This is a genomic window from Bacillus cereus group sp. BfR-BA-01430, assembly GCF_022663115.1.
Taxonomy (GTDB): domain Bacteria; phylum Bacillota; class Bacilli; order Bacillales; family Bacillaceae_G; genus Bacillus_A; species Bacillus_A cereus_BD.
On sequence record NZ_JAKUEW010000005.1, the window covers coordinates 57,672 to 173,014 of the forward strand.

A 115,343-nucleotide genomic window follows, 5' to 3' on the forward strand; every position below is an offset into this window, starting at 1 on the left:
ATAAACTCTTTCATTTTAGGTGTTAAATGAAAATAGTTTTCAGCACCAATATGATCATGTAGACTACCAATTTCTAATCCTAATGTTGAAACAATTTGTTCTCCTTTTTTTGCTACAAACAAAATATCTGGTGGGATTTCCCAACTCGTTTGATAGGCATCCTCATATTTCTTTCCACAAAAATCCATCGCTTCTTGAATTTCTTGATTATTATGAGCTATGCTTACAGTAATATCCAAATCTACACATGCAGTATTTAGAGTAGAAGTATTATTGGCTGACATATTTACCACCTGTATACTTTAAAAACTCTGATTTCATCGTTGTTGCATCAAATACCCAACAATCTGGTGCAGCAGGAATAGGCGTAACTCCTTCTTTTTTATCATAACCAGTTATAGCCAATGCAACTTGAGGTATTACAGCAGCTTCTGCAACAGGTGGTGAAGTCGCAAATAAAGGAACAATCTTTTTGTCAACAAACCATCTATATATTTCATCGGTACTTGGGAATAGAGGCTCTTTAGGCATAAATTTAGATAATAATGTTTTAATTATATCTCCCTTCAGTTCAGTATCTTCAGGGATATTAAAAAACTCTTCAAGGCTCATTCCATCATGAGTCCATTTATAAAGTGATGTCCCCCATCCAATGCACCAAGCTGATAAAATATACTTTGTTTTTTTAGAATTTCTAAAAGCTTTATGCAATGCATAACGTTCTCCCAATAAATAGAAGTCCATTTGGTCTAATACAATATCACACCCATTTACAAAGTGTTCAGCATTGTCTTTTGTGATACCTTCTGGATAAATTTCTACGGTCACATCTCCAACTAATCTATGTACCGCATGACCTACTATCTCAGCTTTATTTTTACCTAAATTCTCCTTTTCAGCACCATACTGTCTGTTAACATTTGTCCAATCAAAAGAATCTGGATCAGCAACTTTGATATGTCTAATTCCTAACCTTGCTAAACGCATTGCACAAGCGCCTCCAATACCACCACATCCTGCTACCCCAACTGTAGCATTAGAAAGACGAATTTGTGCTTCCCTTTGTTCTTCTTCTGTTTCTCCAAGCCAAGCTTGACTACGATTAACTCTTTCCCAATAAGTTTCATCATTATATACTCCATCTAACTTAATAACATGAGGTACTTTCGTTATCATCAATAAAACCTCTTTTCATTTTCATTTTCTAGCGCTAGTACCTTAACCATATCACTCGTAAATAAAAATGAAAATTGGGAAAATTCCACCTGTTATTGTGTACATATTTGATTATTATCTGAAAAATTTTCTGTTATTAAATATTGAAATGCTTTTTTGTAATCATTTTCTCTTAAGTACAATCTCCCTAAACGTCTACTATACTTCATAAATAACTCATATTGATTTTGATCCTTTAAAATTTTAATTGCATATGATTCTAGGTACTTAATTAGACCTTTTTCATTTTTTTCTAATTCATACAAATAAATATTAAATAGAATTAAATCAGAAGTTACATTTTCTTCTTCAGCCAACTTTATCATTTTATTTATAATATTTTTAGCTTTTTTAGGCTTATTAAGTTGTATGTAACATTCTGTAATAATCGGTAAATATTGAATATAAACTACTTCAAGTCTTTTTTTATACCTTAGTCCCTTTTTAAAATAGTCAACTGCTTCTTCGTATCTTTTTTGTTGGTACATTAATACTGACATGTTATAAAAAGTCTTTTTTAAGAGATGACGATTTCCTAATGATTCACTAGTATTTAGCACATCTTCTAAATATTCATACGCCTGCTTAAATGCCTTAACCTTTGCTAAATTAATTGCAATCAATAGTTTTGCATCTAATGATTTCATATAATTTATCGTGTCTATGAATATTTGATTCGCTTTTTGAGCATAATACATTGATAAAGTTGACTGATTTAATAAATTGTATGCTTGTGATAAATAATAATAGTAATCTGTAGGTAATATATCAATTTCATTTTCAATTCTATTTAGTATTTTTATACACATCCCCGGTTTTCTTTGTAAAAGGTAATATAAGGAACTCGAATATTGAAATAAGCTATTTTCATATTGGGAAAATTTCTTCTGCTGTCGGGTAATATTGTCTTTTATTAGGGTAGCAGATTTTATATCCTCCTTAAAAACATAATATCTGAATAGAATAATTTTAGAGAAATAAACATATTGTGAGCATACAATCCGGTGTGAATTCTCCTTTATCCATTCATATAATTCATCAACTTTCAATTTATTATCATATACAATTGCATTCAATAACTCGTTTAATTTTTCATAAATTAGTTTTATTTCTGCTTTCTCTTCAATTAAATCAATTTTGAGCTTTTCACATAATAATAATAATGTCTCTATATTTACCTCTTTACTATTATTTTCTATCTTAGATAAATGTGAAATAGAACAAACACCATCAGCTAACTGTTGTTGTGTTAGGTTATTTTTAATTCGATGAAAATATATTATACTTCCTATATTCATCAGCCACACTCCATTTCGAATTATTAAGAATCAACATCATTATTTTCAATCATCAATCGATACACCAATTTTTTCGGAAATAAAACTCCCTAATTCTCAATATATAAATCATAAAAAAAATATTATTATATGTACAATGATATTTTTTAATACATTCTATTAAAAATAATGATAGTATTTAAGATAAAACACTATGAATTGTTTTTATTGTCTTCATAAATCAAAAATGCCTCTTAATTTCAAATAAGAGGTAAAAACTAACGTTATATAATCAGTTCTATCCATTTTTAAATGAAGAGTTAATATGAATATTATCTCCTGTCGTTCCGAATAATTCTTTTACAATTGCACTGCGCTCTTCCTATTTTATTTCTGGCGTTTCATTTAATTTTCTCGTTAGTGTGCGAGCTCCCTCTCTGTCTTTTACTAAATATCTATCTGATGGTATATATATTTCCCCTTGTATCATCTTTTCTCTCTCTATTTTCGTTGTATCTCCCTTTTCAATATATATATAAGTTTACAATAACATAAAAAGAAAGGTATGAACGAGGTGTGACGTTCATACCTTTCTTTTTTAATCTTCCATCGTTGATAAATCGCCTGTTGGTAAGTTTAACTCCCATGCCTTTAATACGCGGCGCATAATTTTACCACTTCTTGTCTTCGGTAATTTATCTCTAAATTCAATTTGTCTTGGTGCTGCATGAGCTGCTAGACCTTTTTTCACAAATTGACGAATATCTTCTTTTAATTCATCAGATGGTTCATACCCTGCGCGAAGTGCAATAAACGCTTTAATAATTTCCCCTCGTACTGGATCAGGAATACCGATTACTCCCGCTTCCGCTACCGCAGTATGCTCAATTAATTTACTTTCTACTTCAAACGGACCAACGCGCTCACCCGATGTCATAATGACATCATCAATACGTCCTTGGAACCAGAAGTAACCATCTTCATCCATATATGCAGAGTCGCCTGATACATACCAATCGCCCGGCATGAAGTATGACTCATACTTTTGCGGATTGTTCCAAATCCCGCGCATCATCGCTGGCCATCCTTTCGCAATTGCTAAGTTCCCCATTGTATATGGTGGTACTTCATTTCCATCATTATCAACAATTGCTGCTTTTACGCCTGGAATTGGTTTCCCCATTGATCCTGGACGAATTTCCATACAAGGATAGTTACAAATCACTTGTCCACCTGTTTCCGTCATCCACCATGTATCATGAATGCGAAGGCCAAAAGCGTTCATCCCCCAGCGAATCACTTCTGGATTCAACGGTTCACCAACACTTAATACGTGACGAAGCTCGGATAAATTATATTTTTTAATTGCTTCTTGTCCAGCTCCCATTAACATTCGGAATGCTGTTGGCGCACTGTACCAAACTGTCACGCCGTAATCTTCTAACGCTTCATACCAAGCTTCAGGACTAAAGCGCCCACCTAAAATAAGATTTGACGCTCCTACTAACCATGGCGCAAAAATGCCGTATGCAGTTCCCGTTACCCAGCCTGGATCAGCTGTGCACCAATATACGTCATCTTCTTTTAAATCGAGCACCCATTTTGCTGTTTGGTAGTGCTGAACCATTGCATTTTGTGCATGAAGAACACCTTTTGGTTTACCAGTTGAGCCAGATGTATAATGAAGAATTAAACCATCTTCACGGCCTAACCATTCGATATGTAATTCTTTTGAAGCTTGTTCAAACAGCGGATTAAACGCTACAATCTTTCCGCCTTCTTCTATATTCTCTCCAACAAGAAAGACTGTTTTTAAAGCTGGTAAGTCATTTAATGGTACGCGCTCTAACAATTCAGGAGTTGTAATTAACACCTTCGCTTCGCTATCTTCTAAACGATCGCGTACTGCACCTTCCATAAATGCCTCGAATAATGGACCAACAATCGCACCTAATTTTACTGCACCAAGAAGAGAAAAATATAGCTCTGGGGAACGCGGCATAAAAATAAAAACGCGATCTCCCTTTTCCACGTCACCGTAATTTTTCAAGACATTTCCAGCCTTATTAGAAAGGTCTTTCATTTCTTTAAATGTATATTTCTCTTTTCGAGAGCTATCTTGATAATACAGGGCGACTTTATTTTTTCGTTCAGATTTTACATGCTTGTCAATTGCCTCATACGCCATATTTACTCGGCCTGTTTCATGCCAAGTAAAATGTTGATAAATCTCTTCCCAGTTAAAATGTGTGTATGCTTCTTCATAATGTAATAAATTATGTTCTCCTTTAATGACAGGAAGCGTTTCCACTTTCATACTTTACATCCCCTCCCTATATATTCTATTATCTATTATAATAACATTATTTAAAATTTTCAGTATATTTGTTAATTTTTTGACAAATTTTTAATGACAAAATTCGATTCACATCGCATATAGTATAAAGTACGATGTATAGTAGATTCACAAACCCTCAAGGTGGTGAGTAAAAAGTTGATTCATAAAAAAATATATAATGCTAGAAACTTGAAAACATCTAAAGGGACTTTAATGATTGAAGGTCCTGTTTCTACACATAATCTTGAAACATATGAATTCCATCCCGATTTAGTTGCGTTTCGCCCTGCCGAGCAACAATATAAAGCAATCATTGCAATTTCTAAATTACCAGAAGCTCGCATTATTATCGCGCGGCACGACCATACGATTATCGGATACGTTACATACTTATATCCTGATCCACTTGAAAGATGGTCAGAAGGGAATATCGAAAATGTAATTGAACTTGGAGCGATTGAAGTTGCTCCAACATTTCGCGGCTGCGCCGTTGGAAAAAACTTATTAGAAGTTTCTATGATGGATGATCATATGGAAGATTATATTATATTAACAACTGAGTATTATTGGCACTGGGATTTAAAGCAAACTGGTTTAAATGTTTGGGAGTATCGAAAAGTAATGGAAAAAATGATGAATGCTGGTGGTTTACAATGGATGGCTACAGATGATCCAGAAATTTGTTCTCATCCTGCTAACTGTTTAATGGTTCGTATTGGTAAACGCGTCGACACGAATTCTATTCAAGCATTTGACCGTCTACGTTTCCAGAATCGGTTTATGTATTAAAAAGGGGGCGAATGGAATGATTGTAGAAGAAATTATGAATCAAGATGTTATCGCACTTCATCCAGATGATACAATCGAAACCGCAATCCGAACAATACGTACAAAAGGGATTCGGCACATTCCCATTGTCGATCAAAATACCCAAATTGTAGGAATTATTTCTGATCGAGACGTAAGAGATGCAAGTCCGTCTATCCTTGATGAGCAAGTTTCACTCGATATGTTAAAACAACCGCTTCACCTTATTATGAAACACCCTGTTATGACTTGTCATCCCCTTGATTTCGTTGAAGAAATTGCAACATTATTTTTCGAAAATAAAATCGGTTGCCTTCCTGTCACAAAGGCTGGAAAATTAGTGGGCATTATTTCTGAATCTACAGTATTGCATACATTAGTAAAATTAACAGGAGCGCATCAACCAAGTTCTCAAATTGAAATTCAAGTAAAAAATGAACCTGGTATTCTTGGAAAAGTAGTTACTATTTTTAGTGACCTACAAATAAACATTGTAAGTGTTCTCGTCTACCCAGCAAAAGACGAGAATGAGAAGGTGCTCGTTTTCCGCATTCAAACGATGAATCCTCTAAGAGTGATTGAAGCACTTGAAAAAAAGGGGTATCACGTCTTATGGCCAAACAGTATGGGGATGCAAGCATGAAGAGTATATTCGTGTATTCAAATAAATTTCAGGGCTATTCTTTTAGCCCTGAGCATCCTTTTAATCAACTTCGCGTAACACTTACATATGATTTATTAGTAAAGAGTGGGTTTTTAGCCCCTTCTCAAGTCATTCCACCCCGAATGGCTACAGATGAGGAAATTGCACTCATTCATACAGAGGAGTATATCAATGCGGTAAAACGTGCTGGAGAAGGCAATTTAGAACAATCAATCGCTATGACATACGGGCTTGGAACAGAGGATACCCCCATATTTCCTCATATGCATGAAGCAAGCGCATTGCTTGTTGGCGGTACATTAACAGCTGTGGATGCTGTTATGTCTGGAAAGGCAACGCGTGCATTAAACTTAGGAGGTGGACTGCATCACGGATTCCGCGGAAAAGCATCTGGCTTTTGTATTTATAACGATAGCTCGATAGCGATTAAATATTTACAAAAAAAATACGGCCTTCGCGTGTTGTATATTGATACGGATGCCCATCATGGCGACGGTGTCCAATGGTCTTTTTATGATGATCCAAATGTTTGTACCATCTCACTTCATGAAACAGGGCGATATTTATTCCCTGGAACTGGTGCAGTGAATGAAAGGGGACAAGGTGTAGGATATAGCTATTCTTTCAATGTTCCACTCGATGCCTTTACAGAAGATGAGTCTTTTTTACAGTCTTACCGTACTGTTGTAAAAGAAGTCGCCGCTTATTTTAAACCGGATATTATTTTAACGCAAAATGGCGCCGATGCGCATTATTATGATCCACTTACACACCTTTGTGCAACGATAGAAATTTATCGCGAAATTCCAAAGCTCGCTAATGAGATTGCAAGTGAATATTGCGATGGGCGCTGGATTGCTGTTGGTGGCGGTGGCTATGACATGTGGCGCGTTGTCCCAAGAGCATGGGCACTCATATGGATTGCAATGAACAACATCCAAAACATCTCAGGTTATCTCCCTCCAGAATGGATTGAAGCGTGGAAAGGACAAGCTGAAACTGAACTTCCTCTCACATGGGAAGACCCTAACAACATGTACAATCCTATCCCTCGAAAAGCAGAAATTGAAGAAAAAAACGCACTAACTGTCGCAAAATCTCTCGAAATTATTCGGAATAATACAAAAAAAGCATTGTATTAGGGAATAGGAGATTTTCTCCTATTCTTTTTTCAAGGAAGATGATATTTCATATGGAATTGATATCTTGTACATATTTTGAAGCCTTTATAAGAGGTAGTGGAAAACCACTTTGCTTGACACATCATTATTCACAATTTCATAACACTGGATGATTTTGCAGAAAGCTTTATTCCTACTCATCAAGCATTTCTTATCAATATGAAATAACATAGATTTGAAAGTTCCATTCATCATTTTATCCCACTATTTTAGAGCAGTAAGAGTATTCACCTTTCCTTTATTGTTTAATACAAAACATGTTATTAACAATATAAAAGAGTTAAAATCCTAATAAATAGTAGAATTATACTACATTCTAAAACATTTAAATCACATAATTTGGATAATATAGAATAAAACGGATACATTTTTCTGAATTTACTTTCATTCCCGTTCCCTCTTTATTTCTCATATAAACTTCTATAAAATATGGTGATAGGAATTATAATCTTCATATTAAAATTTAGAGAGGACGAGAATAACGTATGTGGAATGAGTTTAAAAAGTTCGCTTTAAAAGGGAACGTCATGGATTTAGCTGTCGGGGTTGTAATTGGTGGTGCGTTTGGTAAGATCGTTTCTTCATTAGTAAGTGATGTAATCATGCCATTAGTTGGATTACTACTTGGTGGAGTAAACTTCACAGGGCTTTCCTTTACATTTGGAAAAGCTGTAGTAAAATATGGTGCATTTATTCAAACTGTTGTTGATTTCTTAATCATTGCATTCTCAATCTTCTTATTCATTAAATTATTCAATAAGTTAACATTCAAAAAAGAAGAAGAAAAGAAAGAAGAAGTACCAGAGCCAACAAAAGAAGAAGTTCTTCTTGGCGAAATTCGCGATTTATTGAAACAACAAAATGCTTCTAAAGATCAAGCATAATAAAATGATAAAGGGCATGCCCATGTGGGACATGCCTTTTTTTATATCTTATAACGTTTCAGAATTCATATGAATAAAAAAAACAATACCAGCAACCATTAATACCATAATACTACCAGCAAATAATGTAATACCGCTAAATACAAAATTTGTACTCCATTCCGCTGAAACATGTTCAATGAAAATAGAAGATACATATGTGATAAGGGCGATTCCGGCAAGAATACTTCCTGGAACAAATCGCTTTAAACCATTTTGTTTTAACGTCATATAAGCAAAAAAAGCAGTCATACAAAGCGTAATAATCCAAAGAACGATCATCTCTTCCCCTCCTCACAAGCCTTTTCTTTCTATTATACATGACATTGCGTATTTATAGGGAGTTTTGATTGTAGATAATATCCTATAAAATGAGTCTGCAATTCGTTACTGCTCTCTACCACTTAATTGATATACCATTCTCTCTTGCAAATGAGGCAGTCCAAATTCATATAAAAGAGCATCCTTAATGCCTTATATTCTAAAGCTAAATTTAAAGTTTCCCTTTACTGTTTCACGATTCTGAGTTGAGCTCCTTCTCAATAGGGATAACAAAAAAACTCACAGCAAGCACCTTGCTGTGAGTTTTTATCCTTACTTCGTCGAACTTCTAAATTGAATACGATGAGGTAAGATAACTGTATGATCTTCTACTTTTTCTTTATTCATATATTTTGTAAGTAAACGCATCGCTACCGCACCGATGTCATACATGGGTTGTACGACTGTTGAAAGCTGTGGGCGTACCATTAATGCAAGGCGTGTATTGTCGAATCCAAGCACTTCTACATCTTCTGGTACACGTAAGCCAGCGTCTTGTACTGCATGGATGACACCTAATGCCATTTCATCGGAAGACACGAAAATTGCTGTTGGTTTTTGATCAAGTGCCCAAAGTTTTTCGAATGCTTCTAAACCTGAATCATATGTGTAATCTCCATCAATTACAAGTTTTTCATCATATGAAATATTAGCTTCCTCTAAAGCTTTTTTATAACCTTGTAATTTCTTTGCACTTCCTGCTTTATCAATGAAAGGACCTGATACGAAACCAATTCGCTTATGGCCTTTTTCTAAGAAATGCTTCATCGCATCATAAGCTGCTTGTGTATAATCAATATTTACTGATGGTGTTTCATTCTTCTCATCAAATGATGCTGCTAATACAATCGGTACTGGAGATTTTTTAAATTCTTCGACATGGATATCTGTAATATCTTCCCCCATGAATACAATCCCGTCCACTTGTTTACCTAGCATTGTGTTTAATAAGTGGAACTCTTTTTCTTTATTTTGATCAGAGTTACTTAAAATAATATTGTATTTGTACATTGTTGCAATATCTTCAATCCCACGTGCAAGTTCTGCATAGAATGTATTGGAGATATCAGGAATAATAACCCCTACTGTAGTTGTTTTTTTACTTGCTAATCCACGCGCTACCGCATTTGGACGGTATCCTAAGCGATCAATTGCTTCTAATACTTTCTTTCTTGTTGTAGGCTTTACATTTGGATTACCGTTTACAACACGTGATACAGTTGCCATTGAAACATTCGCTTCACGCGCTACATCATAGATTGTTACGTTCATCTTTTCGCACACTCCTTCTATCTATGTTATCTATTTTTATGTATCGGTTCACTTGAATGAAAAAAAGACATCAACTCTATTTGAAGATGCCACCAATCGTCCCGAGTCCTTTTACTAATGATACGATAAAATTGCAGACTCATACAATATGTTCCCGCAAAAGTTCTGAAAAAATTCGCTTCTTTTCTCCTATTTTCGTATTTTTTATGTAAAAAAGGATATTTTCTGCAAAAAGTCTATGCGAGAAATATCGCATAGACAAACATTCCTTACTATCTACCACGAAACGCTTTTAGTTCTTTCATAAACTCATTAAACTCTGGAATATCCATTTGCTGTGCTGAATCCGATAATGCAACAGCTGGATCCGGATGCACTTCAGCCATAACGGCATCAGCACCGATTGCCATCGCTGCTTTTGCAGCTGGTAATAGAAGGTCACGGCGCCCTGTAGAATGCGTTACATCTACTACAACAGGTAAATGTGTCTCCTTCTTCAAAATCGGCACAGCGGAAATATCTAACGTGTTACGAGTTGCCTTCTCATACGTTCGAATGCCTCGTTCACATAAAATAATATCTCCATTCCCTTGTGCCATAATATATTCTGCGGCGTAAATAAATTCTTCGATAGTAGCTGATAAACCTCGTTTTAATAATACTGGTTTCTTTACAGCACCCGCAGCTTTTAATAGTTCAAAGTTCTGCATATTGCGAGCACCAATTTGAATTACATCTACATAATCAAGAGCCATTTCAATATCGTTTGGATTTAAAATCTCGCTAATGACAGCTAAATCATATTCGTCGGCAACTTGTCGCAAAATTTGTAATCCTTCTAAGCCAAGACCTTGGAAATCATAAGGAGATGTACGAGGTTTAAATGCACCACCGCGCATTAATTTTACCCCTTGTTCCTTTATCGCTTCCGCTACTTGGCGTACTTGTTCATAACTCTCTACAGCGCATGGTCCCATAATAAAGTGAGGGTTGCCATCGCCAATTTTTTCACCTTTTATATCAACAATAGTATCCTCTGGTTTTTTCTTTCTTGAAACAAGAAGCGCCTTACGATGATCATCTTCTTGTAACTCTAAGCTCATCTGAAAAATTTGTTTAAAAATATGTTGAAGTGTTGATGTTTCAAACGGACCATTATTATGTTCTGCAATTAAATCAAGCATATCTCTTTCACGTACAGGATCAAATCTCATGATCCCTTGCTCTTCTTTTACTTTACCGACTTCTTGAACAAGACGGCCCCTTTCATTTAAGAGTTCTAACATTTGCATATTTATTTCATCAATTTGAGAACGTAAACGATCTAATTCTTGTGATGCCATAAGAAAGCCACCTCTTTCTCAGTTGTATATTTATATATTTGTTTCATTATCATTATCACGTTTAAGCTAACTTATTATAACGAATAGACGTCAGGTTGTCACATAATATACATTGCATTTGGAATCGTTCCCTCATTTATTAGTTTCGTATACGCGCTCTCTAAAACTCAATCTAAGAAAATTATAATGATTTTTTTCAAAAAAGAAAGAAGCGAGCCTCTTTGCTCACTTCTTACTTGATGTTCTCTTTCAGTGCTTCTTTTTTAATATTCCAATGCGATGTATGCCATACCACTATACCATCTTTTATGTATAACACTTGTGGTGACTCATGTTTAATACCAAAGTGTTCAGCAATGCGATTGGAAACATCTCTTGCATCCTGTATGTATAAATAATATGCGGTAGTTTCATCGTTCTCCTTACAATAAGCTTGAAATTCCGTATATGCTCCTTGGCTAATTGGACACGTTGTACTATGTTTAAACAAAATGTATGGTTCCGCTGTTTCTACTAACGCTTCAAACTCTTCTATTGCTTCGATTTTTTTCATACTCATTTTACTCACCTCTCATACGGATCGGAAGTCTCGAACGCTTTTCTTTCTTTTCTGCTTTCTCTAACTTTCTCTCTGCTTTTTCTAGTTTTTTCTCTTGTCTAGTAGCTCTAAAATGATTATATACTTCAATCGCTGCACCGCTCCATTGAACAACTTGAGCAACTTTATCTGCATTATTTTCAATTTCATTTGTAACTGAATTTGATACATTACGAAGTTTCGTATTTAAAGAATGAATTGTCGTTCCAATTCCATCTACGCCTTCTACTACTTTATTTAATGATTGTGACTTTTGTTGAATATCATCAGCTAATGCATTTGTTTTATGTAATAACTGCTCTGTTTCTACGCTTATTCCTTGCATTTGCTTTTCTAATCCCTCTAGTGTACTCGCAACATTTTCTAGCGTTTTCTGTAATGATAATAACGTTCTGCATGCATAAATTACCAATACAGCAAATGCTACTGCAATAATAGCTGCACTTACGTATAAAAGAACTTGCATCTCATCACTTCCTTTATCTTTTTCATACTTTCTCCTATTATACAATCATTTTCCGTTTCATTCTAACCCTTACAGTTTCGTTCGAATTTTCTTACTTGCATGTCAACTGTAACATAAATCATTAAACAAATTCCAGCAAGTAGGGTACAATAACAATGTATACATAATTCATTAGGGGAGGCTTTACATATGAAAGATCCACGTATTGAAAAATTAGCATACAATTTAATTAACTACTCTATTCGCTTACAAAAAGGCGAAAAAGTATTAATTGAAAACTTTGGCTTGCAAAGAGAGCTTGTAACAGCACTTGTAAAAGAAGCATATGCAGCTGGCGGCTTTCCATTTGTCTCTTTAAAAGATCACGCGGTAGATCGCTCTTTATTAATGGGTGCTACAGAAGAACATTTCGAACAAATCGCAGCATATGAAGCAAGCATAATGAAAGATATGGACGCTTATATCGGTCTTCGCTCTGGTGATAACATTAATGAACAAGCTGACGTTCCAAGTGAACGAATGAAAATCCACGGTCAAACAGTTGGTAAAAAAGTTCATAGGGATATCCGCGTTCCGAAAACACGCTGGGTTGTTCTTCGCTATCCAAATGCGTCTATGGCGCAGCTTGCGAAAATGAGTACAGAAGCGTTCGAAGACTTCTACTTCGAAGTATGCAACTTAGATTACGGTAAAATGGACAAAGCGATGGATAGCCTTGTTGAACTGATGAACAAAACAGATAAAGTTCGCCTAGTTGGTCCTGGAACTGATTTAACATTCTCTATTAAAAACATTCCCGCTATCAAGTGCTCCGGTCATTTAAATATTCCAGATGGCGAAGTATACTCTGCACCAGTTCGCGATTCAGTTAATGGTACAGTCTCTTATAACACACCATCACCATATAATGGTTATACATTTGAAAATGTACAGCTGAAATTTAAAGATGGAAAAATTGTTGAAGCAACTGCAAATGATACAGAACGCATTAATAAAATTTTTGATACAGATGAAGGTGCACGTTACGTTGGTGAATTTGCAATCGGCGTAAACCCATACATCCTCCATCCAATGGGTGACATTCTATTTGATGAAAAAATCGACGGTAGCTTCCACTTCACACCTGGACAAGCGTACGACGATGCATGGAACGGCAACAACTCTAATATCCATTGGGATTTAGTATGCATTCAGCGTCCAGAATACGGCGGCGGTGAAATTTACTTTGACGACGTATTAATTCGTAAAGATGGCCGTTTCGTTGTACCTGAATTAGAAGCGTTAAACCCAGAGAACTTAAAATAGCATCAAAAAAGCGCCCGGATATTATTCCGAGCGTTTTTTTATTATGATTTCCATTCTATATCAAGCTACTTTTCTCGCCTTTTTGTTTGCTGAAAATGAAAATAAAATAAAAGCGCCACTGCGATAGTACCTATTAATATTGGAACATGTAAGGGCAAATCCCATTTCATATAGACTCTAGTGCAAATAACAAGCACCAGCAAAATTTCCAAACAAAACAAAGGTCTTACATATTTCATTTCTTACCTACCAGTTCTATTTTTACATGTGGATTCTCCTTTTCTACAAGTGACAAAAACTGTGTCATATGTTGCGGCATCGCAATCATATGCACTTTATATTGATTCGTTGTAATTTCAAGAGACTTCCCAACTTGACGAATTATTCTCACATCTTTTAATACAATATCATCATTTAAAATACCGTACTTTAACACGCCATTTTCTACTTTATGCTTTTTAATAAAGACTTCCCAAACGAGTGGTACATTTACAATAAAACAAATTCCCATTCCAATGAATGCTGTCCCCCAATTTTCTTTATTCATCATAAACAGCACAACAGGATAAACAACCATAATAATGAACATTAGAATGACAAAAATTATAATCGGTTTGCTTCTTTGAATGGAAAATTCCATACCATCACCACCAACTAAATAATATCATATTTTACAGTTTGACCTATAAAACTTTCTAATAATACAAATTCCTCATCGGATTCTCTTCCACTCTGAAGCTAACAAACTATAGACTGCTACATCATGAAAATGGTCATACAACCATTCTTCCTCTCGTAAAATACCATCTAATCGAAACTCAAGTCGTTCTGGAATCGCACGGCTTTTCTTATTTTGTACTCCACAACGAATTTCAATTTTATTGAGCTTTAAATTTTCAAATGTATAGCGAAGTACAGCCTTTACGCTACGCGTCATAATACCTTTTCCCCCAGCATCTTCTGCAAGGTAATACCCAAGACTCGCCGCTTTCTTCCCCCAGCTCACCGGATGAATGCCTATCATCCCAACAAGCTTTCCTTTATAACGTATACCACTTTCAAAACCGTCTCCCTCTGCAAATTTCTTTAACCATATCGGAAAAATGTCATCATACGCATCAGCCGATTTCGTACCATCTACCCAAGGAAGCCATCTTCTTAAATGATTACGGTTTTGATCTATTAATTGATATAACTCCTCTTTATGATGTTTCTCTAATAATTGTAGTTCAATTTCGTCATCTACCCGGAGTGTGAACATGTTTTTCCAGCTCCTTTTTTCTTATTATTCTAACATCTATCGTTAAAAATGTCCCCTCAACATATCAGCATTTTGACAGGAGATATCGGCTTACCCACATCTTTCGACATCACATATACTACAAATCACGCACTAAAAAAGACGCATAGCCATCGCTATGCGTCTTTTTCTTATTTCTCAGCAACTTGCACTTCTTTTACATAAGCTGCTTCGAATTTTTGAATGTCACCTGCGCCCATAAAAATAAGAACGCCGTTTTTATGTTTTTTCAGTACATCTGTTGTTGTATCTGTAATTAATTCTGCACCATCAATGCGTTTTTGCAGATCTTCAATTGTTAATTCACCTTTGTTTTCACGTGCTGATCCGAAAATATCGCATAAATAGACTTGATCAGCTTTACTTAGGCTTTCCGCAAACTCATCTAAAAACTTCTCTGTACGTGAAAATGTATGTGGCTGGAAAATAGCGATAATTTCACGCTCTGGATGCTTTTGACGAGCCGCTTCAATCGTTGCATTAATTTCTGTCGGATGGTGTGCATAATCATCAATAATAACTTGGTCTCCCACCGGTTTTTCATTAAAGCGACGTTTTACGCCTTCAAATGTTGTTAATTGATGTTTCACAACTTCGACATCGATATTTTCATAATGGCAAAGCGCTATTACTGCTAATGCATTTAATACGCTATGATTTCCGTATCCTGTAATTTTAAATGTTTCATAATACGTATTACGAACGAATACGTCAAATACAGTACCGTCTGTTCTCTTTTGAATGTTACGAGCTTGGAAATCATTATCTTCACCAAATCCATAGAAAATAACAGGTACTTTCGCTTGAATTTTTTGAAGTTCTTCATCATCACCACACGCAATAATTCCCTTTTTCACTTGAAGTGCCATCTCTTGGAATGCATGAAATACATCATTGATGTCTGCAAAATAATCCGGGTGATCAAAATCAATATTTGTCATAATTGCATAGTCTGGATAGTAAGACAAGAAATGACGACGATATTCACAAGCTTCAAACGCAAAATACTTACTATTTTCTACCCCATGCCCCGTTCCATCTCCAATAAGATAAGATGTCGGGTTGGCACCTTGCATAACATGGGCTAACAAACCTGTTGTTGATGTTTTTCCATGCGCACCTGTTACAGCAACACTTGTATACTTACTCATAAGGTCTCCTAAAAAGTGATGGTAACGGTGAACTGGAATATTTAATTCTTTCGCTGCTATAATTTCTTCATGCGTATCAGGAAATGCATTTCCTGCAATAATCACTTGTCCTTCTTTAATATTGTTTTTATCAAAAGGAAGGATCGAAATACCACGCTTTTCCAATGCTACTTGTGTGAAGAAACGCTTTTCATAATCAGAACCTTGAACAGTATTCTTCATGTCATGAAGAATTTGCGCTAATGAACTCATTCCTGTTCCTTTAATTCCTACAAAATGGTAAACTGTCATCTTAAAGAACCTCCAACATTTCGAACTAATACAACGGCCTATCTATAAGACAGTATATGAATCTTTTCTTATTTTGGTAATCATCATACATTTCCGATAAAGCGAACCTTTTTTAGCTCTCATTAATCGTGACAAATACATACGTGCTTCGTTTTATGTCCATAACAAAACTATTATAGCAAAAAACAAGCCGTTATACTATGATAACAGAAAAACTGATAGGGTCAATCACCTATCAGTTTTTCTTGTTTATTTCTCTTCTCTTTTTTCTAATTGAACGCGCTCAAGACGCGGATTTGGACGGTATTTACGCCCAGCTTTCGCTTCCGGTTTTCCATTTAATTCTACATTGTCACCAGTAAAGCCGATATTCATTTTTAGTAAGCTACTGCCAACTCCGTATAAGTCTACTGGAACATTTTGCGCTTCAAATTCACGAATACGTTTCTCGTCAAATCCACCAGTTACAACAATATCTACATGTTGGAACCCTTCCTCATCAAGCGCCTTCCGCAGTGCAAAAACAAGCGATGGATTTACACCACGTGGGTCAAATGTTCCAAGTACTTCTGGATTACGGATAAAATATTGATCAATCATTGTACGTGATGTATCAATACGGACACCTTTTAATTCTGAACCGAATTCACGTGCAACACGAAGACCATCTGTAATTACATCATTGTTATAGTCAATTAGTACAACGAGATCATCTTCTGGAAACTTTTTATGATATGCTCTTGCAGCTTCAACAACATCTCCATTAAACATTTGAATTAATGCATGCGGCATTGTCCCCATTCCACTTTTGCCCCACCATTCATTCATTGCATGCGTTGCCTGTGCACTCATACCACCGATGTATGCTGCGTATCCATCACCAGCTTGCTGTGTGTAATGATCATCACGATCTCCCATAAAAATAACAGGTTTTTCTTTTTGACCGCTACGAGCAGCTTGTACAACATTATATACATTTGTTGCTACAGATGTACGCCTTGCTAAAATCCCATCGATTACACCTTCTAAAAACCCAAAATACTCATAAGGTCCCGTGATTGTCAAAACTGTTTCAAACGGCTTAATTTTGTCCCCATCCTTTAAAGAATGAATTTCTAACTCTTCTGGATGTGTCGCAAATGTTTGTAACAATGCAATTACCTCATCCGTTCCACAAAGCACTGCATTCTCTTTTTGGAAAAATTGCATGGTTACAACACTTTTCGGACGAAATTCTTGAATAATATCACGAGTTTTTAAAAAGTAAACAGCAGAGAACCATCCTTCTCCAACTCGTTCATCAAATTTAAATGTTTTATTTGTTAATCGATTAATTTCACCTTTTAATTTTAATTCGATTTCTTTCATGTCGTTTTACTCCCTACTTTACTATCCAACATTTTCTCTTAGTATACAGCAAAACCGCTTCCTATACATGAATTTCCTGCATAGCAGCAAATTCATCCTCTGAAATTAGGACATCTCTCGGTTTCGTTCCCTTCGCTTCAGATATAATCCCTTGCGCCTCCATCTCTTCAATAAGACGTGCCGCGCGATTATAGCCGATACGGAATTTTCTCTGTACAGAAGATGTAGAAGCTCCCCCTTGTTCTACAACAAATTGACATGCATCAAAAAATAATTCGTCTTCCGCTTCATGTTGTTCTGTTTTCGCTAATAAATCTTCTTGCTTAAATAAGTAATTTGGTTTCATCTGTTTTTTCACATGTTCAACTGTTTTTTCAATTTCATCATCCGATACGTACACACCTTGCACACGTACTGGCTTAGATGTACCATTTCCTAAAAATAGCATATCACCGCGCCCTAGTAATTTTTCTGCGCCTCCAATATCAATAATCGTACGAGAATCAACTTGAGATGACACAGTGAACGCAATGCGCGTTGGAATATTAGATTTAATTAATCCAGTAATAACATCTACAGATGGACGCTGCGTGGCAACTAATAAATGAATACCGCAAGCACGTGCTTTTTGAGCGATACGACAAATCGCTTCCTCTACGTCACCAGGAGCCACCATCATTAAGTCTGCTAATTCATCAATAACAATAACAATATATGGTAATGTTTCACCTGGAATTTCTCTTTCACTTACGATTGTATTATACCGAGTTAAATCGCGAGCTCCCGCATGTGCAAACAGCTCATAGCGTCGTTCCATCTCATCAACCGCCCATTTTAATGCCGCTGTAGCAGCTTTTACATCTGTAATAACAGGAGCTACAAGATGCGGAACAGAATTATATGGTGCAAGTTCAACCATTTTTGGATCAATTAACATGAGCTTCACTTCATGAGGTTTCGCCTTATATAAAATACTCGTTAAAATCGCATTAATACAAACACTTTTCCCAGACCCTGTTGCACCTGCAATTAATCCATGAGGCATCTTTCTAATATCCGTTACAATCGGTGCTCCCGAAATATCAAGCCCTAGTGCAACCGTAAGCGGTGACTCACTCTTTGTAAATACTGGGCTTCTTAAAATTTCTCTTAAAAAGACCGGCTTACTTTCTTTATTTGGAACTTCAATCCCAATCGCACTTTTCCCTGGGATTGGCGCTTCGATTCGAATATCCTTTGCAGCCAAGCTTAACTTAATATCATCACTTAAATTTGTGATTTTATTTACTTTCACACCCGGATCAGGCTGTACTTCAAAACGGGTTACCGCTGGTCCTTGTGAAACATTGATAACATGAGCCCCAACATGGAAATTATTAAACGTCATATCTAGCAATTGTTTTTGTTCATCTAACCATTCCGTATTATCTAATGTTGTTTGCGCTGGAATCGTGAGCAATGTTAATGGCGGCATCATGTATTCCGGAGGTGTTTGCAATACATTACGCACATCATTTTCTCTTTTCGCTACAACATACTCTTTTTCACTAGAATTTGCTGTAGCATTTTTCGTTTGTTGTACAGTTGCTATTTGTTGCACAGATTGCTCAATTACTTGCACTTTTTCTTCTACTTGTTGCACTGGTTTCTCTTCTACCTGCACTTCTTCTACTTGCTGTACTGGTTTCTCTTCTACTTGCACTTTTTCTACTTGTTGCACTGGTTTCTCTTCTACCTGCACTTTTTCTACTTGTTGCATTGGTTTCTCTTCTATCTGCACTTTTTCTACTTGTTGTACTGGTTTCTCTTCTACCTGCACTTTTTCTACTTGTTGCATTGGTTTCTCTTCTACCTGCACTTTTTCTACTTGTTGTACTGCATTCATTCTTGCTCTATGTTTTTCCATTAGTTTTCTTCTATCTTGTTTTAACATAACAACATTAAATGGTACATGACGTTTTTTCTCACGTTTTGGTTCTTCTGTTTGTACAACAGGCTGTGTTTCTTCTGATATAGATTGCGTTTCTTCTCTTTCTTCAATTAAGGTGTTCGCAAAGCTTTGAACATCTTTTTTCGTCTTTTCAAGGCTTTCTGAAGTTAACGCAATTTGTTTCTCATCCTCTTGAGATTCCATTGCTTCCTGCTGGGCAACGTATTCAGTGGTATTTTCTATTTCCTTAGTAGATTCTTCTTGTAATTGCGCCACATCTTCTGTTTCTATTTCTGCTTCCTCTGGTGCTTCCGCTTCTATTTCCACTTCTGCTTCTATTTCTACTTCCGTTTCCTCTAGTGCTTCTGCTTCTATTTCCACTTCTGCTTCCGTAGTTGTAACTATTTGTGTAGGTTCTGAAGCTGAAACTTCCTCTTCTAAAAATTCTTCTTCTGAAGAATTTTCTGTTTCTATCACAATCGTTTCAACAAGTGCTTCTTCCGACTTTATAATGACTGCCTCTTCAGCAGCTTTTTTCTCATCTTGTTCTTCTATGTGTTTCGTATCTATTGCCTCTGATTGCAGAGTTTTTCTATCATCCTCTAATAACGCCACTACATGTTGCTCTGACTCAAAGTCATCTGTTTGCTGTTCTATTAAGTCATCTGAATTTTCTTCCAATAAAGAAGCTTGATGCTCTATTTCATAGCTATTTTTCTCTAACCACTCATCAACAACTGATTTTCCTTTTGGTTTACTCGTTTCTTGATTATCCGCTACTGTTCCCTCTTCTTTAGGAAAATCACGTACTGCTTGTTCTTCGGAGAAATAGGAGAATGTATATCCCTTCTTCTCTAACCAAGCATCAACAACTGATTTCCCCTCAACGGATATTTCAAGGTCTTCTCTCTCCTTTTCTTCCTCTTGTACAACCTTTTTTTCTACTGAAGGACGATGATGTCCATAAATAGGAGAGATGATTTCTGTTGGACGAAATGGTCTTCGATTATTTTCTTGTACTGGTACAGATGTTGGTTGAACAAACGGCTCTGGCACTTCTTCTGACTGATGCACAAATTTTGATTCTGTATATGTAGAAGTTGGTTCTTGTTCTACATATCTTTGACGATGTCTTTCTGCTTTTACAGCTCTATGAATAGGCTGCACTTCAAAACTTGACGGTGCTTCTACATCCTCTTGATCCAATCCACCATCTGGTATTAAAGGAAAACGGCATTTTACACCTAAATTTCGGCTTGCCATTTGTGCTTCTCTTTCTTCAGTGTAGTGGTTTACACGAGGAATTTGGGGCTGACTTTCAGTTTTTTTCGATACTTCTTTAAACACTGCTGTTTTTTCTTCCTGATGTTCCTCTTTGTTAAACAGCTTTTTCATCCAATCTAACATGCTTACCACTCTTTCTACTAAATAGTAACATTCTTTATTGTATCAGCATTCGGCAAAAAGTGCAGGTAAAATTACGCTCATTAATATGACAAGTCATATTCCAAACCTTTTGTAAAATTTATAAAAAATAGCAGTCTTATATAAATAGACTGCCGCTTATCGCTTACGCTCTCTACATTCTTTTGTACTTTATTTATCTTGAAGTTGATTTATAATTTCATTTATACTATCAGCTATACAAACTGGTTCCCATATTTCAGCACCTTTGTTTGCTGTATAAATTGGATACAATGCATCATCTGTATCTATAAAAATAGGATCCCCCATATCTGTTTCATAACCAATAACAATCCAGTTCTCTTTCCATTCCCCTTCATTCTCACCTATAAGTGAATGATTATTTTTATCATATCGATAACCAATTTGTCCTTTTTCTATTTCGTTTTCATGAAACAAATAAATTTCATAGGAATCAATTTCAACGTCATGCTTTTTTGTAATTTCAATTCTCTCAAGAAGTTCTTTTATTTTCGGTTGTTGCATCATGTACGCTAACCCCTTTTGTTTTTCTAAATTTTAACTAATTTGGTTTTGAAACACAATATACTTTATAAAGGAAAGCGTGACAATATAGCGACACTTCAGCAAAAAATAGTCCCCTATAATGAGGCCACTGATGAAAACGATTGAGTGTTTATTTTTATATATTCATAAAAAATTATATATGTCGTAATTTGTTGGTAAATCGATATTTCGTGGCGAATCGCCGTTATTTTTCATCTTACGCCGATAAGTGGGGCTGCTTCGCCGATAACTTTTTATGAATAAGAAAAAGGAGTCTATCACCTACTATATACAGGCGATAGACTCCTTCTTTTACACTCCATTAAAACTTGAATTCTTGTCCAACTTCATAGCTATCTTCTAATACAAGAATTCCTTTTTCTTGTGGTGCGTCTGGTAGTTCTAATTCACGAGCAGAGCAAAGCATACCAGCAGATGGGATTCCGCGTAATTCAGCTGGTTTAATTAGCATGCCACTTGGCATGACAGCACCAATTTTTGCAACAACTACTTTTTGTCCTGCCTCAACGTTTGGCGCACCACATACAATTTGTAATGTTTCTGTGCCAACTTCAACTTTACAAATGCTTAATTTATCAGCATTTGGATGTTTTTCTTTTTCTGCTACATAACCAACAACAAATTTTGGTGAAAGATCTGCTTCTACTTTTTCTTCAAAACCGTTCTTCGCTAAAATTTCGTTAATTTTTTCAACAAGTTCTTTTGTTAAAGTAATATTCCCTGTTTCTTTTATTTCCATATAAGAAGAAACACCGAAGATGTTAAATCCTGCTGTTACATTGCTTTCACGATCATAAATACGCGCTACATCTCCTTTGCGATCAAATGTGCGGTTCTCTAAAGCAATGTCTTGTAAGACAACAATTAATGTATCTCCAATTCCTTCAAGGTTATAAAAAACGTTCACTTTGTTCATCCTTTCTCTTTTCCATTCGTCTTCTTCCGATTTTTCGCTAAAATAAAGATTGGTTCAAACTCACCATCTTCATATATAAATGAAAGCGATGTAATTGGAACATGACCTTCAGCAAAAAACTTCATTGTCATTTGTGCAATAATATCATAACCGATTTCGTTCATGATATCAGCAATAATTAACACATCTTGATGCGGAACAGCCACTACCATATCACCTGAAATTTTTTCACGCATAGATTGTAAGAGCGATTCATTTAAAATACGACTCGCATCATAACCATCATTTGTGTTCAAGAAATAAAATGTGTTTCCAGCAACTTGATCTTGTTTAAATTCATAATTTAATGAACGAACATTAAATAATGCCATTTCACGCACTTGCTGTTCTGTTAGTCCTAATTTTTGTAACAAACGTTCATCTATTAAACGGTATGTTTTATTGGAATCTAATGCGTAATAAATGCGTGTTTCGGCTGTATGCTCTGTCATAATAAATGGATTTCCTTCTTCCGCTTCTTTCGGGAAAGAAGTGGACCGAATGACCGGAAATATTTTCCCAGATTGACTCTCTTCTTTATGCATAGCAAGCAACGCTTCTGTTACGTAATATACAACATCTTCAATTGCAGCTTCTTTTTTCACTTCCCATTTTGCGACAACTCCTGGAAGTGAAACGTTAATCCCTTTTTTCGTATCTTTTTGCTCAATTCGTAGCACATCTTTTTCACGATCATAATGAAAAACCCACTCTGGGCGAGCTAACCTTTCCATTAACTCTTCTTTCATCTTCTTATTTGTCATTTTCATTTCGCTTTCCTCCCTTCCAAAAAAATAACCTCCCCGCGAAGGTAGAGGTTATTTCACAATTTTATTAACAGATTGCTTTATTTTAACCCTTCAATAAACGCTTCGATTTGCTCTTGTGTTTTTCGATCTTTATTCACATAGCGACCAATCTCTTCGCCTTTATTGTACGCTACAAAGCTTGGAATGCCAAATACGTCTAATTTCACGCAAAGATCGATAAACTCATCACGATCTACATAATAAAATGAAAAGTTACTGTATGTCTCTTCTACTTCTGGCATAAATGGATCAATAAAACGGCAGTCTGGACACCAATCTGCTGAGAACATAAAAATAACGTTTTCCTCATTTTTTAACTCTTGAAATTGCTCCATACTTTCTAATGACTTCATCTATATTTCCTCCTCTAACGAAGTGTATCGTTTCATACTATAATCTTTCTTTTATACTACCATACATCGTGTGCTGTGCAAGGTTTATGCTTGCTTTTCATTATACTTATATTGTCCAATTAATAGCTTTACAACATGAACAAATAACGCTGTACGATCCACGTAATGGTCTGTAAAAATTCCGATTGCTCCTTCATGGCTTCGAATATCTTTTCGCTTCACAAATTCTTCCATCACTTCACTTAATTCTTTTCCTGCTTCAAGTGGTGCAAGGAAATCATCCGGCAGCTTAATCCGAGCGCCTCCTGCAACAAACACTTTCCCCGTACTCGTCGCTAAAGCACCCCAGTTACATAAAAACAATCCGTGCTCCGTTTTCATCACGCCGCCTTCTAATCCAAAGCCGATATCTGCTTGGACTACCTCTACCGCTCGCTTCGCTCTATTCATTGCCCCTTGCATCGTTTCCTCATCAGAAAAGGGCTGCGGCGCTACTCCTGACAAAGCAGAAATGGCGATAATGTCCGCATCTTTCCATACCTCCTCTACAGCTCCTACTTTTGTTTGATTTTTCGATCCAACTGCTATTTTCATCTCTTCCACCTCTATTTCTATATACCCCTTTGCTCGAGTGAAACATCGTATGATTTTCCTTACAATTCATACTCCCATCTATGCCGACATTCCGTCAGCATATATTGTCCTGTATCTCTTTCTAAATCCTGCTTATAATTTATATATCCGCATTGCTCTGGTGAAGAAATCACATTAACGGGGTTATCCGCGGATTGTTTAAATTGGCTCAAATCAGGTATGACTTCAATCCAACTTTCCTTCGTTTTTTTATCATACTGCGCTTTCAAATGATAAATTACCAAGCCATCTGCTTCTTTAGGTGCATTGCTAGCTAAAGAAGATTTCCCTCCATAATATCGATGAACTACAGTAATTTCACCATATTTTCCTTGCTTCATATCTTCCATAAATTGTACGATTTCATGAATATCTGCACCCTTTATTTCTTCTTCTTCAAAAATATTGAGATTCACTAAAAATAGTATACCGATAATGGATGCGACAATTCCAATTATTGTCCATGTTTTCGACATATAGTTCCTCCACTATTCATTTCTTATCGCACCTACCTTCCTTACTTCTCTCTGCATTTTGAGGCGGGAGTCTTACTACCTTAAAATAACAGGATACAGGGCTCTTCTATTAAAAACGAGTTATATAGTCATGTTACGTTTCAAAACAGCTGTGTCACAGTTATGAAAAATAAGTGTATGTTGATTTTTTCATTTGTGTATATACGAAAAGAAAAGGCCAAAACTGGCCCTTTCTTTTAAGCATTATTTTTAATTGTTTCTAGCGTCGTTTTATCTGTTGCTTTAACAAGCTTTATCAATAATTCTTTTGCCGCCGCATAATCATCAACATGTAAAATGGAAGCATGTGTATGAATATAACGAGCACAAACGCCGATTACTGCTGATGGAATACCGGAGTTGCTTGTATGTACACGTCCTGCATCTGTGCCACCTTGTGAAATAAAATATTGATACGGAATATTATGTGTTTCTGCTGTATCTAAAATAAATTCACGCATCCCGCGATGCGTTACCATTGTGCGGTCATAAATACGAAGAAGCGTCCCTTTTCCTAATTGACCGAACTGCTCTTTATCGCCAGATGCATCATTTGCTGGACTTGCATCAAGCGCATAGAAAATATCCGGCTGAATCATATTCGCAGCTGTTTGTGCACCACGAAGCCCTACTTCTTCTTGCACAGTTGCACCAGAATATAATGTATTTGGCAAAGTTTCATCTTTTAATTCTTTTAATAATTCAATAGCCAAGCCACAACCATAACGATTGTCCCAAGCTTTCGCCATAATTTTCTTTTCATTTGCCATCGGTGTAAACGGACAAATTGGAACAATTTGTTGCCCTGGTTTCACACCGATTTCAAGTGCTTCTTCATAGCTGTCAGCACCAATATCAATTAACATATTCTTAATATCCATTGGTTTTGCACGCTGCGCGTCACTTAATAAATGCGGTGGAATAGAGCCAATCACCCCAACAATAGGGCCATTTTTTGTCATAATCTGTACACGCTGAGCTAGTAATACTTGGCTCCACCAACCACCTAATGTTTGAAAACGGATCATCCCGTTTTTCGTAATTTGTGTTACCATGAAGCCAACTTCATCCATATGACCTGCTACCAGTACACGGGGACCATTCTCGTCTCCTTTTTTCAGTCCAAATATACTACCTAAACCATCCTGAACAATCTCATCTGCATATTTGCTTAATTCTTGCTTCATAAAGCGACGTACATCATGCTCAAAGCCTGATGCTCCTTGTAGTTCTGTTAATGTACGAAATAGCTCTAATGTCTCTTTATTCATGAAGTTCCCTTCTTTCAACCCTTAGTAGAATACCTTATTTATTGTAACGAAATTTTCAAAATGTTTCTAGTTTCTTCTTTTTTCATTAAAATTGAATTATAATTATCATTGATACACTATTTTATAGAATTGAGGTGAGCATATGAACTGGAAAGGTTTAATAGCTGGTCTTGGCGTTGGTTTTGCAGCTGGTTATCTTGTTGCAAACAAAGTTCAAGAACAATCCCATATCTCTTCCGAAAAAGCATTGAAAATGGTGAAGCAAGCATTACGTCATAAAGGTGAAGTTACTGGCTCTTGGGTACATATGGTTCCAGAGACGTTTGAAAAATATGATGTCGCATACGAAGTGTATCGCGGTGGTCTCACAACCATTTTAAACGATATACAAGAACGATTTGAATTTTTAGTAGATGCGAAAACGGGTACAATTTTAGAAGTCACTGCTGCCTAAGTATGTGATGAAATTCTATCATTTTTGCATGTATAAAAAAGAGAGGATATAGCGAAAAGACTTTGTCCTCCTCTCTTTTCTACTCTATTTATGCTTCAATACTCTCTTTTCTCTCTAACTTTTGAACGATCTTTCCTTCTTCATCCCATTTCACAGCGCGATAATAGGCATCATGGTAGAAAGTAAACCACGCATTTCTCTCCGTTCCATACTTCATCCATTTTTGCTTCTGTTCAATCGACGTCATTGGGTAATCATCATATGCCATGACCCAAAGAACATTTTGATGCGCGTGAGTCGGTAATAAATCCGCTAAATGAAGCATCATCTCTCCCATACTTTCTAAAACAATGACAGCATGACCATCACTATGTCCGCCAGTATGAATCATTTGTATCTCACTTGTAATTTGAATTTCTTCTTTAAAAGTAACGACTTGCTTTGCAATAGGCTCCCAATTTTCCTTCCAATATGTATTTCGCGATCTTATATTTGGATTTCTCATTTCATTCCACTCTATATGTGACACATAAATTTTAGCGTTCGGAAACATTGGAACAAGCTGCCCGTTTTCCCACTTTGTCAGCCCAGACGCATGGTCAAAATGAAGGTGCGTCATTAAAATATAATGAATATCTTCCGGATAAAGCCCGGTACGTACTAACGACTCATGAACAGATGACTCTTCTGTTACCCCTTGATTTCGCTTCATTTTTTCACTCATTTTTTCGTTTCCAATTCCTGAATCAATAAGAATATTCCCTTCTTTCGTTTGTACAAGTAACGGATCCGTTCGCAAATAAATTTGGTTTGTTTCATTATGCTCATATTTGCGAGACCAAAGCACTTTCGGGACGACTCCAAACATTGCCCCGCCATCTAAATGAGTATTTCCACCACGCAACCAAGTTACTTTTATGTTTCCAATTCGTAAAACTTCCATTACACTTCCTCCTTTTCTTATTTCATTTTAACATAAAATTCAGACTATTTACCTTTCAAAAAAACCTGTGCTTTACTGCACAGGCTCCGTACGATATTTTGCTTCTACTCGATAAATACGATGACCTTTACTAGAGAATTTTTCTTCATACTCTGTCATAATATTTCCTTCAAAGTCACTATTATGAAGATCGAGACTTAAGAATGTAAATAACATGCCGTATTCAGCCATACTCATAAGAGAGTATTCGAATAAAGCTTGATTATCTGTTTTAAAGTGAATTTCTCCATCCTTGACTAACACTTCTTCATAATTGCGTAAAAATGTTTTATATGTTAAACGACGCTTGGCATGACGTTTCTTCGGCCATGGGTCGGAGAAATTTAAATACACTCGCTCAATTTCACCTTTTGTAAAGAAAACTGTTAAATCTTCCGCATCCTTATTGATTAACTTTAAATTTGGTAATTCTTCTTCAATTAACTTATCAAGAGCATCTACAATAACACTCGTAAACTTTTCAATTCCGATGTAGTTAATATCCGGATTCGCTTTTGCCATTTCATAAACAAAGCGTCCGCGTCCTGTCCCTACTTCAATATGAATCGGATGATCATTTCCAAAAACTTCTTTCCAATTGCCGCGATGCTCCTCAGGATTTCCAATTACAAATTGTGAATATTCTTTAATGCGATCCATTGCATACGGTTTATGTCTTAAACGCATAGATGTTTCCCTCTCTTTATTAGACTATTTTTTCCTTCTTTCTTTTCTCAGTAGACTGTCAAATAAAAAACCAAGTACGTACGAGCACTCGGTCCGTTTCTTTCAAGTATAAGATGTGCCATTTTGACAAAAACTATATAGAGCATAAACGAAACAGTGCTTTCTTGAATTTGTTCAAATAAGAACAACAATCGAAAGGATGATCCGATCATGCCGATTAATCAACAGCATCAGTTAGAAATTTTAAAAGATATTTTAATCAATCATCAAAGTGATTGCTGCGGAACAGTTGCAGAGTGTGAACAGTTAGAACGTCTCATTCAATCATTGCTTGCAAATGACAACATCAGCGCAGATGCAAAAGCAATGTTAAACGATGTATATTATTATAGTCAATCGGGTAAATATTCTTCTGATTTGGACAATCATATTTCCAATAATCAAGCACAACTTACTGAGTGGATTGCTGGAATGGACAATTTTTCTTAACTTTTTACTATTCAGCGAGTAGTTGCTGTAAATATTGATGCCAATATTCAGCTTCTGCTTGCTGTTTTTTTGCTATATGCCATTGAATAGATAAAATAGTTTGTGCTACTACATACCACTTCATACGACGAAGTAACGAATCCGTCTTTTCAATGCTATAGTAGGCTAACCATTCATCCCATTGTTCGCGCGGCACATACCAATATAAAAGCATTCCAAGATCGAGAGCAGGATCTGCAATAACAGCCCCATCCCAATCAATTAAGAATAACTCATCTTCATCCGATAATAGCCAATTATTATGATTCACATCACAATGACATACGACAAACTCATCATATTCAATATCATATAATGAGCCTTTCAAATATTGAAGCCCCGCTTTAATTGTTTGGCTTTCCTTTATATCTCCTCTTAAAACAAAATACAATTGCTGCAATAACTCCTGCGCATGAAGCGGCTGTTTCCCAAGCCGTTGGATCATCTGCACAAGCGCTTTGGAGGAATGTATTTTCTTTAAAAGTTTTGCAACACGTTCTAATTTCATATCCTCTGGCTCTAACTTTTTACCTGGTAGCCACTTTTGAGCTGAAATTACATCACCATTCGTTATCCTTCTTGTCCAAAGTAATTTTGGAACAATTCCCTCTGCTGATAATACCGCTAAAAAGGGCGATGTATTCCGCTTTAAAAACAGCTTTTGTTGTCCATTTTGCGCAATATACGCATCGCCTGTTACTCCACCAGCCGGTATAAGACTCCACTCTTTTCCTAATAATTGTTCCAACCATTCCATATCCATTACCCGTTAACAAATCCTTATCTTTTATAATTATGAAAAGAAAATCCGCAACATCTTAACATGTTGTGGATTCATATATTGTACTGTAGTTGAATGCAAGAAAAAGAAAACTTGGCATGAGCCAAGATACGGACAAACCGTTTATTCTTTTACTTTATTTTACAAAACCTATATAAGAATGACAACTTATTCAAATCGTCACCTTTGTCAATTCTACATTTATTACATTCTCATCGTCAAGTAGCGATTTGTCACATTTTCACCAATATATACGTGCTAATAGGCGCCATTTGCAGTTCCCTTCCTTCAAATGAAGAAATTGCTTGCACTTTCGCTTCATTCTCGTTTGCAAATACGTGCCATGTTTCTTGTTTTGGGAGTATAACTTTTTCTATTTGTAGACCATTATGAAATAAAACGATAATTTCTTTCCATGGGCCAAATGATTCTACATTTTGTAAATGATATGCAATGACAGAAGAAGGTGTTGGAAAGAATTTCATATGTTTTTGAATGAAGTCAGCTGATTGAAAACGAAATGCACCATGCTCTTTCCTTATTGCGATTAATCCTTTTATATAATCAACAGTCGCCAATTCTTTCTCTTTTTGAGTCCAATCCATTTGATTAATCTCGTCTGGCGCATTATAACTATTTTCATTCCCTTTTTTCGAACGATAAAATTCTTGCCCTGCATGTAAAAACGGAATCCCTTGTGAGAAAAGAACCATCGCTGTGGCTAAACGATGACGACGCTTTAAAATCACTTCCGCTTCTTGATTACTGCGTACAAGTTTATCCCACATCGTCATATTATCATGACATTCCACATAGTTTACACTTTGAGTCGGTTCCAAAAAAAGACCTTGTTCTTTTACACTGGACAGACTCCCTTGCAGTACATATTGTAAGTCACTTTCTTCCACTTGCCCTCCAAATGCAAAACCTCTTTTCCTTACGTCGAAAGTGCTCCCTTTTACCCAATCACGAAATTGATCATTAAATTGTGCAATATGCGGAAGTTTACTAGCATTACGTAACATCGCTTTTTCTTCTACTGCAAGCGGTGTTTTTAAATCCCAACCCTCTCCTAATAAGATTGCATCTTGCTTCTTTTTTCGCACTTCCTGTTCAATTTGATTCATCGTTTCTACATCTAAAATCCCCATTAAATCAAAACGAAACCCATCAACATTATATTCAGTTAACCAATATAAAACAGAATCTATAATAAATTTCCTCATCATTTTTCGCTCAGACGCTAAGTCATTTCCAACTCCAGTTCCATTTGACGGCATTCCATTTTTATCGTGTCGAAAATAATAACCTGGTACAAGTTTTTCAAACGATGATGTTTCTCTTTTATATACATGGTTGTATACAACATCAATAATTACGCGAATCCCATTCTTATGAAATGTTTCAATCAATTGTTTACACTCTAACATGCGATTATATGGATCTGACGGATTTGTTGCATACACTCCTGTCGGAACATTGTAATAGAGAGGATTATATCCCCAATTATATGCAGCAAAAGGGGCCATCTCATCTACACCTGCAAAATGATGTAATGGCAATATTTCCACATGCGTAACACCTAAATCTTTTACATGAGCGAAAGCCGTTGGCGTTCCGTGTTTTCCTTTTGTATTTTCTTCCATAAGACCTTTATACATCCCTTTTCTCTTTACGCCACTATTTGGATGCATAGTCATATCGCGAATATGCATTTCGTATAGTATGGCATCTACAGATGAAGGTAACTTAGGCAATGTATATTTTGTGACAGAGACTTTTTCCATATTGATAACAATTCCATATTTTCCATTTGCCGATACCGATTTTGCATACGGATCCACCGCTTCATTCCATACTAAGTTAATACAAACGAGAAATGTATACTGCGCTCCTTCTAAGTCTCCTTGAAGAATACAAGACCAAACTCCCTGATCTCCTCGGTTCATTTCATAATCTGTATACTCTGCATTCTCTTTATAAATTCGAACCTTAGCAAACCTTGCTGTTGGAGCCCATACTTTAAAAACTGTTTCTTCCTTTTTATAATTCGCTCCTAAATCTGTTCCTTCGTAAAAATATGTTTCATCAAAAGCAGCTGTGCGAATCACGGCTCCAATTTGCAAATCAGTTTCTGTATCCCGTTCATCCCGCACTGTATAATATTTTCCTACATCTAATACTTCTTCTGTATAACATTCATATTTCGTTGCATTAGGAAGCAAAGTCGTTTTAAAAATGGAGAGCTCTCTCATTTCATTTTCTTCCTTTAAAGAAAAAGTCTGGCTTGTTCCATATGTGTGCGGGAGTAAAATTGTAATCTTATTCATTTCATCTAAATAAGCTTCAAACGGACGTGCTACTCTCAACATAAAAAATCACCATCATTCTCCAAATTAAAGATTCATCTATTGAGTAATCATGCATACACCAATTCATTCATTTCTATAAGTATATTCACCTGCTAAAAAAACGTTTTCATACATTACATTTCTGCAATTTTATTTCTGTAACGGGATGATATTTAGGTGTATCTTTCACATTCGACCTATATAGTGTCACAGTATCCACTGGAAATGATACCGGTTTTAATTCCTTTATATCCTCTATATGAAACATCGCCTCTCCTATCCATTTACGCGCAATCGTAATATGCGGGTGAAAGGGCCGCGTTTCAAGTGAAAAACCACTACGTTCACAAATGCTATGCACTTTCTTTTGTAAATGAAGCAACGCTTTACTTTCTTCTAATCCAGCCCAAAATATACGTGGACGTTCTGGAAGACCAAAGGTAGAAAATCCTTGTAATAAAAGCGAAAATTCCTGTTCATTTTTAAGAAGATGCAATCCCCCTTTTATCTCTTGTAACTGCTCTTGCGTTGCACTGCCTAAAAAGGCAAGTGTAATATGATAGTCTTCTTTATGTACCCATGAGCGAAATGGTAACGTATCGTTCATTTCTTCCTTATAATTTGCCAATCGTTCTTTTATATCATGCGGTAACGTAACTGCTATAAAATAATGTGGTACCATATTCTATCTTCTCCTTTTTATTATTGTTGCTCTTCTTTCCTATCTCATTCAATTATTAAAAAGAAGCCCGCCCTCCAAATGAAGGGCGGTTACCTCGTAAGACTACAACTTGTTTTATTTTGCTAATTCATAAATAGCTTGTGCATAAATGGCTGTTGCTTTTAATAAATCTTCAATTTCAATATACTCATCTTTTTGATGGGCAAGATCTTCTTTTCCAGGGAATAGCGGTCCAAACGCTACACCAGCTTGCAATGCGCGGGCATATGTACCGCCACCAATCGCTAATAGTTCAGCCTTTTCACCTGTTTGTTCCTCATATACGCGCTGTAATGTACGAATTAATACATGATCTTTATCAACATGATGCGGATGAGAATTCGAATAGTTTGCTATTTTAAATCCTTTTGTACGTACATATTCTTTTAATCGATCAATTGTCTCTTCAAATTGGGTTGTGACAGGATAACGTATATTTATTCCTAAAGTTCCGCCCTCTTCTTCTGCAAACGAAAAACGACCGACGTTCACTGTTAAAGGTCCGCTAATTTCATCTTCATAGGCAATTCCTGCTTTTTCTCCCCGTGTATCATCGATAAATGTTTCTGCAATAAAAGAAATAAAAGAAGCTCCTTTTTCAGCAAGTTCTATCGTTTGTAAAAATTGAGCTAGTAACAACCCTGCATTCTCTCCTTTTTCAGGAGTAGAACCGTGAGCTGATACACCCTCTATTTGTAATGTGATAATATTTCCTTCAATCGACTTCTTACCCAGTTTCTGAACCGATTGTAAATATTGTTCATACTCCTCTACAAGTGTACTTCCTGTTTCAGTCTTAATTTTCGCTTCAGCAAAATCAGGTACCATATTTAAACGGCGGCCAGCAGAGAATGAAATAAGCTCATACTCTCCTCCTTTTGCTTTCTCAACATTTTGTACAATTTGTATATCAGAAATTCCTTTTTCAGCATTAATAATTGGGAAATCCGCATCTGGCACAAAACTAATTGTTGGCATTTCTTCCTTCTTAAAATAATGTTCTACACATTGCCAATCGCTTTCTTCATCTGTTCCTAAAATCATACGAACGCGCTTAGAAAGCGGTAATCCTAGTTCTTTTACAATTTTCATTGCATAGTAAGCTGCCATTGTTGGGCCCTTATCATCCATTGCCCCGCGTGCAAAAATCTTACCATCACGAATATTAGCGCTATACGCAGGAGTTGTCCAGCTATCTCCTTCCGGCACAACATCAACATGACATAGAATACCAACTAACTCTTCCCCTTGTCCCATTTCCAGATGCCCTGCATATCCTTCTACATTTTTCGAAGTAAATCCTTCTTCTTCTCCCTTATGTAACATGAAAGATAGTGCCTTCGCTACACCTTCACCAAACGGTGCGCCTTCTCTCGCACTTTCTTCATCTAAAACACTTTTGATTTGCAAGAATTGCTGCGTATCACGAATTAAGTCATTCTTGCGTTTCTCAACTTCTTTCATCCAATGAATTGCTGACATTACGTCTTCACCTTCTTCTCTATTCTTTCTTTCATCATAGCAAACACAAATCTCTTATATCAATAAAGAGAGAATGAATAACGAACAATTGTAATATTTCAGATATTTCTTATTAGTTTTTCTTTTATTTTTCTAAAAAAATTTGCAGGAATTTGACGTTTTACGTAGAAAGTTATTCGTAGTTGACCATAGAGATATAGAATGTCAACTACCAATATTTTTCTATTTTATTATTTGTTAAACTTTTGTAAAATTTAAGTAAGTTAAAGCATGAATTTTGTCATGTGGAGTACAATGGTAGTAACGACCTTCTTTCCTGAATGGGGTCAAAAAAACTAGTAGAGGAGTGGTTTTCTCTTGAAACCTACAACTACTCGTATGCTAACACGCATTAAATCGATTTATATGTACATCAATGAAAATGGTACGGTAACGACGAAAGACCTTGTAGATGAGTTCGGGATTACACCGCGAACTATACAACGCGATCTGAACGTGTTGCAGTTTAATGAACTCGTGTATAGCCCTTGCCGCGGTAAGTGGACAACGACAGGAAAGAAAGTGAGAATGACCTCATAACGAAAACAATTATATGTAAAATAAATACATACCCCTTTCTATTCATTTAGAAAGGGGTTCTTTCTGCACCTTGAAATCGGTATCACTCTTGATTTTCGTGTTGCACTTGATACATTTTTAACATTTCAACCTCTTCATCTGTCAACTCACGGTATTGCCCAAGTTCTAATTCCTCATCTAGCATTAAAGGTCCCATCTCTACTCTCTTCAAGTAGACAACTTTTTTTCCAACAGCTTCAAACATGCGCTTTACTTGATGGAATTTACCTTCTGTAATTACAAGCTCAATTTCAGATATATCATCGCTGTTTAAAATTGTTAGTTCGCCAGGCTTTGTTTCATAGCCATCATCTAAAATAACACCTTTTGCAAAGTCTTCCACATCTTTTTCTGTAACTACCCCTTCTATATGTGCATAATATTTTTTCGGCACATGCTTTTTCGGTGATAGGAGCTGATGCGTCAACTTTCCGTCATTTGTTAATAACAGCAAACCTTCTGTATCAATATCAAGTCTTCCAACTGGAAACGGATTAAAGATTGCATCTTCAAATTCCAGTAGATCAACAACCGTTTCATGATGGTCATCTTCTGTTGCAGAAATGACCCCTTGTGGTTTATGCATCATTAAATAAACAAACTCTTTATATTCAACAACTTCACCATAAATCGTAACTTCTTGTTCTTCTATATTCACATGAAACTTTGCATCTTTGACTGGTTTTCCATCAATCTTTACAACGCCGTCTTTCAATAATTTTTTTACTTCTTTCCTACTTCCATATCCCATATTTGCTAATAATTTATCTAATCGCATTCGATCACCTTCTTTATTTATCATAGAAAAGGGACGCTATTTACGCCCCTTTTGATTTCATTTTTATTTTTAATTTACTGCCAAGTTTACGTTGAATCTTTTCTAATGCTTCCCCGCCAAATACTCTTTCAAGTACACCTGTACGAATCGCTAAATATCCATAAACAAGTCCACCAATACATGCACAAATTATAGTAGTAATAAGCGCTCCCATACGACTTTCAGATGAAATGATAAAGGAGAGAATTCCTTGTGATAGTTTCACAACGACAACCATCACAAGTGTTAACACTGCAATTTGAAACGTTCTTTTATAGACAACGTCAAATGAGTAATGTGCATATCTTCGAATTTGTTTGTTTGTATACAAAATGGAAGCTAAGAACCCTACACCTGTTGCTAAAATAGCTCCAACGGTTCCGAAGTAGCGAATAAAAATGACATTGCATAAAAACTTCAAGATAACACCCATCGCAAGGGCAATAATTGCATGCTTTTGCTGGTTAATCCCTTGTAAAATTGCTGCTGTTACTGTAAATAAGGCAAAGAGTAATGCAACTGGTGCGTACCACATTAACACTTGTCCACCAAGCGGATCCGCCTCATAAAATGCAGTGTAAATTGGATATGCAAGTATCGAAATCCCCACAACTGCCGGTAATGTTAAAAACATGTTTGCTTGAAATGTTTGTGTAATCTGTAGTTTTAAATAGCGGAATTGTTTTTCCGTAAATGATTTCGTGATTGCCGGCACAAGCGTTAAGCTAAAAGCTGTCGCAAGTGAAACAGGAATCATAATTAATTTGTGCGTCCACATTGTAAAAATCCCAAGTGCTCGTTCTGCAATATCTCCTTGTCCAATTGCCTGCATAATCGCATTAAATGTCAATGTATCAATTTGTTGATATAAAGGAATTGTTAATCCAATTACGACATATGGAATCGCATAAGCAAATAATTCTTTAAACAATTGAACCGTACTTACCGTTGATTCCGGCACTGTTTGTTCAATTAAATATTGATCAAGATGTTTTTTACGTTTCAACCAGTACCATATCAGTACACCAAGTGCTCCAACAGCGGAAACAAATGCTGCAAAAGTCGCTACACCAACCGCTGTCGCCACAGATCCACCTATTATTTTAATAACAATGAAACTACCCACTAATAAGAAAACGATGCGGATAATTTGTTCAATAATTTGCGAAATTGTCGTTGGGCCCATTGATTGATGCCCTTGAAAATAACCACGAATTAAACTTGCTGCTGGTACAACAATAAGTGCAAAACTTACAAGACGAATAATCGTTGTAACCTCTTCTACACTACTGTGTATACTTTGTTTACCAAGCATTGCTTCGGCAAATAAAGGTGCGCTTATATAGAGAACTAAGAACGAAAGCAGGCCTGTTACAATCATCATAACCATTCCCGAGCGGAACATTCGTCTACTTGTTTTATAATCGCCAAGCGCATTGTATTTGGAAACAAATTTTGAAACTGCAAGCGGCACCCCTGCCGTTGCGATACTTAAAAAGATTGTATATGGAATATATCCATATGTATAGAGCGTTCCGCCTTCTGTGCCTACTAATGCATGAAATGGAAAGACATAAATCATGCCTAAGAACTTTACGAGAAATGTCCCTAACGTCACAATAAGCGTTCCGCGCAGAAATTTTGAATCGGACATAAATAAATCCTCCTACATATGATAACGCTGAACTCTAACCTTTGTATTGTACCACAATCTTCGTTGAAACATCATCTCACTGTATTTTTCTTTTCGATAAAAACATGCTATTCTTTTAGGCAGGAAATGTAGAAAATGAGGTCGATTATTATGCATTATGATGTTATTGTCATCGGAGGAGGCCCTTCTGGACTGATGGCGGCAATTGGCGCTGCTGAAGAAGGCGCACGCGTCTTACTTCTTGATAAAGGAAATAAATTAGGGCGCAAACTTGCAATTTCTGGCGGTGGACGTTGCAATGTAACAAACCGTTTGCCACTTGATGAAATTGTTAAGCATATTCCAGGAAACGGACGCTTTTTATACAGTGCTTTTTCTATCTTTAATAATGAAGATATTATTACATTCTTCGAAAATCTTGGCGTCAAACTGAAAGAAGAAGATCACGGACGCATGTTCCCTGCCTCCAATAAAGCGCAGTCTGTTGTCGATGCTTTATTAGCACGATTAAAAGAATTAGGTGTGAAAACTCGTACAGATACACCTGTTGAAACCGTTGAATATGAAAATGGTCAAACGAAAGCTGTCGTTCTGAAAACAGGAGAAATATTAGAAACAAACCATGTTGTTATTGCTGTGGGCGGAAAATCCGTTCCTCATACCGGCTCAACTGGAGATGGGTATGCTTGGGCCAATAAAGCAGGCCATACTATTACCGAACTCTTTCCAACAGAAGTACCTATTCTTTCAAATGAACCATTCATTCAGGATCGTACGCTGCAAGGTCTTGCACTTCGCGATGTCAACCTTAGCGTTTTAAATCCGAAAGGAAAGACAATTATCTCTCATAAAATGGATATGTTATTTACACATTTTGGTATCTCTGGACCGGCCGCTCTTCGCTGTAGCCAGTTTGTTGTAAAAGCACTGAAAAAATTTAAAACAAATAACATTCAAATGAGCATCGATGCATTACCTGATGAAAATAATGAACAACTCTTCCAGCGCATGATGAAACAAATTAAGGAAGAACCGAAAAAGGGCATCAAAAATGTGCTAAAAGGTTTCGTACCAGAACGATACTTCTTATTTTTATTAGAGCGCAATGAAATTGATGGGAGTCAGCAAGCAGGGCAAGTATCTCACGAAAAAATCCGAGCACTTGCAAAAGAATTTAAAGAGTTCACCTTTACAGTAAATGGGACGCAACCTATTGAAAAAGCATTTGTGACAGGTGGTGGTGTTTCCGTTAAAGAAATTTATCCGAAAGAAATGGCTTCAAAATTAATGAACGGTCTTTATTTTTGCGGAGAAATTCTTGATATTCACGGATATACAGGTGGCTACAATATTACATCTGCCCTCGTTACCGGTCGAATTGCTGGAATGACAGCAGGACAACGCGCCATTCTAGAAAGAAACATGCATTAAGGAACGCCGTCTTTTATCATCAAGTACACGGATATTCTTTGTCAAATTACCGATAAGCTAGCTCTCTTTAGCAAAAAAGAAACAGACTTCCTGTTTCTTTTTTGTTGCTTTCTATAGCTTAGTACCTTTATATTTTATAATGTTGAATAATTGTAACAAAGGGGAAAACATATGAGAAAAAAAGTCATGATATCTTTAATGTTAATGACGTTTCTTTCCGCTGTGGAAGGAACGATTGTCAGTACAGCTATCCCCCGCATAACAAGCGACTTATCCGGCGTCGAACTTGTTAGCTGGGTATATGCCATTTATATGTTAGCAACAGCAGTTTCCACGCCAATTTACGGAAAGCTAGCAGACTTATTTGGTAGAAAGAAAGTACTTCTTATTGGTGCAACAATTTTCTTAATCGGTTCTGCGCTTTGCGGAATTGTTACATCAATGGAACAATTAATTATTTTTCGTGCGCTTCAAGGTATCGGAGCTGGCGCCGTTATGCCAATTACGATGACAATTATTGGAGACTTATATAGTGAGGCAAAAGAGCGTGCAAAAGCACAAGGTTGGATGAGTGCTGTTTGGGGCGTTTCTGGTGTTGTTGGGCCATTAGTGGGAGGCTTTTTAGTAGATTCCCTTTCTTGGCGCTATATTTTCTTCTTAAATGTGCCATTTGGAATTCTTGCCTGCTTCATGATTGTAATTTCCTACAAAGAATCTGTTCAATCAGCAAAACATCATATCGATTACGCTGGGGCAACGATTTTTTCACTAGGTACAATCGCTTTACTATACGCACTTTTAACAGGAAGTAGTAAGCAAAACTGGGGAGATATCACGATTATCGGCCTACTAATCGGTGCCGCTATTGCATTTATTCTTTTCTTATTTGTGGAAAAGAAATCTCCTGAACCATTAATTCCTTTAACACTTTTTTCGAACCGCACATTATCAACTGTAAACCTATTAACACTTATTGCAGGTGCAATGATTATTAGTATTACGATGTACCTTCCGATTTGGAGCCAAGGTGTATTAGGAAAAAATGCAACAGAAGCTGGACTTATTTTAATGCCAATTCCTGTTTTATGGACATTCGGCTCCATTTTTTCTGGCAATTTAGTTGGTAAGTTACAAACGAAACAAATCATTTTAATTGGAGCTAGCATCTTATCCGTTGCTACATTCCTATTATTTACGTTATCAACTCACTCACCATCATTTCTTATTTATATAGCGGTAGGGCTGTTCGGTTTAGGAATGGGGCTTATTACACCGATTTATATGGTCACAATCCAAGCAGCAGTTCCTGCCCGTACACGAGGTACAGCAGTTGGTTTAAATACATTCATCAATACATTTAGCCAAACATTAGGAGCCGCTATCTTTGGAACCATTTTTAATACAATGATCCATAAACAAGGAATGCAAAGCGTTAATCTCGTCTCAGGTGGACACGGGGGAGCAACAAATATAATAACAAAGTCACAGGAAGCATTAGCTTCTAGTGTACACGTTATTTATATGGGCACTTTCATATTGGCGGTGTTTACATTCATTATTGGTTGGCTTCTATTAAAACCAGCTCCGCAAACAAGTGAATAATAAAGCGAGGATGTCCTTCCGCGGTCATCCTCTTTTTTTACTCTTCATTTTCAACTATATATTTCAGCATGGACAATTTGTTATTCCAAAATTGTTCATAATACGAGAGCCATTCACGTATTTCAGCTAACGGTTCCGGATGCAAACAATATATTTTTTCTCGTCCGCTCTTCCTTCCACTTACTAAATTTGCCTCTGAAAGAATATGAAGATGCTTTACCACAGCTGTTCGGCTTATCGAAAAGTGAGCAGCTATTTTCGAAATTGGCAACTCTTCTTCAGTTAGTAAACGAAGGACTTCTCGGCGTGTTGGGTCAGCAATTGCTTGAAATACATCATATTTTGCCGCTGAGGAAGACATTTATCCTTCAACAACCTTTTTCAGTTTTTCATTTACAATCGCTACCCAGCCACCAGCCATTCTATCACGAATAACAGATACTTTTTCATTTGCTTTTGCAATTGTCTCCTCAGGTTGTTTCCATCCACTATGAATAAGAGTAAATTCTGTTTTATCTCCTAAGTCTTTCAAAATAAACGAAACAATCCAACCATCTGTATCCCATGAAAAAACGAAACGATTCGGTTCATCAATTTCTAATACTTTACACGTTGATGGTCCAAAAGGCGATTGTACATGAAATTCATGTCCTACCTTTGGTTCAAGGTTATTTGGCATAAACCAAGTGGCAACCCCTTCAGCAGTAGATACTTTATCCCATACTTTTTGAATTGGCGCATGAAAAATAGCGGTCTGTACAATATCTTGTACCATATCTTTTTGTTTCATTTTCTCTCTCCTTTATTTAACTCCAAAATGTAACACCTTTTGGTTTCATTTTATACGATATAACACTTTTTGGTTTCATGTCAACAATATGCATTTTAGACTGTTGAGAAACTCTCAACATTTTTTCAACAGGACAAACACACTCTCAACATTTCCTCATAATATGCTCACAAAGGTAAATAAAAAAGAAAAACCTCACGCATCATTTACGATGCGTGAATGATCAATCTACCTTACTTGCTTTTAGTCTCTCCTCCTTCCCATGGGATTAATAAGCAAACAAATATAATTGTGAAGGTACGCCCACAACTTATATTGCTCTATGAACAGGTAGTACTTCCTCAACATTTTGAATACGACAATTTGGCGAGAATCTGCATCTACTACTTGTTCTTTTTTCAATCAGCTATAAAAATTCACTATAAAATAAAGGAGAGGAAAGTTATGTACTACTGCATTAGTTGTTCTGAAATCCATCTAAAAAAAAGTAACAATGATAAAATATTTAAAAATGGTTTTTACATCGATCCTTTTTTAGGTGAACGTTATCACCTTGGTATGTGTAAAAACGTACATGATGCTAAAACTGAGGAAGTTGTTCTACCAGAAGCAAATACTAAAGCAACTCCATCTATTATGAATACTTTACCCACACATGTCGTCCCTACTTAAAAACATAAAAAAGAGCTGGAAAACTCCAGCTCTTTTTTATGTTTTATAGACGATCATTGCAGAAAAACAATAAATTTGATTTTCATCATCATTAATTGAAACCCCAACTTGATATTTAATATCTATCAGTTGTTCATCATTCAATTTCTTTAAAAAAACATTCACAGCATCTTCTAAATCTTTTTCATGACTTTCATCAAATACTTTCACGCGAATCATTTGAACACCGTCCTAGATCGCAGCTCTCCGCCACTAAATGATTGCCACGGTGCGTATCTATGATGCGATAAAATTTTCCACCTTCATGTACATATCCGTCTTCTAACACATACTGTTTCTCTTCAGTATTGACATAAAATTTACCTATCATAAATTTATTTGTATATAATTCCAAGTAATCTGCTTTAAATTTAGCTACTACATGATTTGTAATATCGATTTTAATTGTGCGTCTCACCTTTTCTCCCTCCTTTAATAAAGAACGGATTTAGGTATATTGTATTAACGATTTTACATTTTATGCTTCCTTTTAAGTGGATATGCCTTGTATTTACTCCATCATATCCTCCCTGTATCTCTTCGCATCTTCCTCAAAAAAAGCACCTTCCTATTGACCAATAACTAATCAATATGGTATTATATAAAATTTGACTTTTTAAAACCATTTATGTTATACTAAAACTAGTTACAACATCTGGAGGTGGATGATTTGTTTCAAATTGGTGATAAAATTGTTTACCCTATGCATGGAGCTGGAATCATTGAGGCGATTGAAGATAAAGAAGTGTTAGGTACGACACGTCAATATTGCGTTATACACATGGTGATTAGCGATATGCAAGTAATGATTCCTATGGATAAAGTTCAAGATTCTGGCATACGTTATGTCGTGGATCAAACAACATTAAGTCACGCTTTAGTTGACGTTCATAACGGAGAACCAGACGAATCACTCTCATGGAAACAAAGATATACATTAAATATGGAAAAGATGAAGAGCGGTGATTTTGTAGACGGAGCTGAAGTCGTACGTGATTTACTCCACCGCAATAAAGAAAGAACATTAAATGCGAGTGAAAAACAAATGTTAGACAATGCACGCAGAATCTTAATTAGTGAAGTCGCACTTGTTCAAGATGTTTCCGAAAATCAAGCAACCGATTTCTTACGAAACACGATTAATCATTAATAAAATACACATCTACAACGCAAACATAGTCAAACGCTTTTTTTTTTTTGCGTAAAAATTATTGCTAATCATAAATATCCTAAAGTTTCAACTTAGAAAAAAGAAGAGACGCTCATCTAAGCGTCTCTTCTTTTTTTCTAAGTTTATACATGATTTACATTTCATAAGACGTTACGTTTCCAACCTAATAATTGATGAAAAATATTGAGCAGTTTCAGTATACCATCACGATCAATCATAGCCTTATGCAATGTTACATATAAAGCGAAACTTGAATCAGTGGGGGTTTGATCATGTTTACGTTTATTCCAATTTCATAATATTACCAATACACTTCCTACCCTTTTGCAATTCCTAGCATAATTCCAGCTGCAATAATGAAAAGAATCCCAATGATAATTGCAATAAATTGACGCTTTGTCTTCTTTTCACCTAATATAAAAATTCCACCTAAAGTTGAAATCACAATTCCCATTTGTGAAAGAGAAAAACTAGTTGCTACTCCTACGCGTGGTTGTGAAATAAATAAAAACATATTTCCAGCTGCCCAAATTAGGCCTGGAATGATATTTCGAATTGCATATTTATTAAATGGCTTATGCCGAAATGTTAGTAAAATACCGCCTATTACCATTCCAATTGCTTGCGGCAATAAAGCCGACCATCCATTTACATGAAATAAGCGTATAACTACGACATATACTAAGTAACCGAAAGTTGAAACGAGTAAAATTATAATTCCTTTTTTAAAATTTCCTGCATGCGCTTCATTCTTTTCTTCTTCACTTTGAAGTGATGTCAAAACAATCCCAACAATGATACAAATGATTGCAAGAATACCTAATACAATAGATACGGTTGTTGACCATTCACGAAAAATTAAAACTCCAAATAAAGTTGTCGCGACTAATTGCATCCCTGTTGAAATCGGCATTGTTTTCGAAACGCCCAGCAAATCAATACTTTTTAATTGATTCGCTTGCCCAAGCGCCCAAAATAATCCCGATACAATTCCTACACCAATCACTACCGGTGTTAGCACTGGTTGTACAAAGATATAAATACCTATCGAAAAAATAAGTGCGCCTAATGTTGTTCCGAGCGTTTGACTATATGGGCCTCCGCCAAGTTTCACATTAAAAAGTACAATACTTCCCCAAAATAAAGCAGGTAAAATCGCTAAAAAGATATCCATTTTCCCAAACCTTTCTATGCTAAAATCTATAACATTTTGTATCCTTTATATTCCCCTCAATCTTTTAAAACAATACAAAAAACAGCAGGCTTCTAGTTTTTCAACTGAAACCATGCTGCTCTCTTTTTCAAACAATAGAATTATTTATGATTTAACATAAGCAATAACTTTTCTTGACTATACATCCAAACTGTAATAATGAGACAAGCAAGTGCTACTTCCGAAAGTGCCATAAATCCAATTGCATAATGACCTGTTAATTGGAACAGTACTGTTAAAATAAGCGGAGGGAAAAATCCACCTAATCCACCTAATGCTGCCACAAGTCCATTTACAACCCCTGCTTGCTTAGAAAAATACATCGGTACAAGTTTAAAGACTGTACCATTTCCAATTCCTGCACAAAATGCAACGAGTAAACAACCAAATGTATAGACATTCATGCTTGGCATAAATGATAAAATAATACCCGATAATGTCAATCCAATAAATACAAAGATTAAAATTTTAAATGGATTAAACTTATCACCAAGCCAACCACCTATCGGGCGCATAATTGTTGCTAATACAATAAATCCAGCTGTTCTCATACCTGCATCGACTTTTTCTAATCCAAAGTGAGACACTAAAAAGTTTGGTAAGTACACTGTAAAGGCAACAAATGATCCAAACGTTAAGAAATAGAAAATACATAAGAACCAAAGTTTCTCGTTTTTATACACACCTTTTAATTGTTCCAGTAATGGTGTATTCACTTTTCTTTCGTTGCGATCCCCTAATAAGAAATTTAATAACGCAAACAATGCTAATAAAATTAAAAATGACTGTACAGTTGCTCTCCAACCAAATGAACTTGCAATGACTGGTGCTAAAAAAGAAGTAACTGCTGTTCCTGCATTTCCTGCACCATAAATACCATTTACAAAACCGTGACGTTCTTTCGGATAATATTTCGGTAATGACGTCACACCTACAGAAAATACAGCGCCACCAATCCCTACGAATAGGCCACCAATAATTAAGTCCATCATAGAGTTTGCAATACTAACATAAAAAACAGGGAATAGTAAAATAATAAAACTGATAAAGAATAATTTTCTTGCTCCATATCGGTTTGTCCAATACCCAATTGGTATTCGAAGCACCGATCCTAAAATAACAGGTACTGCTGTTACAAGGGAGATTTGCCCTGCCGTTAACGTAATATCTGTTTTAATAAATGGCATTAACGAAGATAATATCACCCATACCATAAAACCAATAATAAGATTAGAAGTTTGTAATCCTAACTGAAAATTCGGACCTCTCATCTTTTTCGCCTCCTAATTTGTTCAACATTTCACAATTTTATATTCATTCCCTCCAGTCTAATCACGCAATCTCGTGATTAGACTGGAAAAAATCAACCTCCACTTACAGGTGGAATAAGTGCGACAACATCGCCCGCCTGAATTGTATCCGTATCATTTGCATATTCTTCATTAATTGCAATCATAATTTGCTGATCAACTGATAAATGATACTCTTTTACAAGCAACTGTTTTAACTCTGTAACTGTTATGTTGTCACATTCTATTTTCAGTTCACTTGTTCCAGCTTCTTCTTGCAAATTCGCGAACAATAATACTTGAATCATGATTCCAGCTCCTTTCCCGGTTCTCCATCTGGATACGATACTCTTTCTAATTGATCACCAATCCACGAATCGCCATCTTCCCAAAATTCTTTTTTCCAAATAGGTACAATTTGTTTGATTCGTTCCATAATATATTCATTCGCTTCATAAGCAGCTTTTCGATGCGGTGTTGACACCGCAACAACAACTGCGATATCAGAAATTTGAAGGGTACCAGTGCGATGCGTAATCGCAACATGTGTCCCCGGCCATTTTTCTTTCACTTCCGCACCAATTTTTGCAAGCATTTTTTCAGCCATTGTTTTATAAGCGACATACTCTAAATATAATGTACGGCGCCCTTTCGTAAATTCCCTAACGGTCCCAATAAAAGTTGTCACTGCGCCGCATTCTCGGCTAATCACTTTATTTGTTACTTCTTCAATTGAAATCGGTGTATCAATTACTTCATAATACGTATATGTCATTTTGCACCTCTTACCATTTCTACAAGCCATTTCATATAAGAATCGGCATCTGCTATATGAAATATTTTATATGTTTTTTGTAAATGTAAAATCGCTTCATCCCAGACAATAACGGCTTTTATGTTATCTACTTGTTCCAATAAAGACATATCATCTAGCGAACGAAGTAAGACAATTTTCGGATACGGTTCTGTTTTATATCCTTCTATTAAAATGAGATCTACTGCAAAGAATTCATATAACTGAATTACATCCTTTAACACCCAATGATTACGAAGTGCTGAAATAGATAACAGCCCAGCTCCTTCTACACCACTTACGACTGCCCCAGCTTGTCTATGCCGTTCACTATCTTTTTGCGGAAGTTCAGGAAACCCACCATGACCATGATGCTTAATCGTAGCAACTTTCCTTCCTTCGTTTGAAAAAGCATGAACTAACTTCTCCATTAATGTTGTTTTCCCACTATTTTGATATCCTACTATTTGTAAGATTGGAGTGGCTCTGCCCATGGCCATTCACTTCCTTGACCCGAATCAAGCAATAGAACAGAGACGGTCATACCTGCTTCGAACCCTCGCGTTCCTCCTGGTAGTACAATGAATGCATTTGCTTCTGCAAGAGACGATACAGCGCTCGACTTATCCAAACCTACTGGAGTTACATGTAACATACCATTTACAACACTTACTTTCCCCCTTACAAAACGTGTGAATGGATTTGCTTTTGGGAAATCTTTTTGCAAAACGGCATCCGCGCGATATACATATGGTTCCTTTGCGTAAAGATGCGTTTGTATAACGGGGTAAACAAATAATTCAAACCCGACATAACAAGCAGATGGGTTACCTGATAATCCGAATAATAGCTTTCCTCCCACTTCGGCTACTGTTGTCACACTACCTGGTCTCATGGCAACCTTATTAAATAGTACATTCGCCTGTAACCGTTCATAAATAGCAGGTAAATAGTCATAATCCCCTACTGAAACACCACCGGTTGTAATTAAAATATCAACTTCATCCAGTGCCGCTTTCACAGCTTCATAACAAGCATCCAATCTATCTGCAAGCTGCCCATAATACCGCACTTTTCCGCCTGCTTTCGTAATTTGAGCTGCAATCATATAAGAATTACTATTTCGGATTTTTCCCGGTTCAAGTGGTTCATGCACTTCTAACAGTTCACTTCCAGTCGTAATAATTCCCACAACTGGCTGTTTTACAACATGAACTGAACTGTATCCAAACGTTGCTAATAACGCTGCTACACCTGGATTTATTGTCGTTCCCTTTTTTACAAGCACATGATTTTTCTTTATATCTTCACCTTTAAATGAAACATGATCTCCTGCTTGAAAAGAACGTTTTAACTTCATATATGTTGTGCCATTTCTTTTCAAGTCTTCTGTCAACTCTAACATAACAACAGCATTACATCCTTCTGGAATCGCTGCTCCTGTCATAATTCGAACAGCTTCAAATGCCTTCACTTCTCCTTGAAAAACAGAACCTGCTCCAATCTCTCCCACTACTTTAAATTCAATTGGATTACTTTGACTTGCCTCTTTCGTATCTTCTGCCCGAATTGCGAATCCATCATAAGGAGAACGATTGAAGTGAGGTACATCGTGATTAGCTACAACATCTTCTCCAAGTACTCTTCCATAACTCTCCATAAGAATCGTCTCTTCTATTTCACCGCGCTGAGCATATTTCATCACTCTCTTTACTGCTTCAGCAACTGGAATAGGTACTCGTTTTTCTAGCATTTTTTTCACCCCTGTTTGCAAAATATCACATCTTGATTACACTTTATATTGTACAATGCTAATCATACTAGCAATTACTACAAGGAGGAATTCCATGTCTTCATTTACTCATTTTAATGACCAAGGCCGCGCTAAGATGGTCGATATTAGCGATAAAAAAGTAACAGTGCGCACTGCAATTGCTTGTTCTAGCATCCTTGTTACAAAAGAAATTTATGATAAAATCTCCCATCATGAAATTGGGAAAGGAGATGTACTAGGCGTCGCTCAAATCGCTGGTATTATGGCGGCGAAACGTACTTCTGATGTTATTCCAATGTGCCACCCCTTACTTTTAAAAGGAGTCGATGTTTCCTTTGATTGGAAACAAGAAAAAAAACAATATCGTTTACTTATTGAAGTAAAAGTAAAGACAGAAGGAAGTACAGGCGTTGAAATGGAAGCTTTAACAGCCGCTTCTATGACCGCTCTTACCGTATATGATATGTGTAAAGCTGTCGATAAAGGAATGATGATCGGCGAAACATATCTTCTCGAAAAAACAGGAGGAAAAAGCGGCGACTATCTTCGACATTCATAAATATAATACCATCCGCTAAACCTAAAGGTTGCCTTTAGGTTTAGCCTATATACCTCGTATATAATCGCTTCGCTTCTGCCTTATCATTTGTCCCATGAACAAATGCTCTACCGTCCTTAAAGAGAACAAAACGATACTCCTCAATGAAAAAAGATAATAAATACGGTGTTACTTGAATATCCACGCTTTTTTGTAAGCGCTTTTTAATTTCTTCTAGATTAAGAGATTTCGAAACGCCAGGACGGATTTGAACCGTATTTCGTCCACATAATACTTCGGTTTTCATTTGAGATTCAAATGCCAAACTTGGGTACGTACGTAACTTTCCACAAGACGGACAACTGTCTTTTTTCTGCCTATTCACTTTAAATGCCATATGCTGATTATTCCAAACATCAAATGACAGCATTGTCTCCCGAAGCGATCCAAAATCTTCTACTAATATTTTCAAAGCTTCGGTTACTTGATGTGCAACGACCATTTGTACTGCCGGCTGTATTACCCCTACTGTATCGCATGTAGCACCACTTGTCGGATGCTCCATCAAACAGCGGAAGCACGGTGTTTTTCCTGGAAGAATTGTATATGTTACGCCATAACTTCCAACGCACCCTCCATATATCCAAGGTACATTATATTTTTGTGAAATATCATTAATAAGAAGACGCGTATCAAAATTATCTGTTGCATCTACTATTAAATCTACATCTTGTATGAATTCTTCCATTTCTTGTATCGCCACATCCGTCACAACTGGAATAATCTCAACTTCAGAATTAATCTTCTGTAAATGTTCTACAGCTGCAATTGCCTTTGGCTTATATTGCTTTGCATCTTCTTCTGTATATAATTGCTGCCGCTGCAAATTGCTCCACTCGACATAATCTCGATCCGCAATGGTCAGTTTTCCGATTCCTGCCCTAACAAGTGCTTCAGCATTGGCAGCGCCAAGAGCGCCAGCACCAATAAGCAATACATGCTTTTCTCTTATTTTCCTTTGTCCAGCTTCACCAATACTTGGAAATAATATTTGCCTTGAATAACGTTCCTGCAATGTTTTTCCCCCTTCTTATCCTCCAATATAAGACATTTCAATTTTTGCGCGATTTTTCGCGCTTTCTTCTGTCCGCTCATCAGAATATCGGTCTTTTCGATATCTCCATACATCTTGCATGACTTGTAATAACTCATTATCAGAACAATTTGTTCTAAGCAACGCTCTTAAATCCGTACCTTCTGTCGCAAACAAACACGTATAAAACTTTCCATCAGCTGAAATTCGCGCTCTTGTACATGAAGAACAGAATGATTCAGAAACAGAAGTGATAAATCCAACTTCCACATCACTTCCTATATAACGATAACGCTTTGCGACCTCTCCGAAATATTGTGGTTCAGCAGGTTCAATCGGGTATACATTGCCAATCATCTCAATTAATTCTTGTTTTGTAACTACCTGTTCGAAATTCCATCCGTTCGTACTCCCAACATCCATAAATTCAATAAAACGCAGCGGTATTTCCTGTTCTTTAAAATAAGTAGCCATTGGAAGAACTTGACTATCATTCATTCCTTTTTTCACAACCATATTTACCTTTACTTCAAGACCGGCTTCTTTAGCAGCTATAATCCCTTTTAACACAGGTTTCGTACTAATATTCCGTCCATTTATTTTCTGAAATACATGATCTTCTATCGCATCCAAACTAACGTTTACTCGTTGTAAGCCCGCTTCCTTTAATGCTTTTGCTTGTTTCGTCAAATGGATACCATTTGTTGTTAGCCCAATATCCGTTATACCATCAAGACTTGCCAGACGCTTAATCAGCTTCGGTAAATCTTTTCGAAGTAATGGTTCTCCGCCTGTAAGTCTAATTTTCTTTACACCCATGCCAACAAATAATTTTGCTAATCTTTCAATCTCATCAAATGTAAGTAAAATTTCTTCTTGTAAAAAAGCATAATCTGGTCCAAATACTTCGGCCGGCATACAATATGTGCATCTAAAATTACAGCGATCTATAACTGAAATCCGTAAGTCTTGAAGCGGGCGCTCGAAAGAATCTCTCACCTTCTCGTGCATCATCACCCCTCCTTTTTGCTTCATTCCTATCTTTCTTCATTCTATTATAATATATTTTTGAACTGCGATGTTTTAGCTCGTGTTCTTTGTTTGCTTTCCATATTTTATTTGCCTTCATCATAATCAAGTAATCTAATATTTGTTGTGATATTTCTCACATCATGTGCGCCATTCAAAAATTCTTCACAAATCCGTTCGTAATTTGTTCACATTGAAGGAAAAATTCCCCACAAAAAAACCTTGAAACAAACTGTCTCAAGGTGAATACTGTCTATTTATTGAATGAAATCATTATTATAGTAATGCTCTTTATCAGTCATCCACTACTAAAAGTTTTCGTTACTTTTTTAATAAGCATACTAAAAAACGAGTAGAAAAAAATGGATGAAACAATAAAAAACTTCCTATAATACTATTATACTTAACAGATGTTTGCATGAAACATCTACTTCTTTATATAAAAATGAACTTATTTCTTATACTATACAGGAAATATTACTTGCATTTTCATCATGCTTACACTCAAAATAAAGGATAGACTGCTCGAAAAAGAAAGGTGATTGCTGTGACAAATCGTACGGCATTATCAAATGATTTAAAAGAACTACTTGCATCTGTTGAATATAAAATGAAAGTCAGCAAAGGAAGCTATATTTTTCAAGAAGGTATAGAAGCAAAAGAGCTCTATATCATTCGATCTGGAAAAGTACAAATTAGTAAAATTAGCGCTGATGGACAAGAGTTAACACTTCGCATTTGTTCAAAGGATGATATTATCGGCGAATTAACACTATTTGCAGATCATGCAAAGTATTTATTAAATGCAAAATGTCTCGAAGAAGTTGAGATTGGTGTAATAAAACGAGATGCCTTAGAAAAAGCACTGCTTCAAAAGCCAGCTCTTGCGTTTGAATTTATGAAATGGATTAGTGAGCATCTAAGAAGAATGCAAACAAAATTTCGTGATTTAGTATTGCATGGAAAAAAAGGAGCTTTATATTCCACACTCATTCGCATGACAAATAGCTACGGTATTTTAAAAGAAAATGGTATCTTGATTGATTTGCCTTTAACAAATCAAGAACTCGCTAACTTCTGTGCTACTTCACGCGAAAGTGTCAATCGTATGTTAAATGAATTAAAAAAACAAGGAATCCTTTCTATTCAGAAAGGAAAAATCACAATTCATAATTTACAATTTTTAAAATGTGAAATTTCTTGTGAAGATTGCCCCTCCTCTATTTGTAGTATTGAGTAGTCTCTCTATTTGAGAGGCTACTTTTTCTTTTCTCCTTCATTCTACACGAAAAACACATAATGAAATGTGAAAAACACCACATTTTTACGAAAAACATTACATTTTGATTTTTGACAATCTGTTGAACTGTGATAGATATCACATCCCTATTTATGCCCTCCTCTTATAGTGAAGATAAGAAAACAAGAGGTAATAAAGGAGTGAGCAGTATGAAAAAGAAATCTTCAGCATTCATGAAACGTTTAAAATATTTTTCTCCAATAGATCGCTATAACGAGAACCATACACAAGAAACATATGAAGATCGTGAATGGGAAAATGTCTATCGAAAAAGATGGCAACATGATAAAGTCATCCGCTCTACACATGGAGTAAACTGTACTGGCTCTTGTAGTTGGAACATTTATGTAAAAGATGGAATTGTAACTTGGGAAGGGCAAGAATTAAATTATCCAACTACTGGCCCTGATATGCCGGATTTTGAGCCTCGTGGTTGTCCACGCGGTGCAAGTTTTTCTTGGTACATTTATAGTCCACTTCGCGTGAAATATCCATATGTACGAGGCGTCCTTTGGAATATGTGGAAGGAAGAACTTCAAAATCATGCATCACCATTAGATGCTTGGAAAAGCATTGTAGAAAATCCTGAAAAAGCTCGCACCTATAAAAGTGCACGTGGTAAAGGTGGATTCATTCGTGCGAACTGGGATGAAGTATTGCAGCTTGTTGCAACCTCCTTACTATATACAGTAATGAAATATGGCCCCGATCGAAACGTTGGTTTCTCACCAATTCCAGCCATGTCTATGTTAAGTCATGCTGCTGGTAGCCGCTTTATGCAGCTAATGGGCGGACCTATGCTTAGCTTCTATGATTGGTACGCTGACCTCCCACCCGCTTCCCCACAAATTTGGGGTGATCAAACGGATGTGCCAGAAAGTAGTGATTGGTACAACTCTGGCTACATTATGACATGGGGTTCAAATGTGCCAATGACAAGAACGCCAGATGCTCACTTCTTAGCTGAAGTGCGTTATAAGGGAACAAAAGTCGTTTCTGTAAGTCCTGACTTTGCTGAATCTACAAAATTTGCTGATGACTGGATGAGCGTAAAACAAGGGACAGATGGCGCGCTTGCGATGGCAATGGGGCACGTCATTTTACAAGAGTTTTATGTGGACAAACAAGTGGAATACTTCACAAATTATGCAAAACAATATACTGATTTCCCGTTCTTCGTCACATTAAAACAACAAGGAGACCAATTCATAGCAGATCGATTCTTACATGCAAGTGATATTGGCCGTGAAACAAAGCATGGCGAATGGAAGCCTGTTCTTTGGAATGATAACACGAATGATTTTGCCACTCCTCACGGCACAATGGGCTCTCGTTGGGATAACGAGAAGAAATGGAACTTGCGCTTAGAGGATGAGCAAACGGGGAAAAAGATTGATCCACGTCTTTCTTTACTTGGCATGGAAGATGCCGCTTGTACTGTACAGATTCCATACTTCTCTGATGAAGGAAATCAAATACTAGAACGAACAATTCCAGTGAAGAAAATTAAAACACGAGATGGTGATGTTTTCGTTACAACTGTGTACGATTTAACATTAGCTAACTACGGCGTAAACCGTGGACTTGGCGGCCAAGAGTCAAAAGACTTTCATGATTCGATTCCATTTACACCAGCATGGCAAGAAAACATTACAGGTGTAAAACGAGACTTAGTCATTCAAATCGCTCGTGAGTTTGCTCAAAATGCTATCGATACAAATGGTCGCTCCATGATTATTGTAGGTGCTGGTATTAACCATTGGTTTAACTCTGATACGATTTATCGCGCTGTTTTAAACCTCGTTCTTCTCGTTGGGGCACAAGGCGTAAATGGCGGTGGTTGGGCACATTATGTCGGGCAAGAAAAATTACGTCCAGCCGAAGGATGGCAAACCATTGCGATGGCAAGAGACTGGCAAGGTCCTCCAAAGCTACAAAACGGGACATCATTCTTCTATTTTGTAACAGATCAGTGGCGTTATGAAGATACACCAGTCGGTCATTTAGCATCACCAGTTGTTGGCAACTCACGCTATCAACATCATGGTGATTACAATGTATTAGCAGCTCGTCTTGGCTGGCTTCCTTCTTATCCGACTTTCGAAAAGAATGGCATTGAAATTTATAAAGAAGCTGTCGCTAATGGGGCAACCACAAAAGAAGAAATTGGAATATATGTGGCACAGAAATTAAAAGAAAAAGAACTGAAATTTGCCATTGAAGATCCAGATAACAAAAATAACTTCCCACGTAACTTATTTGTATGGCGTGCAAACTTAATTTCAAGTTCAGGTAAAGGTCACGAATATTTCTTAAAACATTTACTCGGTACAACAAATGGATTAATGAACGATGATAGCGATTCATTGCGACCAGAAGAAATAAAATGGCATGAAACGGCCCCTGAAGGCAAACTAGATTTACTTGTTAACCTAGATTTCCGTATGGCCGGGACAGCACTTTATTCCGATATTGTTCTACCCGCTTCAACATGGTATGAAAAACACGATTTAAGTAGTACAGATATGCATCCATTTGTACATCCATTTAATCCAGCTATTGGTTCACCATGGGAAGCTCGTTCCGACTGGGACATTTTCTGCTCCCTTGCAAAAGCAGTCTCTAAATTAGCAACAGAACTTGATCTTGATCCAATAAAAGAAGTTGTTGCAACTCCGCTTCTTCACGATACACCGCAAGAATTAGCACAGCCACTTGGCAAGATTAAAGACTGGAGCAAAGGGGAATGTGAACCAATTCCAGGTAAAACGATGCCACAAATTTATGTTGTCGAGCGTGATTATAAAACAATTTATGACAAAATGACTGCGCTTGGACCAAATGCTGGTAAACAACCAATTGGGACAAAAGGTATTTCTTGGTCCGCAGAAAAAGAGTACGAACAATTAAAGAGTCGCTTAGGAGTCATCCGCACCGATTCTATCGCAAAAGGATGCCCTAATATAACAGAAGCAGTCCATGCAGCAGAAGCAGTCCTTACTCTTTCTTCAACAACTAATGGTCATATGGCTGTAAAAGCGTGGGAAGCTCTTGAAAAACAAACAGATTTAAAATTACGCGATTTAGCAGCAGAACGCGAAGAAGAGTGTTTCACATTCGAGCAAATTACAGCACAACCTAAAACAGTAATTACTTCTCCTGCCTTTACTGGCTCAGAAAAAGGGGGACGCCGCTACTCACCATTTACAACAAATGTAGAACGTCTTATTCCTTGGAGAACGATTACAGGACGACAATCATTCTACTTAGATCACGAGATGATGAAAGAGTTTGGTGAAACAATGGCAACATTTAAACCAATCTTGCAGCATAAACCGTTTCAAAAATCACGTCCGGAAGTAGAAGGAAAAGAAATTACGCTAAACTATTTAACGCCGCATAATAAATGGTCTATTCATAGTATGTACTTCGATTCCTTACCAATGTTAACACTATTCCGTGGTGGTCCAACTGTTTGGATGAATAAAGATGACGCCGCTGAAGCTGGTGTAGATGATAACGACTGGATTGAATGTTTCAACCGAAACGGCGTTGTTGTAGCACGTGCAGTTGTTACACATCGCATACCAAGAGGAATGGCCTTTATGCATCATGCACAAGACCGTCATATTAACGTGCCTGGTACAAATTTAACAAGTAACCGTGGTGGAACGCATAATAGTCCAACGCGCATCCATGTAAAACCAACGCATATGATTGGCGGATATGGTCAATTAAGCTATGGGTTTAACTACTATGGTCCAACGGGTAATCAGCGTGATTTAAACGTCGTCATCCGCAAACTGAAGGAGGTAGATTGGCTTGAAGATTAAAGCACAAGTCGGAATGGTAATGAACTTAGATAAATGTATCGGCTGCCATACTTGTAGTGTAACGTGCAAAAATACCTGGACAAATCGTCCAGGTGCTGAATATATGTATTTTAACAATGTGGAAACAAAGCCTGGTATTGGCTATCCAAAACAATGGGAAAATCAAGAAATATATAAAGGCGGCTGGGAAGTAAAGAACGGTGAACTTCAGCTCAAATCCGGTTCTAAAGTGAAACGTCTACTAAATATTTTTCATAATCCAGATCTACCGACAATCGATGATTACTTCGAGCCATGGAACTACGATTATGAAACGTTAACAAACAGCCCGCAGCGCAAACATCAACCAGTAGCTCGTCCAAAATCGGCAATTACAGGCGAATTTATCGATAAAATTGAATGGGGGCCAAACTGGGAAGATGACTTAGCTGGTGGACATATCACTGCCTTACAAGACCCGAATGTAAAGAAAATGGAAGAAGATATTAAGACAGACTTTGAAAACGTCTTTATGATGTATTTACCTCGCATTTGCGAACATTGTATGAATCCGTCTTGCGTTTCTTCTTGTCCATCTGGCGCGATGTATAAACGTGAAGAAGATGGAATTGTTCTTGTCGATCAAAATGCATGCCGTGCTTGGAGATTTTGTGTATCTTCTTGCCCATATAAAAAAGTGTATTTCAACTGGCAAACGAATAAAGCGGAAAAATGTACAATGTGCTTCCCTCGTATTGAGGCGGGTATGCCTACCATCTGTTCTGAAACATGTGTAGGGCGTATACGCTACATTGGTGTTATGTTATATGACGCTGACAAGGTAAAAGAAGCCGCTTCCATCGAAAATGAAAAAGACTTATATGAATCGCAGCTTACTGTTTTCTTAGATCCAAATGATCCAGAAGTAGTTGCCGAGGCAAAAAAACAAGGAATACCTGAAGAATGGATAAAAGCAGCGCAACATTCACCAATTTACAAAATGATTATCGATTGGAAAATCGCTCTTCCGCTTCACCCTGAATATAGAACAATGCCAATGGTTTGGTATATTCCACCGCTCAGTCCAATTATGAATATAGTCGAAGGAAAAGGAAGCAACTGGAAAGAAGAGGATATTTTCCCTGCAATTGATAATATGCGAATTCCAATTCAATATTTAGCGAATTTACTTACCGCTGGGGACGAATCCCACATTCGACTTACATTGAAAAAAATGGCTGTCATGCGCACACATATGAGAGCACTACAAGTTCATAAAGAGCCAGATGAAATGGTATTAAAAGAACTTGGATTAACAAAAGAAGATGTAGAAGATATGTACCGCCTACTAGCAATCGCAAAATATAAAGATCGCTTTGTTATTCCAACAACTCACCGCGAGCAAGTTGCTGATTTATATAGTGAACAAGGAAGCTGTGGCCTTTCCTTTGCCGGTGGTCCAGGCTCTTGCATGACGCTTTCTTAACTAAGGGAGGTAACAACGATGAAACAAAGTTTACAAACCGCTTTTTCTTGTACTTCCTTCCTTCTCTCCTATCCTGAAGCAGGATGGAGAGAAGCTTTACCCGAACTACAAGAAACAATCCGTACGATTACAAATGAAGAAATTCGCACATTGCTTACAAGATTCATAAAACAAGTACAGAACAAAACAGATGCGCAACTAATCGACTCGTATGTGTATACATTCGACTTCGGAAAAAAGACAAATTTATACTTAACTTATATGAATACAGGTGAACAAAGAGAACGCGGAATTGAATTACTAGAATTAAAACAACATTATCAAAAAGCTGGCTTTATGGTAACAGATAAGGAGCTTCCTGATTACTTACCACTTCTTCTTGAATTTCTAGCAAACGCACCGGAAGAAGATTGTGATCCACTTATAAGTAAGTACATGAAAAATATACAAGCTTTGCATGAGCAATTAAAAAAAGCAAATTGTCTACATGAACCAATCATCGCTTCCGTTCTGCTTGCTATTGATGCATGGGGTGTACAAACAAATGAGAAAGGAGTTCTCTAAACATGCTGGATCAATTTTTCTGGGTGCTATTTCCTTATATCATTTTCGCAATCTTTATCGGCGGACACATTTTTCGCTATAACTATGACCAATTTGGTTGGACATCAAAATCTAGTGAACTGCTCGAAAAGAAAATACTTCGAATTGGAAGTCTTCTCTTTCACTTTGGAATTATGTTTGTAATCGGCGGTCATATTATGGGAATTTTAATTCCGGAATCTGTCTATCGCTCACTCGGTATTTCAGAGTATACTTATCATATCATTGCTATTAGTTTCGGACTTCCTGCTGGAATTGCTTCTATTGTTGGATTAGTAATCTTAATGTATCGTCGTTTTACAGTAAAACGTATGATTGCAACAAGTACAAAAGGAGACTATATAGCTCTCATTCTACTGTTCATTGTTATGTTAGCCGGTCTTTCTTCTACCTTTTTCAATATTGATGCAAAAGGCTTTGATTACCGTACAACAATTGGCCCATGGTTCCGTAGTCTGTTCATTTTCAGTCCGAAAGCAGAATATATGGCAGACGTACCGATTTGGTTTAAAATTCATATTATTGCAGCACTAGGCCTTTTTGCAACTTGGCCATTCACAAGACTCGTACATGTATTTAGTGTTCCCGTAAAATATTTACGTCGCAGCTACGTAATTTATCGAAAACGCATGCCCATGCACCTTAAGAAATAATCCCCTACAATCAGGGGATTATTTCTTATAAACCAGGCGCGGAATTAAAAGCATCTGTATTTGGCACTGCTTGCAAAATTCCAACGGGATTCTCCCCTTATAATCCTGTATTTTGACTTTCAGATGTTTGTGTTCCTCTTGTATACGTTGTTGTCACTGTGTCACCTGGTTGTAAGCAAAGATTTGATGTTGTACCAACTACTGTTACAACATCGATGCACGTCGGTCCCAATGCCCCGCTATATGTTTTAGAAGCAACAAATGAAGTATCACTTAAGTGATCACCTGTAAATATATTTCCATACTGATTTACAATGACAAATTTTTGAATATGAGCAGGCATATTTATTCCTCCTTTCCTTTATGATCCTAATGTTAATTCACTCGTTTCTAATGGCGGGAAAAACTCTGGAACTCTTGGCGTTTCAGGTTGCATACGTTTGCCATTAAAAAAATTAGCGATGCTTGACCCGCCAGCACCAGCATATACTTTTTGAACCCCTGAAGGTGAAAGGCTATAATAATCGCCTACATTCACGTTGCCTTTATTATTGATAATTTTCATATTACGAATTCGCGCACCCAAATTATTCCCTCCTTTGTACACTGTATGCATAAGAAAAAAAACTTGAAACAGACACGTTTCAAGTTTTTATAAATTCATTATTTAATTTCTCCTTTATATTGCAGCATACCGCCAACCATATTGACGGTTTTAAATCCTTGCTCATTTAAATAGTGACATACATTTTCACTGCGCATTCCTGATCTACAAATAAAAATATATTCATTTTCCTTATCAAAGAATTCCAATTTATTTGCAATGTCACCCATTTTTATATGTACAGCTTCTGGAATTTTCCCTTGCGCCACTTCTTCATCTTCACGTACATCTACTAGAAATAATGTCTCTCCATTTTCGAGACGCTTTTGTACTTCTTCTGTTGTAATTGTTTTTACTTCTGTCATCGATTGTTCCTCCTTATATACAATAAAACTTTGAAACAGTATTTTTCCTCTTTACTCACCAATTTTAGCATGCTGATGGCTGAACGCAAAGAAATGAAACTGTACCTTTTCTTATCTCTTTCTCAACTTTTTATCAATATTTATACTTTACAAAGCTAACTTTCACATTGTATTCTCATAATACTTGTTTTACGAAAGGAGCGAAGTGACATGACACTTTCATTTTTCTTTATGGGCCTTATTTTTCTTATTCTTTCTATCATTGTATTTAATATGAAGAAAAACTATAATAAGCTATCGTTTCAAGAAATCTCATTCCTACTTTTATTACTTAGCATCGCTTTTTTCGGCGCATGCATTGCCACGTATATTTTTCGTTTAAAGTTTGTATAAAGAAAGGTGCTACTTGCTAAATATGCACCTTTCTTTATACAAAACTAGATATTTTACGATTCAAAAACTCATACAATTTCTTCTCAAATAGATGGATATCCATCACTCCAGCCATATGTCCATTCGTGCTTTCAATCTCATATACTTCTGCAAATTTCCCTTGTTTTTTCAGGCTATCAACCATTTTATAATTATAATGTGCTGGTTGTAATACGTCTTGCTTACATGGAATCATCAGCACATTTGCCTCAATTTGTGAAAGTGCCTCATCCATAGAGGAGAAGCCATACGCAATATCATGTAATAACGTTGCCTTTGCAGTATACATCCATGAATTTGCGTCTACAAATTGAATATTTTGAAGCGTTAAGCGATCAATCTCTTTCTCAAATGATGTCGGTGAACCAAAGTTTTCATACGGTTTTGTTTCGGTACTATTACGCGGAAATTCCTTTTCATAATACTTCGCATCAAATGCATTGATAAACATCATTTTACTTGCTACATGTAATCCCTTAATTGGTTGCTCTTCCCCATAAGTCCCATCCTGCCATTTCGGATCCAACTGAATGGCATCAATTGCATTCCGCAAAACATTCACAGATGTTACAACTGGATTTTGCGGATTCGTAATTACACCTATCATTCGTTCGACCATATGCGGATAATGAACCGCCCATTGCTGCGCAATCATCCCACCTGCCGATGGCCCAATTACAGCGTGTAACCTGTTAATCCCTATTTCTTTTATTAATTCATATTGGATGCGAGCAACATCTAAAAAAGTGAATACTGGAAAATCCATCCCATATTCCAAACCGGTTTCTGGATTCATTGACTTTGGCCCTGTCGTTATAACATACGGATTTTTCACTTGAACATTACAAAGATTATCCGTACATATAACAAAGTATTGGTCCGTATCAATTGCTTTTCCTGGTCCAATCAACCCATCCCACCATCCAGGCAGTAAATCATTCTCCGTATACTTTCCTGCCGCATGACTCGTTGCACTAAAATAATGACAAACTAAAATCGCATTGGATTTTTCCTTATTTAACTTCCCATATGTTTCATATCCCATCTGAATAGGAATTTTCTTTTTATTTGCAAATGTAAATTGTTTCAAAGAAAAACACTCTTTTTTCACATACACGTTCCATTTCTCCTTTCAAACATCTTATTCTTCCAACCTCTCTACTAACCCGCTCAATTTTTCCGTCTATAATGGCAACTGCTTTTACATATTTGATTATTTTTCATACTCCATCTCAAGTCCCATCATTTTCATAACAAATCAATTTTGCTTATAAAAAGATTACACGTTTCTAAAAGAAAACCTTCTTTTTATATCACAGTTTTCTTTCCAGACATATGTATAAGAAACAAAATACACCATAAACTAACATCATCTTACATAAGTTAAAGAGGGAGAAAGCAATGATTTGGAACTGGTTACGAAAGAAAAAAACAGCAAAGATCCAAAAGGAAACTGCTAAGCAGGACGAGCAGCAACGCCTTGTGCAAACTTCTCAGCAAAGAGAGCAAAAGCAATCCGAACAACAGCACCTTAATCAAGCTTCTCAGCGAGGAGAACAGATCCTCAATAAGCAACAACCTGTTCAAGAAGCAACCCATACACATACTAGTGACAATAGCATTTATGATTTCAGTCAACCGAAGAAAGAAAAGGTTCACACTCTTCAAGATTTGTTAGAGAAATTGAAAGCATCTAGCGATTTTGTCAATTATCACACATCCGATGATGAAACAATGCCATACTGGATTTCTTACTATCGGCCATCACTTGACGGTGAAAAGTTACAAAAATATTTAATGCCAACATTATTAGAACGCACATGCTCTACATTAGAAGAATTGAAAGAACACATTCCAATGAGTGGAATTATAATTACAAATGATTTACAAAAAATAGAAGATATGGTCTTAAAGGGGCACGCAATTGTTCAATTACATGAAAAAGATCCAAAATGTCTACTTGCAAATATCGCAATTGATAATTATCGAGCACCAACTGCACCATTAAATGAATCAACAGTAGTTGGCCCACAAGAGGGTTTCGTCGAAGATATTGATACAAATATAAATTTAGTCCGAAAACGCCTCCCAGTATTAGCATTACAAACGAAAGAAATTATCATTGGAGCTTTTTCAAAGACAAAGGTTGTGATGATGTACTTAGACAACCTTGCTGAAAAAGAAAATGTTGCTTTCTTAGAAGAGTCTCTTCGAACAATTAAATATGATCAAATTAATGACAGTTCTTATATTCAAGAATTAATGGGTGAAAAGTCAATTTTCCCTCTCTATATTAATACAGAGCGCACTGATAGAGTAACAAAAGCTTTAATCGATGGAAAAATTGCTATTTTTGTCGACGGCTCACCTAGCGTTTTACTTACGCCTGTCTCTTATTTTGATTTCTTTGTTTCACCTGAAGATTACAACGTCTCTTGGATGTATGCTACATTTTCGAGAATGTTACGTTTAATTGCTGTTCTTTTTTCGATTTGTGCAACTCCATTATATGTCGCTGTCTTAAGCTATCATTATGAATTGATTCCAAGCGACTTATTAGAAACATTGATTTTATCCAGAGCCCAAGTTCCATTCCCTCCTTTAATAGAAGCGCTATTTTTAGAACTTGCAATTGATTTATTAAGAGAAGCAGGCGCCAGACTCCCAATGAAAGTAGGGCAAACGCTCGGTATTGTAGGGGGGATTGTAATTGGTCAAGCCTCTGTTGAAGCTGGTTTAACAAGTAATATTCTCTTAATTATTGTTGCTTTATCTGCACTTGCTTCCTTTATTACACCTATTTATAAAATGGGAAACACTGTGCGATTATTACGATTCCCATTTTTGATTAGTGCAGAATTAGGCGGACTTTTAGGCATTGTACTTGGATTTCTTTTTTTATTTACCCATTTATTCCGCCTATCATCTTTACGCAAACCATATGCCCTCTTTTATCCAGCAAGGAAACAATCCTTTAAGGACTCTTGGGTGCGGTTTCCTCTATCTGTAATTGATACAAGAGATGTACAAACAAGACCACAGCACGTAAAAAAGACTGCAAAAGGTATTCCAATAAAACATAGATCTGATTTTGATGAATAAAGCGAGGTGCATCTTATGAGTAAAGTTAAAACAAAATATCAAATATCACCTATCTTTGTTTTCTTCTTAATTCATGGTGCACAATTTGGAGCGGGGGTTTTAGGCTTTGCACGCATCATCGCAAAGTCCGCAGGATACGATGGTTGGATAGGAGTTCTCATTGTCGGAATTACCATCCACATTCTCATCTGGATGATGCATTTCTTGTTAAAAGAAAATGAGGGAAATTTAATTGATTTACATCAAGAGCTGTTCGGAAAGTGGGTTGGAACAGGAATGAACCTACTCTTTGTGACTTACTTTTTCATTGTAAGTATTTCCGTTATCCGAACCTATGTCGAAATTGTTCAAGTATGGATGTTTCCTACCGCTTCTACATGGACATTGACCTTTTTCTTCTGCTTACTTAGCTATTACATTATCTCATCAGGATTTCGCGTTATGACCGGCATATGCGTAATTTCTATCGCCGGAATTTTCGGTTATCTTTTCCTTAGTTTATTTGTTCTAAAATATGCACAGTGGGAAAATTTACTTCCTATATTTTCTCATTCTGTTCAGGATATATTAAAAGCAGCACAATCCTCTATTTACACGATGACTGGATTTGAAGTATACCTTATGATTTATCCATTTGTAAAAGGGGCACAAAAGTCTCATAAATTCGCACAATATGGCGCACTATTTTCTAACATTTTATACGTATTCAGTACTATGCTAGCCTTTGCTTTTTTTAGTGAAAATCAGTTATTACAAACAATATGGCCGCAGCTTTCTATGACACAGGTTATTCAACTTCCCTTTATTGAGCGCTTAGAGTACATTGCAATCTCTGCTTACGCTCTTGTCATTATGCCAAGTTTCTTACTTCCATTATGGGCTGCAACAAGAGGTACATATGAAGTCTTTCGTGTGAAACAAAAAAAGATTTTAATCGCTCTTTTGTTCATTACAATCATTATTTCACAACTATTAACAAATCGACACGATATTAATGATTTTATTAGCATGATATCTCATACTAGCTTTTTTGTTCTTTATATGTACATCCCGATTTTATTTCTTATTATGTGGGTGAAAAGAAAATGGAAAAAATCAAAACAAAAGTAATTCTCCTTTCCTGTTTCTGTATGTTTAGTATGACTGGTTGCTTACAAAAAACGATTATTGATGATATTCAGCTCATTCAAGGAACGGTTTTTGATACAGCGAAAGATGATAAAGTAAAAGTAACATTTGTTTGTCCCGTACAGGAAAAAGGAAATAAAGTTCAAGTTTTTGAAGGGGTAGGGAATGCTGTAAAACAAGTAAAAGCCGATACTGCTTTAACATCTTCCCAACCGTTTGCAAACGGCCAAATGCGCGTTGCTCTGTTCACAATGAACATCGCTAAAAAAGGATTGTTCACTTCATTTGACACGCTCATTCGTGATGTAAATGTCGGAAATGCCTTATATGTTGCCTTATTAGATGGAAATGGGCGTGAATTATTTGAAGAAAAGTATACAACCTCATCAAATGTTGCAATTTATATAAAAAAGTTATTGGAGCATAATATGCAAACTGGTCCTTTGCCAACCGATAATGTATATTTGGGTGCATTCCGTTATTATCGCGTAGGCCAAGACTACTATATTCCTATCTTAAAAAAAAGCAAAGACAAAGTAAAAATTACTGGTATTGCTCTTTTCAAGAAAGATAAATATGTCGGAAAAATCAAGCAACGAGATCTGTTTGTATTTAAAGGATTAGTTGAAAAACATCGATTAGATTCACAGGAATTCAAAACAAACCCTGGATACACAATCATTAATAATATTCGCTCTACCCCTACTTACCAAGTACATGTAAAAAACGGCAGACCTTCTTTTCTCATTACAGTGAAACTTGATGCACGTATTCAAGAATTATCAAGAAAATTTAGTTTGGAAAATAAGAAGAATACACAAAAAATTGCTAGATCTATCGAAAAACAACTCAATACAAGAGCAGCAAAACTCATTAAACACTTTCAATCTTTGGATGTCGATCCCATTGGCCTTGGGGCAAGATTTAGGCAGCACTATCGACCATTCAACTTAGAGAAATGGAAAGCAATGTATAAAGATGTACCTATTAAAGTTCAATATAAAGTAAATATTACAAATTCAGGGGTTATTGAATAATAGAATCTAACATAAAGATTGAACTCCTCCCTCTAGCATGGTACAACGGAGAAGGGGGAGTTTTTTTATGCCTTACATAGAGAAAAAGGAGTTACGGGAGAGCTTATGTTAAAAAAATTGATAAAACCTATTTTAAATGGGGTTCTATTTCTCTTAGTATTTTTATTTGCACATACATATTTAAAAAATGTTTCTTTCACTCGTTATTTACTCATTGTTATTCCATCACTTCTTGTCGGAATATTCGGAATCGATATCGCTGTATCATTTTTCATAAAGAAAGAAGAATAACAAAGATCTTATGTTACAATGGAATTCGGCACATAGTAAGAAAGGATGAAACAACATGTCTAACGAAAAAGGTCTAGATAAAGGATATGAACTTGTCGCAAAAATGCATGAAGTATTCGGACACCCAGTTACAGATGTACCAACAAAATTAACGGAAGAACGTGCAAAGATTCGCGCAAGCTTTATGCAAGAAGAATTAGAAGAGTTTTTAGAAGCAACAACTCTAGAAGATCAATATGATGCATTAATCGATCTTATTTATTTTGCCTTTGGAACATTTGCAGAAATGGGAGTGCGTCCAGATAAAGGATTTGAAATTGTGAATAATGCCAATATGGCAAAGTTATTTCCTGATGGAAAACCGCGCTTTCGCGAAGGAGACGGCAAAATTTTAAAACCAGAAGGTTGGCAAGCACCCGAGCCACAACTTCGCGCAGAAATCGAGCGTCAACGCCAAGAAGCATTAGCAAAATCATTAAAATGAAAATTATGTAAAAAGGAGCTATCCAAACAAGATAGCTCCTTTCCACTATTTCTTCTTTTTCTCTGTCGGTTGACTTTGCTTAGCAAAGTTAGATGAATCATCAAAATTCGGCTGTTTTTTACCAGCATTATTACTTCTACCTTTTCCCATATGTAACACCTCCTCACCTTACTATGCCCAATAAAAAAATCCTCTTGCGCACAAGAGAATTTTTTATATGTGCTAGATTCCAATCATCAACATCCGTTATATCCTGTATGACCATCTGTCCCTTCGGAATCCCTTGTCGCTCCGCCGTACCAAGTTTGATGGTGTTGTCCTTGATGATGGTGCTGGTCTTGTTGATGCCCATGATGTCCGTGGTGTCCATGATGTCCGTGATGCCCATGATGTCCGTGGTGTCCATGATGTCCATGATGTCCGTAAACACCATATGGATTCACTGCTCCTATACCTGCTGCAACACCAATTCCTGGTGCTGGAAATACAGTCGGTCCCCCTAGTTGGCTACCCATTACAGCCCCTGAAGAGAATCCTCCTGGAAACCCTGGTGCTACCCCTGGCATTCCTGTTTGCACACCAGCTACAGATGGCGGGAATCCTCCTGCTCCTCCACCAATTCCCATCGGAGCATAGTGATGGTCTCCACTAATCATAAATCCATATGGTGCTTTATTATCTATCCCTTTCATTTCTTTCACCTCTTCTTCTCAAGTTTAGTCTACCTTTTTTATCATATTGCACACAATTGAATAGGTGTTTGTCTGTATAGGAATTCATCTTTTTTCCACTATGAAAAAGAGCAGCCTTCTTATAAAGGACTGCTCTTTTTCATCAGTTTGCAACAATATTAACAAGTTTTCCAGGAACGACAATTACTTTGCGAACTGTTTTCCCTTCAATTTGTTCTTTCACTTCTTCAAGTGCAAGTTGTTCCATTTCTTCTTTTGATGCGTCTTTTTTCATTTTCAGTTTTGCACGAACTTTTCCCATTACTTGAACAACAATTTCTACTTCATCTTCTACAAGTTTAGACTCATCAAATGTTGGCCAGCTTGCATATGTGATTGTTTCATTATAACCAAGCTTGCTCCAAAGTTCCTCTGCAATGTGCGGTGCAACTGGTGCAAGTAACTTCACGAAACCTTCTACATATTCTTTCGGAAGCGTTTCCGCTTTATATGCATCATTAATAAACATCATCATTTGAGAAATTGCAGTATTAAAATGAAGCTCTTCATAGTCTTCTGTTACTTTCTTCACTGTTTGGTGATATGCTTTTTCAAGCTCTTTATTCGGCGCATCTGTAATTTTCTCGCTTAATTCACCGTTTTCTTGAACGAATAGGCGCCATACGCGATCTAAGAAACGACGCGCTCCATCAAGGCCGTTTTCAGACCAAGCGATTGAAGCATCTAATGGTCCCATGAACATTTCGTAAAGACGAAGTGTATCAGCACCATGGCTTGCTACGATGTCATCAGGGTTTACAACGTTACCTTTTGACTTACTCATTTTCTCGTTGTTTTCTCCTAAAATCATACCTTGGTTAAATAGTTGTTGGAATGGCTCTTTCGTTGGAACAACACCGATATCATATAATACTTTATGCCAGAAACGAGCATATAGTAAATGAAGTACAGCATGCTCTGCCCCGCCAATATAAATATCAACTGGAAGCCATTGTTTTGCTTTTTCAGGATCTACAAGTGCTTCGTTATTGTTTGGATCGATATAACGTAAATAGTACCAGCAGCTACCAGCCCATTGCGGCATTGTATTTGTTTCACGACGGCCTTTTTTACCAGTCTCTGGATCTACAACATTTACCCACTCATCGATGTTTGCAAGTGGTGATTCACCTGTTCCAGACGGACGAATATTATCTGTTTTTGGAAGAACTAACGGTAATTCTTCTTCTTTCACCGCTGTCATCGTACCATCTTCCCAATGGATAATTGGAATTGGCTCACCCCAATAACGTTGACGACTAAATAACCAGTCACGAAGGCGGTACGTTACTTTTTGATTTCCTGCGCCTGTTACTTCAAGCCATTCAATCATTTTTGCAATTGCCTCTTCCTTATTTAAACCATTAAGGAATGCAGAATCGATGTGTTCCCCATCAGCTGTGTATGCTTCTTTCGTAATGTCTCCGCCTTTTACCACTTCTTTCATTGGCAGATCAAAAGTTTTGGCAAACTCATAATCGCGTTCATCATGAGCTGGAACTGCCATTACAGCACCTGTTCCATAGCTAGCAAGCACATAATCAGCAATCCAAATTGGTAATTTCTCTCCGTTTACAGGATTGATTGCGTATGCACCCGTGAATACACCTGTTTTTTCTTTCGCAAGCTCTGTACGTTCTAAATCACTTTTCGATTTTACAACATCAATGTAAGCTTCTACAGCTTCTTTTTGATCTTCTGTTGTAATTTCTGCAACAAGTGCATGCTCTGGAGCAAGTACGCAGTAAGTTGCTCCAAATAATGTATCAGGGCGCGTTGTAAAGATTGTAAATTTCTTATCTGTACCGTCGATATTAAAATGTACTTCTGCACCTTCAGAACGTCCAATCCAGTTGCGTTGCATATCTTTTAAACTTTCTGGCCAATCAAGCTCATCTAAGTCTTCTAGTAAGCGATCTGCATATGCAGTAATTTTTAGCATCCATTGTTTCATCGGACGGCGCTCAACAGGGTGTCCACCGCGCTCACTCTTACCATCAATTACTTCTTCATTCGCAAGCACTGTACCAAGTGCTGGGCACCAGTTTACAGGAATTTCATCCACATAAGCTAAACCTTTTTCAAATAGCTTTAAGAAAATCCATTGTGTCCATTTATAATAATTCGGATCTGTTGTATTTACTTCGCGATCCCAATCGTATGAGAAGCCAAGTGACTTAATTTGATTACGGAATGTGTTAATATTTTTCTCTGTAAATTCCGCTGGGCTATTCCCCGTATCAAGTGCATATTGCTCTGCTGGAAGACCAAATGCATCCCATCCCATTGGATGAAGAACATTATACCCTTGCATACGTTTCATACGTGATAAAATATCTGTTGCTGTATATCCCTCTGGATGTCCTACGTGAAGCCCTGCACCTGATGGATATGGGAACATATCTAATGCATAAAATTTTGGTTTGTCTGTCTCATCTGGCGTACGGAATGTTTTATTCTCTTCCCAATACGCTTGCCACTTCTTCTCAATTTCTTGATGATTAAAGCTCATGAGATTCCCTCCTTAAAATACAATTTATTTTCACCGCCTAAAATACAAAAAACCTCTCATCCCTAAAAAGGGACGAGAGGTTATAGATTCCCGCGGTACCACCCTAAATTAATGTAAATACTTACATTCACTTAAATCCGTAACGTGGATGAACGGCCATTGCTACTTAAGTTCACAATCGCAACTCAAAGGCGAGTTCATAATGAAACATGGATTGACTTGCACCAACCGTCAACTCTCTAGACCCGTTTCGCTTACTACTACTCCTTCTCGCTGTTATTAAAAATATGAGTGAAGTTAAATATATTCTAAAACATGTTATATGTTCCGTCAAACTAAACTGCAATTTTTTCGTTCACTGTTTCTTCCACTTTTACTTTCTTATCAAAAATGCTTGTGGCAAAAAATGCTATTACAAGCATTACCATAATTGCCATAAACAATACTTCCATATTGTATAAATCAACAATTGCTCCACCAACAACTGGTCCAAACATTTTCCCTACAGTTGCTGCGCTATTGACAACCCCTTGATAAAAACCAAGTTTATCATTTGGCGCTAGTATATTTGCAATTGTTGGAACAGCCGGCCATACAAATAATTCTCCAATTGTTAATGTCACCATCGCGACAAGAAACATTGTAAATTGCTCCGCCTGACTTAATACAAAAAATGATGCTACAAAAATACCAATTCCGATCATAATTTGCTGCTTTAAAGAACGCTTCATTGCACGAATCATCATACTTACAAGCGGCTGTGCACAAACAATCATCGCTCCATTGATCGTCCATAATAAACTGTAATGACGCAAACTAATATTTAACTCTTGCATATGCGTTGCAATTGCCCCTTGCCACTGTACATACGTAACCCAACATAACGCATATGCTACACAAACAATAAGAAGCGCTTTAAATCCCGGTGTAAGCGAATACCCTTTGTTCATTTTAACTTCTGTTTGTAGACGTTGCTCTTTTTGATCCTCCATACCGCGAAAACCGATAAAAGCAATTAAAAAGAAAATAAAGTACAAAATAAAGTTTGCTAAGAAAATATAATCAAAGCGATAAGAAGCAACTAGGCCACCGCATGCTGTGCCAACAGCAATTCCGACATTTTGTCCAACATACATCGCATTAAATGCACGTCTTCCACCTTCTGGCCAAACTGCACCAACCATTGCATACATCGATGGAAAGACCATTCCCGAACCGAAACCAATTAACGCAAGCCAAATAACATACAATGGCCAACCATGGAAAAATACAAGACCTAAAATGGCAACAAGTGTAATCACAATTCCAAGTAACGTTGATTTATATCCGCCCCACTTATCAAACAATGTACCACCAAGCAAATTTCCAATTACGCCCGTAAGTGAGTTAATCATTAATACCATTCCGGCCACTGACAAAGATTTACCTAAATGGTCGTGTAAATAAATTGTATTAAAAGGCCATAAAAAAGAAGCACCTGTGACATTAATGATCATTCCAGCTACTAATAGCCATACTTTTCTTGGCATCGTGTCCCCTCCTATTCTGTTTTTTTCGTTCTTCTATAACAGTAAAATTGTAGTCGTTTTTAAATACGAAGGCAACTGATTAATAGTTGATGAAATTCAGATAATAGCAGAAAAAATACCGAACATTCTCTGCTCGGTATTTTTTCCCTTATTCTTCTTTCGGAAGAACAATTCCTTTATACAATTGAACTGTAATTAAGTAGTAAATAGCGTAAATGACTACGAAAATAACAATTGGAACCCAAATGCGGAAGTACGGATCAATTAAAATAAATCCGAAGATATTCATACCAACTAACACATGGACAATACCTATAATTGCAGGAAATAAGAATACGAAAAATAACTCTTTATAAATAGATTTCGTTAATAACTCACGACGCACTCCAATTTTACGAAGCATTTGATAACGTGTAATATCTTTAGAAGCGCCAGAGAGAATTTTAAACATTAAGCAACTTGCCATCATTGCTAAGAAAGCAATTCCAAGGAAGAACCCCATAAATACTGTCCCGCTAGCAATCGTGTAAAATCCTGTATACATTGTATATTTACTTTGGAAGCTTCCTTCTTTTGCATTTTTATATTTCGCTTCCTGCAATTCGTCAAGTTTTTTCCATTCTTTTGTGTATGTGATAAAATCATCTGTTTTTCCAAGAAATACAATACCTTCTGTACCTTGCATATCGTTATACATCTTTTTATCAACAATTTTTATGGTATGATTAGGATGGACATAGAAAGGTTCTATTTTAAAGAATACTTCATTCCACTCTTCTGGCAGTACCTTTGCGTTAGGATCTTTTTCATTTCCACCTGAAATTGCTCCAACTGGAAGTTCTTCAGACACTTTTTTAAACTTAGCAACATCCTTTAAACTTGCCGCATTTTCACGATTAGATGTATCCATTATAATCGGACGATTCTTTTCTAAATCTTCATTTAAGTAGTAAACAAATTTATCGTCTACTTTATAGCGATATTCGCTTTTCTCTTGAAATGAAATCCCGTCTAAAATTTTCTTTTGTTCAGCTGTTGGATTATGAATTACTGCATCATATACTTCAAAAAGATCCACTGTCTTCATTACATTATTTTTAAACGCCATCCCGCCAGAAATAGCTCCTGCACCCAGTGCAATTAACATCGCCACTGTTGCAAGTACTCTTGTTAAACTATTAATCCGGAAATTTAATTGTGCAAATGTAAAGGCATTCAATCCTTTTTCATTCCGCTTTTTGTTACTCTTTAGCTTTTTAATAATAACCGGAAGAAGTGCTCCGAACAGCATGTAAGTTCCTGATGTTACTGTAATTAGCGCAATAATAATGCCCATTTGCTTTAACTTATCCATATAAATCATGGAGGCATATCCAATTCCTAATAAAATAACTGCAAGTACCGCAATAATACTAGTTAGTTGCCCTTTCACTCTAATGCGCTCTGCTTGCGCATCTGCATGAACAAGTTGTAAAACGGAAATACGTGATAACTTAATACTGTTCATAATTGCTGACAATACAAATAATACAAAAAAGAAAATACAAGTAACGGTCATCGATGGAATATAAAACGCTTGATAACCACTTCCAGTAAACTCTAATTGTTTCATCAATAATTGACCGATTCCTTGTGCAAGCCCTGTACCAACTATAATCCCAATTACGAGAGAGGCAACTCCAATAATGACTGTTTCCATAAACATAAGCAAAGTAATTTTATGTTTCTTTGCTCCTAACATCATATACATGCCAAATTCTTTTTGGCGAAGCGATAATAAGAAAGAATTCGCATATAAAATATAAAAGAACGTAATAATTGCTAGTAAAAACGAACCAGCTTGAAAGACGAAAGTAATCGATTGAATGACCGAGTTAGATTGAAGAAATGCTTTATTCAACGCTAACGTTTGGAACATATAAAAAATTGAAATAGACATGACAAGACCAATTAGTAAGACGATATAATCTTTCAGCTTACTTTTTAATCCTGACATAGACAGCTTAAATAACATCCTGTTACCTCCTTTCTTACGCTTTTTTTGTGCCTAAATCTGCAAGCACATCTAATATTTCTTTATAAAAGTCTTCACGTGTTCCACTTCGATGAATCTCTTTATATAACTCACCATCTTGAATGAATAAAATACGCTCACAGTAACTTGCACTGTATGGATCGTGCGTTACCATCATAATGGATACACCTTGTTCTTCATTTAAATTCTTCATGGCTTCTAAAAGGCTTGTTGCATTTTTGGAATCAAGCGCTCCGGTTGGCTCGTCCCCTAAAATAATAGCTGGCTCATGCACAAGGGCACGTGCTGCTGCTGAACGTTGCTTTTGTCCGCCAGATACTTCAGATGGATATTTTTGAAGTATCTCTGAAATCCCTAACATTTCTGCTACCTTTTCTACTTTTGGTCCAATCTTGCGTGATGAAACACCTTGAAGTGATAGCGGAAGAGCAATGTTTTCATAAATCGTTAAGTTCTCCAGTAAGTTAAAGTCTTGAAAGATAAATCCTAATTTTTGAGAACGAAAATCAGATAGCTCCCCTTGCTTCATCTTTGTAATATCCGTTCCTGCAATTTCAACAACACCACCTGTTGCTTTATCTAACGTTGAAATCACATTTAGTAATGTTGTTTTCCCAGAACCAGATGGTCCCATAATCCCAACAAATTCTCCCTCTTGAATCGAAAACGATACACCTTTTAAAGCATAAGATTGATTTTCACCTTTTTTACCGTACACTTTTTGGACGTTTTTTACGTCTACAACTGATTTGCTCATATACATCCTCCTACATGTTTTCTGCTTCCTATTTTGCATCTTTTCCAGAATCTCTACCATTGGTTAATATTACATTTACCTTACATTTTTGTAATATATATAAAGCTGGGCTTACATAAGCTCAGCTTTATATATTAACCTTTTAACACAAACTCATTTCCTTCATTATCTTGAAAGATCGCGAAAGTTCCCCAAGGCATTTCGTTTGGTTCTTGTTTAAACTCCACACCGTTTTTCTTCATTGTCTCATACGTCTCTGTCATATCGTCTGTTACAAATACAATTGATGCTTTTAACTCATTTGCATTTGGCATCATTGTTTTTGGGTAAATAACTAAGTGTGACCGAGCTCCTTTTGGTCCTACTTCAATCCAACTTGCATTTGACCCCATTGGGTCATTACGATATATTTCAAATCCAGCCTTCTCTGTCCAAAATTCAAGTGCCTGTTGTTGATCCTCTACGTAAAGTGCGACTGTGCCAATATGTGCAATCATTGTTGTTTCCTCCAAATCTTTTCTCGGTTATCAAGCATAATATATTTCTCTATAAAAAGCGACTTTCATCATGCTTTATAAGCTACGAGGCAAGCTGGCTTATTTTTAAAGCTGCTTGTCACATCGTTAATTTCTGTAAAATTGTAAGCGTCCAATACGTAAGATTACAAAATAAAGCCAGGTCATACTTCGACCTGACTCACTCTGATTGCTTCGATTTTTGAGGTTGTCCTTTTTTACGATTACGTTGTTTCGCTTGAACAACTGGGTCAAGTTCATTTGAAAACTCAGCATTATGCCCATTTTGTGTTTTTTGCTCTGGATTATTTTGATCAGAACGTTTTGCCACTTTCATTCACTCCTTATTAGTGCGGCGTAATAATCATTTGATGTTGCAATTGTCTAATTGCCATACGTGCACGATTTAACTGCTCACGCTGTTCATCATTCGCATATTGCTGCATCACTTGTAAATCATTATAAGCTTGTTCTAACTTTAACTGCGCATCTGAATACTCCATTGTATTGTAATGCTCTTGCCTACTTCCAATATCTAACTGCTCTTTTGCATATTCCATCGCTTGTTCAGCTTGTGTAATGTATGCTTCAAGTGATTGACGCTCTGCCATAACAAATTCCTCCTTGCCGTTACTTCCCCTTTAGTGTGTCCCTTCCATATCGACCTTATGAGTATGTTATAATGGATTTTGTTTTTACTGTACGCTCTGAAATGTAGGAGGAATATAAGTATGAAGGTTCAAAACCCTTTTCCATATACAAATGACAACAAACGTTACCACACGTGGAACTATCATTTACGAAAAGAATTTGGTGAAAAAATCTTTAAAGTTTCATTAGATGCCGGCTTTGACTGTCCGAACCGTGATGGCACAGTCGCATACGGTGGTTGTACGTTTTGTAGCGCTGCTGGTTCTGGTGACTTTGCTGGTGATCGCCGTGATGATGTTGTAACACAATATTATGAAATGAAGGAAAAAATGCATACAAAGTGGAAAGATGGAAAATGTATCGCCTATTTCCAAGCATATACAAATACCCATGCTCCAGTTGAAGTATTAAAAGAAAAATTCGAACCTCTTTTAGCAGAAAAAGACGTAGTCGGTCTTTCCATCGCAACTCGCCCAGACTGCTTACCTGACGATGTTGTAAAATATTTAGCTGAATTAAATAAACGCACATATCTTTGGGTTGAACTTGGCTTACAAACTGTTCACGAGCGCACTGCGAACTTGATTAACCGTGCTCATGATTATCCAACATATGTAAAAGGCGTAAATAAACTTCGTAAACATGGCATTCGCGTATGTTCTCACATTATTAACGGCCTTCCACTTGAAGACTACGATATGATGATGGAAACTGCACGCGAAGTCGCAAAGCTGGATGTACAAGGGATTAAAATCCATCTGCTTCATTTACTAAAAGGGACACCTATGGTGAAACAATATGAAAAAGGACAATTACAATTTCTTTCCTTAAAAGATTACGTAAATCTCGTTGTTGACCAACTTGAAATCATTCCTGCAGACATAATTGTGCATCGCATCACAGGTGATGGCCCTCCTGACTTAATGATTGGTCCAATGTGGAGCTTAAATAAATGGGAAGTATTAAATTCCATCGATGCAGAATTTGTCCGCCGCGGAAGTTGGCAAGGAAAATATGCAAACGAGGTGAAACAAGTATGAAATTAGAACGTGTACTACCATTTGCGCGCACACTTTTGCAAATAGCTGTCAAAGAGGGCGATTATGCTGTTGATGCAACCCTTGGCAATGGTCATGATACTTGTTTTTTAGCAGAGATTGTTGGAGAAAATGGGAAAGTATTTGGATTTGATATTCAAAAAGAAGCCATTGAAAGTTCAACTGCTCGTCTAAAAGAAAAAGGATTGGAAGAACGAACAGTTCTTGTTCATAATAGCCACGATACGCTATTATCCGTCTTGCCAGCAGAAGCAAAAGGAAAAGTAACGGGAGCAATTTTCAATCTTGGTTACCTGCCTGGTGGCGACAAGCATATCGTTACAAAGCCGAACTCGACAATTGCTGCTATTGAGCAATTGTTAGAAATTATGGCACCGGAAGGAATCATCGTTCTTGTCATTTATCACGGACATCCAGAAGGAAAAATAGAGCGTGATGCTGTTTTACAATTTGCTGAAAGTTTGGATCAAAAACAAGCCCATGTCCTTCGCTACGGATTCATCAATCAACAAAATAACCCACCATTTATTGTGGCCATTGAGAAACGTTAAATATATCGGCGATTTTTTTGATATATCGAACGTAACTCTACTTATATCGGCGCAAATTGAAATATATCGGCGTTTCGACATGACATATCGACCGCTCGATAAATTTCAACAAAAAGACGTGTGGTATGCGCACGTCTTTTTGTATTGTATTCCCCCCAACATATACCATATAATGGATACACATATATTGTAGAGAAGGGTGGATACACTATTTTGTTGCTAGAACTAAAAGAAATTCAAAAGAAATATGACAAACAACTTATATTAGAAAACATTCATCTATCCATTCCAAAAGGACAAGCCGTTGCTATAGTTGGTGGCAATGGTACCGGAAAAAGCACTTTGCTCAAAATCATCGCTGGATTTATTCATCCTACAGCAGGCACAATTTACAAAGAATCGAATATAAAGATTGGATATGTACCTGAACAGTTTCCAGAAGATATTCGTTTTACACTCGAAGATTATTTATATCACCTCGGCCGTATTCATGGCCTCTCAAAAGAGCATTTACAAAGTAAAATCCCTTCATTATTAGGGATTTTTCATTTACAACATGCCAATCATTCCGTTATAAGAAACTTTTCAAAAGGAATGAAGCAAAGAACAAATATTATGCAAGCGCTCCTTAGCGATGTTGATATATTAATTTTAGATGAGCCTCTTTCCGGACTTGATCCAAAATCTCAGCAAAAACTGGAACATATATTGCTTACATTGAAGGAACAAGGTCTCACGATTCTCTTCACTTGCCATGAAAAACAACTCTTAGTAAGCTTTGCCGATCGAATTGTGACAATTGCCAATCATACAATTGCAGAGGACAAACTATTGGTCACTGATATCATGCAACAAGAACATATTTATATAGAAGCAACCGTCCCACATACATTTTCCATCTCAGAATTACAGAAACAACCTGGCTACGTCCATGTTACGTATGTCGTAAAGCTGCATCTTATTCAATTGCAAATCAAAAAAACTTACACAAATGACATACTTCACTATTTATTACATAACAATGCATCCATTACATTATTACAACCTACATCGTTAAAACGAAAGGAAGATTTCTATGATTGCACTCATTCGTTACAACATTCTTGATTATACAAAGTCATATAAATACGTACCTCCAATTGCGATATATATCGTAAGTTTACTTTTTGTTTATACTTACAAACCAAATCCAATTGTTTCCACGTATTTAGAAACTGCTCTTATGCTCTACTTACTTGCAGCGTGGATTACTATTACACTGTTTCATACGGAAGACCCTGTTCAAGAACAAATTACTCTTTCACATACTAAAAATATACAGACCTTATACCTTGGCAAATATGGAACAGCTCTTCTTATTTGCAGTATTCTTTCTCTTATTTCTGTTATATATCCTATTGCCTTTCAAATGTTTAAAGAAAAAATGACGCTTTCCTTATTTATCACAGGATTTCTTGCCCACTTTTCTTTATCTATACTCGGCGTTTCCATTGCAACACTATTTACACGAAACATCATAAAAAAAGCAAGCACAGCTTGGCTTAGCCTTTCATTTGTATTACTGATTACCATCGCATCTATTCGTCTCAAAAAAGAATGGCCTGAACTATTATGGATTTTTCCTCCTATTAACGATTTTATGATGCTGAGTTCTTATAAATATAACTTGGCTATCCATACACTATGGCTTACTACATGGGCACTTGCATACTCCTTTATTTTAATGATTTTATTTCTTTATCTTGTAAGAAGAAGGAACACGTAGGCAAAAACAAGAATTGCTAAATTTAAATTACGAAATTAGGAGGATATACAGAAATGATTGGAATACTAGCAGGAATGGGGCCGAAATCAACAGGGCCATTTATTGACACAGTAGTGGAACAATGCCAACAAATATATGGGGCAAAATATGATATAGATTTTCCACATATGATGATTTACTCTTGCCCGACACCTTTTTATATAGATAAACCTATTGATCATGAAGCAATGAAACAAGCAATTATCACTGGTGCTCAAAGACTTGAAAACATAGGTGTTGATTTTATTGCCATGCCATGTAATACGGCTCATTTATATTTTAGCGAAATACAAAATGCAGTCTCTCTTCCTCTTTTAAATATGATTGATGAGACACTGAAAGAACTACCAAGTCATATTCATAAAGTGACCCTCTTAGCAACGGATGCCACTGTTCAATCTCATATTTATCAAAATGAAATTACAAATCGTGGTATAGAATATATATATAAAGAGAGTTGGCAAAAAGATACAACGCAAATCATTTCAAGCATAAAGGAAGGTCACCTACATAAAGCAAATGAATTATGGCACACTCTTTCTATAGAGTTAGCAGGAACAGTAGATGCCGCTATTATTGCCTGTACTGATTTAAATGTTGTCATAAACGGCGAAACTGATAGCCTTTACTTTTTAGATTCATCTTTATGTCTTGCAAAGGCGGTTGTTCATCAATATATAAGAAACAAATCACAACTTACATCTTAAATATCCAAAATAAAAAAGACGTGTCTCTGTACACGTCTTTTCTGTATAAATATATTTTACAAAGCATCGCCACATATCTTTTTTAAAACATGATTTAGCACCTTCAAACAGCAAAATAAAACAGCAACTATAATTATAATCGAAACGACTGTTTTCAATGGGGAAAATGGGATATAATTTACAATCCAATTCCCACCATAATATATAAAAAGAAACGCAACAAAAGTCGCTACAATATATGAAAGAATCATGCCTATTAACTGCATAACCGTCAAATTTTCATACATTTCCTTTACTTCTTTTTTATGTTCCCACAATATATACATAAATAAAATGATCGAGAGAATGGAAAAGATATTTCCAATACTCATGGGCTACTTTTCTCTCCCTTCTGTTTCTAATTTACTAAAAAGACGATATCGCCAATAATAATAACTCCTAACATAGTCTGTACTACATAATCCATTACAGTTAGACCAGCAGATTTAGTTGTCATCACCCTTTCTCATTAACCTTACCATAAATAGAAAGAGTGATTGGAGAATGAACTTATTTCAACTATATAAGTGGTATATAAAACAACCGACTCTTTTAAAGGAGCCGGCTGTCCGTTTAATCTTCAATCGATAAATATATTTTTATACTCCCATCCTTGGAGTATAATTCAAAATCCGTTTGGTAGGCTCGTTTTATATCACTTTGCCAAATTTTTTCCCAAGCGTGAAACACACCTTGCGGATTGCTATTGTCTACTTCAACAACGTAATAATTCCCAGCTGGAATCATCATTCTATTTTCTGCGGCAAGCTCCTTTTCTGTGCCGATATACAAATCATACTCACCTGTATAATCACTTTCATAGTTTGTATAAACACTATATACGTCACCTTTTAAATCGAGCTGAAGAAACTCTTCCCATAACTGAAATATGCTGTTCATATTTTGGTTACTTGTTCTCACCTTTTTCCCATAAATCTGCTTTTCAGTAACTGTTGTATTCATGTATATCCCTCCAACATTTAATAAGTAAAGGGTATCATACAAAATATGACAACAGTCTGTCAGCTTTTATAAATATATTCAATTTCTTCTCTATATTTCTTTTTTAGCCATAACGGTTCTACAATTTTTACATTTCTACCAAACATAAATAAAAACGGCAATATATTTTTATTGATATCATATTGAAAAGTTACTTGTACATCTCCATCTTCAAGTACTTCAATTTCTTCATCCGTAAAGAAATCATATAGTTTACCTAATGTACTTTTAGAAAATACAAGAATGATTTGTTCTAACTTTTCTTTGCTCCCCCCTATAAATTCAGGCTTTCTATCATAAACAATCTCAATGTCATCATCGATTATGTCCATACTTCTAATTCTAGTCAATTTGAATAACCTTAAAGCTTTTCTTAATGCACAAACTGCTTCTAAATACCAACTGCCATTCATGAAATTTAATTTTAATGGCTGGATGATCCGCTTTGATAGGTGTCCTGTTTGTGATACATATGAAATCTGAAGTTTCTGCTCCTTCTCAATCATCACAAGAATTTTTTTCACCTTTCGTTTTGTCTCTTCTTCTATCGTTTCTCGGTGTAACGTAGAGGAAGAAACTGTCATATTTGACGTGTACTCTCTCTTTGTTTCTTTCAATACCTCTATTTTCTTTTGCAAAATGGATAATTGCTCGTCATCAAAAAGCTCGCTTTTTAAAGTTAAACCTTCTAGTAAAAAACGCTTTTCTTCTTCGCTAAATGTAAATTTGTCTAATCGATAATTATCAATTAACGTAAAGCCGCCGTTCTTTCCTAAATAAGAAATAATCGGAATGCCAATTGCCGATAACGCATCGATATCTCGATAAATCGTTCGTTTGCTAACTTCAAATGTGTTGGCTAACTCTTCAGCAGAAATGATATCTTTTTGTAGCAAACAAATAAGTATCGAAAGCATTCTCTCTGTCTTCACTAGCTCCCCTCCTTATGTGCTAGATATTTATAGATAGTAAAAAGCCACTCTTAAACAGAGTGGTCTTTTCACGTCACTGCGCCATTTTCTTTCGGTACATCTTACCGTTCCAATAGAAGAATTTTGAAGTGAAACCGCCATATTTCACAATGCGCCGTGCTATATGCTGCATATTCTTTTGCTCTGAAACTTTTTGATCCGACAAATAAATCCCCAATAATCCGCGGCTAATTAATCGATGAAATTTCGCATGTGGCAAGTCACCAATACTTTTTTCCGCCTCTTGCACAAAATGTTTCATTCTTGCTAATATGACCTGCTCATTTTCATAATAGCTACAAAAATTCAAATCGCCACCAATTCGATCTTCTTCTTGATCAATGAAATAATCCAGTAAAATATGAAGGCCTTGTACGTAAGGAAAATATCCTTGTTTAATCTTTATAATATCCTCATCAAGTAATTCGTCATGGAAAGCATACGCTACGAGACAAAAGATTCCAAGGGTTGATCCTGCACATGCTGAAAATTCAAACCAACTCATTGGTGGAACACTTTCTTTATGAGCTTCAAACCACGTTTGCAAACGAGGCTCTCGTTCTTCTAATTTCACGTGCTTATGAATTTGCAAATCACAATAGTAACATGCAAGTTCATGAAGAATAGGGGCAATTTTATCGTAATGTTTCGTTTTCCTTAACACATCCTGACAAGTAGCTACAAGTTCATCTAAATATCCACCGTCATCTTGATCATCACGGTAGCGATAATAATTGCCACCACTTTCACTTTCAGGTGTTAACGCCATTAACATTGATTCATGAAGCGCAGCAAAATCTTTCGGATCGAGCGATGTACTGCGATCACATAAATTATCTAAGTAGTCGCTAATCGTCTGATACGCTACAATAAATCGAATACATTCCTCCCTTTGTTCATTTGCAAGTAGCGCTAAAATACTACCGCCCTCACAATGAAACGTTTTATGTTCAATACTTGCAAGCGCTTGACTATGGAGTTCGTCATTCGGAATATGATAAGCACGCTCTTTCCACATTGCCAGCTCATGGTGTACTACCGGAAACACATCACGGTATACTTTCGCCATGAGCGTTATGGGATTACTCGGTACGTTCACTTCGTCCTTCATCTCCTCTATTAAATGTACAAATTCATTATTTATTTGTTTCTACTATGTTATTGACATGCATTTCAGTAAATGACTTGATATAATTAAAAACTTCATCTCGCTCATACTCATTTAATAACTCATGATAACAATTCGGCCATTCTTTATACGCCTTATCACTAATTTTTAAATTATCAAACCATTTACGGACACTCGTTTTATCTACTAGTTTATCCTCACACGCCTGCATTAGCAAGAGCGGAACATCTGGGAACTCATCTATTTTTTCATGAGCAATTCGTGTAGATTTTATCAATTCACTATACCAACGAACGGATACCTTGCGCAAGAACAATGAATCATTTTCCATTGCATCTCGAACTTCTTTATTTCTTGTTGACATTTCCACTGTAAGATTCGTTGAAAATTGTAATTTCGGCATAGCAATATTTAATACCTTCGCAAGAGCTCGAAGTGGTGCCGCTGGGGTAGCTAACACCCCTAAGCATGGCGAACTTAATATAATACCATCTATATCTTCACGCTTCGTTTCTTCCATCATTCGAATGATGATAAGTCCCCCCATACTATGTCCCAATAAAAAAATAGGTAGTCTATACTTTCTCGCTTCTTTTATCCACGCTTTAACCTCTTCTATGTATTCATCAAACGAATTAATATGTCCTCTATTTCTTGACGTTGTTCCATGTGCAGGAAGATCTCCCATAACAACATGATACCCAATGTGATTCCACTCTTCTGCCAGCGCTTCATAACGCCCATGGTATTCCATGGCGCCATGCACAATTACGATGACAGCTTTTGCCGATTCCGCTTCATAATTCCACATATAATTCTCCTCCATTTCACTCTTTTTCATAATTTGATACACTAAAAATAGTCTCTAGGAAAGGAAGGCTTAACATGATATATCCTTATAAAGATAAAAATCCGAAAATTGCGAGTAGTGCTTTTATTGCTGACTACGTTACGATTACAGGTGACGTTACAATCGGTGAAGAATCCAGCATTTGGTTTAACACTGTCATTCGGGGTGATGTGTCTCCAACCATCATCGGAAATAGAGTGAATGTACAAGATCAATGTACACTGCATCAAAGTCCGCAATATCCCCTCATTTTAGAAGATGATGTTACAATTGGGCATCAAGTGATTTTACATAGCTGCATAATAAAAAAAGATGCTTTAATCGGGATGGGTTCTATCATTTTAGACGGTGCTGAAATTGGTGAAGGTGCTTTTATCGGTGCTGGAAGCTTAGTTTCCCAAGGAAAGAAAATACCGCCTCATACACTTGCATTTGGACGTCCCGCAAAAGTCATTCGTGAATTAACAGATGAAGATCGAAAAGATATGGAACGTATTCGTAAGCAATATGTTGAAAAAGGACAGTACTATAAATCATTACAAAAGTAATTCTTCTGGCTGCCATAACAATGGCAGCTTATTTTATGAAAATGCTAATGTTTTCTTTACAAAATTTTATTATTCCCTCAACAAAATCTTATTAAAATAGAAGATATCATCTCAATGTATATGTAAATGAGAAGGGAGATGTTCTATGAAGATGAAATCTGTCAGCTCCTTATATAAAATAGAGTGTTACATTTTCAAAGGAATTAACCGTTATTTCGATCAAAAAACATTAAATGTCTTTTTCCGTACCATTACGCACATCGGTGGTGCAGTCTTCTCTATCTCACTCGTCCTTTGTCTTCTTATTTTTTCAAAAGGGACGCTACAAAGTGCAGCAAGTGCAGCAGCTGTTTCCTTAACAATGAGTCATATTCCTGTACAAATATTAAAAAGATGGTATCCACGTAAACGACCTTATTTAACAATCCAAAATGCAAAATATCCATCGCATCCTTTAAAAGATCATTCTTTTCCATCCGGGCACACAACAGCCATTTTTTCTGTTATCACTCCATTTATTTGCCATGATTTCAACTTACTCATTGCTTTACTACCATTGGCACTGTGTGTTGGCGTTTCCCGTATTTATCTCGGGCTTCATTATCCATCGGATGTATTTGTAGGTATGTGCCTTGGCACATGTTCTGGCCTTATCTCTTTTTATCAATTCATTCCATTATTTTTGTAAAGGAGAGATTTGATGAGAGTCGCCATATTTACTGATACATTTACACCGCAAGTAAATGGGGTTGCAAAAACTCTCGATCGCTTAACCCATTATTTTAAACGACAAAATATTTCCTATTCCGTGTTTGCACCACAGCATACAGCAGAAGATCATTTTATAGACAATGTGAACAAAATGAGAAGCATCCCGCTCACAATCTTATATCCAGAATGCCGCTTTGCTTTTCCTACCCCGCGTATTAAGCGAGAGCTTCTTACATTTCAACCTGATATTATTCATGTTGCAACACCCTTTAACATGGGACTTTGCGGGATGTATTACGCAAAAAAGCTAGGTATCCCTCTTGTCGGTTCCTATCACACTGATTTTGATGCTTACTTACAATATTACAAAATCGAATTTCTCTCCAATATGTTATGAAATTATTTGAAATGGTTTCATAGCCATATGCAAAAAAACTTTGTCCCTTCTTCTGAAACATTACAACAATTAAAAAAGAAGGAGTTTCAAAATTTATATATATGGGGACGCGGCGTTGATTGTTCTCTCTTCCATCCATCCTATAATAAAGACGTATTTCGAAGAAAATATAATATTACCGCTCCCTATATCCTTTCCTATGTCGGACGAATTGCACGAGAAAAAGATATAGAAACTCTTCAACGATTAATGCAAACAACAATAAAAGAGCGAGACAATGATATTCATTGGATGATTACTGGAGATGGTCCTCTCGCTACAGAATTACAGAAAAATGCGCCAAGTAATCACGTAACTTTCACAGGATATTTACAAGGTGAGGACTTAGCTGAAACTTATGCCTGTTCCGATCTCATGATATTCCCATCAGCAACAGAAACATTTGGAAATGTTGCATTAGAATCACTCGCATGCGGAACTCCTGTGATTGGCGCAAATGCTGGCGGTGTGAAAAATATTATTACAGACAAAAAAACAGGTCTTCTTTGTGAACCGAAACAAACGGAATCATTTTTATCATCCATTTATCAATTATTAAAGTATGATAAAATGCGTAATCAAATGAGTATAGCCGCTAGATCGTATGCCCTTACCCAAAGTTGGGATGAAATCTTTCACGGTTTATCCATGCAATACGAAGAGGTGATTCAGCAACATAGCACCGAGTTACTTGCGTAAAAATTTCAGTAATTCAGCATATTCTTCTTTCGTATTCACATTTACAAACCATGTTTTTTCTATATTCCATTCGTCTCCCGTCACATACTTTACATTACAATGTAATAAAAGTTGCTCCATGCTCCGTTTTTCTTCGTCTAATAATTTATAAATTTTCTCTTTCACATTTTTATGATACGCCCCTAATAACGGCTGCTTTCTCCCCTCAACAATCGGAATAATCGCTTCATATTCATCGTCAATTTGTCCTATTATTTCTTTTATCCATTTGCTAGAAATATTCGGCGTGTCACAAGGTGAAATCATATACCACTCTGCTTCAAGATGCTCCATACCAGATACAATTCCTGCAAGCGGTCCTTCTCCTCTATAGAAAGAAATATCTTCTATAACAGGAACTTCTATTAAATGAGCTACACGTTCTTTTATGCTAGCATGACTAATGACAACTATATCTTGTATTACATCTTGCATCACTTGAACAATCCGTTCAATAAACGTATACCCTTGCCAACTTACTAAAGCTTTCGGTTCTCCAAAGCGTCTAGACATACCACCAGCTAATACAATCGCTGCTACGCTCTTCATTGGCGATTTAGCTCAAATATAATATGCCCGAGCTCTGGTAAAATCAATTTATTCATCGCAAGACGCACAGCTCCAGTCGAACCCGGCATAGCAAAGACAACCTTTCTACCGATTGTTCCTCCAATTGCTCTACTTAGCATTGCTGCACTCCCGATATCCTCTAAATAACTAATCGTGCGAAATAGCTCACCAAATCCAACAATTTCTTTATCTATTAATGCCGAAACTGCTTCAATCGTTACATCGCGCTTTGTAATACCAGTTCCTCCATTTGTTAAAATAACATCAACATCTTCTTGTTGATATCCACTTAATACAGCTTGCCTAATACTTTCTTTATCATCTTTTACAATTTCATAAGCAGTTACGAAATGACCTGCTTCGCTTAATAACTCATGTAATAACTTACCGCTTTTATCCGTTGTTTCTGTACGTGTATCAGACACAGTAATTACTTTACAACGCACTTCTTTTGGCGCTTGTTTTTTATGTTCTACTACACTCACTCTCATTCTCCCCTTTTAGCAAACTATATTTTATTTTATCATACCCGATTCAACCTCTAGCCTATATGAAGTACATCACACTTTCATCATTATATAGTGACGAAGTAAAATAATATGTTACAATATTAGTATATAAATCCATAAAGAGGAATCTTATTGTTTCTTCCACCACACATCATCCCTATGACTCATTCAATCACAATTACTATTTTTCACATTCCATACATCGAACCATATTTTCACGATGAGGAGGATATACATGGAGCTCTATCAAAAACTTACAACAACATTTCTTCTTTTGTTTATCGCTTCAATAAGTGTAGGATTTGCGTTAAAAGATGCTGTACCTCATGCAACGATTGGCGGAATTAGTTTTGCCACGCTTTTTTTACTATGCAGTGCATTTTGCGCTGGAAAAGCGCGTCAAAAGAAAGGATGATTGCAAATGTTCCGCAGTAAACCAACACTTTGTAAATCTTGCAAAAAAGAAATCAAAACTTATGAAAAAGCATGGATTCATATGCCTATCCCTAGTAGTGGGATGACAAATATTAAAAAATATATTGAACTTGATGGAGAAATATATTGTAATGCTTGCGCTGGGTTATGCACGAAACAAAATAACGAGATGAAATAGGAGGTATTTCCAAATTGTTTGAATCCAACCGAATTCGATTACGAAAGTTATCAGAAGACGATATTCCAACTTATCATCTCTGGCGTAACGATCCTGAGGTTATGAGAACAACTAGCCCTATACTTGATACATATTCATTCGAAGAAACCGAAGCATTTTGCAAACAAATCATGCACGCAACTAATTCCAAAAGTTATATAATCGAATTGAAAAATGGCAACCTCCCAATTGGAATTACCTCTCTCATTCATATTGATTCCTATAATCAAAACGCAGAATGTATCATCGATATTGGGCAGAAAGATTACTGGGGACAAGGCTATGGCCAAGAAGCATTAACTCTATTATTAAACTACGCTTTTCGAGAATTAAACTTACATCGCGTTTCTTTACGAGTATTTTCGTTTAACGATAAGGCAATACATCTTTATAAGAAACTTGGCTTTCAACATGAAGGGACGTGTAAAGAAGCGATATTTCGAAATGGAGCATGGCATGATATTGAACTTTTTGCACTATTACAACCTAACTATAAATAAAAAAAGGTTTTGCGCCTCCGCGCAAAACCTTTTTTATTATATTATAGACCAGCTTGCTCTTTTAAGTCAGCTGCTTTGTCTGTACGTTCCCAAGGAAGATCTACATCAGTACGTCCAAAGTGGCCGTAAGCTGCTGTTTGTTTGTAAATTGGGCGACGTAAGTCTAACATTTTAATAATGCCAGCTGGGCGAAGATCGAAGTTGTTACGAACTAATTCTACTAGTACCTCTTCAGATACTTTCCCAGTTCCAAATGTATCAACTGCAATCGATACTGGCTTCGCTACACCAATTGCATACGCAAGCTGTACTTCCGTTTTTTCAGCAAGACCAGCTGCTACAATATTTTTCGCAACATAACGTGCTGCATACGCTGCAGAACGGTCAACTTTTGTTGCATCCTTACCAGAGAATGCACCACCGCCGTGACGAGCATATCCACCATAAGTATCCACGATAATTTTACGTCCTGTTAATCCAGCATCCCCTTGTGGTCCACCAATTACGAAACGACCAGTTGGGTTAATAAAGAATTTTGTTTCTTCGTCCATTAATTCTGCTGGTACAACAGCTTTAATTACATGCTCTTTTAAGTCGCGATCGATTTGTTCCCATGTAATTTCTGGATGATGTTGAGTAGAAATTACAATTGTGTCGACACGTACTGGTTTACCATTTTCATCATACTCAACTGTAACTTGTGTTTTACCGTCTGGACGTAAATAATCTAATGTTTCATCTTTACGAACTTCCGTTAAACGACGAGCTAATTTGTGAGCAAGTGAGATTGGAAGTGGCATTAATTCTTTCGTTTCATTACATGCGAAACCAAACATTAAACCTTGGTCTCCTGCACCAATTGCTTCAATCTCAGCATCAGTCATTTGACCTTCACGTGCTTCTAACGCTTGGTCAACACCCATAGCGATGTCAGCAGATTGCTCATCGATAGATGTTAAAACTGCACAAGTTTCTGCATCGAATCCGTATTTTGCACGAGTATAACCAATGCCTTGAATTGTTTCACGAACGATTTTTGGAATATCTACATACGTTGAAGTTGTAATTTCCCCCGCTACCAATACTAAACCAGTTGTTACTGTTGTTTCACAAGCTACACGTGCATTTGCGTCTTTTGATAAGATCGCATCTAAAATTGAATCAGAAATTTGGTCACAAATTTTATCTGGATGTCCTTCAGTTACAGACTCAGATGTGAACAGATGACGTTGTTTTGTCATGTGGTAAACCTCCCTACAGTAATTGTATATATTGTACGGAACTCATCCTTAACTTGCCACAAATTGCGACATTCATTTATTCTCCCACACAAGTATAAAGAAAAACCTTTCCCATTATATAGAGGAAAGGTTTGATTTGCTACTTGCATACTGCTTTTTGCCCTTCGCTCTTATCGTTCGAGACCGTTCGCCTCGCACAGGTTTTAGCACCTATTCACTTGTTTTTACCAGTACAAGTGAGGTTGCTGGGCTTCATCGGGCCTGTCCCTCCGCCAGCTCGGGATAAGAGAGTATCCGTCCCAACCTATACTAAAGAAATGCTATTCATTTGTCAATTAATATTCATTTATTCCTGCAAGTTTTTCGCGGTAAAATATAAATAGGAAAATTATACATTCACACAAACAAAAATAAATAAATAGTATACATTATTTATATAATTGTGTTATACTCTTGATGGGGATTACGAGAAATATTTCATAAAATGAAAAGGATGGTATATAAACTATGAGTACTGTGAATGTCCAAATTGGATTACATGAATTACTGAACGGAAGCAATGCACAGATTCAACTAAGCGTTCCGCAGTTAGTGGAAAAAGTACTGATGAGAAATGAAGGAAAACTAACTTCTACAGGTGCTGTTTCTGCTTCAACAGGAAAATATACAGGACGTTCTCCTAAAGATAAATTTATCGTGAAAGAACCATCGGTTGCAAATAAAATTGCTTGGGGACCTGTAAATCAGCCGATTTCTGAAGATCGTTTTCATAAATTATATACAAAAGTATTAGAGTACTTAAAGGAAAAAGAAGAACTATTTGTATTTAAAGGATTCGCTGGCGCTGATCGTAACTATCGCCTACCAATTCAAGTTGTAAACGAATATGCATGGCACAATTTATTCGTTCATCAATTATTTATTCGTCCAACTGAAGAGGAATTAGCAAATCATAATGCACCATTCACAATTGTTTCTGCACCAAACTTTAAAGCAGATCCAGCGGTTGATGGCACAAACTCTGAAGCATTCATTATTGTTTCATTTGAAAAACGCATTGTGCTAATTGGTGGTACTGAATACGCTGGAGAAATGAAGAAATCGATTTTCTCGATCATGAACTTCTTACTTCCTGAACAAGATATTCTTTCTATGCATTGTTCTGCTAACGTAGGTGAAGAAGGCGACGTAGCATTATTCTTCGGTTTATCTGGAACAGGTAAAACAACTTTATCAGCTGATCCACATCGAAAATTAATTGGTGATGATGAACATGGATGGTCTGATAATGGCGTATTCAATATTGAAGGCGGTTGCTACGCAAAATGCATTAATCTTTCTCATGAAAAAGAACCACAAATCTTTGATGCTATTAAATTCGGATCCGTATTAGAAAATGTTATAGTTGACAATAAAACACGCGTTGCAGACTATAGCGATACAGCGTTAACTGAAAATACACGTGCTGCATATCCAATAGATGCGATTGATAATATCGTTCTACCAAGTGTTGCAGGACATCCAAATACTATTATTTTCTTAACTGCTGATGCATCTGGTGTATTACCACCAATCAGTAAGTTATCAAAAGAACAAGCTATGTATCATTTCTTAAGCGGTTACACTAGTAAACTAGCAGGAACTGAACGCGGTGTTACATCGCCGCAAGCTACATTCTCTACTTGCTTCGGTTCACCATTCTTACCGCTTGATGCGTCACGCTATGCAGAAATGCTTGGTGAAAAAATTGAAAAACACGATGCAAAAGTATTCTTAGTAAATACTGGTTGGACTGGCGGCGAATACGGCGTTGGAAAGCGTATGAATTTAGCTTATACTCGAGCAATGGTTCAAGCTGCATTAAACGGTGAACTTGATAAAGTAGAAACCGTAAAACATGACATCTTCGGTCTAGATGTTCCACTTCATGTACCAGGTGTACCTGATGAAGTATTAATGCCTGAACAAACATGGGCTGATCAAGCTGCTTATAAACAAAAAGCAATTGAACTTGCTAATCAATTTAAAGAAAACTTCAAGAAATTCGATAATGCCTCACAAGATATTATCAATCTTGGCGGTCCAACTGCTTAAGAATGACCCTTACTCATATGAATAAGTATGTTGTAATCCAAAATAAAGCTACGCGTACTCACCGACAAAACCCAATGCGACTTTATCGATTACACATACTTACAATAAAAAAGAAGCTTACGATAAAAAACGTAAGCTTCTTTCTTTATATGAAATCCTACCTTCAAAAACGAAACAGAGTGTCTCACTTCTTTTGGAGAAGGAATGTTTTATACTTATCATCTATTTCTACTCATCTTTCATGCTGTAATACCCTAAGTTAATGACAATTAAGATGTAACCACCCATAATCCCAACAGCAAACGCCCACATTACCATATGATGTTCGATTTCATACATAATCATCGCTCCAAGTATCGCTGCTGCAAATCGGTTAAACATTCCAAGGGACGGTGCCTTTGTTTTTTTTACGATGCTATCCCCAAGCTTTTCAATGCGTCTACCTAAAATCCAAACACAATACATACTAACTAATAGACCGATCCCCACACCTAAAAAATGTGCAGAAAATGGAGTCATTGTCCATCCTAGTAGCATAATACCTAGTAAATAATACATTTGAATTTTAAACGCCCTTAATGACATACGAATCATACTATGCTCCTTTACTGTTATTCCTTTCTATCTACATACCATCACATTTCATTTGTTATATTTACAAAAAACATAAACACTGTATTTATGTTTTTTAAATACTTTTTGAAAATAATATTATACAAGATTTCTACTGTTCGTCCTAAAGATTTTGTGACGTTTTTGCAAACATTTTTCTGTCCATTTCCCAAAAAGTTGATATCAATCTATAAACATATGGATATGATGTAGTAAGCACATAAATAAAGGGGGCGTCTGATGATCTATTTTTTAATGGCTCTTATTCATTTCATTGTTCCAGCACTTATTGGCCTTTCTTTATATTGGTACACAAAAAAGCACAGTATCTTCTATGCTGTTCTCGGTGTCCTTCTCCCTGGCATCATTCTTATCACATTATTTCGTATACCGTTTCTTCATTTAATTCCTCTTATTACTGCTATTCTTTTTCTCATATTTCTTCCCAAAATAAAAAAATAGGAAAGCAGATCACGATTGATCTGTTTTCCTATTTTGATATATGTTCTGATACGATTGACTGTGATTCTCTCTTTTCAAATTTCACAAACCATAATCCGAGAAAAATAATACATCCACCAATGATTTGCTGAATAGAAATATGCTCTTTCGCCCATAATGCTGCAAATAACACTGCCACAAGTGGAGTAATATACATATACACCATCGTATGGGATGCTCCGATTTTTTGAACTCCTATATACCACATCACCAAACCAAATACTGTTACAAAGAAAATAGAATATAAGAGCGCAAACCATGTCATTCCTTTTTCAATTTGAAATGGTAATAAAAAGACATGCCATCCACTCAGTAGACAAAGTGGAATCGCCCCAACAACCGCTGACCAAGCTGTTACACGTAGTGCTGTATATTTTTTTATAAGCGGTCCCGCTAATACTGGATAAAGCCCCCAACATATTGAAGTAATAATCCCAATCCCATTTCCATAGAACGAGTTGGCAAATGAATGCCCCGCTAGTAACACAAGTACTGTACCTGCACAAGCTATAATAGAACCGATTAATTTTTGAATGGAAAAATTCTCTTGTTTAAGCGAAATTGTAAATAGGGTTGTAAAAATAGGTGAAATAGAAATGAGTAAAGAAGCATTTGTTGCAGATGTGTATTTTACAGTTTCCATAAATAACGTTTGATACAGTATAATGCCAACAACACTGACAATAATGAGCCTCGGTATATCTCTTCTCTCTATATAGAGCGACTTTTCAATATAAAACGTAAGTAGTAATAACAGCGGCGCTGCTGCCATCATCCGAAGCGCTGTAAATTCAATCGCTGTAAATTCTAATAGCCCGTATTTCGCAATCGTATAATTAATGCCCCATATAACCACAACGCTAAAAATTAATAATTCAATTCCCCATCTTTTCATTCTGATCTCCCCCATAAGAATGATTATACAGAAATTTCAATCTGATTCACATTTCATTATCTAAAAAATCTCATAAAAAAAAGGAGCATACTTTTGCTCCCTCTTCAGTCATTACACTCGAATATGAAGTTTCATATTTGGATTATAAAATTGACTCGGGCTCTTTAATTGAAAATACTCACCCGATTCATGCAAATCAACAATCAATTTATCATCCATAAATACAAGCTTTGTATGATCTGCGATAAATTTTAATTTATTTGACGCAACATCTACATCGCGTTCCTCTTTTTCAGATACAGCTACTAAATCAATTATTCCACTCATTACACAGCCGCATCCTTCGTTATCATAAAATAACTTCATAAATTTCGTCTCGTTTGGAATCGTATCCACAATTTTTTTATAAGCTGTATCTGTTACAGTTACGTACATATTTATCCGTCCTATCTTTATATCTTTTAACATCCTTTTATTATTCTATTGGTAACTTCTTATAATCTCCTGTCCGACGTCTCAACGCTATACATTTTAAATCTATTTATCTGACTATTTTAGGGCAGTGAGATGATTTATAAAAACCTTACCTTTTTAAATTCATGCGGCTAACTTCATTCTCTCTTTTACTAAAAAGGCAAGGTTTTTATCCAATCCATTCTATGCTCAAATACAATTAAAAAATCAATTATTCCTGATTTGCAAAAATTCCTATTTCATAAAAATCTCGCTCTTGCAGAATAGGCGATACATGCACAATAGATTTTCCAGTTATATTTAACGGTACAGTTGTAATAATAAAGTCCACATCTATTCCTTCCATATCTCCTTGTAACACCCTTTTATTTTTCCCTTCTATAAACTCTAGTTGATCACTATACCGTTTATTAATACGGCTTTTCATATATTCTTCCCAGCTTTTTCCTTCTCCTGTAAGAAGTAACGCTTTTTTTCTATTTTTATTAGGCAATTTTCCTATTGCTGCGATTCTCATAGTTACTTTTGCAACTTCTTCATCAGGAATATCTGTTAGTTTCAATTGTTTCCCCCATTTTATATACGCTTTTTTTACTAAATCAAACGTTTCTTTATAGTTTTTCTTTATATATTTACACGTATCTTTTTCTGGGGCTTTTATTCTAGGAAGGAATTTTAATATATGAAATGTATTTCTACAATACTCAATCATTCCATATACAAAATCTTCATGGCTAGCTAAATCCATTTGTAATTCTTGCTCCAAAGTATCAATAAACTCTCTTACATAAACGTAAGCTTGTATTTTCCCTTCTTTATAAAGCATTAATTCTTCTTTTTTAGAATTTATTTCATTTTCACTTACATAACTCGATAATTTAATGATGATAGTTAACAATACTTGTTCTTCAATATGTAAAGGCCTGTTTCCATCTCTCTTTATAATGTGCTTCCCTTCAAATATTTTTTTGTAATATAAAGATTCAAGTGTATTTTTAATAACCCATTCACTAAATTGTACTTTATGCCCTCGATTCATTCGCTTAAAAAGAATTGCCATAATAAAGACTAATCTTCTTCGGTCGTTAGAATAAAATAGAATTCCTAGTTTCTCTTCAATATAGTCTACATAACTTAATAGCACTTCTTCTTTATATTCTGGAAAAGGCCATTCTTCTTCTATAAAAGCTTCTAAATAACGTTCAGAAAACATCAGTATAATTTGAAACTCATTCCCTATAATTTGTAACGGTTTCTTTTGCAAAGACAAGCCAAATTTCTTTATATACCTGGCAAGTCTTCTTAACACCGTATTCGTAGAAGAAATAGGCAGATATAAATTTTCTGATAAAGATGTAACTGTGCTTGAACTTTCTTCTAATAACTGCTGAAGAACTAAAAACGTTCGAGACTGTTTTAAAAGCTTCGAAATCACCTCAGAAATTGATTGATCTTGAGGTAAAGATAACTTTACACCTTTTCCTTTTTTAGAATGTATCGTTGCGCTTGTTGGTAATAAATCATTAATCACTACTATATCTTTTCGTATCGTTTTACTAGAACAAGTCAACCGTTTTTCCAATTCTAAAAGTGTGAACCACTTTTTTTCTTTCACAAGAATATTTAATAAGTTTATTTTGCGCTCAATTTCTTTTTCCATCGTTATCACCTTCAGTTATATTCTAAAGGAATTTTGGAATTTTTCCAAACTAGCTACAAAAACTTTATCAAAATATATACTCTAGCTTTTCACAAGCCATCTTCGCTCTGTTTATTTTTCATATATAATCAATTTCTTGAAATGCTTCACGAACTTATCGGATTTTTTCTTTTAAAGAACGAATCATTTTTCTTTTTGTTAAAGAAAGGTTTTTTATAGAAAAACATAGTACATTATACTCGCTTTTGCTGTCCCGCTCATTTTATGAATTGGTGGCAATCTACTTGCCTATCATCGTTTTTAGGTTGCTCCAGAGTTATAGTTTGATTCATATTTTACGAATAAGGATATCAATATTTTGTTATCGACACTACTTGGCATCATTCTCGTCATCTTTACATTTATCATATATAAAAAACAAAACGGCCCCCTCATACAAAGAGGTGCCGTTTTCTTTAATTGATTATTTTTCTTCGTTCATAACTCTTAACATACGATTTAAAAATGCTGCTGCTTCCGCGCGACTCGCTGTTCCTTTTGGCAAGAATTGATTTTGATCATTTCCTTTCACAATTCCTAATCCATATACACGTTGCAGCGCTTTTTTATCATAGGCTGCATCTTGGTCTATAAATGGAGCTTCTTTTAATACTCCAGTAATTCCTTTACTTTGCAAGGCACGATCTACCATAATGACTACTTCTTCACGCGTAATCGTATCGTTTGGGGCAAATATACCATTGCCTCGTCCATGAATGATACCAGCTGCTGCTGCTCGGTTTATGCCATCAACTAATGATGGATGAGCTAAACCAAGATCCTTAAAATTCGATGTTCCCTCTGGTAATTGTAATGCTCGCGCAATTAATGTTGCAAATTCTGCACGTGTTACAAGACGATCTGGCCAATACGAACCTTTTCCGTCTCCCGCCATAATGCCTTTTTTCGCAAGCTCACGAATTTCGTGTTCATACCATTTTCCAGAAATATCATCTTTTTTCTCATTTTGTGTGTTATCTATAACTTCGGGCTCGTCTTTCTTCTCTTTTTGCGTATTATCTATAACTTCAGGCTTGTCTTTCTTCTCTTTTTCTTTGTTATCTATAACTTCAGGCTTGTCTTTCTTTTCTTTTTCTTTGTTATCTATAACTTCAGGCTCGTCTTTCTTCTCTTTTTCTTTGCTATCTATAACTTCTAAATCTACATCTTGAGGATCTTGAAATCCTTTTGGTGTAATAATATATTGTTTCGTTGTTTGCTTATCTTGGGGCACCTTTTCATTGTTATGATATACATGCAATCTGCTAGGCTCACTATGGAACACTTCGACTATATCTCCATAGTTAAACTTTACATTTTGTATTTTATTAACGAATTCTTTCGCTTCCACTTGTCCGATTGTCGATACGGAAAGCTTTTCTTGTTTCGTATCTTTATCATATACTTTGAAAGAATAGTATGTTTCTGGAAAACGGTAATGAATCGTCTTAGTTACATCTGTCGTAATAGCTTTCAGTTGACGGTTAGCATGAGAAATACTGATAATTGCACTACTCCAATCACTCAATCCTTGAAAGACTATACTATCCCCATAAGTTACGTTTATAGGGACAATAACCGCATTCTTATTCCCCTCTTTATCAGCAATTTCGACAGTTGCAGTTACAGATGCTGAGTCAAATTCCCTCATATCTATACTTTTATTTCCAGTCAAATAAGTGTTAGGTGAAAGATTCGTAACAAGCTTTGTTACATCAATATCATCAATAGCTCCTAAATCAACTGTAGTTGGAACGGGTATTCCTCCCATTGGTACCTGGTACTTTGAGACTCTTTCTTCCACAACTGGCCGCAAATCTCTTCCTGTCCATATTTCTTTTTGCAGTTTCGGTAAAAGCTTCAGCTTATTTTTTGTTTCTTCTGATGGTATTAATCCCCATATTTCAAAGAAAGGCGTTAGATCACGATTGGCAACTTTAGATGCCATTGTCATAAACAATTGTTTTTTCTCTTCATCAGAACCATTCCCTAATTGTTCTACAGGCAATAAGCGATACATTTGATGCAACTTAGGATAGAAGTGCTCACCGAATGCTAAATCTAATTGCCAAAACATCGCTAGCTTCACAAAAAGACTATCAATTTCATCATAGTTTTTTTCTGATTGTGGTTTCATTAAATAAATAAATACATCGTCATATCTCTTTTCCTCTTCTAAGCGAGAAGGATTACCAAATGCTCTCTGAACTGCCATACTATAAATATTTACAGTAACCTCGGTTAAACCAGACCATTTCCATGTTTGTTGCCTTTGATGCCCTGCTTCATGCCACGGTCCCCATCCATCTTTTTCAAAGGCTTCTAAATCTAAGACATATTTCATAGCACCGGAAACATATCCCGTTCGATAGTTTGTTGCATACATCCAACCATCGTGTTTATTAAAATCTTCAACAAAATGAACATAGTGTGTATCAGCCTGCGCTACACCTGTATACTCCTCTGATACTCCAGATATTTTATCTTGAATTCGGATCGCTTCATCATGCTTACGCAATAACGGTGAAGGATCTTTTCCTCCTAAATATTTTTTAGCAGCTTTATATGTCACTGTGAATAAAGTTCTTTCTCCTTTTAATTCCACAGCATAAGCTTCAGGAAACTTCTCTAACATTTCGTCCCAATCTTCTTTCGTATGTTTTCCTAATTCAAAGTATGGGATACGTACTCCACCTTTTAATACCGTTACTTTTACCTCTCCTGTAGGATTAGGATTTGCAAGATATAAATTTCCACCTCTAAAAGAGCTAATCACATTTTTTCCAGGCTTTAAATCCCGTTTGACAGACTCCCCATCATAAGAATGCGTACCTAAATAAGCTTCAATATTTTGATTCCCTTCAACATGTATGACTACTTCTTCCCTTGGTTTCGCACATAAACCTGTTGGCTCAAATGGGCTGAATGCAAAGGCACGCTTATGCATATCTGCAAATTGATCGACATTTCCCTTTCCTTTCAAAAGAAAAGTTCGCTCTTCTAATGTTGTTTCTATATTTTCTACTGATTCTGCCGCAACTTTCGCTACCTCAAAGGTTCCGCTGATAAATGGAGCCCATAAAACGTTGAGTGCAATCAATGTTTTACAAGTCATTGCGACATAATTTTTTTTATTTGTCTTCATTCTTACTACCACTCCTCTTTATCTTGTTGTTTTCATACAGAAAGCTGTTTCTTTAAGAGAAGCTTATCATTGTTACATCTTCTCTAAAAAGAACAGGCTACACTTTATAAGTAAAATGTGTATTGTTATTACCAATAGAATCACGGTGTATGAGTGTAAAACTAGCAAACTCATTTTACACTCATACATCATCACGTCTAAAAAGATCCTTCTTTTTAGACGTGATGAGTTTGGATTGGTAGTTTCTAAATAAGAAATTTTCATCGGCAACAACACATACTTAAATGTTCTTTATTATTTTCTTATATAGGTACGATTTACACAATGCGAATAAGTTCCTTTAACAAAAGGAAATCTATACTTCTTTTCTTCTTTTTGTTTTATGTAGAATGACGTCAAAAAGAATTTAACCACTCTTATATAGAGATTCTCCCTTTCTTTTGCAAAAAAGCGAGCCTTTATACCGTTTTTTCTTTTGTCTCCATATCTACAACTTTCCTATTCATGCGTGACGTTAAAAAAGCAGATTGAAAGGTTCAATCTGCTTTTTTCATACTATTAAACTATTTATATGATAAATTTAAATTGTGTTTTTCTGTCCAATATTTTTGATTGCTATTATCAAACGAAAACTCAATCCATCCATTTGGATCTTCACGATAAATATTTACACTCAATCCAGTAGACAATCTACCCACTTTATTTTGTTCTGGAGTAATATTTTCACTTCTAATTTTACCATTGAATGGAAATGGTATTTGATAATACTGTGCTGATGATTTTACCGTAGCTTTTGTCCCAGCTGGATATGACTTATATGGAATTGTTGCTGGTAACGCATCAATATTTAATGTATTTGGATTTTTTGAAAGTCTTTTTGCATACATATAATCTTCTACCTTGAAAGGCTTAATACGCTCCATAATATTTGCAATTTTAGGAGCCCATCCTTTATCTGTTGCATACTTAACATTCATACCAGTTAACGTTGGACCATTATAATACATTCCTGTTTTTTCCAAATAACGCACACGTACATAATTTGCATTATAAGCAATACTTTCTCCATAACTTTGTAAATATTTCGCATTTCCAAATGGATCCCAATCATATGCACGTAATCCAAATAAGTTGTGTTTCCGATATGCAATTTCAGATTTTCCATAACCCGATTCTAAAATAGCATGTGCAGCTAAATATAATGCATTCACACCATGGTTATCTTGCGCCTCAATAAAGTCTTGTCCATGTCCTACTAATGGGCTATCAGGATGGTATTTTGCAATAAAGTTATCAATTTCTTTACCAGTAATATTGGAAGCTAATGTTAAATCTAACTCTACATATGATTTAGCAGTAATATTGTGCTTCGTATTTTCTTCTAGCTTTTTATCCATTACACGTAACATACGATTTAAAAATGCTGCTGCTTCCGCGCGACTCGCCGTTCCTTTTGGCAAGAATTGATTTCGATCATTCCCTTTCACAATTCCTAATCCATATACACGTTGCAGCGCTTTTTTATCATAGGCTGCATCTTGGTCTATAAATGGAGCTTCTTTTAATACTCCAGTAATTCCTTTACTTTGCAAGGCACGATCTACCATAATGACTACTTCTTCACGCGTAATCGTATCGTTTGGGGCAAATATACCATTGCCTCGTCCATGAATGATACCAGCTGCTGCTGCTCGGTTTATGCCATCAACTAATGATGGATGAGCTAAACCAAGATCCTTAAAATTCGATGTTCCCTCTGGTAATTGTAATGCTCGCGCAATTAATGTTGCAAATTCTGCACGTGTTACAAGACGATCTGGCCAATACGAACCTTTTCCGTCTCCCGCCATAATGCCTTTTTTCGCAAGCTCACGAATTTCGTGTTCATACCATTTTCCAGAAATATCATCTTTTCGGTGAATCTCTTCTTTATGTGAGATTGCAGCGGGCTTATTTTTTTCATAATAACTTTTCGCACCATTTAAAAAGGCTGGCCATGTACCACGCTCAATTATTTTTGCTGGACAATTTTTCCCATTCCAGTGTTGATGTTTCTTTACATTGTCTAACGGAATATTTAATTCGTGCATTAAATAAGCTGTCAATTTGCGGGCATTTTCTACCGCTTTATCATAATTCCCATCCTGATTTACAGCAATCTCAATCCCAATGGATTGTCTATTACCTGTTCCATTTGATGTATCTCCGGCATGCCAACCATTTTCATTTAACGGAAGGTGCTGATAAATCTCTTTGTCATCTACTGTAAAATGCCATGACGCACTACGACTTGTACTTCCCGTCGCTTGATTCATCAAATATTCAGCATGACTTTTTGCATTCGCACCGTCTCTTTTATTAGCAGTTTCATGAATTGTAATATAACGAGGGTCCATTGCATAACCCGGGCGAATGTCGGGATTTCCTTTTGGAACAATCCATTCAGTAAACTTCACACCATATATATTACTCACATTTAAGTTTGATGGCGCGTATCGAATAGAAGCATCTCCTTTATGGTTGACTGTAGATTGAATAAGGGAGGCCTTTGTTCCTTCAAATTTCGCAGATGACGAATGAATCCACTTTATCCCATTAGATGTTTGAATTTGAAACCATTCTCCAGCTTGTGTAATCGCCTCAACGGATTGAGGTTGTAAAACATCATTCTCTTTGAATGCATGAAATGGTGCTGAATATACAGATGTTACTTCTGTAATTTGTAATTTTTTTGTATCTTTCGGTAAAGAATATACTTCTCGTTCTTCAAGAACATTCTCTTTATTTTGTACCCAACCTTTTATAGAATCCGTTTCAATATAATACCAGTTTTCTTTTTTCTTAGTTGCTTTTACTACTTGTTGAGATACTTGATGTATAATTGGAGTATTTAAATCATAAGAAGAATATATAGGCATTTCTTTCGGAATATATACAAGAAAATCACCTTTTATTTCACCATTTTCTTCTATTTTTTCACCTTTTCCATCTTCATCTTTCATATGTTCCTCTATACTTTTTAGTGCCTGTATATCATAAGATGTTGCTTCACCTAATTGTTTTACAGGAGAAACTGAAGCTGCAAATGCAGGTGTTGCGGTCATTCCTCCCTGAAGTACTACTGTCATCGCTAAAACATTAAAAATCTTCTTTTTTATCATCATTGTTACACGAAATATGTTATTTATTTCGTGTTTGATACCCCCTTCTCTTAAATAACACATTATTTATTTATGAAACAAGAAATATATAATCATATATATTTCTTATAAAATGAAACTTAATCAGAGAAGGGTTTTCTTTATCCCCCTCTGACTGACGGATCTACTTCCACCTATCATCTTAAGGTGGAAGTCTTACTGCCTTAAAATAGCGGGATAAACGAAAACTATCTTTACACTATACTGCCTTTTTCTTAGAAGTGTCTTCATTTAAAATCCCTATAACTTTACATACTAAACTATCATTGATATCGTAGTAAACTTCTACTCCTTTTCTTTTTCCATATATTAATTGATGCATTCTTAATTTTGTTAAATGCTGTGATAGTGTCGATTGTGCCATATTAAGCTCTTTATAAATTTGCTTTCCATTTTTTGAATCACCCTTCATTAATAGATTCAATATTCTTAAACGATCCGGATGTGCCATAATTTTTAATTTATCTGCAAAATCCTCTAACTTATCTGCAAAACCTCTGTATTGTTCTAGATTTTTCATTATAACTATCATCCTTTCATCTTAATATACGATTAAAAAGTTCAAACAGATTAAAATTACCCTATAAATGTAAAATGAAACATATCATACGAAGTAGCTTTAGTCTTTATTAAAGCTACTAAGTATCAGTACAAGTAATATACTACAATTAATTATTTTATTTTCATATAATAAAAACTCCTTTTTACAAAGGGAATTTTATTATATTGCATTTGTAAAAAGGCAACAAAAAAAGGTTCCCTGTTCAATATCAGAATCATCTTCTGAAAATCGTCTATCTTCTTTTTTAATGTTCTTTACAAAAATTGAAATTCATAATTTAGAAAGGAAGTTCTTCATCTATCTTTTTATTACAAGTAAAAAACTTTTGTTTAAAATTCACATAATTCTCACAAATCACACGATACACTCTTCACAATTCAATTTATAATAAATGTATAAGTAATACTCCCTAATTGACTTAGCTTGTCTAGTTATACCCCCGTTCTGAATATACGAAAAAAGAACTTGTAGCTCGCTACAAGTTCTTTTTTTACGCATGTCATTTAAAAGATGATTTCTTTACTATATTGTTTGCCTATTAATAAGTCATACTGAATTAATTTATATTGTTCTAACATTTCCTTTTGTTTACTTGTTAATGTGTTAATATTTGTTCCATTTTGATTCACTTTTAATTCGTCCTTTAAAACTGGTATTTCTTTATATAACTTAGATAAAAATTGATAAAACGGTGGTTTCTTCAGCTCCGTATAATCAAACACAAGATTAGAAAAATAAACCGGACTAACTCGTCCTAAATTGTCATTTGGTAAGTTAAAGTTAGCATATAGTAATAACGGTGTTTCAGCCATTGCTAGCCGTTCCTTAACGGATGTTTCATTCTCAATATACCCAGCCTCTTTATAAAGGGATTTATTGGTTCCTAATGATGGGAGATGATCTCCGAAGAAGACTAATATAGTTGGTTTGCCCAACTTATCTAGTTCTTCTATTAAATATTGCAATGCTTCATCAGAACGTCGTATTCCTTCCGTATAGGTCTCTAATTCCGCTTTAGACGCATCCTCTGTTAAACCATGTATTTCCGTTCTATTTTCTCCAAATCTTCCTGGAGTAAATGGAAAATGATTTTGCATCGTTACAGCATGAATAAATGTAGGTTGTGTCCTACGCTTTAATTCCTCTATTATCTCTTTGCTCATGGATATGTCACTAATATAATCTCCGTCAATGTCTGTATATTTCATCGTATCTTCTGCATGAAATGTATCAAATCCTAACACATGATATACTGTATCTCGTTTAAAGAAATTCCGACCATAACTATGAATTGCCGTTGCATAATACCCCTCTTTCTTCAAACTACTTACAATAGACGGAATTTCATTTTGATTTGTAATGGCTTGTTGGTACGGTATCGATCCAGGCTTCAAAAAGCTCATCGAATAACTTGTCAATGCTTCAAATTCCGTATTCGCTGTATTTCCTCCAAATGTAGGAGAAATTGTTTGTCCTCCTGGAAAGCTCTCTATGTAATGATGTAAATGAGGGATTGGATCTTCACTAAATGATAAATTCATCAATTTCGTTGGATCCCAAAAAGCCTCACTCATAATATATATAACATTCGGCTTCTCCTTATTGTTTTGTTCCCCCATATTCTCTCCATACTTTTTCTTTATATCATTCGCAATTTGAACCATTTTCTCTTTGGAATACCCTTTTGGCTCTTCCATAACTGTTGTATCTAAATTACTTATAAAACCTAGTACAAAACCATTATTTGCATAATTTTCATTTTGATTCCATAAAATAAATTCTACGCCCCACTTTTGAAACAGTTTGCTCATAAATGTATCAGTATAATTACTGTACACATACAAAATAAAAATAGAAGCAACGATTCCAAAAAGCCTCATGCTAACATGTACTTTGACTGGTTCCATATGTTTTCGAATATATAAGAGCAATAGAATACTTAATACAATACAGATAACTCCTAGCAACACATATTTCCATTCTAAAGGTTCTAATACCATTGGAATGACGGACTTTAAATGGACAATTTGCGTAAAGTCAGCAGGATAAAGAGGTTCACCTCTAAACAAGTTTTTTAAGTAATTTACAATCGCAAACGTAATTAACGAACAACTTGTCAAAACAGTGCTCAAAAATAGGTTTCCAAGCAGGTGGTATACAAAAATATATATGGCATAAACAACAATTACACTCAATAGAAAATGTCCAATATGCCAATATATCCAACTAAATACATACAGTATATCAAAATTGCTTTGTATAGCTAAAAAAGCTAAACAAATTGTATGCGCTACCAAAAAGAGGTATCCATACAGTTGAATCATTTGCATGATTCCATTTCGTTCTTTATTTCTTGTACGTATGACATATAATAGCCCAATCCATAGACTAATCGTCACCATGGTGAAAGGAATTTTTTCATTCAAAAACTCCTTTCCTTTATCGAATTCAAAAAATTTTAAAGTCATAAATAGGAATGTTACCAATAATAATGCCCACATTCCGCTATGAATAATAGAAATCAATGTATTCGTATGCTTTCTCGGTTGCTGAAGTGAAAACTCATACTTCAATGTTCTCCCTCTTTTCTTACAATTGATTTCACCCCGCATCAGTAAGAACCATTCTCTTCATAATAAAATGTATTATATTTCAGGCTATGAGCCCGTACACTTTCTTCTATTATACACATGAAGTCTTCATCATACCCCAAAATTATCATTAGAATTTTTCATTTCACCGTTTTGTTTGCACAAATAAGTAAAGTATTTCATTTTATCCCACTATTTTAAGGCCGTAGCAGCTCGATTGATGAGGACTCATAATGGATGTAAGATAAATTCCTCCACAAGTTTTACTTTATAGGATATTATTGTAAACTCCCCACTGATGTAATTTTTACTTTATGATATAATGCAATTATGTTTTGGATAGGCTTAATGAGATTAGGACTTTATCACGAAATAAATAAAGAAAGAAACAAAAAAGGAGATGCTTATTTTTGTTAGCCAAATTTAAAAGTTTGCCTAAAGCGGTATATGTAATTTTAACGCTTTCTTTCCTTCTGCATATTTTTTGTTTAGTAAAACAACCAGGACTTGATGGAGAGTTAGTAAAAGTAACATATGGCGCGAATGATGCATTTAACTATTCGTTAACAGCCGAACAGTTATTAAAACACGGTGTATTTGGTTATGTGTATTTAGAACCAAGCGAGGTACCTGGAAAAAATGCATATATCACACCTGGTCAACCGTTATTATTAGCGGGCGCAATGATTATTTCTGATGTAACACACCTTCCTTACTACTACGTAGCAACTGTTATCAATATGCTACTTAATCTTGGTACAGTGCTCTTAGTATTTTTAATCGGAAAAGAATTATTTGAAAAAAATATTTATGGAATTGTTGCAAGTATTTTATACGCAATTTATCCAAGTAACTATACATACTTCCGTACATTATTAACAGAAGTTCCTTCCATATTCTTTTTATGTTTAAGTGTATATATATTTATTCTTGCTTGGAAGTACAATAAAACAAAATTCCATATTTGGTTTGGAATCGTCGTATCTATGTTACTCATGATTCGTCCAAACCCAGCTCCAATGTTACTCATTCCGGTTCTTGTTGTCTTGTTCACATATGGAATCAAAGATTCCATTCGAATTGGACTACTATGGTTTATTGGACCATTCTTTATTATTGGTGCATGGGTATTTCGCAACTATTTGGCATTCCATAAATTTATTTTGTTCTCAACACAAAGCGCTGATCCATTGATTGCAGGTGCTGATCCATTCAATAAAATCGGCTACGAAAACGTTGTAAATGAAATGAAAGCAAAAGGACTCACTGATAAAGGTGAATACGCGAAAGAACTCATTAAAAATGGATTTAAGACAGATTTCACATATTGGTTCTCTTGGTTTACTGTCGGAAAAACAATCGAGTTATTTAAAACAGCCCCTGCTGTAGACCAATATCGCATCCATCATTTTATCCAACTTTGTCATAGAGTCTTTATTATCGGTACATTCTTAAGCAGTTTCTGCTTCATGCTGAACTCATTTAAACATAAGCGCGTTATGATGTTAGTAGCAAGCTCTATTATTTACATCATCTTCTCAAATTTATTCCTAGCAATTAATCGCTATGGATTTTTCATTAACCCGCTTATGTGTTTAATTCTTGCATATGGACTTATTTATATTGCAACAAAGCTTCCGTTTTTCAAAGTAAAACGCACTTAATTCAAAAGGTTGTCCAAATAAAAAGGACAACCTTTTGAATTCAATTATATACCTATATCTTTTCAAATTCACTTTTACGCGCTGTCCCCCATAACAAACAGAAGTTATCCGCAAGAATAGATAACCTCTCTCTTATCAACCTATACTTTGAACGCGACCAATTTGTCCATCTTGTAAACGCACTTTAATACCATACGGATGCGTTTCCGTATGAGTTAAAATATCTTTCACAGTACCACTGACACGTGTACGACGGTGGTACTTATCCAATATAATTTCCACATGAGTTCCAATCGAAATTTGTGATCTTGTCGGTTTCCCTCCCCGTACCTGTGTAGACTGCTGTTATTGTTCCTCTTGCTTGCGCCTTTCTTCTTCTATATGTTGTTGCTCTTCTTGTTTGCGCTTTTCCTCTTCTATACGCTGCTCCTCTTGTTTGCGCTTTTCTTCTATAACTTTTGTATCTCCTTCTATCTTCTTCTCATCTAGCTGCTCCTTTTCTTGTGCTTCCTTCTTTTCAGAACCATGGACACCCTGGCATGCAGTTAAAATAATTACAATGAAACTCATAAATAATAGTAAAAATAATTTCTTTTCCATTAAAATCTTCCTATATATAAATAACGAACTTATTTAGAATAACAAATATACGGATACAGATTTGTCGTTTTTTGCCGAAAAACCCTAACATTTCATTCTACGCTCTATATACATTCGCCCCTCTCATTTTTTCATCACGAAACGAACGAAAAAATTCTTCCTATATCTACTCACATCTAGGCACTTACCTACATATCATGACAGTAGAGTGATTTCTAGGAGGTGTTTTTTATTGAAAAAATTGTTAGCGGTTTTCTGTATACTTGTCCTTACTGTTATAACGTTTGTCGCTTGCAGCAAAACGGAACATACAAAGCAACAAACGCAAAAAATTAGAATTGGCGAAGTAACACATTCTCTTTTTTATGCACCGTTATATGTCGGTATAGAAAAAGGTTTTTTTAAAGAGGAAGGACTAGATATTGATTTACAAACAACAGCAGGTGGCGATAAAACGATGACTGCCTTATTATCTGGCGGAATTGATATTGCACTTGTCGGGTCTGAAACATCCATTTACGTTCACCAGCAAGGAGCTAAAGATCCGATTATTAACTTTGCTCAGCTTACACAAACCGATGGAACTTTTTTAGTATCACGTAAAAAGTTAGATTCTTTTAATTGGAATGATGTAAAAAATGTCACTTTCCTAGGGCAACGTAAAGGCGGTATGCCACAAATGGTCGGGGAATACGTTTTGAAGAAGAACGGCATCGATCCGCATAAAGATACGAATCTTATTCAAAATATTGAATTTGCAAATATCGCAAATGCTTTTGCATCTGGTACAGGAGAATTTGTTCAACTGTTTGAACCAACAGCAAGCATTTTTGAAAAAGAAGGAAAAGGATATATCGTCGCTTCTTTTGGAGCAGAATCAGGAACTGTTCCTTACACAACATTTATGGCAAAGAAAAGCTTTTTGGAGAAAGATAAAGCCGCAGCTGAAAAGTTTACACGCGCCTTATATAAAGCACAGCAATGGGTTGACACACACACACCAGAAGAAATAGCCGATGTTGTTACTCCTCTTTTTCAAGATACTTCAAAAGATATTACTGTAAAAGTCATTGAGCGCTATAAAAAACAACATTCTTATGCAACGAATCCTTTATTAGATGAGAAAGAATGGGCACAGCTACAAGCAATCATGAAAGAAGCTGGCGAATTACAAAAAGAAGTTCCATATCAAGCGCTTGTGAATACAAATATTGCTGAGAGCGTTATTAAGAAATAGAGGCGAATTCAATGAATTTCTTACAAATATCTAATGTTTCTCACTGTTTTTTTGCAAAAGATCATGCAAGACTTGTTCTGGAATGTATGAACTTACACGTAAAAGAAGGAGAATTTATTTCGATTCTTGGACCAAGTGGTTGTGGAAAGACAACTCTTCTATCCATTATTGCTGGCCTTTTAAAGCCAACTGAAGGCCTCGTCTTTTTAGAAGGAGAACCTGTTACAAAATCAACAGCTTCCATGGGTTACATGCTCCAGCAAGATTATTTATTCCCATGGAAAACGATCGAAGAAAATATTATGCTCGGTTTGCATATTACAAACACATATAAAGAGGAGACAAAAAAGCATACATTGCAACTTTTAAAGCAAGTTGGATTAGATGGAGTCGAAAAACAGTCCCCAAGCGAGCTATCAGGTGGCATGCGCCAACGTGCTGCGCTCGTTCGAACTCTCGCAACAAATCCGAAAATTCTTTTACTAGATGAACCTTTTTCCGCACTTGATTATCAAACGAAATTAAAACTAGAAGAACTTGTTTTTTCTTTGCTTCAAACGTACAAGAAGACATCCCTTCTCGTTACACATGATATTGAAGAAGCTATTGCGATGAGCGATAAAATTTATTTACTTCAAGCAAAGCCTGGCAAAGTTGCAAGGACCTTTCATATCCCAAAAAGCATTCGTTCTTTATCACCACTCGAAGCAAGACATCATCCCGATTTCCCAGCCCTTTTTCAAGATATATGGAAGGAGCTGGAACGTCTTGGATAATATAAAACAACTACATGAACAGTTTCGAAAAAGGGAACGAAAACGCACATGGATTACTCACATTTTACAACTATGTATTTTAACCCTTTTCTTTGTCTTATGGGAAATTGCTAGTAACCAAGAGTGGATTGATCCTTTACTATTCAGTTCCCCTTCAAATATTTGGGATTTATTTCTGAATAAATGGCTTGATGGCTCTCTCTGGGTCCACATCTGGACGACACTTCTTGAAACAGGCGTTGGTTTTATTCTCGGCACTGTACTCGGCACCATTATCGCGACGATTCTTTGGTGGATTCCTCTTGTAGCCCGTGTCCTTGATCCATACCTTGTTGTCCTAAATGCAATGCCCAAAGTAGCACTTGGTCCAATTATTATCGTTATTTTTGGTCCAAATATTACATCTTCTATTGCGATGGGAGTTATTATTTCCATCATTATTACGATTCTCGTTATTTATAGTGCATTTCAAGAAGTCGATGCAAATTATATAAAAGTGATGCATACATTTGGTGCAAATAAATGGCAAACATATCAACAAGTTATTTTACCTGCTTCTTTCCCAACTATTATTTCAACATTAAAAGTAAACGTTGGATTATCATGGGTTGGAGTTATTTTTGGAGAACTTCTCGTTTCAAAACAAGGGCTAGGATATTTAATTAGCTATGGGTTTCAAGTCTTTAACTTTACACTCATACTGCTTAGCGTATTATTAACATGCGTTCTTGCTACCCTAATGTATGTTTTTGTAGAAGGCTTCGAAAAATTAATAATTAGAAAACGCAAAAGAAGCTGATCCCAAACTATACGACGGGATCAGCTTCTTTCTGCACGTATCATTTATTTTGAATCGCATACTTTTGTATCCTTCACAACCGTATTTCCCTCAACTGTAACCGTATGAAAACAATCTTTCACACGCACTTTTACAATGTTATCTTGTCGATCTATCATACGATACTCACTAAAGTGTTTATTTAATGCCGTACGAATTTGTTCACCTTCAAAAATCGGAATACTATGAGACATTACCCAAATGAGACCAGCAATTGCAAGAACCGTTTTCATCCGCTCTACTCCCTCCTTGAGAATATATATTATCTCTATAGTATGTATATTTAAAATGTGTCAATTTTGTGTCATTTTTATATTTATTCGACTGTAAACCTTTTATTCCTTTTGCTCCATAAAAAAAGCAACCACTATTTTGGTTGCTTGGTTCACTTACGATTCTTTTACTTGCTTCGAAATTTCATATAGTCCAGATAATACTTCTGCTCTCATTTTCACAAGTTCAGGGAATTGATAGAAGAATGCAATTTTTTGATACTTCAGTTCTGTTCCTTCTTTCACCTTCTTCGAATCTTGTAAAATGAATGCTGTAAATGTATCTGCTATATCTTCAGCGACATTCGTCGTTCCGTATTCTGAAACAAATTGATCATGCTTCTCTTCAAAAAATGTAATTCGCGCTTCTTCATTTGTCTCAATCTGCTTCTCTTTCCATTCTCGCTCAATCGGTTTCCAAAACAAATTAGAAAATGTATGAATATACGAACCTCTCTTCGCACATCCTTCTTGTAAGAAAAGAGTTTTGCATTTGTTTTGATAGGATGAAATATCTTTCTCTTCTTCAAATGCCTTTATATACTTTTCATTAACTGGGACTTGTGTATCATTAAGTGTCAATACATGAGCTGTCTCATGTATTAATGTTTTCATTACTTCGTCTATATTGACGCCTGAATCAAGTGTATCTAAACTTAACACCCAATCTTTTGGATTTTCCATACTAGGAGCAACGTGAGCAACAATCCCTTCATATCCATCTGTCACAATATCAAACTCTACAATGTTCTTTCGATATTTAGAAGGAATTAATGTACGATATATCTCCCACAGCGTTTTATGATAATCGCTATCTTCATGTTGTTCCATAATCTCATTCTTTGCTTCCTGATCATCAGCAAATACTTTATTGAAACGCTTTTTATCTAGTTTTTCAAAATATGGATCGATAATTTCCTCTTCATCTATGTAATAAGATGCTAAAAAGAAATAGTTTTCATCATCACCTTGCTTCTTTTCAGTTCCCCTCATACTCTCTAACTGTACATCTGTCTTTTCTATTTCTTTCGTTTCCTCTACATAATCTGTTGGTTCTTCTAATCGAGATAGACTTTCCATATTTTTGTATACTTTCTCAACCATCCGATCTCCAATTCTCGTACATTCTTCTTCTGTATTACATATTTCTTTCGTTTCGGCAACCTCTACTTCTTTACTGCATCCCACTATCAATAGACCTACTGCTATAATAAAACAGACAAACTTACTATAAAACTTCCCCATAAAAACCTCCATCATTCGATTCTACAAAAATATCATACGTATTCTTTCTAAAATATGCGACACTTATTTTTAAAGGAAGAGGGATTTATTTTGGGGGGAATTTGAGCAATCACGTATGATTGATAATGTATGAGAAGTACTTTCATTTGGAAAATCTAAGGCAACTACATTTTAAATTGATAAAGAGAACCATCCAAAATGCTTATAAGTGAAGGGCACATTCAAAAACTCCCTTTTTCTTTATTCATATACTGTAAACTGCGGTTTAGTCGGATGGTCTATCACGAAAGCATTATCCGGAAATTTTGATACTTTTCGATACAATGCAAGATCGCCAATACAACCAGCTGTTAATAAAACACCTAGCAATGAGATGACTGGAAAATTCATGGCTACACCAACTACAATTGGCAAAATTCCTGTTGGTAAGAGTGGAAGCATTAATACTTTTTTCATATGCTTTACGAAAATTGGCTTTCTAGAATGAGCATAAGCGACACCTAATTTAAAGTTGACACCCCATTTTAATTCACTCCACGCAACACCACCAATATAATGAAATCCTATTAAATGCAACGCTTCATGAATGCAAACAAGAGCAAACATAGCGATAATGAGCATAAATATACTAGGTAATGTAATTACAATTTTAGATGTTTCAAAAAGAAATATATGCAAAAAAGCAACCCCCATCATCATTACAATTATAAAGACGATTGCATAAATATTTAATTTAAACATTGAAATAGAGACCGTAGTTTCTTTTCTATGCTCCATTTTCTCCCCTCCTAAAAGGAAAAATATCTTTACAAAATCGCATGCTAAAATTCAGTAAGTGAAAATATACATTTACTGAATTTTTTTCAAACTTATGTTACATATAGAAGAACTCGGCCACTTTACTTTATAAAACAGCCGAGTTCTTCTATATGTTTCATCGTGCGCGCTAATACATCATCGCGCATAATAAAACTAAATTTTCTATCATGTTTAATGTTATCAGGAATTTCTTTTAATAAAACAGATCCTTTTGTTTCTTCATAATGCGTATGTTCTTCCACCGCACTAATGGTTGCGAAATAAATATTTTTAATAATAATTTTGTCTTTTCCTGACACTTTGTATTGCCCTAAGTAAGTTAAATCAGAAACAATACCACCGGTTTCTTCATGAACTTCTCTGACTGCCGCTTCTTCCGGTGTCTCTCCCATTTCTACTTTTCCACCTGGAAATTCAAGACCACGGCGCAAATGATGCGTTAATAACCATTGATCCCTGTACCGGCATACAACCCAAACATGCTTTGGCTCAGGAGAAAATGGATAACGTTCAAACGATAATTGTACAGTGTTGTGGTAATAATCTTTAAATGTGTACATGCCATTACTCCCCTATTGATGGTTACAAGTTTTTCCTACCACAAATTGTAGCATATTCTCGCTTTCCTGCATAATGTTATCCAATTATAATCCATTGATTATTCCCATTTGTGCGACTAATTCTTTCGTTTCATGACTCCCTAAATCATAAATCATCTTATATGCCTTTTGCAGTTCTGCATCATATCGATCATTATTCGAGTCGTGATGATACTCAACGAACGGGACATGGGAACGTACAAATGATCCAAGGTCTTCACGATACGCTTGATCAAAGTATTCTCGGAGCTGGATAATTTCCTCCTCCGTTGCTCGAATTTCAAAGCTATATGTATCCGCTGTTTTCACTTGTGAAATTTGCCCATTTCCAACTGATATATAGTATGTTTTTCTATTCTCCATATAGCGCCCTTCTTTCTCTCTTTTTATTTTCTATTGTTTTCAACAATTACAAAATTATGTAAAACCACTATTTGTTTCATGATAAAATAAAGAAAAGAGGGGCTATGAGGAACTTCGTGTACGAAAGAAAGAAGCTGAAACATTCTTTTTTATTAATCGGATTACTTTATTTTTAACTATAGCTGATAGAATTCTCCTAATACTTGTAACCATCCTTTCATCCCCCATTGATTATAAGCCCTCACCAATCGGACAGCGGGATAAATTCTGTATAAGTAGCCTTCACACATCAACAACATAAATATATACACGAAAGGAAGCTGCCTTTCACAGGCAGCTTCCTTTCGTTTTAACCAAATACTTTCTCAAGATCGTCTTTATCTTGACTTAACCAGAAATTCATCAAGCGTTTTGCTCCTTCTAAATCATGAAGTTTCGCTTGCCCACATTGCGTTTCATTAGCAGCTGGGATTTCTGTTATTTGAACTGCATCTTTTAATGTTAGTTCTAATAAATCAATGATTTCACGAACTGTCGGTGTACCACTTACAACAAGATAATATCCTGTTTGGCAACCCATTGGTGAAATGTCGATAATATCAAAATGTGGATAACGATCGATATATTTACGTAAGTTAAACGCCAATAGATGTTCTAACGTATGAATCACATCTGGTTTCATCGCCTGTTTATTTGGTTGGCAAAAACGGATATCAAACTTATTTACAATACCGTCGCTACCTACTTTATGAACACCACAATGTCTCACATAAGGAGCCTTTACAATCGTATGATCTAATTCAAAGCTTTCTACTGATGGCATAAATCATCTCTCCCGCTTTCATTTTTAATTCCGTTATATCCAATATGATATAACGGAAATTCAAATTAGTAAAGTATTAAGTATGGTCCGTGCTATAATACTAGAAGAATATGCTGAAAAGGAGACCGTTATGAAACAGATTTTTATTGGTATTATACGTTTTTATCAAAAATTCATCTCGCCGATGACGCCACCTACATGCCGTTTTTATCCGACTTGCTCTCATTATGGACTAGAGGCATTTCAAACACACGGTGCTCTCAAAGGTTTTTGGCTCACACTAAAGCGTATATTAAAATGTCACCCTTTTCATCCAGGAGGATTCGATCCCGTCCCAGACAAAAAGGATAACAAATGAAATTTTTAAGCTTCGTAGCCGTTCACAACTAAATCTAATTTCCCCGTATCAGGATGAATAACAAGACCATGGACAGGTACTTCTGTTGGAAGTAACGGATGATTACGAAGAACTGATACGCTATGTTCTACACTTTCTTCTACACTTGAGAAACCTTGTAAGAATTTTTCTAAATCAATTCCAGAATAACGAAGTGTATCCAATCTCTCTTCTGATACACCACGCTCTTTCATTTTTTCAATTGTACTGCTTGCTTGAATTTTTGCCATACCACAATCATGGTGACCAATAACGCATACTTCGTCAGCACCAAGTTCATATACAGCAACTAAAATACTACGCATAATACTACCAAATGGATGAGAAATAACAGCCCCTGCCACTTTAATAATTTTCACATCACCATTACGCATATTCATTGCTTTTGGTAATAACTCAACAAGACGAGTATCCATGCAAGAGATAATGACCATTTTTTTATTTGGAAACTTCCCTGCTTCATACTCCTCATATTTTTTCTCTTCTACGAATTTTTCATTGTATCTCAAAATCTCTTCTAATGACTTCATAGTAAAAAGCCCCTCTTTTCTCTCATTTAAACTACATATTTAGTTTACCAAAATCTAAAAAACACAAAAAGAATATCTCTTCATATTAAAAATAAGATTTTTTCAGATAATCGACATAATTCTTTCAAAATATACACACACCTTTGTAACAACTCTCCCCTATTTTTCTCATGTTTTCACTATAAACTAAATGTAGATAATGTTTAAAAAGGAGTGAAATCTTATTATGTCCGACGTTTTGTTACTGAGTCGTTTTCAATTTGCAATTACAGTCTTTTATCATTTCTTATTTGTACCATTGACAATCGGACTTGTTATTTTAGTAGCGTGTATGGAAACCCAATATGCACGTACATTAAATCCAACATATCGTAAAATGGCAAATTTCTGGGGTAAGCTATTTACGATAAATTTCGTAATGGGGATTATAACTGGGATTACAATGGAGTTCCAGTTTGGAACAAACTGGTCTGAGTATTCTAAGTATATGGGAGACATATTTGGATCACCACTTGCAATTGAAGCACTTGTTGCTTTCTTCTTAGAATCTACTTTTATGGGAATTTGGTTATTTGGT

Annotated in this window: 117 protein-coding genes, 5 pseudogenes, 1 riboswitch and 1 other annotated feature (2 of these 124 cut by a window edge); of the genes and pseudogenes, 43 read left to right on the forward strand and 79 right to left on the reverse strand. The window is 35.9% G+C overall.

From position 1 onward, the window contains the following. The 5 genes and pseudogenes from MR058_RS11445 to acsA all read right to left on the reverse strand — a co-directional run. Nucleotides 1–284, reverse strand: the start of a protein-coding gene (locus MR058_RS11445) for a thermostable hemolysin (protein ID WP_242144151.1). The gene continues 370 nt to the left of window position 1, outside the view; 284 of the gene's 654 nt are visible here — the first part of the coding sequence; its start codon is at nucleotides 282–284; the stop codon falls past the left edge of the window. Next, the gene (locus MR058_RS11450) at nucleotides 271–1,176 is read right to left on the reverse strand and encodes a ThiF family adenylyltransferase (protein ID WP_242144152.1); all 906 of its coding nucleotides are present in this window, start codon (nucleotides 1,174–1,176) and stop codon (nucleotides 271–273) included. Before MR058_RS11450 ends, MR058_RS11445 begins: the two co-directional genes overlap by 14 nt. A gap of 92 nt (nucleotides 1,177–1,268) precedes the next feature. After that, a complete protein-coding gene (locus tag MR058_RS11455) occupies nucleotides 1,269–2,513 on the reverse strand; it encodes a helix-turn-helix transcriptional regulator (RefSeq protein ID WP_242144153.1) in 1,245 nt (414 codons plus the stop codon). A 286-nt stretch (nucleotides 2,514–2,799) separates the two neighbouring features. Beyond that, nucleotides 2,800–2,982 (reverse strand): annotated as a pseudogene (locus tag MR058_RS11460) (maltose acetyltransferase domain-containing protein); the annotation flags it as partial. A 108-nt stretch (nucleotides 2,983–3,090) separates the two neighbouring features. Next, nucleotides 3,091–4,809 (reverse strand): acetate--CoA ligase, encoded by a 1,719-nt coding sequence (acsA, locus tag MR058_RS11465; RefSeq protein ID WP_242144154.1) that lies wholly within the window; start codon nucleotides 4,807–4,809, stop codon nucleotides 3,091–3,093. A gap of 177 nt (nucleotides 4,810–4,986) precedes the next feature. Between acsA and MR058_RS11470 the strand changes: the two genes are divergently transcribed. From MR058_RS11470 to mscL, 4 genes are all read left to right on the forward strand, one after another. Next, nucleotides 4,987–5,619 carry a GNAT family N-acetyltransferase gene (locus tag MR058_RS11470; RefSeq protein ID WP_242144155.1) on the forward strand — a complete coding sequence of 211 codons (633 nt, stop codon included), beginning with the start codon at nucleotides 4,987–4,989 and terminating at the stop codon, nucleotides 5,617–5,619. A 16-nt stretch (nucleotides 5,620–5,635) separates the two neighbouring features. Beyond that, nucleotides 5,636–6,280: an acetoin utilization AcuB family protein gene (locus tag MR058_RS11475; protein ID WP_242144156.1), complete on the forward strand. Its 645-nt coding sequence runs from the start codon at nucleotides 5,636–5,638 to the stop codon at nucleotides 6,278–6,280. Next, nucleotides 6,277–7,443: an acetoin utilization protein AcuC gene (locus MR058_RS11480; protein ID WP_242144293.1), complete on the forward strand. Its 1,167-nt coding sequence runs from the start codon at nucleotides 6,277–6,279 to the stop codon at nucleotides 7,441–7,443. Before MR058_RS11475 ends, MR058_RS11480 begins: the two co-directional genes overlap by 4 nt. A 524-nt stretch (nucleotides 7,444–7,967) precedes the next feature. Continuing rightward, the gene (mscL, locus tag MR058_RS11485) at nucleotides 7,968–8,366 is read left to right on the forward strand and encodes a large conductance mechanosensitive channel protein MscL (protein ID WP_242144157.1); all 399 of its coding nucleotides are present in this window, start codon (nucleotides 7,968–7,970) and stop codon (nucleotides 8,364–8,366) included. Nucleotides 8,367–8,414: 48 nt separating this feature from the next. Here the strand turns inward: mscL and MR058_RS11490 are convergent, their stop codons facing one another. The 5 genes from MR058_RS11490 to MR058_RS11510 form a co-directional block, all read right to left on the reverse strand. Then, a complete protein-coding gene (locus tag MR058_RS11490) occupies nucleotides 8,415–8,687 on the reverse strand; it encodes a DUF3917 domain-containing protein (protein WP_242144158.1) in 273 nt (90 codons plus the stop codon). A 312-nt stretch (nucleotides 8,688–8,999) separates the two neighbouring features. Continuing rightward, on the reverse strand, nucleotides 9,000–9,998 hold the full coding sequence (gene ccpA, locus MR058_RS11495; RefSeq protein ID WP_242144159.1) for a catabolite control protein A: 999 nt from the start codon (nucleotides 9,996–9,998) through the stop codon (nucleotides 9,000–9,002). A 272-nt stretch (nucleotides 9,999–10,270) separates the two neighbouring features. Then, the gene (locus MR058_RS11500) at nucleotides 10,271–11,341 is read right to left on the reverse strand and encodes a bifunctional 3-deoxy-7-phosphoheptulonate synthase/chorismate mutase (RefSeq protein ID WP_242144160.1); all 1,071 of its coding nucleotides are present in this window, start codon (nucleotides 11,339–11,341) and stop codon (nucleotides 10,271–10,273) included. A gap of 232 nt (nucleotides 11,342–11,573) precedes the next feature. Next, nucleotides 11,574–11,900: a bacillithiol system redox-active protein YtxJ gene (gene ytxJ, locus MR058_RS11505; RefSeq protein ID WP_242144161.1), complete on the reverse strand. Its 327-nt coding sequence runs from the start codon at nucleotides 11,898–11,900 to the stop codon at nucleotides 11,574–11,576. Nucleotide 11,901: 1 nt separating this feature from the next. Beyond that, nucleotides 11,902–12,450 carry a DUF948 domain-containing protein gene (locus MR058_RS11510; RefSeq protein WP_242144162.1) on the reverse strand — a complete coding sequence of 183 codons (549 nt, stop codon included), beginning with the start codon at nucleotides 12,448–12,450 and terminating at the stop codon, nucleotides 11,902–11,904. A 144-nt stretch (nucleotides 12,451–12,594) separates the two neighbouring features. Between MR058_RS11510 and MR058_RS11515 the strand changes: the two genes are divergently transcribed. Then, on the forward strand, nucleotides 12,595–13,710 hold the full coding sequence (locus MR058_RS11515; protein ID WP_242144163.1) for an aminopeptidase: 1,116 nt from the start codon (nucleotides 12,595–12,597) through the stop codon (nucleotides 13,708–13,710). 235 nt (nucleotides 13,711–13,945) lie between these two features. Here the strand turns inward: MR058_RS11515 and MR058_RS11520 are convergent, their stop codons facing one another. From MR058_RS11520 to MR058_RS11575, 12 genes are all read right to left on the reverse strand, one after another. After that, complete coding sequence (locus MR058_RS11520; RefSeq protein WP_242144164.1) at nucleotides 13,946–14,350, reverse strand: PH domain-containing protein; 405 nt, start codon at nucleotides 14,348–14,350, stop codon at nucleotides 13,946–13,948. 72 nt (nucleotides 14,351–14,422) lie between these two features. Next, the gene (locus tag MR058_RS11525) at nucleotides 14,423–14,971 is read right to left on the reverse strand and encodes a GNAT family N-acetyltransferase (protein ID WP_242144165.1); all 549 of its coding nucleotides are present in this window, start codon (nucleotides 14,969–14,971) and stop codon (nucleotides 14,423–14,425) included. A gap of 170 nt (nucleotides 14,972–15,141) precedes the next feature. Beyond that, the gene (gene murC / locus MR058_RS11530; RefSeq protein WP_242144166.1) at nucleotides 15,142–16,452 is read right to left on the reverse strand and encodes a UDP-N-acetylmuramate--L-alanine ligase; all 1,311 of its coding nucleotides are present in this window, start codon (nucleotides 16,450–16,452) and stop codon (nucleotides 15,142–15,144) included. 249 nt (nucleotides 16,453–16,701) lie between these two features. Next, nucleotides 16,702–17,820: a nicotinate phosphoribosyltransferase gene (locus tag MR058_RS11535; protein WP_242144167.1), complete on the reverse strand. Its 1,119-nt coding sequence runs from the start codon at nucleotides 17,818–17,820 to the stop codon at nucleotides 16,702–16,704. A 61-nt stretch (nucleotides 17,821–17,881) separates the two neighbouring features. After that, nucleotides 17,882–21,157: a DNA translocase FtsK gene (locus MR058_RS11540; protein WP_242144168.1), complete on the reverse strand. Its 3,276-nt coding sequence runs from the start codon at nucleotides 21,155–21,157 to the stop codon at nucleotides 17,882–17,884. A 189-nt stretch (nucleotides 21,158–21,346) separates the two neighbouring features. Further along, nucleotides 21,347–21,703, reverse strand: coding sequence for a thiamine transporter (locus MR058_RS11545; protein WP_242144169.1), 357 nt, complete (start codon nucleotides 21,701–21,703; stop codon nucleotides 21,347–21,349). Nucleotides 21,704–22,043: 340 nt separating this feature from the next. Continuing rightward, a complete protein-coding gene (ytpR, locus tag MR058_RS11550; RefSeq protein ID WP_242144170.1) occupies nucleotides 22,044–22,658 on the reverse strand; it encodes a YtpR family tRNA-binding protein in 615 nt (204 codons plus the stop codon). Further along, a complete protein-coding gene (locus tag MR058_RS11555; protein WP_242144171.1) occupies nucleotides 22,655–23,467 on the reverse strand; it encodes a DUF1444 domain-containing protein in 813 nt (270 codons plus the stop codon). Before MR058_RS11555 ends, ytpR begins: the two co-directional genes overlap by 4 nt. A gap of 77 nt (nucleotides 23,468–23,544) precedes the next feature. Then, nucleotides 23,545–23,859: a thioredoxin family protein gene (locus MR058_RS11560; protein ID WP_242144172.1), complete on the reverse strand. Its 315-nt coding sequence runs from the start codon at nucleotides 23,857–23,859 to the stop codon at nucleotides 23,545–23,547. Nucleotides 23,860–23,943: 84 nt separating this feature from the next. Further along, nucleotides 23,944–24,453 (reverse strand): DUF84 family protein, encoded by a 510-nt coding sequence (locus MR058_RS11565; protein WP_242144173.1) that lies wholly within the window; start codon nucleotides 24,451–24,453, stop codon nucleotides 23,944–23,946. A 59-nt stretch (nucleotides 24,454–24,512) separates the two neighbouring features. Beyond that, a complete protein-coding gene (locus MR058_RS11570; protein WP_242144174.1) occupies nucleotides 24,513–24,968 on the reverse strand; it encodes a hypothetical protein in 456 nt (151 codons plus the stop codon). A gap of 236 nt (nucleotides 24,969–25,204) precedes the next feature. Beyond that, nucleotides 25,205–26,278, reverse strand: coding sequence for a M42 family metallopeptidase (locus MR058_RS11575; protein WP_242144175.1), 1,074 nt, complete (start codon nucleotides 26,276–26,278; stop codon nucleotides 25,205–25,207). Between the two features lie 142 nt (nucleotides 26,279–26,420). Between MR058_RS11575 and MR058_RS11580 the strand changes: the two genes are divergently transcribed. Continuing rightward, nucleotides 26,421–26,732, forward strand: a complete 312-nt coding sequence (locus MR058_RS11580; protein ID WP_012095819.1) for a PepSY domain-containing protein — start codon at nucleotides 26,421–26,423, stop codon at nucleotides 26,730–26,732. A gap of 88 nt (nucleotides 26,733–26,820) precedes the next feature. On the opposite strand, the gene MR058_RS11585 is transcribed toward MR058_RS11580, so the two are convergent. Both MR058_RS11585 and trmB read right to left on the reverse strand, forming a co-directional pair. Then, the gene (locus tag MR058_RS11585) at nucleotides 26,821–27,675 is read right to left on the reverse strand and encodes a YtnP family quorum-quenching lactonase (protein WP_242144176.1); all 855 of its coding nucleotides are present in this window, start codon (nucleotides 27,673–27,675) and stop codon (nucleotides 26,821–26,823) included. Nucleotides 27,676–27,747: 72 nt separating this feature from the next. Continuing rightward, nucleotides 27,748–28,401 (reverse strand): tRNA (guanosine(46)-N7)-methyltransferase TrmB, encoded by a 654-nt coding sequence (trmB, locus tag MR058_RS11590; protein ID WP_242144177.1) that lies wholly within the window; start codon nucleotides 28,399–28,401, stop codon nucleotides 27,748–27,750. A 210-nt stretch (nucleotides 28,402–28,611) separates the two neighbouring features. Here trmB and MR058_RS11595 point away from each other — a divergent pair, with 210 nt between their 5' ends. Beyond that, entirely contained in the window at nucleotides 28,612–28,890 is a 279-nt protein-coding gene (locus MR058_RS11595) for a YtzH-like family protein (protein ID WP_242144178.1), read from the forward strand. A gap of 7 nt (nucleotides 28,891–28,897) precedes the next feature. On the opposite strand, the gene MR058_RS11600 is transcribed toward MR058_RS11595, so the two are convergent. The 4 genes from MR058_RS11600 to pepV all read right to left on the reverse strand — a co-directional run bounded on the left by MR058_RS11600 (nucleotide 28,898) and on the right by pepV (nucleotide 34,264). After that, nucleotides 28,898–29,692, reverse strand: a complete 795-nt coding sequence (locus tag MR058_RS11600; protein ID WP_242144179.1) for a phosphotransferase family protein — start codon at nucleotides 29,690–29,692, stop codon at nucleotides 28,898–28,900. 251 nt (nucleotides 29,693–29,943) lie between these two features. Continuing rightward, nucleotides 29,944–32,082: a type I pullulanase gene (pulA, locus tag MR058_RS11605; protein WP_242144180.1), complete on the reverse strand. Its 2,139-nt coding sequence runs from the start codon at nucleotides 32,080–32,082 to the stop codon at nucleotides 29,944–29,946. Nucleotides 32,083–32,188: 106 nt separating this feature from the next. Next, nucleotides 32,189–32,743 (reverse strand): RNA 2',3'-cyclic phosphodiesterase, encoded by a 555-nt coding sequence (gene thpR, locus MR058_RS11610; RefSeq protein WP_242144181.1) that lies wholly within the window; start codon nucleotides 32,741–32,743, stop codon nucleotides 32,189–32,191. A 114-nt stretch (nucleotides 32,744–32,857) separates the two neighbouring features. Then, nucleotides 32,858–34,264 carry a dipeptidase PepV gene (gene pepV, locus MR058_RS11615; RefSeq protein ID WP_242144182.1) on the reverse strand — a complete coding sequence of 469 codons (1,407 nt, stop codon included), beginning with the start codon at nucleotides 34,262–34,264 and terminating at the stop codon, nucleotides 32,858–32,860. Nucleotides 34,265–34,621: 357 nt separating this feature from the next. Between pepV and MR058_RS11620 the strand changes: the two genes are divergently transcribed. Further along, a complete protein-coding gene (locus MR058_RS11620; protein ID WP_000805512.1) occupies nucleotides 34,622–34,843 on the forward strand; it encodes a DeoR family transcriptional regulator in 222 nt (73 codons plus the stop codon). Between the two features lie 82 nt (nucleotides 34,844–34,925). On the opposite strand, the gene MR058_RS11625 is transcribed toward MR058_RS11620, so the two are convergent. Both MR058_RS11625 and MR058_RS11630 read right to left on the reverse strand, forming a co-directional pair. Further along, entirely contained in the window at nucleotides 34,926–35,660 is a 735-nt protein-coding gene (locus MR058_RS11625) for a pseudouridine synthase (RefSeq protein ID WP_242144183.1), read from the reverse strand. A gap of 40 nt (nucleotides 35,661–35,700) precedes the next feature. Beyond that, on the reverse strand, nucleotides 35,701–37,353 hold the full coding sequence (locus tag MR058_RS11630) for a putative polysaccharide biosynthesis protein (RefSeq protein ID WP_242144184.1): 1,653 nt from the start codon (nucleotides 37,351–37,353) through the stop codon (nucleotides 35,701–35,703). A gap of 150 nt (nucleotides 37,354–37,503) precedes the next feature. Here MR058_RS11630 and MR058_RS11635 point away from each other — a divergent pair, with 150 nt between their 5' ends. Together MR058_RS11635 and MR058_RS11640 are read left to right on the forward strand one after the other, a co-directional pair. After that, a complete protein-coding gene (locus MR058_RS11635; RefSeq protein ID WP_242144294.1) occupies nucleotides 37,504–38,784 on the forward strand; it encodes a BaiN/RdsA family NAD(P)/FAD-dependent oxidoreductase in 1,281 nt (426 codons plus the stop codon). A 171-nt stretch (nucleotides 38,785–38,955) separates the two neighbouring features. Then, a complete protein-coding gene (locus MR058_RS11640; protein WP_242144185.1) occupies nucleotides 38,956–40,386 on the forward strand; it encodes an MDR family MFS transporter in 1,431 nt (476 codons plus the stop codon). A 37-nt stretch (nucleotides 40,387–40,423) separates the two neighbouring features. On the opposite strand, the gene MR058_RS11645 is transcribed toward MR058_RS11640, so the two are convergent. Continuing rightward, nucleotides 40,424–40,747: an ArsR/SmtB family transcription factor gene (locus MR058_RS11645; RefSeq protein WP_242144186.1), complete on the reverse strand. Its 324-nt coding sequence runs from the start codon at nucleotides 40,745–40,747 to the stop codon at nucleotides 40,424–40,426. After that, nucleotides 40,748–41,176, reverse strand: coding sequence for an SRPBCC family protein (locus tag MR058_RS11650; RefSeq protein ID WP_242144187.1), 429 nt, complete (start codon nucleotides 41,174–41,176; stop codon nucleotides 40,748–40,750). A gap of 444 nt (nucleotides 41,177–41,620) precedes the next feature. Here MR058_RS11650 and MR058_RS11655 point away from each other — a divergent pair, with 444 nt between their 5' ends. Next, a complete protein-coding gene (locus tag MR058_RS11655) occupies nucleotides 41,621–41,848 on the forward strand; it encodes a DUF3973 domain-containing protein (RefSeq protein WP_242144188.1) in 228 nt (75 codons plus the stop codon). A gap of 36 nt (nucleotides 41,849–41,884) precedes the next feature. On the opposite strand, the gene MR058_RS11660 is transcribed toward MR058_RS11655, so the two are convergent. Both MR058_RS11660 and MR058_RS11665 read right to left on the reverse strand, forming a co-directional pair. Next, entirely contained in the window at nucleotides 41,885–42,067 is a 183-nt protein-coding gene (locus MR058_RS11660; RefSeq protein ID WP_012095843.1) for a sporulation protein Cse60, read from the reverse strand. Next, on the reverse strand, nucleotides 42,045–42,305 hold the full coding sequence (locus MR058_RS11665) for a DUF2553 family protein (protein ID WP_242144189.1): 261 nt from the start codon (nucleotides 42,303–42,305) through the stop codon (nucleotides 42,045–42,047). The genes MR058_RS11660 and MR058_RS11665 overlap by 23 nt, the downstream gene beginning before the upstream one ends. Before the next feature lie 252 nt (nucleotides 42,306–42,557). Here MR058_RS11665 and MR058_RS11670 point away from each other — a divergent pair, with 252 nt between their 5' ends. Further along, nucleotides 42,558–43,037 (forward strand): CarD family transcriptional regulator, encoded by a 480-nt coding sequence (locus MR058_RS11670; RefSeq protein WP_242144190.1) that lies wholly within the window; start codon nucleotides 42,558–42,560, stop codon nucleotides 43,035–43,037. Nucleotides 43,038–43,374: 337 nt separating this feature from the next. On the opposite strand, the gene MR058_RS11675 is transcribed toward MR058_RS11670, so the two are convergent. From MR058_RS11675 to MR058_RS11700, 6 genes are all read right to left on the reverse strand, one after another. Further along, nucleotides 43,375–44,232, reverse strand: a complete 858-nt coding sequence (locus tag MR058_RS11675) for a RhaT/GlcU family sugar-proton symporter (RefSeq protein WP_242144191.1) — start codon at nucleotides 44,230–44,232, stop codon at nucleotides 43,375–43,377. 140 nt (nucleotides 44,233–44,372) lie between these two features. Beyond that, nucleotides 44,373–45,542: a nitrate/nitrite transporter gene (locus tag MR058_RS11680; RefSeq protein ID WP_242144192.1), complete on the reverse strand. Its 1,170-nt coding sequence runs from the start codon at nucleotides 45,540–45,542 to the stop codon at nucleotides 44,373–44,375. Nucleotides 45,543–45,634: 92 nt separating this feature from the next. Next, the gene (gene moaD / locus MR058_RS11685) at nucleotides 45,635–45,868 is read right to left on the reverse strand and encodes a molybdopterin converting factor subunit 1 (RefSeq protein ID WP_242144193.1); all 234 of its coding nucleotides are present in this window, start codon (nucleotides 45,866–45,868) and stop codon (nucleotides 45,635–45,637) included. Beyond that, complete coding sequence (locus MR058_RS11690) at nucleotides 45,865–46,335, reverse strand: molybdenum cofactor biosynthesis protein MoaE (RefSeq protein ID WP_242144194.1); 471 nt, start codon at nucleotides 46,333–46,335, stop codon at nucleotides 45,865–45,867. Before MR058_RS11690 ends, moaD begins: the two co-directional genes overlap by 4 nt. After that, nucleotides 46,332–46,853 (reverse strand): molybdopterin-guanine dinucleotide biosynthesis protein B, encoded by a 522-nt coding sequence (gene mobB / locus MR058_RS11695; RefSeq protein ID WP_242144195.1) that lies wholly within the window; start codon nucleotides 46,851–46,853, stop codon nucleotides 46,332–46,334. Before mobB ends, MR058_RS11690 begins: the two co-directional genes overlap by 4 nt. After that, on the reverse strand, nucleotides 46,817–48,106 hold the full coding sequence (locus MR058_RS11700) for a molybdopterin molybdotransferase MoeA (protein ID WP_242144196.1): 1,290 nt from the start codon (nucleotides 48,104–48,106) through the stop codon (nucleotides 46,817–46,819). Before MR058_RS11700 ends, mobB begins: the two co-directional genes overlap by 37 nt. 94 nt (nucleotides 48,107–48,200) lie before the next feature. On the opposite strand from MR058_RS11700, the gene moaC reads away from it, so the two are divergent. Beyond that, nucleotides 48,201–48,686: a cyclic pyranopterin monophosphate synthase MoaC gene (gene moaC, locus MR058_RS11705; protein WP_242144197.1), complete on the forward strand. Its 486-nt coding sequence runs from the start codon at nucleotides 48,201–48,203 to the stop codon at nucleotides 48,684–48,686. 40 nt (nucleotides 48,687–48,726) lie between these two features. Here the strand turns inward: moaC and MR058_RS11710 are convergent, their stop codons facing one another. Further along, nucleotides 48,727–49,740 (reverse strand): molybdopterin-synthase adenylyltransferase MoeB, encoded by a 1,014-nt coding sequence (locus tag MR058_RS11710; RefSeq protein ID WP_242144198.1) that lies wholly within the window; start codon nucleotides 49,738–49,740, stop codon nucleotides 48,727–48,729. Between the two features lie 15 nt (nucleotides 49,741–49,755). Beyond that, entirely contained in the window at nucleotides 49,756–50,769 is a 1,014-nt protein-coding gene (gene moaA / locus MR058_RS11715) for a GTP 3',8-cyclase MoaA (RefSeq protein WP_242144199.1), read from the reverse strand. Between the two features lie 565 nt (nucleotides 50,770–51,334). Between moaA and MR058_RS11720 the strand changes: the two genes are divergently transcribed. From MR058_RS11720 to narI, 5 genes are all read left to right on the forward strand, one after another. Next, entirely contained in the window at nucleotides 51,335–52,027 is a 693-nt protein-coding gene (locus tag MR058_RS11720; RefSeq protein WP_242144200.1) for a Crp/Fnr family transcriptional regulator, read from the forward strand. A gap of 209 nt (nucleotides 52,028–52,236) precedes the next feature. Then, nucleotides 52,237–55,920 (forward strand): nitrate reductase subunit alpha, encoded by a 3,684-nt coding sequence (locus MR058_RS11725; protein WP_242144201.1) that lies wholly within the window; start codon nucleotides 52,237–52,239, stop codon nucleotides 55,918–55,920. Continuing rightward, on the forward strand, nucleotides 55,910–57,385 hold the full coding sequence (gene narH, locus MR058_RS11730; protein WP_012095857.1) for a nitrate reductase subunit beta: 1,476 nt from the start codon (nucleotides 55,910–55,912) through the stop codon (nucleotides 57,383–57,385). Before MR058_RS11725 ends, narH begins: the two co-directional genes overlap by 11 nt. A gap of 18 nt (nucleotides 57,386–57,403) precedes the next feature. After that, complete coding sequence (narJ, locus tag MR058_RS11735) at nucleotides 57,404–57,949, forward strand: nitrate reductase molybdenum cofactor assembly chaperone (RefSeq protein ID WP_012095858.1); 546 nt, start codon at nucleotides 57,404–57,406, stop codon at nucleotides 57,947–57,949. A gap of 2 nt (nucleotides 57,950–57,951) precedes the next feature. Beyond that, a complete protein-coding gene (gene narI, locus MR058_RS11740) occupies nucleotides 57,952–58,641 on the forward strand; it encodes a respiratory nitrate reductase subunit gamma (protein WP_012095859.1) in 690 nt (229 codons plus the stop codon). A 25-nt stretch (nucleotides 58,642–58,666) separates the two neighbouring features. On the opposite strand, the pseudogene MR058_RS11745 reads toward narI, so the two are convergent. From MR058_RS11745 to MR058_RS11755, 3 genes and pseudogenes are all read right to left on the reverse strand, one after another. Continuing rightward, nucleotides 58,667–58,984, reverse strand: a pseudogene (locus tag MR058_RS11745) (hypothetical protein). A gap of 18 nt (nucleotides 58,985–59,002) precedes the next feature. Beyond that, nucleotides 59,003–59,227, reverse strand: coding sequence for a spore germination protein (locus tag MR058_RS11750; protein ID WP_048723997.1), 225 nt, complete (start codon nucleotides 59,225–59,227; stop codon nucleotides 59,003–59,005). A 77-nt stretch (nucleotides 59,228–59,304) separates the two neighbouring features. Beyond that, the gene (locus MR058_RS11755) at nucleotides 59,305–59,610 is read right to left on the reverse strand and encodes a rhodanese-like domain-containing protein (protein ID WP_048723996.1); all 306 of its coding nucleotides are present in this window, start codon (nucleotides 59,608–59,610) and stop codon (nucleotides 59,305–59,307) included. Between the two features lie 210 nt (nucleotides 59,611–59,820). On the opposite strand from MR058_RS11755, the gene MR058_RS11760 reads away from it, so the two are divergent. After that, nucleotides 59,821–60,003, forward strand: coding sequence for a hypothetical protein (locus MR058_RS11760; RefSeq protein ID WP_012095864.1), 183 nt, complete (start codon nucleotides 59,821–59,823; stop codon nucleotides 60,001–60,003). Between the two features lie 34 nt (nucleotides 60,004–60,037). Here MR058_RS11760 and MR058_RS11765 read toward each other — a convergent pair whose 3' ends face one another. Continuing rightward, entirely contained in the window at nucleotides 60,038–61,159 is a 1,122-nt protein-coding gene (locus tag MR058_RS11765) for a homoserine O-acetyltransferase family protein (RefSeq protein ID WP_048723995.1), read from the reverse strand. A 284-nt stretch (nucleotides 61,160–61,443) separates the two neighbouring features. Here MR058_RS11765 and MR058_RS11770 point away from each other — a divergent pair, with 284 nt between their 5' ends. The 5 genes from MR058_RS11770 to MR058_RS11790 all read left to right on the forward strand — a co-directional run bounded on the left by MR058_RS11770 (nucleotide 61,444) and on the right by MR058_RS11790 (nucleotide 66,084). Further along, a complete protein-coding gene (locus MR058_RS11770) occupies nucleotides 61,444–63,144 on the forward strand; it encodes a spore germination protein (RefSeq protein ID WP_094398375.1) in 1,701 nt (566 codons plus the stop codon). 15 nt (nucleotides 63,145–63,159) lie between these two features. Further along, complete coding sequence (locus tag MR058_RS11775; RefSeq protein ID WP_048723994.1) at nucleotides 63,160–64,254, forward strand: spore germination protein; 1,095 nt, start codon at nucleotides 63,160–63,162, stop codon at nucleotides 64,252–64,254. Next, nucleotides 64,230–65,309 (forward strand): Ger(x)C family spore germination protein, encoded by a 1,080-nt coding sequence (locus MR058_RS11780; protein WP_210351829.1) that lies wholly within the window; start codon nucleotides 64,230–64,232, stop codon nucleotides 65,307–65,309. Before MR058_RS11775 ends, MR058_RS11780 begins: the two co-directional genes overlap by 25 nt. Before the next feature lie 105 nt (nucleotides 65,310–65,414). Continuing rightward, nucleotides 65,415–65,600, forward strand: a complete 186-nt coding sequence (locus MR058_RS11785; protein ID WP_012095870.1) for a hypothetical protein — start codon at nucleotides 65,415–65,417, stop codon at nucleotides 65,598–65,600. A 55-nt stretch (nucleotides 65,601–65,655) separates the two neighbouring features. Continuing rightward, nucleotides 65,656–66,084 (forward strand): pyrophosphohydrolase domain-containing protein, encoded by a 429-nt coding sequence (locus MR058_RS11790; RefSeq protein WP_012095871.1) that lies wholly within the window; start codon nucleotides 65,656–65,658, stop codon nucleotides 66,082–66,084. Between the two features lie 236 nt (nucleotides 66,085–66,320). Here MR058_RS11790 and MR058_RS11795 read toward each other — a convergent pair whose 3' ends face one another. The 8 genes from MR058_RS11795 to MR058_RS11830 form a co-directional block, all read right to left on the reverse strand. Beyond that, nucleotides 66,321–66,776: a hypothetical protein gene (locus tag MR058_RS11795; RefSeq protein WP_313949172.1), complete on the reverse strand. Its 456-nt coding sequence runs from the start codon at nucleotides 66,774–66,776 to the stop codon at nucleotides 66,321–66,323. 142 nt (nucleotides 66,777–66,918) lie between these two features. After that, complete coding sequence (gene leuS / locus MR058_RS11800; protein ID WP_242144202.1) at nucleotides 66,919–69,327, reverse strand: leucine--tRNA ligase; 2,409 nt, start codon at nucleotides 69,325–69,327, stop codon at nucleotides 66,919–66,921. A 65-nt stretch (nucleotides 69,328–69,392) separates the two neighbouring features. Beyond that, nucleotides 69,393–69,610 (reverse strand) — a binding site (T-box leader). A gap of 52 nt (nucleotides 69,611–69,662) precedes the next feature. After that, nucleotides 69,663–70,856, reverse strand: coding sequence for an MDR family MFS transporter (locus MR058_RS11805; RefSeq protein WP_048723990.1), 1,194 nt, complete (start codon nucleotides 70,854–70,856; stop codon nucleotides 69,663–69,665). A gap of 148 nt (nucleotides 70,857–71,004) precedes the next feature. Next, complete coding sequence (locus MR058_RS11810) at nucleotides 71,005–72,870, reverse strand: FtsX-like permease family protein (protein WP_048723988.1); 1,866 nt, start codon at nucleotides 72,868–72,870, stop codon at nucleotides 71,005–71,007. Nucleotides 72,871–72,886: 16 nt separating this feature from the next. After that, nucleotides 72,887–73,648 carry an ABC transporter ATP-binding protein gene (locus tag MR058_RS11815; protein ID WP_041810079.1) on the reverse strand — a complete coding sequence of 254 codons (762 nt, stop codon included), beginning with the start codon at nucleotides 73,646–73,648 and terminating at the stop codon, nucleotides 72,887–72,889. A gap of 134 nt (nucleotides 73,649–73,782) precedes the next feature. Beyond that, on the reverse strand, nucleotides 73,783–74,145 hold the full coding sequence (locus MR058_RS11820) for a VOC family protein (RefSeq protein WP_048723986.1): 363 nt from the start codon (nucleotides 74,143–74,145) through the stop codon (nucleotides 73,783–73,785). A gap of 199 nt (nucleotides 74,146–74,344) precedes the next feature. Continuing rightward, nucleotides 74,345–74,494 (reverse strand): hypothetical protein, encoded by a 150-nt coding sequence (locus MR058_RS11825; RefSeq protein ID WP_003208774.1) that lies wholly within the window; start codon nucleotides 74,492–74,494, stop codon nucleotides 74,345–74,347. A gap of 16 nt (nucleotides 74,495–74,510) precedes the next feature. Continuing rightward, the gene (locus tag MR058_RS11830; RefSeq protein ID WP_242144203.1) at nucleotides 74,511–74,774 is read right to left on the reverse strand and encodes a YtzC family protein; all 264 of its coding nucleotides are present in this window, start codon (nucleotides 74,772–74,774) and stop codon (nucleotides 74,511–74,513) included. A 120-nt stretch (nucleotides 74,775–74,894) separates the two neighbouring features. On the opposite strand from MR058_RS11830, the gene mnmL reads away from it, so the two are divergent. The 5 genes from mnmL (at nucleotide 74,895) to MR058_RS11855 (ending at nucleotide 78,934) form a co-directional block, all read left to right on the forward strand. Further along, the gene (mnmL, locus tag MR058_RS11835; protein ID WP_242144204.1) at nucleotides 74,895–75,854 is read left to right on the forward strand and encodes a tRNA modification radical SAM protein MnmL/YtqA; all 960 of its coding nucleotides are present in this window, start codon (nucleotides 74,895–74,897) and stop codon (nucleotides 75,852–75,854) included. Beyond that, entirely contained in the window at nucleotides 75,851–76,423 is a 573-nt protein-coding gene (gene mnmM, locus MR058_RS11840; protein ID WP_242144205.1) for a tRNA 5-(aminomethyl)-2-thiouridylate-methyltransferase MnmM, read from the forward strand. Before mnmL ends, mnmM begins: the two co-directional genes overlap by 4 nt. Before the next feature lie 213 nt (nucleotides 76,424–76,636). Beyond that, a complete protein-coding gene (locus tag MR058_RS11845; RefSeq protein ID WP_242144206.1) occupies nucleotides 76,637–77,530 on the forward strand; it encodes an ABC transporter ATP-binding protein in 894 nt (297 codons plus the stop codon). Next, nucleotides 77,499–78,188 (forward strand): ABC transporter permease, encoded by a 690-nt coding sequence (locus MR058_RS11850; protein WP_242144207.1) that lies wholly within the window; start codon nucleotides 77,499–77,501, stop codon nucleotides 78,186–78,188. Before MR058_RS11845 ends, MR058_RS11850 begins: the two co-directional genes overlap by 32 nt. A 53-nt stretch (nucleotides 78,189–78,241) precedes the next feature. After that, complete coding sequence (locus MR058_RS11855) at nucleotides 78,242–78,934, forward strand: aspartate/glutamate racemase family protein (RefSeq protein ID WP_242144208.1); 693 nt, start codon at nucleotides 78,242–78,244, stop codon at nucleotides 78,932–78,934. A gap of 56 nt (nucleotides 78,935–78,990) precedes the next feature. On the opposite strand, the gene MR058_RS11860 is transcribed toward MR058_RS11855, so the two are convergent. The 5 genes from MR058_RS11860 to MR058_RS11880 all read right to left on the reverse strand — a co-directional run bounded on the left by MR058_RS11860 (nucleotide 78,991) and on the right by MR058_RS11880 (nucleotide 82,886). After that, nucleotides 78,991–79,305, reverse strand: coding sequence for a hypothetical protein (locus MR058_RS11860; protein ID WP_242144209.1), 315 nt, complete (start codon nucleotides 79,303–79,305; stop codon nucleotides 78,991–78,993). 241 nt (nucleotides 79,306–79,546) lie between these two features. Beyond that, nucleotides 79,547–79,936 carry a GyrI-like domain-containing protein gene (locus MR058_RS11865; protein WP_242144210.1) on the reverse strand — a complete coding sequence of 130 codons (390 nt, stop codon included), beginning with the start codon at nucleotides 79,934–79,936 and terminating at the stop codon, nucleotides 79,547–79,549. Between the two features lie 59 nt (nucleotides 79,937–79,995). Continuing rightward, nucleotides 79,996–80,907: a helix-turn-helix transcriptional regulator gene (locus tag MR058_RS11870; RefSeq protein WP_242144211.1), complete on the reverse strand. Its 912-nt coding sequence runs from the start codon at nucleotides 80,905–80,907 to the stop codon at nucleotides 79,996–79,998. Nucleotides 80,908–80,980: 73 nt separating this feature from the next. Continuing rightward, the gene (locus tag MR058_RS11875; RefSeq protein WP_242144212.1) at nucleotides 80,981–82,045 is read right to left on the reverse strand and encodes a tetraprenyl-beta-curcumene synthase family protein; all 1,065 of its coding nucleotides are present in this window, start codon (nucleotides 82,043–82,045) and stop codon (nucleotides 80,981–80,983) included. Nucleotides 82,046–82,082: 37 nt separating this feature from the next. Then, nucleotides 82,083–82,886, reverse strand: a complete 804-nt coding sequence (locus MR058_RS11880; RefSeq protein WP_242144213.1) for an alpha/beta hydrolase — start codon at nucleotides 82,884–82,886, stop codon at nucleotides 82,083–82,085. A gap of 74 nt (nucleotides 82,887–82,960) precedes the next feature. Between MR058_RS11880 and MR058_RS11885 the strand changes: the two genes are divergently transcribed. The 3 genes and pseudogenes from MR058_RS11885 (at nucleotide 82,961) to MR058_RS11895 (ending at nucleotide 85,319) form a co-directional block, all read left to right on the forward strand. Beyond that, nucleotides 82,961–83,473, forward strand: coding sequence for a gamma carbonic anhydrase (locus tag MR058_RS11885; protein ID WP_242144214.1), 513 nt, complete (start codon nucleotides 82,961–82,963; stop codon nucleotides 83,471–83,473). Nucleotides 83,474–83,618: 145 nt separating this feature from the next. Beyond that, on the forward strand, nucleotides 83,619–84,161 hold the full coding sequence (locus MR058_RS11890) for a phosphatase PAP2 family protein (RefSeq protein WP_242144215.1): 543 nt from the start codon (nucleotides 83,619–83,621) through the stop codon (nucleotides 84,159–84,161). Between the two features lie 12 nt (nucleotides 84,162–84,173). Then, nucleotides 84,174–85,319: pseudogene (locus MR058_RS11895) on the forward strand (glycosyltransferase family 4 protein). Here MR058_RS11895 and MR058_RS11900 read toward each other — a convergent pair. Further along, nucleotides 85,308–85,907 (reverse strand): molybdenum cofactor guanylyltransferase, encoded by a 600-nt coding sequence (locus MR058_RS11900; RefSeq protein WP_242144216.1) that lies wholly within the window; start codon nucleotides 85,905–85,907, stop codon nucleotides 85,308–85,310. The pseudogene MR058_RS11895 and the gene MR058_RS11900 sit on opposite strands and share 12 nt — an antisense overlap. Further along, entirely contained in the window at nucleotides 85,904–86,413 is a 510-nt protein-coding gene (locus tag MR058_RS11905) for a MogA/MoaB family molybdenum cofactor biosynthesis protein (protein ID WP_242144217.1), read from the reverse strand. The genes MR058_RS11900 and MR058_RS11905 overlap by 4 nt, the downstream gene beginning before the upstream one ends. A 259-nt stretch (nucleotides 86,414–86,672) precedes the next feature. Here MR058_RS11905 and MR058_RS11910 point away from each other — a divergent pair, with 259 nt between their 5' ends. From MR058_RS11910 to MR058_RS11920, 3 genes are read left to right on the forward strand one after another with little or no spacing between them, the layout of a single operon-like run. Next, on the forward strand, nucleotides 86,673–86,852 hold the full coding sequence (locus MR058_RS11910; RefSeq protein ID WP_242144218.1) for a hypothetical protein: 180 nt from the start codon (nucleotides 86,673–86,675) through the stop codon (nucleotides 86,850–86,852). 6 nt (nucleotides 86,853–86,858) lie between these two features. Then, nucleotides 86,859–87,050: a hypothetical protein gene (locus MR058_RS11915; RefSeq protein ID WP_242144219.1), complete on the forward strand. Its 192-nt coding sequence runs from the start codon at nucleotides 86,859–86,861 to the stop codon at nucleotides 87,048–87,050. A gap of 14 nt (nucleotides 87,051–87,064) precedes the next feature. After that, nucleotides 87,065–87,589, forward strand: a complete 525-nt coding sequence (locus MR058_RS11920) for a GNAT family N-acetyltransferase (protein WP_242144220.1) — start codon at nucleotides 87,065–87,067, stop codon at nucleotides 87,587–87,589. 41 nt (nucleotides 87,590–87,630) lie between these two features. Here MR058_RS11920 and metK read toward each other — a convergent pair whose 3' ends face one another. Next, nucleotides 87,631–88,830 (reverse strand): methionine adenosyltransferase, encoded by a 1,200-nt coding sequence (gene metK, locus MR058_RS11925; protein WP_242144221.1) that lies wholly within the window; start codon nucleotides 88,828–88,830, stop codon nucleotides 87,631–87,633. A gap of 167 nt (nucleotides 88,831–88,997) precedes the next feature. Beyond that, nucleotides 88,998–89,119, reverse strand: a riboswitch (SAM riboswitch). Between the two features lie 218 nt (nucleotides 89,120–89,337). On the opposite strand from metK, the gene pckA reads away from it, so the two are divergent. Then, entirely contained in the window at nucleotides 89,338–90,924 is a 1,587-nt protein-coding gene (pckA, locus tag MR058_RS11930) for a phosphoenolpyruvate carboxykinase (ATP) (RefSeq protein ID WP_242144222.1), read from the forward strand. Between the two features lie 228 nt (nucleotides 90,925–91,152). On the opposite strand, the gene MR058_RS11935 is transcribed toward pckA, so the two are convergent. Then, complete coding sequence (locus tag MR058_RS11935) at nucleotides 91,153–91,518, reverse strand: ATP synthase subunit I (RefSeq protein WP_242144223.1); 366 nt, start codon at nucleotides 91,516–91,518, stop codon at nucleotides 91,153–91,155. A 258-nt stretch (nucleotides 91,519–91,776) separates the two neighbouring features. On the opposite strand from MR058_RS11935, the gene MR058_RS11940 reads away from it, so the two are divergent. Further along, the gene (locus tag MR058_RS11940; RefSeq protein ID WP_242144224.1) at nucleotides 91,777–91,998 is read left to right on the forward strand and encodes a hypothetical protein; all 222 of its coding nucleotides are present in this window, start codon (nucleotides 91,777–91,779) and stop codon (nucleotides 91,996–91,998) included. 28 nt (nucleotides 91,999–92,026) lie between these two features. On the opposite strand, the gene MR058_RS11945 is transcribed toward MR058_RS11940, so the two are convergent. From MR058_RS11945 to MR058_RS11975, 8 genes and pseudogenes are all read right to left on the reverse strand, one after another. Then, complete coding sequence (locus tag MR058_RS11945; RefSeq protein WP_242144225.1) at nucleotides 92,027–92,932, reverse strand: DMT family transporter; 906 nt, start codon at nucleotides 92,930–92,932, stop codon at nucleotides 92,027–92,029. Nucleotides 92,933–93,043: 111 nt separating this feature from the next. Beyond that, nucleotides 93,044–93,367: an iron-sulfur cluster biosynthesis family protein gene (locus MR058_RS11950; protein ID WP_242144226.1), complete on the reverse strand. Its 324-nt coding sequence runs from the start codon at nucleotides 93,365–93,367 to the stop codon at nucleotides 93,044–93,046. 250 nt (nucleotides 93,368–93,617) lie between these two features. Beyond that, on the reverse strand, nucleotides 93,618–95,066 hold the full coding sequence (locus tag MR058_RS11955; protein ID WP_242144227.1) for a BglG family transcription antiterminator: 1,449 nt from the start codon (nucleotides 95,064–95,066) through the stop codon (nucleotides 93,618–93,620). A 463-nt stretch (nucleotides 95,067–95,529) separates the two neighbouring features. Continuing rightward, nucleotides 95,530–98,250 (reverse strand): M60 family metallopeptidase, encoded by a 2,721-nt coding sequence (locus MR058_RS11960; protein ID WP_242144228.1) that lies wholly within the window; start codon nucleotides 98,248–98,250, stop codon nucleotides 95,530–95,532. Between the two features lie 563 nt (nucleotides 98,251–98,813). Further along, nucleotides 98,814–99,659, reverse strand: a complete 846-nt coding sequence (locus tag MR058_RS23865; RefSeq protein ID WP_472927011.1) for an N-acetylglucosaminidase — start codon at nucleotides 99,657–99,659, stop codon at nucleotides 98,814–98,816. Next, nucleotides 99,636–101,408 (reverse strand): annotated as a pseudogene (locus MR058_RS23870) (S-layer homology domain-containing protein); the annotation flags it as partial. The pseudogene MR058_RS23870 and the gene MR058_RS23865, both read right to left, overlap by 24 nt. A 241-nt stretch (nucleotides 101,409–101,649) precedes the next feature. Beyond that, a complete protein-coding gene (locus MR058_RS11970; protein WP_242144229.1) occupies nucleotides 101,650–101,970 on the reverse strand; it encodes an ArsR/SmtB family transcription factor in 321 nt (106 codons plus the stop codon). Nucleotides 101,971–102,515: 545 nt separating this feature from the next. Beyond that, the gene (locus tag MR058_RS11975) at nucleotides 102,516–104,585 is read right to left on the reverse strand and encodes an LTA synthase family protein (protein WP_242144230.1); all 2,070 of its coding nucleotides are present in this window, start codon (nucleotides 104,583–104,585) and stop codon (nucleotides 102,516–102,518) included. A 428-nt stretch (nucleotides 104,586–105,013) separates the two neighbouring features. Between MR058_RS11975 and MR058_RS11980 the strand changes: the two genes are divergently transcribed. Continuing rightward, on the forward strand, nucleotides 105,014–106,267 hold the full coding sequence (locus tag MR058_RS11980) for an ArnT family glycosyltransferase (RefSeq protein WP_242144231.1): 1,254 nt from the start codon (nucleotides 105,014–105,016) through the stop codon (nucleotides 106,265–106,267). 135 nt (nucleotides 106,268–106,402) lie between these two features. Here MR058_RS11980 and MR058_RS11985 read toward each other — a convergent pair. Beyond that, nucleotides 106,403–106,867, reverse strand: a pseudogene (locus tag MR058_RS11985) (YwbE family protein). A gap of 232 nt (nucleotides 106,868–107,099) precedes the next feature. Between MR058_RS11985 and MR058_RS11990 the strand changes: the two are divergent. From MR058_RS11990 to MR058_RS12000, 3 genes are read left to right on the forward strand one after another with little or no spacing between them, the layout of a single operon-like run. Continuing rightward, entirely contained in the window at nucleotides 107,100–108,104 is a 1,005-nt protein-coding gene (locus MR058_RS11990) for an ABC transporter substrate-binding protein (RefSeq protein ID WP_242144232.1), read from the forward strand. Between the two features lie 11 nt (nucleotides 108,105–108,115). Beyond that, nucleotides 108,116–108,880, forward strand: coding sequence for an ABC transporter ATP-binding protein (locus tag MR058_RS11995; RefSeq protein ID WP_242144233.1), 765 nt, complete (start codon nucleotides 108,116–108,118; stop codon nucleotides 108,878–108,880). Then, nucleotides 108,873–109,679: an ABC transporter permease gene (locus tag MR058_RS12000; RefSeq protein WP_242144234.1), complete on the forward strand. Its 807-nt coding sequence runs from the start codon at nucleotides 108,873–108,875 to the stop codon at nucleotides 109,677–109,679. The genes MR058_RS11995 and MR058_RS12000 overlap by 8 nt, the downstream gene beginning before the upstream one ends. A 44-nt stretch (nucleotides 109,680–109,723) precedes the next feature. Here MR058_RS12000 and MR058_RS12005 read toward each other — a convergent pair whose 3' ends face one another. The 6 genes from MR058_RS12005 to luxS all read right to left on the reverse strand — a co-directional run bounded on the left by MR058_RS12005 (nucleotide 109,724) and on the right by luxS (nucleotide 113,839). Further along, nucleotides 109,724–109,951 carry a hypothetical protein gene (locus MR058_RS12005; RefSeq protein ID WP_242144235.1) on the reverse strand — a complete coding sequence of 76 codons (228 nt, stop codon included), beginning with the start codon at nucleotides 109,949–109,951 and terminating at the stop codon, nucleotides 109,724–109,726. A 156-nt stretch (nucleotides 109,952–110,107) separates the two neighbouring features. Continuing rightward, on the reverse strand, nucleotides 110,108–111,235 hold the full coding sequence (locus tag MR058_RS12010; protein ID WP_242144236.1) for a recombinase family protein: 1,128 nt from the start codon (nucleotides 111,233–111,235) through the stop codon (nucleotides 110,108–110,110). 240 nt (nucleotides 111,236–111,475) lie between these two features. Further along, complete coding sequence (locus MR058_RS12015) at nucleotides 111,476–112,012, reverse strand: DUF3267 domain-containing protein (protein ID WP_242144237.1); 537 nt, start codon at nucleotides 112,010–112,012, stop codon at nucleotides 111,476–111,478. A 122-nt stretch (nucleotides 112,013–112,134) separates the two neighbouring features. Further along, nucleotides 112,135–112,614, reverse strand: a complete 480-nt coding sequence (gene mutTA, locus MR058_RS12020; RefSeq protein WP_012095917.1) for an antimutator 8-oxo-(dGTP/GTP)ase — start codon at nucleotides 112,612–112,614, stop codon at nucleotides 112,135–112,137. Between the two features lie 84 nt (nucleotides 112,615–112,698). Next, a complete protein-coding gene (locus tag MR058_RS12025; RefSeq protein ID WP_242144238.1) occupies nucleotides 112,699–113,016 on the reverse strand; it encodes an HAD family hydrolase in 318 nt (105 codons plus the stop codon). A 349-nt stretch (nucleotides 113,017–113,365) separates the two neighbouring features. Continuing rightward, a complete protein-coding gene (gene luxS, locus MR058_RS12030; protein ID WP_242144239.1) occupies nucleotides 113,366–113,839 on the reverse strand; it encodes an S-ribosylhomocysteine lyase LuxS in 474 nt (157 codons plus the stop codon). Between the two features lie 130 nt (nucleotides 113,840–113,969). Between luxS and yidD the strand changes: the two genes are divergently transcribed. Further along, nucleotides 113,970–114,197: a membrane protein insertion efficiency factor YidD gene (gene yidD / locus MR058_RS12035; RefSeq protein WP_242144240.1), complete on the forward strand. Its 228-nt coding sequence runs from the start codon at nucleotides 113,970–113,972 to the stop codon at nucleotides 114,195–114,197. Nucleotides 114,198–114,202: 5 nt separating this feature from the next. Here the strand turns inward: yidD and MR058_RS12040 are convergent, their stop codons facing one another. Continuing rightward, a complete protein-coding gene (locus tag MR058_RS12040) occupies nucleotides 114,203–114,766 on the reverse strand; it encodes a beta-class carbonic anhydrase (RefSeq protein ID WP_242144241.1) in 564 nt (187 codons plus the stop codon). A 226-nt stretch (nucleotides 114,767–114,992) separates the two neighbouring features. On the opposite strand from MR058_RS12040, the gene MR058_RS12045 reads away from it, so the two are divergent. Beyond that, nucleotides 114,993–115,343, forward strand: the start of a protein-coding gene (locus MR058_RS12045) for a cytochrome ubiquinol oxidase subunit I (protein WP_242144242.1). It continues 999 nt past the right edge of the window; 351 of the gene's 1,350 nt are visible here — the first part of the coding sequence; its start codon is at nucleotides 114,993–114,995; its stop codon lies off the right edge, out of view.

Excerpts from the sequence above, each read along its gene's own strand:
- MR058_RS11450 (WP_242144152.1), bottom strand. The coding sequence starts at position 1,176 with ATGATAACGAAAGTACCTCATGTTATTAAGTTAGATGGAGTATATAAT.
- MR058_RS11455 (WP_242144153.1), bottom strand. The coding sequence starts at position 2,513 with ATGAATATAGGAAGTATAATATATTTTCATCGAATTAAAAATAACCTA.
- acsA (WP_242144154.1), bottom strand. The coding sequence starts at position 4,809 with ATGAAAGTGGAAACGCTTCCTGTCATTAAAGGAGAACATAATTTATTA.
- MR058_RS11475 (WP_242144156.1), top strand. The coding sequence starts at position 5,636 with ATGATTGTAGAAGAAATTATGAATCAAGATGTTATCGCACTTCATCCA.
- MR058_RS11480 (WP_242144293.1), top strand. The coding sequence starts at position 6,277 with ATGAAGAGTATATTCGTGTATTCAAATAAATTTCAGGGCTATTCTTTT.
- mscL (WP_242144157.1), top strand. The coding sequence starts at position 7,968 with ATGTGGAATGAGTTTAAAAAGTTCGCTTTAAAAGGGAACGTCATGGAT.
- MR058_RS11490 (WP_242144158.1), bottom strand. The coding sequence starts at position 8,687 with ATGATCGTTCTTTGGATTATTACGCTTTGTATGACTGCTTTTTTTGCT.
- ccpA (WP_242144159.1), bottom strand. The coding sequence starts at position 9,998 with ATGAACGTAACAATCTATGATGTAGCGCGTGAAGCGAATGTTTCAATG.
- MR058_RS11500 (WP_242144160.1), bottom strand. The coding sequence starts at position 11,341 with ATGGCATCACAAGAATTAGATCGTTTACGTTCTCAAATTGATGAAATA.
- ytxJ (WP_242144161.1), bottom strand. The coding sequence starts at position 11,900 with ATGAGTATGAAAAAAATCGAAGCAATAGAAGAGTTTGAAGCGTTAGTA.
- MR058_RS11515 (WP_242144163.1), top strand. The coding sequence starts at position 12,595 with ATGAAAGATCCACGTATTGAAAAATTAGCATACAATTTAATTAACTAC.
- MR058_RS11520 (WP_242144164.1), bottom strand. The coding sequence starts at position 14,350 with ATGGAATTTTCCATTCAAAGAAGCAAACCGATTATAATTTTTGTCATT.
- MR058_RS11525 (WP_242144165.1), bottom strand. The coding sequence starts at position 14,971 with ATGTTCACACTCCGGGTAGATGACGAAATTGAACTACAATTATTAGAG.
- murC (WP_242144166.1), bottom strand. The coding sequence starts at position 16,452 with ATGACAGTTTACCATTTTGTAGGAATTAAAGGAACAGGAATGAGTTCA.
- MR058_RS11535 (WP_242144167.1), bottom strand. The coding sequence starts at position 17,820 with ATGAAAGAAATCGAATTAAAATTAAAAGGTGAAATTAATCGATTAACA.
- MR058_RS11540 (WP_242144168.1), bottom strand. The coding sequence starts at position 21,157 with ATGTTAGATTGGATGAAAAAGCTGTTTAACAAAGAGGAACATCAGGAA.
- MR058_RS11545 (WP_242144169.1), bottom strand. The coding sequence starts at position 21,703 with ATGATGCAACAACCGAAAATAAAAGAACTTCTTGAGAGAATTGAAATT.
- ytpR (WP_242144170.1), bottom strand. The coding sequence starts at position 22,658 with ATGAACAAAGTGAACGTTTTTTATAACCTTGAAGGAATTGGAGATACA.
- MR058_RS11555 (WP_242144171.1), bottom strand. The coding sequence starts at position 23,467 with ATGAAAATGACAAATAAGAAGATGAAAGAAGAGTTAATGGAAAGGTTA.
- MR058_RS11560 (WP_242144172.1), bottom strand. The coding sequence starts at position 23,859 with ATGAAGTCATTAGAAAGTATGGAGCAATTTCAAGAGTTAAAAAATGAG.
- MR058_RS11565 (WP_242144173.1), bottom strand. The coding sequence starts at position 24,453 with ATGAAAATAGCAGTTGGATCGAAAAATCAAACAAAAGTAGGAGCTGTA.
- MR058_RS11570 (WP_242144174.1), bottom strand. The coding sequence starts at position 24,968 with ATGTCGAAAACATGGACAATAATTGGAATTGTCGCATCCATTATCGGT.
- MR058_RS11575 (WP_242144175.1), bottom strand. The coding sequence starts at position 26,278 with ATGAATAAAGAGACATTAGAGCTATTTCGTACATTAACAGAACTACAA.
- MR058_RS11580 (WP_012095819.1), top strand. The coding sequence starts at position 26,421 with ATGAACTGGAAAGGTTTAATAGCTGGTCTTGGCGTTGGTTTTGCAGCT.
- MR058_RS11585 (WP_242144176.1), bottom strand. The coding sequence starts at position 27,675 with ATGGAAGTTTTACGAATTGGAAACATAAAAGTAACTTGGTTGCGTGGT.
- trmB (WP_242144177.1), bottom strand. The coding sequence starts at position 28,401 with ATGCGTTTAAGACATAAACCGTATGCAATGGATCGCATTAAAGAATAT.
- MR058_RS11595 (WP_242144178.1), top strand. The coding sequence starts at position 28,612 with ATGCCGATTAATCAACAGCATCAGTTAGAAATTTTAAAAGATATTTTA.
- MR058_RS11600 (WP_242144179.1), bottom strand. The coding sequence starts at position 29,692 with ATGGATATGGAATGGTTGGAACAATTATTAGGAAAAGAGTGGAGTCTT.
- pulA (WP_242144180.1), bottom strand. The coding sequence starts at position 32,082 with ATGTTGAGAGTAGCACGTCCGTTTGAAGCTTATTTAGATGAAATGAAT.
- thpR (WP_242144181.1), bottom strand. The coding sequence starts at position 32,743 with ATGGTACCACATTATTTTATAGCAGTTACGTTACCGCATGATATAAAA.
- pepV (WP_242144182.1), bottom strand. The coding sequence starts at position 34,264 with ATGTCAGCAATTCATTGGATGAAAGAAGTTGAGAAACGCAAGAATGAC.
- MR058_RS11625 (WP_242144183.1), bottom strand. The coding sequence starts at position 35,660 with ATGCGATTAGATAAATTATTAGCAAATATGGGATATGGAAGTAGGAAA.
- MR058_RS11630 (WP_242144184.1), bottom strand. The coding sequence starts at position 37,353 with ATGTCCGATTCAAAATTTCTGCGCGGAACGCTTATTGTGACGTTAGGG.
- MR058_RS11635 (WP_242144294.1), top strand. The coding sequence starts at position 37,504 with ATGCATTATGATGTTATTGTCATCGGAGGAGGCCCTTCTGGACTGATG.
- MR058_RS11640 (WP_242144185.1), top strand. The coding sequence starts at position 38,956 with ATGAGAAAAAAAGTCATGATATCTTTAATGTTAATGACGTTTCTTTCC.
- MR058_RS11645 (WP_242144186.1), bottom strand. The coding sequence starts at position 40,747 with ATGTCTTCCTCAGCGGCAAAATATGATGTATTTCAAGCAATTGCTGAC.
- MR058_RS11650 (WP_242144187.1), bottom strand. The coding sequence starts at position 41,176 with ATGAAACAAAAAGATATGGTACAAGATATTGTACAGACCGCTATTTTT.
- MR058_RS11655 (WP_242144188.1), top strand. The coding sequence starts at position 41,621 with ATGTACTACTGCATTAGTTGTTCTGAAATCCATCTAAAAAAAAGTAAC.
- MR058_RS11660 (WP_012095843.1), bottom strand. The coding sequence starts at position 42,067 with ATGATTCGCGTGAAAGTATTTGATGAAAGTCATGAAAAAGATTTAGAA.
- MR058_RS11675 (WP_242144191.1), bottom strand. The coding sequence starts at position 44,232 with ATGGATATCTTTTTAGCGATTTTACCTGCTTTATTTTGGGGAAGTATT.
- MR058_RS11680 (WP_242144192.1), bottom strand. The coding sequence starts at position 45,542 with ATGAGAGGTCCGAATTTTCAGTTAGGATTACAAACTTCTAATCTTATT.
- moaD (WP_242144193.1), bottom strand. The coding sequence starts at position 45,868 with ATGATTCAAGTATTATTGTTCGCGAATTTGCAAGAAGAAGCTGGAACA.
- MR058_RS11690 (WP_242144194.1), bottom strand. The coding sequence starts at position 46,335 with ATGACATATACGTATTATGAAGTAATTGATACACCGATTTCAATTGAA.
- mobB (WP_242144195.1), bottom strand. The coding sequence starts at position 46,853 with ATGGCCATGGGCAGAGCCACTCCAATCTTACAAATAGTAGGATATCAA.
- MR058_RS11700 (WP_242144196.1), bottom strand. The coding sequence starts at position 48,106 with ATGCTAGAAAAACGAGTACCTATTCCAGTTGCTGAAGCAGTAAAGAGA.
- moaC (WP_242144197.1), top strand. The coding sequence starts at position 48,201 with ATGTCTTCATTTACTCATTTTAATGACCAAGGCCGCGCTAAGATGGTC.
- moaA (WP_242144199.1), bottom strand. The coding sequence starts at position 50,769 with ATGCACGAGAAGGTGAGAGATTCTTTCGAGCGCCCGCTTCAAGACTTA.
- MR058_RS11725 (WP_242144201.1), top strand. The coding sequence starts at position 52,237 with ATGAAAAAGAAATCTTCAGCATTCATGAAACGTTTAAAATATTTTTCT.
- narJ (WP_012095858.1), top strand. The coding sequence starts at position 57,404 with ATGAAACAAAGTTTACAAACCGCTTTTTCTTGTACTTCCTTCCTTCTC.
- narI (WP_012095859.1), top strand. The coding sequence starts at position 57,952 with ATGCTGGATCAATTTTTCTGGGTGCTATTTCCTTATATCATTTTCGCA.
- MR058_RS11755 (WP_048723996.1), bottom strand. The coding sequence starts at position 59,610 with ATGACAGAAGTAAAAACAATTACAACAGAAGAAGTACAAAAGCGTCTC.
- MR058_RS11760 (WP_012095864.1), top strand. The coding sequence starts at position 59,821 with ATGACACTTTCATTTTTCTTTATGGGCCTTATTTTTCTTATTCTTTCT.
- MR058_RS11770 (WP_094398375.1), top strand. The coding sequence starts at position 61,444 with ATGATTTGGAACTGGTTACGAAAGAAAAAAACAGCAAAGATCCAAAAG.
- MR058_RS11775 (WP_048723994.1), top strand. The coding sequence starts at position 63,160 with ATGAGTAAAGTTAAAACAAAATATCAAATATCACCTATCTTTGTTTTC.
- MR058_RS11780 (WP_210351829.1), top strand. The coding sequence starts at position 64,230 with ATGGAAAAAATCAAAACAAAAGTAATTCTCCTTTCCTGTTTCTGTATG.
- MR058_RS11785 (WP_012095870.1), top strand. The coding sequence starts at position 65,415 with ATGTTAAAAAAATTGATAAAACCTATTTTAAATGGGGTTCTATTTCTC.
- MR058_RS11790 (WP_012095871.1), top strand. The coding sequence starts at position 65,656 with ATGTCTAACGAAAAAGGTCTAGATAAAGGATATGAACTTGTCGCAAAA.
- MR058_RS11795 (WP_313949172.1), bottom strand. The coding sequence starts at position 66,776 with ATGAAAGGGATAGATAATAAAGCACCATATGGATTTATGATTAGTGGA.
- leuS (WP_242144202.1), bottom strand. The coding sequence starts at position 69,327 with ATGAGCTTTAATCATCAAGAAATTGAGAAGAAGTGGCAAGCGTATTGG.
- MR058_RS11805 (WP_048723990.1), bottom strand. The coding sequence starts at position 70,856 with ATGCCAAGAAAAGTATGGCTATTAGTAGCTGGAATGATCATTAATGTC.
- MR058_RS11810 (WP_048723988.1), bottom strand. The coding sequence starts at position 72,870 with ATGTTATTTAAGCTGTCTATGTCAGGATTAAAAAGTAAGCTGAAAGAT.
- MR058_RS11815 (WP_041810079.1), bottom strand. The coding sequence starts at position 73,648 with ATGAGCAAATCAGTTGTAGACGTAAAAAACGTCCAAAAAGTGTACGGT.
- MR058_RS11820 (WP_048723986.1), bottom strand. The coding sequence starts at position 74,145 with ATGATTGCACATATTGGCACAGTCGCACTTTACGTAGAGGATCAACAA.
- MR058_RS11830 (WP_242144203.1), bottom strand. The coding sequence starts at position 74,774 with ATGGCAGAGCGTCAATCACTTGAAGCATACATTACACAAGCTGAACAA.
- mnmL (WP_242144204.1), top strand. The coding sequence starts at position 74,895 with ATGAAGGTTCAAAACCCTTTTCCATATACAAATGACAACAAACGTTAC.
- mnmM (WP_242144205.1), top strand. The coding sequence starts at position 75,851 with ATGAAATTAGAACGTGTACTACCATTTGCGCGCACACTTTTGCAAATA.
- MR058_RS11850 (WP_242144207.1), top strand. The coding sequence starts at position 77,499 with ATGATTGCACTCATTCGTTACAACATTCTTGATTATACAAAGTCATAT.
- MR058_RS11855 (WP_242144208.1), top strand. The coding sequence starts at position 78,242 with ATGATTGGAATACTAGCAGGAATGGGGCCGAAATCAACAGGGCCATTT.
- MR058_RS11860 (WP_242144209.1), bottom strand. The coding sequence starts at position 79,305 with ATGAGTATTGGAAATATCTTTTCCATTCTCTCGATCATTTTATTTATG.
- MR058_RS11865 (WP_242144210.1), bottom strand. The coding sequence starts at position 79,936 with ATGAATACAACAGTTACTGAAAAGCAGATTTATGGGAAAAAGGTGAGA.
- MR058_RS11880 (WP_242144213.1), bottom strand. The coding sequence starts at position 82,886 with ATGTGGAATTATGAAGCGGAATCGGCAAAAGCTGTCATCGTAATTGTG.
- MR058_RS11885 (WP_242144214.1), top strand. The coding sequence starts at position 82,961 with ATGATATATCCTTATAAAGATAAAAATCCGAAAATTGCGAGTAGTGCT.
- MR058_RS11890 (WP_242144215.1), top strand. The coding sequence starts at position 83,619 with ATGAAGATGAAATCTGTCAGCTCCTTATATAAAATAGAGTGTTACATT.
- MR058_RS11900 (WP_242144216.1), bottom strand. The coding sequence starts at position 85,907 with ATGAAGAGCGTAGCAGCGATTGTATTAGCTGGTGGTATGTCTAGACGC.
- MR058_RS11910 (WP_242144218.1), top strand. The coding sequence starts at position 86,673 with ATGGAGCTCTATCAAAAACTTACAACAACATTTCTTCTTTTGTTTATC.
- MR058_RS11915 (WP_242144219.1), top strand. The coding sequence starts at position 86,859 with ATGTTCCGCAGTAAACCAACACTTTGTAAATCTTGCAAAAAAGAAATC.
- metK (WP_242144221.1), bottom strand. The coding sequence starts at position 88,830 with ATGACAAAACAACGTCATCTGTTCACATCTGAGTCTGTAACTGAAGGA.
- pckA (WP_242144222.1), top strand. The coding sequence starts at position 89,338 with ATGAGTACTGTGAATGTCCAAATTGGATTACATGAATTACTGAACGGA.
- MR058_RS11935 (WP_242144223.1), bottom strand. The coding sequence starts at position 91,518 with ATGATTCGTATGTCATTAAGGGCGTTTAAAATTCAAATGTATTATTTA.
- MR058_RS11940 (WP_242144224.1), top strand. The coding sequence starts at position 91,777 with ATGATCTATTTTTTAATGGCTCTTATTCATTTCATTGTTCCAGCACTT.
- MR058_RS11945 (WP_242144225.1), bottom strand. The coding sequence starts at position 92,932 with ATGAAAAGATGGGGAATTGAATTATTAATTTTTAGCGTTGTGGTTATA.
- MR058_RS11950 (WP_242144226.1), bottom strand. The coding sequence starts at position 93,367 with ATGTACGTAACTGTAACAGATACAGCTTATAAAAAAATTGTGGATACG.
- MR058_RS11955 (WP_242144227.1), bottom strand. The coding sequence starts at position 95,066 with ATGGAAAAAGAAATTGAGCGCAAAATAAACTTATTAAATATTCTTGTG.
- MR058_RS11960 (WP_242144228.1), bottom strand. The coding sequence starts at position 98,250 with ATGAAGACAAATAAAAAAAATTATGTCGCAATGACTTGTAAAACATTG.
- MR058_RS23865 (WP_472927011.1), bottom strand. The coding sequence starts at position 99,659 with ATGTTACGTGTAATGGATAAAAAGCTAGAAGAAAATACGAAGCACAAT.
- MR058_RS11970 (WP_242144229.1), bottom strand. The coding sequence starts at position 101,970 with ATGAAAAATCTAGAACAATACAGAGGTTTTGCAGATAAGTTAGAGGAT.
- MR058_RS11995 (WP_242144233.1), top strand. The coding sequence starts at position 108,116 with ATGAATTTCTTACAAATATCTAATGTTTCTCACTGTTTTTTTGCAAAA.
- MR058_RS12005 (WP_242144235.1), bottom strand. The coding sequence starts at position 109,951 with ATGAAAACGGTTCTTGCAATTGCTGGTCTCATTTGGGTAATGTCTCAT.
- MR058_RS12010 (WP_242144236.1), bottom strand. The coding sequence starts at position 111,235 with ATGGGGAAGTTTTATAGTAAGTTTGTCTGTTTTATTATAGCAGTAGGT.
- MR058_RS12015 (WP_242144237.1), bottom strand. The coding sequence starts at position 112,012 with ATGGAGCATAGAAAAGAAACTACGGTCTCTATTTCAATGTTTAAATTA.
- mutTA (WP_012095917.1), bottom strand. The coding sequence starts at position 112,614 with ATGTACACATTTAAAGATTATTACCACAACACTGTACAATTATCGTTT.
- MR058_RS12025 (WP_242144238.1), bottom strand. The coding sequence starts at position 113,016 with ATGGAGAATAGAAAAACATACTATATATCAGTTGGAAATGGGCAAATT.
- luxS (WP_242144239.1), bottom strand. The coding sequence starts at position 113,839 with ATGCCATCAGTAGAAAGCTTTGAATTAGATCATACGATTGTAAAGGCT.
- yidD (WP_242144240.1), top strand. The coding sequence starts at position 113,970 with ATGAAACAGATTTTTATTGGTATTATACGTTTTTATCAAAAATTCATC.
- MR058_RS12040 (WP_242144241.1), bottom strand. The coding sequence starts at position 114,766 with ATGAAGTCATTAGAAGAGATTTTGAGATACAATGAAAAATTCGTAGAA.